The organism is Blautia caccae (assembly GCF_040095955.1).
GTDB lineage: Bacteria > Bacillota > Clostridia > Lachnospirales > Lachnospiraceae > Blautia > Blautia celeris.
Window position 1 is genome coordinate 1 of the sequence record NZ_JBBMFP010000021.1, and the last position, 108,864, is coordinate 108,864.

Sequence of the window (108,864 nt, forward strand, 5' to 3'; positions counted from 1 at the left end):
TGATCGAACATGAGCGAATAACAGGCGGATTTACCGCCTGCTGTTGACATGCCTTTTTGTAACTGTTATATATAAAGCAAGGACGAAAAGCCTATTTTAAGACTTTTCACCACTCATTATCATAGAAGAATCTTATTTACAGACTTTTCTTCATAGTCTCGTATTCACGGATACCTTCATGAGATACCTTATGGTAGTATTGTAAGTAGATACGGATTATTACCTACTTACGAATATTCAGTTACCAATGATGTTAATCTCTTTGAAATAAATCCCTTGTATACACTTTATCATTTACATCGTCTAAACAAGTATCGTATCTATTAGCAATAATTGCCTGTGCCTTTTCCTTAAACGTTTCTAAATCATTAACCACCCTACTTCCAAAAAATGTAGTCCCATTTTCCAGCGTAGGTTCATACACAATAACAGTAGCCCCTTTAGCCTTTAAACGTTTCATAACACCCTGAATGCTGCTCTGCCGAAAATTATCAGAATTACTTTTCATCGTCAGCCTATATACGCCAATGATACATTCTTTTTCTTGTTCAGGTGAAAAATCTCCACTATTATAATAATCATAATAACCAGCCATATTAAGCACCCGATCCGCAATAAAATCCTTCCTCGTACGATTACTTTCCACAATCGCACTCATCATATTCTGCGGCACTTCATCATAGTTTGCCAACAGCTGTTTTGTATCCTTTGGCAGACAATACCCTCCATATCCAAAACTCGGATTATTATAATGTGTTCCAATACGCGGATCCAGACAAACACCATCAATAATAGCCTTAGTATTCAACCCTTTCATTTCCGCATAAGTATCCAATTCATTAAAGTAAGATACCCTCAAAGCCAAATAAGTATTGGCAAATAATTTAACAGCCTCTGCTTCTGTAAACCCCATAAATAAAGTATCAATATTTTCTTTTATAGCACCTTCCTGAAGAAGCGCAGCAAAAGTATGAGAAGCCTCTACCAGTTTTTCATCTGATTTATCAGTAGATACAACAATACGGCTGGGATACAGATTGTCATATAATGCCTTGGATTCTCTTAAAAATTCCGGGCTGAAGATAATATTACGGGTGTTATACTTTTTGCGGACACTGGCCGTATAACCTACCGGAATTGTTGATTTAATTACCATAATTGCATCCGGATTTACTTTGAGAACTAACTCAATTACAGCCTCTACGGCAGATGTATCAAAATGATTCTTTTTACTGTCATAGTTAGTAGGCGCAGCGATCACTACAAAATCAGCATCCTTATAGGCAGCTTCTCCATCCAGAGTGGCTGTCAGATCCAAATCTTTCTCTGCGAGATATTTTTCGATATAATCATCCTGAATAGGAGATTTTTTATTATTGATCAAATCAACTTTTTCCGGAATAATGTCTACAGCAGTTACATGATTATGCTGTGCCAATAAAGTAGCAATAGATAATCCAACGTATCCGGTACCTGCAACAGCTATGTTCAATGGAGAACATGTTTCCTGAGTTTTAGCGGCAGGCTCGTTTACGAACAGCAGGTATGGTTCAAAATCCAGAACTTCCCCCAACTTTTCTAATTGTGGAATGTACGGCATATAATCCTGTGATTCCAACCGGCTGAGCATAGCGCGATTGATGCCGGTAAGGTCGGCCAATTGCTGTTGCGTGATTTTTTTTTCTTTTCTGGAGTTTATTACTTGTTTAGACAGAAGAGCAAGAGATAATTTTCTCATATGAATGTATTCCTTTCTTATATATGAATATGTTATTTAAAACAACAAAAATTAAGGCTTTATATTTGATTTTAAACATATAAATAATAACAAATATACGTAAAAAAAGCAATGAGAAAATTAGGTCTAATTAAATATTGATTAAAGATTAGAAAAAAATGTTGCTTAAAATAACATAAAAAACAGTTTCAACAGGGCCATCGCCCTGCTGAACTCCTTCCCACTTTATAATCCCCTCAATACTTCCACTTCCCAAGCAATTCATCCTTCAACCCTAAATCATCAATCCCCGTCATATCTGCATACTTAACATCCTCCGGATAATTCTCCATCTCACTTTTCTGCCCCTTCAATATTTTCCCCGGATTATAATGGTCCTTATCATAAACCAAATACTCATTCACCAAATACTCAAACACATCCCTTACATCCCCCTTATCATCCTTCCCCTTCACAACACTAACCCCATCCAGCGAATACGGCGATCCGGATTCCGGATAGATCATCTTCAGCGGATTGCCATTATTGATTTCCGTCACCACCTGATAAGTAAGCGCCGTACCCACAGCGCACTCCCCCTGGATCAGCAGCTTCACCGGCCCGGAACCTGACTCGGAATACTGTTTCACATTATCATTCAGCTTATCAAAATACTCCAGCGTCTTCTTCTCCCCCCATATATTCCTGAGATTCAGATAAAAATTATACCCCGTAGAACTGGATTTTGGATTTTGAATAGATATCTTATTCTTAAATTCCGGTTTCAGCAAGTCCTCATAAGTCTTCGGCTCCTCAAGCCCATATTTCTTCAAAATCTCCATATTTACCGCAAATCCGCCCCCGTAACTTTCCCATATCAAATATTTCCCATGCTCCGGCAGCATACCGTCAATATAATCCAAATGTGAATATTTTGCCACATCAGCCAGTGAGTCCTTCATTTTCTCCATATACCCGGTCTCAACCCCCAGCACAATGTCCGCATCGGAGTGTTCTTTCTCTGTCTGAATCTTAGCAGCAACCTTAGCAGTGGGCATATACATGATCTGTACATTCAAATCCGGAAATTTCTCAGCCAGATGAGCCTTCAGATCATCATTCCTGTACTGCTCCAGCGCAGAATAGATCACTAAAGTATTGCTTTCCTGCTTATTTATCGCAAAATATAAAACCATGATCACAACAACTAATCCCGCTAATATTTTCTTCATCCCTCAATTCTCCTTCCTTGCAAAATACATTTTCAGGAAATAGATCACGCCCTTTGCAATTACATTAACCAGCAAAATAATAATGGAAATAAATGCAATAGGTTCAATCAGTGACTGAGAATCAAACTGCGGAATCAGAAGTGCCAGCGGCATATTTCTGAAATTTGCCAGGAAGGAAATCGCCGAAATGGTCACCATACAGTTTACAAAAATATAACTGAACATTTCCAGAATCGTTCCTCTTGTACACGGCATGTACACATCAACCAGCATTTTCATCTTAGAGATTCCCAGAGAATACGCGACATCCTCCAGATTACTGTTAAACTTAGAAAGCGAATTATAAGCCAGCAGATACGGCGATGCAAAAAAGTGAGTGATATTTACTGTGATCAAAATAGCGATCGTTCCATAAACAAAGCTTCCCTGAAAGAACAGTACATAGGACAAACCCAGAACAATACCGGGAAATGACAGGGAAACCAGAGAAATCAAATGAATAGCCATGGAAGAAAAGTTTTTCCCTGAGCGCGCCGTCACAAATGCAGCATAATATGTAATCAATGTACCGGCCAGAGCTGTCGTCAGCCCGATAAACAGCGAATTCAGCAGATACCCGCCAATCCCCAGATTCAGAGATTCCGTTATATTGTCAAAGGTAAAACTAAAGTCTACAGGATACTGTTTCACAAAACTCAAAATGACAAACGTAATAATCGGAAGGCTGATCAAAACAAGAGTTACAACACATACAACCCTGGAAAAAATATCTCGTTTCCTGTTCTTCCCAATCACATACGGTTTCGTGATTGTACTGTTTGTCCCGTTATCTTTATTTAACAGATCAATAATAAAGGCGATCACTGCCGGAATCAGCAGAATAACCCCGATGATTCCGCCCTTTGAATAATCAAGCAGCCCAATAACTTCCCGATACATATAGACCGGCAGAGTCATCATTTTCCCGCCTACGATTAACGGCACACCATAATCCGTGAATACGACGGTAAACACGGCGAAGAAAGCGGAGATTAACGGTTTTTTAAGATTTGAAAGTGTAATTGCCTTTAACTGCTGTTTCTTAGAAAGCCCTAACACATCTGCCATCTCATATACCGTAAAATCTTCATATTGAAAGATATCTGTCAGCATTAAAAATGCCATCGGGCAGGAATACAAAGTTGCGCCGATCACAATTCCCGTCAATCCATATAAATGGATGTTGATCCCGGTTAAATTTGTAAAAAAGCCATTGTCACCAAATAACAGTGTCAGCCCCATACCATGGGAAATAGACGGGATCAGCATTGGCAGCGTGAATATCACGGACCATACACCCTTATGCCGGATATTTGACCTGTTGACACACCATGCCAGAAGCAGGGCAATGCTTACAGAGACAATAGTAGTCACAAGCGATGAAAGAAATGAATTCCAAAGCATTGGGGCAAACTGTGCGCTTGACAGGACTTCACTGATATCACCATAGGAAATATGAGTAGCTAAGGCGATGATCGGGCATAAAACATGCAGAATTAAAAATATGCCTATGAAAAGTTTCAGGCTCTGAAAGGTTCTGTTCTTCATATCTCCTCCGTCCTACAATCTGCCGATACATTTTGATAAAGAATCAAATTTCTGGTTTAAATGGTTCACCACAAATGTTCGGATGTATTCATTCGCAGGGCTATTGTATATTTCCAGAGGGCTGTCCAGCTGTTCAATCGTCCCGTTGCTCATTACCATGATCCTGTCGGACAGGAAGAAGGCCTCCTCCTGGTCATGGGTGATATAGATCATTGTGGAATGGAATTTTTTCTGAATGTCTTTCAGTTCCCTCTTCATGATCTCCTTATTTTCAACATCCAGTGCGCTGATCGGCTCATCGAGCAGAACAATGGATGGGTTTAAGGCGAGAGTGCGGGCAATTGCGACTCTCTGCTGCTGGCCTCCTGAGAGGTGATGGGGCTTTTTGTTCAATTGGTCACTCATGCCAATCATGTCTAAGGTTCTTTCGGCACGTTTTCTTGAGTCTGCTTTTGTTTCAGGTTTGATCTTCAGGGCATACTCTACGTTTTCCAGAACGGTCATATTGGGGAATAAGGCATAATTTTGGAATATGATTCCCATTCCTCTCTGGGATGCGGGAAGCTTGCTTATGTCTTTTCCGTTCAGCAGTATTTCTCCTGCAGTCTGGGATTCCAGACCGATGAGGATTCTTAACAGTGTCGTTTTGCCGCAGCCGCTGGGGCCGAGGACACTGAGGAATTCCCCTTCCTTTACTACGAAGGAAAGGGATTTTAGAACCTGTTCTCCGTCGTATTCTTTTACAAGATTTTTTACGATCAATTTCTCTGTCATATGAAATTCTCCTTGGTATGATAGGCCGTAGATTATCGGCTGTGTATTAATATCCCTGCGGTATTTACATTTGGGGAGGGGGCCATTGGTTTTGTCGAAGGCATGATTGGCGGATTCGGGCTGTGAATGGCAAAATAGGGGGTGTTTTATGGAAAATCATGAGTACACTTCCTTTTATATTTTGTTTCAGTATACCATTTATTACTATTTTATGCTACTGTTGTTGCAGATTAGTGGATAAAAGTAAGGTGTAATGATGGAAATTAAGGAAGGCTTATAAATATTTTTGCATATTCATGCATTTGGGGGTAATGTTGTCTGCTGTGTTATATACTGCAGAATAAAATATGATTTTGGTGTAAGTGCGAAGAGATGGACTGTTATATGCGGACAATGCTGAAAAGTGATGTGCTTTTATGAAAAGTTGACATCGTGATGACCAGACGTTAAAATGGAAGAGATTTTCTAAATATCACTCCGGCGTATAATTTATAGAGGCGGGGTTAAAAGTAAAATCCAGAACTGAAAAATTTGCAGTTATTCCCACGTTGTTTTGTTTATTATCTAAAAACCAGGAGTAAAATAAGAATAAAGCTGTCACAGGGATTTATTTACATGAAGCAGGAAAAAATCTGCGCATTAGCAGCAGAAGAAAGGCAGTTGTCAGATATATGGACTTAATAGAAATATTCAATAATCATTTTCCGAAGATATCGCAGAAGCAGATTATATTGTTCCTGATTCTAAGTATCCTGCTGGCTGCTGTCCTCATCTTCATGGTACAAAGAAAAATAATAAAGACAGGGCAGACAGTCTGTATAGCAGGTGTATTTGTCTGGCTGTTTATTGTTTTTTTGTCCACTGTTTTCTCACGGGATCCTTATCCGGAAATGAAATATGAACTGATGCCTTTTTGGTCCTATGTTTTTACCATACAGAATCGCAGCGTATCCATGGCAGAGGAAATATTTTTGAATGTACTTCTGCTGATGCCCATGGGAGTGCTGCTGTACGCGGCATTTGGCAGACGTGTTGGGGTGATGAGGATAACCGCGGCAGGACTGTCAGTGTCATTTTGTATTGAATTTTTACAGTTAGTATTAAAACGTGGGCTTTTTGAGTGGGATGACATGATCCATAATACCTTAGGGGTATATTTAGGATGCTGGATATGTAAAAAGATAATGGATGTCTGTAAAAAAAGATGAATCTGCCGTATATGGCCTGCAGGCGGGTTCATCTGTTGGCATTTGTGTTTTTTACTCTTTGTGTTTTGCCTTGAAGTTACATATCCATGCAGGACGGCAAAAACAGGATGATGGAACAGCATTCTGAGTCAGGCATATTTCATCACTTCTTTATCACATCTTTTCATTTCTTCGGAATAGCAGTGGACTTTATAGGCACTGCAGAATGTCTTTGGCTTTATGAAGGGGCATTTATCTGTTTGTTTCCGGGCGTATTCCTCAATTCTGCTTATATAATAAATATCAAAGACCACCAAACACTCAATTTTGAATAAGTACACGATTAATATAGTAAAAATGATGCAATACAGCAATGAAATACAATAAATATTGTGCAAAATGCATATATGGTGTATAATGGAAATGTAACCGAGAGATAAAATAGAGGAAGATAAATGTATTTAGCCCATATAAGTGATGATAAATTAAGAGAACAGACCATCAGAGAACACTTGGAGGGAGTCGCTAAATTAAGCGCTGAATTTGCAGCTTCTTTTGACAGTGAAGAATGGGGGTACGGCTGTGGTCTGGTTCATGATATCGGAAAATATTCCGCTGAATTTCAGAAGCGTCTGCGCGGAGGTGCGAAAGTCGATCATGCAACTGCGGGTGCTCAGGAACTATACCGCAATAAAAATGTCATGCAGGCATATTGTGTAGCCGGTCATCATTCCGGTCTGCCAGACGGCGGTACACCTGCAGAACCGGCAACATTTTATGGAAGAATGAAAAAAGAACTGAAAGATTATCAGGCTTTTAAGGAAGAGATTGAAATACCGGCATTTCCGGCCCTGCCGCTGAAACCTATAGGACGAGGCGGGTTTAGCGCAGCTTTTTTTATCCGTATGCTCTTTTCCTGTCTGGTAGATGCAGATTATCTGGATACTGAGCATTTTATGAGGCCGGAGAGCAATACCAGAGGAAATTATGATTCTATAGAGCAGTTGTTTGACAGGCTGTATGAGCATATAGCCTCCTGGCTGACAAATTATGATGAAAATACAGTGAATGGAAGACGTTCAGCCATTCTGCGGGCGTGCCTGGAAAAAGGTAAAAAGCAGCAGGGGCTTTATCAGCTGACAGTTCCCACCGGCGGAGGCAAAACCATATCGTCATTGGCATTTGCCCTGCAGCATGCAGGAGAGCATAATCTGAAACGTATTATTTACGTCATTCCCTATACGTCCATCATAGAACAAAACGCCCGGGTCTTTAAAGAAATCCTGGGCAGCAGGAATGTCCTGGAAAACCACTGCAGTGTAGTCTGTGACAATACCGAGGAATTGGAAAACATGCAGTTGGCGGCAGAAAATTGGGATAAACCGGTGGTAGTCACCACAAACGTCCAGTTTTTTGAATCCCTCTTTGCAAATAAATCTTCTAAATGTCGTAAAATACATAATATTTCCAACAGCGTTATCATTTTCGACGAAGCGCAGATGCTCCCGGTGAATTACCTGAAGCCATGCATCCGGGCAATAAGTGAGCTGATCTATAATTATCACTGTACCGCGGTTCTGTGCACAGCGACACAGCCGGCACTGAAAGATTTTTTTCCGGACTTTATGAAAGCAGAGGAGATATGCCCAAATGTTAAGGGACAGTATGAGTTCTTCAAAAGAACAGAAGTCATAAACATTGGTGAGATATCAGAGGAAGATCTGATTTCATATCTTGAAGAAAAAGATCAGGTATTATGCGTCCTAAATAGCAGAAAACGTGTTCAGAGAGTCTTTGAATCCCTGAAGGGAGAAGATGTATATCACCTATCCACCTATATGTATCCCGCGCACAGACGAAGGATATTAAAAGAAATAACAGAGAGGCTGAAGGATGGAAGGGCGTGTAAACTGATTGCAACGAGTCTGGTAGAAGCCGGTGTTGATTTTGACTTCGCCTCTGTTTTCAGGGAGCTTGCCGGAATTGATTCTGTGATTCAGGCAGCAGGCCGATGCAATAGGGAGGGGAACAGGAACAGAGTGGATTGTGATACAATGGTTTTCACCCTGGAGCAGGATGAGGATATTCATATTCCTGCGCAGTTGAAGCTGCCCATATCTGTAGCGAAACAAATTACGGGAAAATATGAAGACATCACATCGCCGGAGGCAATCCACGAATATTTCAAGAGACTTTACCATTTCCGGGGAGAAGGTCTGGATACCAAAAGTATTCTTGAGGATTTTGAAAAGGGAATCCCGTCTTTTAGTTTTCCGTTTGCAGATGTGGCAGGTAAATTCCATATTATTGAATCAGAAACCAAGACGATTCTGGTGGATATGGAGGAGGAAGCCGCAGATATTGCGGAACGGTTGAGAAGGGGAGAACATTCCAGGGAATTATTCAGGGCTGCAGGGCAGTATTGTGTAAATGTTTATGAAAATGATTTCAATAATCTGGACGGGGCGGGTATGCTGGAAGCGCTGTGCACAGATATTGACACGGATTTCTATGTGCTGCGCAGCAAAGAGCTTTACACAGAAGACAGAGGTCTGACTGTCAAAGCCGAGAGAGGAGATGCATTGTTTGGGTGATTACGGCCAGAAAAATAGATTTCTGCAGTGTGATCCCGGCAGCATCCATACCAGGTATGCGGGCAGAACTCAGAATATAGATTTCAACAGATAAATGGGAGGAGGAGAGACATGAGCCATGGTGTGCGCGTAAGAGTCTGGGGGGACAGAGCACTGTTTTCCCGGCCGGAAATGAAAGTTGAGCGCTGCAGTTACGATGTCATTACACCGTCGGCTGCAAGAGGGATTCTGGAAGCCATCTACTGGCATCCCGGCCTTCGCTGGGTGATAGACAAGATTTACGTCAGAAAACCCATACAGTTTACCAGTATCCGACGTAATGAAGTAAAAAGCAAAGTGCAGGCCGGAAATGTATTGAGTGTTATAAATGGGGCAAATAAACCGTTGTACCTGAGCACTAAGGAAGAGATCGTACAGAGGGCTGCCATTCTGCTGCAGGATGTGGAATATGTGATTGAGGCGCATTTTGACATGACTGACCAGGCAAATCAGACGGACAACTGCGGCAAATTTAAGGACATTATTATGAGGCGTCTGCGCAGAGGGCAATGTTATCATATGCCGTATTTCGGATGCAGGGAATTTCCGGTGAACTTTGAGCTTTTTGAGGAAGAGGCGGTAGAGACGGCTTATCCGGATACAGTAAAGGATTTAGGGTACATGCTGTATGATTTTGACTACTCGAACCCGGAGGATATCACCCCTATGTTTTTTAGGGCAGTCATGGAAAATGGTATACTTGACGTACGGGATTGCGAGGTGGTCAGATGATCCTGCAGTCATTGGTTAGATATTATGAGGCACTGGAAAAGAAAGAGAAAATTACAAGCCCGGGATGGTGTACAGCAAAAGTCTCCTTTGCGCTGGATATTTCTGAAAAAGGTGAGCTTTTACGCGTGATTCCTCTTAAGTTAGAAAAGCAGAAGGGCAAGAAAACGGTAATGGAGCCGCAGCTGTTGAGAGTGCCCGAGATGGTGACACGTTCTTCCGGGGTATCATCTAACTTTTTGTGTGATAATTCGGGATATTTCCTGGGAATCGATAATAAAGGGAAACCTAAGCGTTCAGAAGAATGTTTCGCTGCGGCAAAGAAAAAACATTTGGAAATATTGGATGGGGTGGAAGGAAACGCTGCCGCCGCAGTCCGGAATTTTTTTGAAAGCTGGAATCCGGGCGGTGCCGCAGAACATCCTGCGCTTGCAGATAGCCTGGAAGAGATGATAGCCGGGGCAAATCTGATCTTCTGTGTAGATGGTGACTGGGTGCAGAATGATTATGATGTGAAAGAAGCCTGGGAAATCTACAGAGACGGCGCTGAAACGGACAATGAAGGAATCTGCCTTGTGACCGGACAGAAGACAGAAATATCCAGAATCCATGGGTTGATCAAAGGAGTGCCGGGGGCACAGTCCAGCGGTGCGGCACTTGTATCTTTTAACGCACCGGCGTTTGAGTCTTTTGGGAAAGAACAGGGCTACAATGCGCCTGTGGGGACCTATGCGGCATATGCATATACCACAGCCCTTAACCATCTCCTTGCGGATAAGTCCCATACAAGCCAGATTGGTGATACAACAGTTGTATACTGGGCTGAGGATGGTGAAGAAATATATCAAAATATATTCGGCGGAGCGGTTGAACCTACAGTTGACAATCAGGCGATTGTAGCGGGTGTGTTTAATAGTCTGGAAATGGGTAAGCCTATCGTCGTGGAGGAAGTGGAAGGAAGTTTGTCCTTGGATCAGCGTTTTTATATCCTGGGACTTGCTCCGAATGCGGCCAGGATTGCAGTGCGTTTTTTCTACCAGGACAGTTTCGGAAACATCCTCAGACATTTGAAAGAACATTATGACAGGATGGATATTGTACGGCCGGCAGCAGATGAAATGCGTTATATGGGTGTCTGGCGTATGCTTCAGGAAACCGTAAATAAAAAATCCAGGGATAAGAAGCCAACCGCAAATATGGCCGGAGCTGTATACCGGGCAATCATTTCCGGAGGGCAGTATCCGGCATCCCTGTTCCAGGGCGTAATGGGCAGGATCAGGGCAGAGCAGGATGATAAAGACAGCCATATACATAAGATCACAAAGGGCAGGGCATCTATTATCAAGGCGTATTTGATCCGTAATGGATATGATAAGGAGGAGGAGATAACTGTGAGTCTGAACGAGAACAGCAAAAATGTAGCTTATACACTGGGCCGGGAATTTGCGGTGCTGGAAGCAATTCAGGAAGAGGCAAACCCGGGAATCAATGCGACTATCAAGGACAAATATTTTAATTCAGCCTGTGCCACACCGGCAGCCATTTTCCCTGTATTATTCAAATTAAAGAACAGCCATATCAGAAAGATTTCTAACCATGGTAAAGTTGTTTATTTTGAGAAATTGCTGGGCGAACTGCAGGATAAAATGCCGGTAACAGAAGAGCAGATGGTTCCCTGTCCCAGAAGGCTTTCATTGGAAGAACAGGGAATGTTCATACTGGGATATTATCATCAGAACCAAAAACGTTATGAGAAAAAGGATAAGGAGGAAGCACAGGATGTCAGAGATAATTAAAAACAGGTATGAGTTCGTGATTTTATTTGATGTGGAAAACGGAAATCCAAACGGGGACCCGGATGCAGGTAATCTGCCCCGTATCGATCCGGAAAGCGGATATGGGATTGTCACAGATGTGTGTATCAAAAGAAAGATAAGAAATTATGTGGAGGCAGTAAAGGAAGAAGAGGAAGGGTATAAAATTTATATTAAAGAGGATGTACCGCTTAATCGGAGTGATAATACCGCCTACGAATATTTGAAGACAAATGAGAAGGAAATCAAGGAGTTAAAGAAGAAGGATCCGGATGTGGATAAAAAGATACGCGATTTTATGTGCGGCAACTTCTTTGATATCCGTACGTTTGGAGCTGTCATGACCACATTTGTAAAAGCTGCCCTCAACTGCGGGCAGGTCAGAGGCCCTGTACAGCTTGGATTTGCCAGGAGTATTGACCCGGTCGTGAGTCAGGAAGTGACCATAACCCGCGTTGCGATCACAACAGAAAAGGATGCAGAAAATAAGAGCACAGAGATGGGAAGGAAGAATATTATTCCATATGCGCTTTACAGAATGGAAGGATATATTTCAGCGAACCTGGCCAGAAAGGTGACCGGATTTACAGAGGATGATCTGGAACTTCTCTGGGAGGCCATTATCAATATGTTTGAGATCGATCATTCTGCCGCCAGAGGAAAGATGGCGGTGCGTGAGCTTATTATTTTTAAACACAGCAAAGAATTCGGAGACTGTCCGGCATATAAATTATTTGACGCAGTTGAGGTCAGAAAACATGAGGATGTGATTTATCCCAGAAAATATCAGGATTACAGCGTTGAAATCCATGAAGATCAGATTCCGGAAACAGTGGAGATTTCAAGAAAAATATGAAGGAATATAAAGAAGAGGATTACCTGATGCTCTCAGGAATCCAGCATTTTGCTTTTTGCAGAAGGCAGTGGGCATTAATACATGTTGAGCAGCAGTGGCAGGAAAATGTCCGGACTGTGGAGGGGGAATTACTTCATAAGAGAGCACATGACACATATTCTTCAGAGAAAAGGAATGATGTGGTAATCAGCAGAGGGCTGCCCGTACATTCCAGGGAGATGGGGGTCAGCGGTGTATGTGATATTGTGGAATTCCGTCGGGCTGAGGAGGGAATCACGCTTCACGGGCACCGAGGGACCTTTCAGGTCTATCCCGTTGAGTATAAAAGGGGGAAACCGAAAGATACGCAGATAGATATTCTCCAGTTGACAGCCCAGGCTATGTGTCTGGAGGAAATGCTGTCGTGTACGATCGCTGAGGGAGCCGTTTTCTATGGAGAGATAAAGAGGCGGGAAAGAATAGAATTTACCGATGAGTTGAAGGAACAGGTGAGAACCATGTTTTCAGAAATGCATCAGTATTTTGACAGAAAATATACCCCAAAGGTTAAATGGTCGAAAAGCTGTAACGCATGTTCCCTGAAAGACATCTGTCTGCCGAAATTAGGAAAAGCGGCTTCAGTAAAAGAATATATAAAATCTGCCATTGGGGAGGATGACAAATGAAGAAATTGCTGAATACGTTATATATCACCTCTCCCGACGGATACCTTTCCCTGGATGGAGAAAATGTAGTGGTGCTTGATAAGGAAAAGGAAGTGGGAAGGGTTCCGCTGCATAATCTGGAAGCCATTGTTTCTTTTGGCTACAGAGGTGCAAGCCCGGCACTTATGGGAGGATGTGCGGAAAGAAATATTTCACTTTGTTTCATGACACCCCAGGGCAGATTCCTGGCAAGAGTGACTGGTAATGTTAGAGGAAATGTTGTTTTGAGAAAGAAGCAGTACAAGGTTTCCGAAGAAGATGAGGCAAGTCTTGTGATTGCCCGTAATTGCATTTTAGGGAAAATATATAATTCCCGGTGGGTTCTTGAAAGAGCAATAAGGGATCATGCACTTCAGGTTGATGTTGAGGAGGTAAAACGTGCCTCTGTCAATTTGCAGCAGTCCTTAAATTATGTGAAGAGCTGTACAAGTATGGAACAGTTGAGAGGATATGAAGGGGAAGCGGCAAGCGTTTATTTTGGTGTGTTTAATGAACTGATTTTACAGCAGAAAAAAGACTTTAAGTTTGAAGGCAGAAACAGGAGACCGCCATTAGATAATGTAAATGCAATGCTTTCATTCTTTTATACCTTGCTGACGAACATGTGCGCTTCGGCACTGGAATGCGTGGGATTGGATCCGTATGTGGGATTCATGCATACAGACAGGCCCGGAAGGGTTTCGCTGGCACTTGATATGATGGAGGAACTGCGGCCTGTCTTAGTGGATCGTTTTGTGCTCACCATGATCAATAGAAAGATGGTGAATAAGAAGGATTTTTCTGTTAAGGAAGATGGCGCGGTATTGATCAGTGATAAATGCAGGAAGCTGCTGCTGACAGAGTGGCAGAATAAAAAGAAAGATGTTATCACACATCCGTATTTGGGTGATAAAGTGGAGTGGGGAATGATACCATATGCCCAGGCAATGCTTTTGGCTCGTTATCTGAGGGAAGATTTAGATGAGTACCCGCCATTTTTCTGGAAGTAGGTGAGAGGATGCTGGTTTTGATTACATATGATGTAAATACTGAGACAGATGCCGGGAAAAGACGTCTAAGAAAGGTTGCAAAACAATGTGTTAATTATGGAAGACGGGTGCAGAATTCTGTTTTTGAATGCATTCTTGATAACACACAGTGTGTTTCATTGAAGGCTGTATTGGGGGATATTATTGATAAGGAAGTTGACAGCCTCAGGTTTTATTATTTGGGGAATAACTATAAGACTAAAGTGGAGCATATGGGAGTTGACAGGGGGATAGCAGCGGACTCGACTTTGATTTTCTAGTGCGAATAGGAAGTGAACAGAAAAACATTGGGAGATTCGCACCATATTTTGGGGTGTTGGGTGATGGAAAAAGGAGGAATAGAAGGGAAAGGGGTGGTGAGATTAGTGTGAAAGAGTCTATTAATTAGGAGTTTTATACAAAAATAGCTATGAAATTTGGGCATTTTTGCTGTCACCACCTTCGCGGTGGTGTGGATTGAAATATACCAGACGTAATCAAAGATGGAGATCAGCAGCAGTCACCACCTTCGCGGTGGTGTGGATTGAAATATGACAATAGCGGGTTCACAGTGTGTACTTTCTGTCACCACCTTCGCGGTGGTGTGGATTGAAATGTTAAAGGCCATGGGCCTGATGTCTAAGGTGCTGTCACCACCTTCGCGGTGGTGTGGATTGAAATAGCAATAATTAAAAGGTCCGGTATGCGGCAGCACGTCACCACCTTCGCGGTGGTGTGGATTGAAATACGTCTGCTTATGCAGGTTGGAGCCGCCTGCTTGGTCACCACCTTCGCGGTGGTGTGGATTGAAATAATACTCTCAGTATAGCATATTATGTAATTATTGTCACCACCTTCGCGGTGGTGTGGATTGAAATCGTGACATCCTAAAGGAGCAGGCAGAGCCGGAAGCAGTCACCACCTTCGCGGTGGTGTGGATTGAAATTTTTATCAGGCGGTCTATATCATCCTGGACGATCGTCACCACCTTCGCGGTGGTGTGGATTGAAATCTGTTCCATGACAGGCAGCGCTGACATGAGAGGAAAGTCACCACCTTCGCGGTGGTGTGGATTGAAATACCGTACACACAGACAGCGCCCATATCCATGCGCGTCACCACCTTCGCGGTGGTGTGGATTGAAATGTCCGGACGGTCAGAGCCTTTTACTTTTTTAAGGTCACCACCTTCGCGGTGGTGTGGATTGAAATCCTCACTGTCCGTTACCTGCGTTTTGCCGCCGCGTCACCACCTTCGCGGTGGTGTGGATTGAAATGGAAGAAGAGCTCAAAATGGATACAGATAATGGGTCACCACCTTCGCGGTGGTGTGGATTGAAATCTTCATAGGAACCGATGTAAGAAATGGTATAACGTCACCACCTTCGCGGTGGTGTGGATTGAAATATTCCAGGCTGCGAAGACTCTCTATCATTGAGGGTGTCACCACCTTCGCGGTGGTGTGGATTGAAATTGGATCTGGCAAGAGAAAATATGGCTCTGCGCCTGTCACCACCTTCGCGGTGGTGTGGATTGAAATCTCCCGAAAGAGGTGGGAGAAGCGGTCTTTGCTCGTCACCACCTTCGCGGTGGTGTGGATTGAAATCCTTCAGGAACTTGGCAGCCTCCACAGCGCCTTTGTCACCACCTTCGCGGTGGTGTGGATTGAAATTCATTGCCGCCTTCAACAATGAAGCCCATGTGAGTCACCACCTTCGCGGTGGTGTGGATTGAAATGAAGATGTGAAAGAATATTTGAGAACAAATGCTATGTCACCACCTTCGCGGTGGTGTGGATTGAAATGCAGCACCCCAATCTGCCCGTCTTGCTCATATCGTCACCACCTTCGCGGTGGTGTGGATTGAAATTGCGTCGCAGGATATACTGGCATAACCACCGGTACGTCACCACCTTCGCGGTGGTGTGGATTGAAATCAGTATATTTGCTACTGTGGCGGTTGACCATGAGTCACCACCTTCGCGGTGGTGTGGATTGAAATGCACAAATGGGAGAGTTACTGGAGTGTAGGTACGTCACCACCTTCGCGGTGGTGTGGATTGAAATTCCGTGTCCAGGAAAAGAAATCCGAAGAAGATGAAGTCACCACCTTCGCGGTGGTGTGGATTGAAATTCCTTTACACATAAACAAAACCCTCAGCCTCTACAGTCACCACCTTCGCGGTGGTGTGGATTGAAATATGCATTAATGAAAAGCGGATACGCTGTATACATGTCACCACCTTCGCGGTGGTGTGGATTGAAATAACTATTAACCAGATAATATATGTTATCAAATTGTCACCACCTTCGCGGTGGTGTGGATTGAAATAAGGGGCAGATACTGTAGTCAAAGAGGAGTAGTATGTCACCACCTTCGCGGTGGTGTGGATTGAAATCTGCATTGGTAAACGCGAATCCGCTTTTATTACGTCACCACCTTCGCGGTGGTGTGGATTGAAATCATGCTGCTGAAAGAAATATACGGAGGCGGCAGGGTCACCACCTTCGCGGTGGTGTGGATTGAAATTCTTTGACTTTATCCCAGTTTTTATACAGAGCGAGTCACCACCTTCGCGGTGGTGTGGATTGAAATCTGCACAGAGAACCGAATGAGGATGATGTCAATGTCACCACCTTCGCGGTGGTGTGGATTGAAATATCTATGAATAACGTGATTTCGCTTTCCTTTACTGTCACCACCTTCGCGGTGGTGTGGATTGAAATTGGATCAGGTGCTGGGTCTGGTTCGGGTTCCGGGTCACCACCTTCGCGGTGGTGTGGATTGAAATAACATCATCATATGACGGCTCATGTTTTTGCTTTGTCACCACCTTCGCGGTGGTGTGGATTGAAATCTCTGTCAATTCGTTCATAAATTGATTGTGAAATGTCACCACCTTCGCGGTGGTGTGGATTGAAATGCAAGAGTTTTGTCAAGTGTCTCTTTGTCTGCTACGTCACCACCTTCGCGGTGGTGTGGATTGAAATCTCAATGGGATATAAACTTGCAGGTTTTGATGTGTCACCACCTTCGCGGTGGTGTGGATTGAAATCGCCTGCACCCAATTTATACCGGAGAGAGCCAGGGTCACCACCTTCGCGGTGGTGTGGATTGAAATTGTGCAGGAAAGCTGTAAGGTATCGGTTCCCTGGTCACCACCTTCGCGGTGGTGTGGATTGAAATATTCGCCAGTGTGCTTGTGGGGCTGCTGGGAGGGGTCACCACCTTCGCGGTGGTGTGGATTGAAATTGATGGCTGGACATTCAAATCACTTTCTGATTTGGTCACCACCTTCGCGGTGGTGTGGATTGAAATGCATTACTGGACGCCGCTGCAAGGATATCTGCAGTCACCACCTTCGCGGTGGTGTGGATTGAAATGAGAAATCATCTTTAAAAACGCACTTCCTTTTTTGTCACCACCTTCGCGGTGGTGTGGATTGAAATCATTTGTGCTCTTTGTAAATCGCTATACTGCTCAGTCACCACCTTCGCGGTGGTGTGGATTGAAATAGTGGTATGCACATGCACCACACCATTGATATAGGTCACCACCTTCGCGGTGGTGTGGATTGAAATAAGGAATGGGTAAAACAGCATGGAAAAGTTTTGAGTCACCACCTTCGCGGTGGTGTGGATTGAAATCCATTCTGCATCCCGTTCGATTTGATAGACGCTGTCACCACCTTCGCGGTGGTGTGGATTGAAATTGACAGAACACACGTTATGCTTAATACTACGGGTCACCACCTTCGCGGTGGTGTGGATTGAAATATGCGGAACTATGAGAGACCGAGAGTACCGGAACTGTCACCACCTTCGCGGTGGTGTGGATTGAAATCGAGGGTGACGTTGTTATTGTCCGTCGACAGGACGTCACCACCTTCGCGGTGGTGTGGATTGAAATTTATGCGGGAGTGTAACACAAAAAATATGCCTGTCGTCACCACCTTCGCGGTGGTGTGGATTGAAATGACGCCAAACGCACCAAGCAGCCCTTGCAGTTCCGGTCACCACCTTCGCGGTGGTGTGGATTGAAATCGGTATTACAGGAAGTGCGATGTCCGGCAATACTCCAGTCACCACCTTCGCGGTGGTGTGGATTGAAATTCGTTGGCATAGATACCGACCTGGTATCCGGCAGCGTCACCACCTTCGCGGTGGTGTGGATTGAAATTGAACCAAAATCTTATCGGTATGTCCATACTCAGTCACCACCTTCGCGGTGGTGTGGATTGAAATCGGAAGTAAGACAAAAGCTGATCGGCTTTTTCTGTCACCACCTTCGCGGTGGTGTGGATTGAAATAGAACTGGATATTAAAAGAATTGCCCGGCTCCATGGTCACCACCTTCGCGGTGGTGTGGATTGAAATATTGGATACCAGACTTTAACACTGCAAAACAAAGTCACCACCTTCGCGGTGGAGGGGATTGAAATCTCCCTAAAATTAGGATATAATCAATAGGATTATGTCACCATCTTCGCGGTGGTGTGGATTGAAATCAGGTCCAGTCAACGGCAGACTGCCAGATGAAAGTCACCACCTTCGCGGTGGTGTGGATTGAAATAATGTGCCAATTACAACGAGGAGGGTTTGCCATAGTCACCACCTTCGCGGTGGTGTGGATTGAAATTCGGCCATATTATACCTTCTTCCCGTGGAATATGTCACCACCTTCGCGGTGGTGTGGATTGAAATATTATAGGTGGACAGAATATATTAAACAGCATAAGTCACCACCTTCACAGTGGTGTGGATTGAAATAGGAATCGGTCATGATTCTGGCATATATTACTACGTCGCCATCTACGTGGTGGTGTGGATTGAAATGTCTTGCCTCTATCAAAGAAAAGTTTGAATTTTGTCATCACCTGCGCAATAGCGTGAATTCAAATTTAGTGGCCAGACCTTGCAGAAAGAGGTGAGCATAAAGATGAATACAGCAATAAAAAAGAAACTCCCAATTGGAATAGAGAACTTTGAAAAAATTCGGACAGAAGATTTTTATTATATTGATAAAACAGGTCTGATCAAAGACCTTCTATATAATTGGGGAGAAGTAAATCTCTTTACACGCCCCAGACGTTTTGGCAAATCCCTTAACATGAGTATGTTGAAAAGCTTTTTGGACATTGAGGGTGACATAACATATACAGAAAAGTTATTTAATGGATTGGAAATTTCAAAAGAAACAAGCCTTTGCAAAGAATATATGGGCGCATTTCCAGTTATTTCAATTAGCTTGAAAGGCGTAAACGGCATAGATTTTGCAGCTGCGCGGGATATGATGCGTTCCATTATTGGGAATGAAGCGCTGAGGTTCTATTTTTTATCCGAAAGCAATAACCTGAACGAGAAAGAAAAAATGCAGTACAATCAGTTGACTGCAGTGGATGAAAGCAACAGGCAGGGTTTTACTATGTCAGACACGCTGCTGATGGGAAGTCTGAAGACGTTATCCATGCTGCTGCAGAAACATTATGGCAAAAAAGTCATTATACTGATTGACGAGTATGATGTCCCCCTGGCAAAGGCCTTTGATAATGGCTATTATGAAGAGATGATTATGCTGATACGCAATCTGTTTGAGCAGGTATTAAAAACTAACGACAGCCTGCAGTTTGCTGTGTTAACAGGCTGTCTGCGGGTGTCAAAGGAAAGCATTTTTACCGGGCTGAATAATATGAAAGTGCTTTCCATCACGGATGTCCGGTTTGATGAATACTTTGGATTTACAGATAAAGAAGTAAGAGAACTTTTGGAATACTATGGACTTACTGCGTCCTATGAAACTATAAAGGATTGGTATGACGGTTATCGTTTTGGTGATGTTCATGTTTATTGTCCCTGGGATGTGATATGCTATTGTGATGAACTCAGATTTGATCCCAAAGTACAGCCAAAGGATTACTGGTCCAATACCAGTAGCAATCAGTCTGTCAGATACTTTATAGAAAATGCGGAAAGCAATACAACAAAACGTGAGATTGAGCGCCTGGTTGAGGGGGAAGCAGTTAGAAAAGAAATCCGGCAGGAATTAACCTATCGTGAATTGTACAGCGATACAGATAATATATGGAGTGTTCTGTTTACTACAGGGTATCTGACACAGCAGGGAAAATCTGATGATGATATATTTAACCTGGTAATTCCTAACCAGGAAGTGAGAAAGATATTTACGAGACAGATTATGGAATGGTTCCAGGATATGACGAAGAGAGATGGAGATACATTAAATATGTTCTGCGATGCATTTGAAAATGGTGATGCAGCAGGAGTGGAAATGTACTTTAATGCCTATCTTAGAAAAACTATCAGTATCAGAGATACTTTTGTGGGAAAATATAGAAAAGAGAATTTTTATCATGGGATTTTGCTGGGACTGCTTGGATTTAAGGATAGCTGGGGTGTATGGTCCAATCGTGAATCCGGAGATGGTTACAGCGATATACTTGTAGAAATTGAAGAAAAAGATTTAGGCATTGTGGTAGAGTTAAAATATTCTGAGGACTCCAACCTTGAGGCAGGATGCAGACAGGCACTGCGGCAAATTGAGGAGAAAAACTATACAGAAGAGCTAAAAGCAATCGGGCTAAATCACATATTAAAATTTGGAATAGCATGCTGCAAAAAGCGCTGCAAAGTTATGGTGGAATGAACCTCCGGTACTTTTATTTATGCTGTCTCTGAATAACATAGAAGAATGATCAATATTTTAGACTGTCTTAAAGCTCACGTAAAGATAATCAAGTACCATAACCACTGGAGATAGTTCCATCAAAATAAACGAGGATTCCCTCACCCCCATAGCGGAAGGGAATCCTCAAACCAATCTTAACAGCAGTGCAGACCCGAGAAATACCTGCATCCCCACTGACATAATCCCACATAAACCCAGGTCTTTCATTTATATCATATATGCCCGCATTCAGCAAAACTTCATCTTACCCCAACAGTCTCCCATCTCCTCCTCCATTTCCCCGTCAAATACCACCCAAACGATATCACATAATTGGCCGCCCACCCCATAGGCACAGCCATCCATGCCACTTGAATGCCATACACCGGCGCGAACACATTTGTCACGATCACCCGGATAGAGAGATTCACAAGATTAGCCACTGTAAAAGCCTTCACATCCCCGGCCCCGCGCAGCAGTCCGTCTGTGGATGCTTTCAGCCCGATAAAAGCGTAAAAGAACGAAAGAAACTTCACATAATCCAGTCCCGTCTGAAAAGCGGCACTTCCGTTTCCGGCGTCCAAAAACGCTGAGACGAACACATTCCCAAACAACTGATAGAGAATACACAGAAATGCCCCGGCACTCAGCACCGCTGCATAACACATCCGATATCCCTTATTCACCCGTTCCAATTGTCCGGCACCCACATTTTGGGCAGTGAAGGTGGACATGGCATTTCCCATAGCCAGCATAGGCACAATGCTGATAGACTCGATTCGCATTCCCGCGGAATAACCGGCCAGCACAGAAGCTCCGAAGCTGTTGACAACCGACTGAACCAGAAGAATCCCAATCTGCACAATAGACTGCTGGATAATAGAGGGAACCGCAATCCTTACCATGGAAAACATAAGCCCGGCATCATATACACGCCAGTGTTCATCTGTTTCATACCCCTTCAGCTTCCGCAGAAGCAGCCCAAACGAAATTACAGCAGACACTCCCTGAGCAATCAGAGTACCCACAGCAACCCCTCTCACCCCCTGCTGAAACCGTATGACAAACAACATATCCAGGAAAATATTCAGCAGAGAGGAAAATATCAGCAGATACAGCGGCGTCCTGGAATCTCCCAGCGCATTGAAAATGGACGCCTCCACATTATACATAAACAAAAACGGCAGCCCGGCAAAATATACAGCCAGATAAAGCGCTGCGTCCGAAAAAACCTCTCTGGGCGTATTCACCCATCCCAGAATCCGGTGATTCAGGAAAAGTCCCAGCGCTCCCAGGCAAATACTCACCACAAGGAAGTTGATAAGCGTGGTGAATACGGCTGTCTTCATTTTGCCTTTCTTTCCTGCGCCGAGACATTGGGAGATGATCACAGAACTTCCAATCCCTCCGCCGATAGCAATGGCAATAAATACATTTGTAATCGCATAAGAGGCACCTACAGCGGCCAGCGCCCGTTCCCCAACAAAATTTCCAACGATCACAGAATCTGCGATATTATAAAACTGCTGAAAAAGATTCCCTAAAATCATAGGCAGCGCAAAAAACAGCAGCGAGCGCCCGGGCGGGTCTGTCAGCATATTGTATGTTTTCTTCTTCATCATTCTTTTGTCCCTCTCTTCTGCGGCATTTTTCTTCTGTTTAATCCAGAAACGCTGCCTCGGTATTCCTTCTATAATAATAGAATAACCGAAACAGCGTTTTTTACGATAAACTGCAGTATAAACTATAAAATTTTACCTTCAGAAGTCTTCCCTGTGTTTCTTCAGCATATTCAAAATAGTTTCCTGTGTATACGCCCCCAGACGTTTTTTATCTTCCTTTGAAAGCTGGTCCGGATAAATGGGTTTTCCATACTCCACGATCACTTTAGCAGGTTTGATCTTAGGAAAATGTGCCTCAAAAATTTCAGCGGAATTGGTGATCGCCATAGGGATAATAGGACATCCTGATTTGGTGGCTATCTTAAAGCTGCCTTCATGGAAGGGAAGCATATCCAGTTCACTTTCATTTTTATTTCTGGTTCCCTCGGGGAAGATGCAGATGGAAACGCCGTTTTTCGCCTCATCAATGGCAGTCAGAATGGTCTTCATACCCGCTTTGATATCCTTTCTGTCCAGAAACAGACAGTGCAGGTATTTCATCCAGCTGGACAAAAGGGGAATCGGCTCCATTTCTTTTTTTGCAACATATCCGGTCAGATCCGGGCACAGGACATAGGTGAGAAGAATGTCAAAGAAACTTCTGTGGTTTCCTATGTAAAGGACTGCCGTGTCATGGGGGACATTTTCATGGCCGATGATTTGGATATCAGACCCTGTAATCTTAAGGACACATCTGAAAACTGCCTGGACAATGCGCAGGGAGCTGATGTCCTTTGCCCTCCGGTTAAATTTACCGATCACCCATTCAACCAGCAGGATCGGAATGGATAAAATAAGAAATCCTACAACTACAATGCATACAAGAATAAAGCGGAACATAACACTCACCTTTCTATACCGTTTGGTATACCTTACGGGGCACACTTGCTGTGCCATAAATTACGGGATGCCATTTATGGTATATGTTATTGGATAAGAAACCAGATATGCCGTAGGCATACCTGGCCGGAAATTTTATATATGATGTGACGTATCCAATACTTGGAACTTCTTATATTATACGGAAAACAGGAAAGGGATGCAAGCCATATTTAGCCCTAATATACAGAAAATACACAACTCCGGCCAAAAGCATCTCTCCATATACAGAAGTTTTTAACAAATCCTGTTATTCTAACGAAAATCCCCGCTAAAAATCGTCATTATATTCCAAATTATTTTCTTTACAAAGAAGATTTCCTGTAGTAAGTTATGTAGTATATCGCTGATTTTAGGGGGGCTTAGAGAAAAATGGGAAAGACCGGAGTGATGAAGAAATTCATCGGAGATAAAAAATTTTATAAGATGATCCTGGCTATTGCCATACCTATTATGATACAGAACGGCATCACCAATTTTGTCAGTCTTCTGGATAATATCATGGTAGGAAGAATCGGTACGGAGCAGATGTCAGGTGCTGCGATCGTAAACCAGCTTATCTTTGTTTATAACCTCTGTATTTTCGGAGGTGTGTCGGGTGCCGGTATATTTACGGCACAGTATTTTGGACAGAAGGATAATGAGGGTATCCGCAATACCTTTCGGTATAAATTGTGGATGGCTCTGATCCTGACAGTGGGCACTGTCATCGTTTTCCTCATTGGAGGGGAACAGCTTATCAGCATGTATCTTCACGGGGAGGGCAGCGCGGAGAATCTGGCTGCTACACTTGCTTATGGGAAACAGTACCTTTACATTATGCTGATAGGGCTTCCGCCGTTTATGATGGTTCAGGTATACGCCAGCACTCTGCGTGAGTGCGGGGAGACGGTTACACCTATGAAGGCCGGTATCACGGCCGTTGTCATTAACCTGGTGTTCAACTACATATTGATCTACGGAAAATTCGGATTTCCGGTACTGGGAGTGCGGGGTGCAGCCATAGCGACCGTTCTTTCCAGATATGTGGAGGCTGCCATTGTCATTCACTGGACACACAAGCATAAAGAGGTCAACCAATATATTGAAGGGCTGTACCGCACGCTGAAGGTCCCGGCACTGCTGACGAAGAAGATACTGATTAAGGGTACGCCTCTTCTTCTGAACGAAGCTCTCTGGGCGGCCGGGATGGCTATGCTGACCCAGTGTTATTCCATCAGGGGATTAAACGTGGTGGCTGCCCTGAACATTGCCAATACCATCAATAATGTATTCAACATAGTATTTATAGCCCTGGGAGATTCCGTGGCCATTGTGGTGGGACAGCTTCTGGGTGCGGGCAAGATGAAGGAGGCCCGGGATACAGATACGAAGATGATAGCCTTCTCCGTATTCTGCTGTACCGGTGTGGCTCTGCTGATGCTCCTCCTTGCGCCGCTTTTCCCCATGCTTTATAACACCAACCAGGAGGCCAGGGAGCTGGCGAAATACTTTATCATGGCAACCGCGGTGTTCATGCCGCAGAATGCCTTCCTTCACGCCGCTTACTTCACCCTGCGTTCAGGAGGAAAGACAATTGTCACCTTCCTGTTTGACAGTGTGTTCATCTGGGCAGTGAGTGTGACCATAGCCTTCTCTCTGAGCCATTTTACCCTGCTGCCCGTAGTGGCAATCTATATACTGGTGCAGATGGGAGATATGATAAAATGTCTCATTGGATTTATATTGGTGAAAAAGGGAGTATGGCTGCAGAATATTGTGGCGGATTAGAAAATTAAATACAGGGACTGCCCGGCAGAATAAAAGGCAGTCTGAAAAGAGGAACAGGAAATGCGGCTAGGCATATCCTGTTCCTTTTTCATGTGCGTCAAATATGACAGGGAATCCTGTGTGGACGTGTGACCACATATAGCGATATTGATAAAACATGGCGAAAGAAATATGATTATCCTATCAGAAGTCATAAAGATAGGAATTTTTACAGGCCTTATTGAGAAAATTGTGCACAATAAGCAAAAGTTCAGTTAATGGAACTATCATCACAATAATAAGGAGTAAAGACATGCCGTCCAGAAACACAGAAAAGCCTATAACAAGAAAAGACATAGCAGAATTACTTGGCGTATCTGTATCAGTTGTATCAAGAGCTCTGAACAACAGCGGGTATGTGGAAGAAAAAAAGAGACAGAAGATTATAAGGACAGCAGAAGAGCTGGGATATGTTCCGCAGCCTGTGGCCATGAGCCTGCAGGAGAGACGTACAAAGCAGATTCTTTTTTACTGCAAGGACCTCAATAATGAATTTAATCTGGAAATGTACCGGGGTATGTGCAAAACCGCTAATGAGCGGGGGTATATGGTCGTGATGAATGGTGTTCTGTCTTTTGCCAGGATTCGTGACACAATGATTGACGGAATCATAATGCCCAATGAGAACCTGACGGAATATTATCTGGAACAGGTGGGAAAGAATTATTATCTTCCCGTTGTGAGTGCGTCCTATTGCAATCCGGTGAACCTTCCAAAATCAGTTCCTTTGGTGGAGATAGACATGTACCGGGCTATGGAGGTTGGTATGCAGTATCTGTTCCATATGGGACATAAGCGGATCGCCTTTGGGTTCCCATATTCCACTACAAACCCTAACTCCAGGCTTCTTGCATTCAAGGAGCAGATCAGCCTGAAGTCTGACAGAAGATGGCAGGACTGGGTCGTCAGTGTACATTGGCTGGATAAACGGGATGACATCCGGCTTATGGCCTTCAAGGAGGATATGGAGGATAATTCTCTGAAAATGGAGGAGGACTTTTTTGCAAAAGGCGAGATCGCAGCGCAGCTCTTTCAGGAGAGAAAAATGGATGCCACGGCGGTCATCTGTTTCAATGATGAGTTTGCTCTGGGTATGATGAGGGAGTTACAGAGAATGGGGGTGAAAGTGCCCCAGGACATTTCCATAGTGGGTATAGACGGCACAAGAGCAAGGAGATATGTTACACCTCTTTTGACAACCGTGGATGCAAATCCACAGAGGCAGGGCGGCGAGTGTGCAAAAATTCTTATAGACATGATTGAAAAGAAGAATACAAAATATATTGTTCATCAATCAGTAAGGCTTCTGGAAGGAGAAAGTGTTAAGGATTTGAGAAGCAGACGTTAATGATATCAGGAGGAAAAGATATGAAGAGAATGAAAATGATGAAAAAAGCAGCCATTTGGATGCTGACCGCTACCATGGCAGCAGGGCTTACCGCCTGCGGAGGTTCCGGCGCGGAAGCCGAGGATACTGGAGATATCTCAGACCCGGAATCCGTAAAAGGAACCATCACAGTAGGCGGCTGGCCATCCGGCGATGATGCATTTAAGGCTGCTCTGGAGGGGTTTCACAAAGAATACCCCAACGTGGAAGTGAAATTCCAGTTTACAGATACAACTGCTCATCATCAGGCTCTGCAGACAGCACTTTCCGCCGGTTCAGGCGCACCGGATGTGGCGATGATAGAAGGAGCTTATGTTGCTCAGTACAGGGATTCTGCGGCGCTTACGAATTTAAAGGAAAAGCCGTACAATGCAGATGAATTAAAGGATGATTTCGTAGAGTTTAAATGGGACCAGTGCATTTCTGCGGATGGAAATGCTGTCCGCGCAATCCCATGGGATGTTGGTCCATGCAGCTACTTCTACCGTACGGATATTTTTGAGGAGTGCGGACTTCCAACGGACCCAAAAGAAGTGGCAGAGCTTATGAGTACCTGGGACGGCGTTCTGGAAGTGGCACGGAAAGTTTACATACCGGGAGAGCGCTGGCTCTTGCCGGATGCTTCCTATCTCTACTTTGAACTTTTCTGCAACAGGGATTATTACGATGAAGATCTGAACCTTAAAATTGAAAGAGAGGGAGACCTGGACTGCTTAAACGCTGTAATAAAAATGCGTGAAGAAAAATTGGACATGAATGTTGATATGTGGGGTACTGAAGCTACAGCTGCCTTTGGAGACGGGACCCTGGCGTCAGTATGCACAGGAAGCTGGTTCGGCGGATTCCTGAAGACAGATTATGCACCTGATGCAAGTGGAAAATGGGGTGTGACCACCATGCCGGGCGGCGTGAAGGCATCCAACTGGGGGGGCTCCTTCCTTGTGATCCCGGAACAGTCTAAAAATAAAACAGCAGCATGGGCGTTTGTAAAATACATGCTGGCAACCGCACAGGCACAGAATGAAATGTTTGAGGCAGTGGACTATTTCCCTGCATACAAACCTGCCTATGATGATGCAGACATTTACGGTAAAGAAGACCCGTATTTCTGCAGCCAGAAGACAAAAGAACTGTGGGTGGAATTGGCAAATGAACTGAAACCCGTCACCACGACTATGATGGACACCACAGCGGAGGGGTGCATTTACAGTTCAGTCAATGCAGGACTGGAAAAAGGACTTGGTGCGGAGGAAATCAGGGATTTGGTTAAATCAGATATTGAGAAGGCAACGGCAGAAGTAAAAGAACAACAGATACAGACATTAAAGGATGCCGGTGTCTGGGACAAATAATAAGATCCAGTCAGCCGCTGTACGGCCGGTGCCGCACAGCGGCTGCTTTAAACAGACAGGAAAGGAGAACGATTGTGAATACTGTGAAAAAAAAGACTGGTTTCCTTTATACTCTGAAGAAAAATAAGGTTGCTTATGCCTATATTGCGCCTTTTTACATTCTCTTTGCCATCTTTGGCCTCTTCCCCATAGTGGCAGGATTCGGCATCAGCTTTTTCAGGTGGGACGGTATCTCAGCCATGCATTTTATGGGACTTGATAACTATATCAACCTCTTTAAGGATACGTTATTCTGGAAGGCCATGGGAAACACCTTGTTTATCGGAATCATTGCCCATATACCCATTCTTCTGGGCGGCCTTGCACTGGCGTACATATTAAATTCCAAACTGGTCAAAGGGGAAAACATTTTCAAGACTATCTATTTTATGCCCATGGTAACCAGCTCTGTTGCCATTTCCATTATTTTTCAGAACTTATTTGGCAACAACTACGGAATCATCAACTGGTTTTTAGGTCTTTTCGGGCAGGAACCCATCAACTGGCTGGGTGGAGACGGCAGCCTGATCAAAGTTGCGGTCATCGCAATGTTTGCATGGAAATGGGTGGGCTGGAACATGGTGATCTATCTGGCCGGTATGCAGGGCATCAACGCGGACATATACGAGGCGGCAAAAATAGACGGAGCCAGCAACAGCCGCGTTATGTTCAGCATTGTCATTCCGCTGCTGAAACCTATTATCATCTTTACTATCATTCAGTCCAGCATAGGTATGTTCAACCTGTTCACAGAACCCTTCATCCTTACAAATTCAAGCTGGACAGGCGGTGTCAATAACGGCGGACTGACACTTATGATGTATTTGCTGAATAAAGCACCTCAGGGAGGAAACTCATATGGCTATGCCTCCGCGTGTGCTTATGTCATCACCATTATCATTGTGATCATTTCTGTAGGTGTCAACCAACTGACAGAAGACAAACCAAACGGAAGGAGGAAACACTTATGAAAATGCTGCTTTTTCTTATTATGGCAGTTGCACTTGTACTTATTATAATAGCAAAAGTACACCCTGCCGGCAAAAAGATATCTCTGTATATCGTTCTGGGTCTGATCGCACTCATCATGCTTCTTCCTTTCTTCATGATGTTTGTCATGGCCACACACACTACCAGTGAAATCTTTTCCTTTCCGCCTGCCATGTGGTTCGGCGGCAGTCTGTCAGAGAATCTGGCAAACATGAACCTGCTGGTGGATTTTCCGAAGTCCTTCCTCAATAGCTGTATTGTAACCGGCCTGAATACCATTCTTGTACTGCTGTTCTGCTCTGTGGGAGGCTACGCTTTTGCCGTGTATGATTTTCCGGGCAGAAAAGCATTGTTTGCTGTTTTACTTGCAACTATGATGGTTCCCTGGACAGCGGGAATCATTCCCTGGTTTCTCATGATGTCAAAACTGGGATGGCTGAACACATTTCAGGCATTGATCATCCCCAGCTGTGCCAACGCCTTCGGCATTTTCTGGATGCGTCAGTATTGTCAGAACAATGTACCTGTATCCCTGACAGAAGCCGCAAGAATAGACGGCTGCAGCGAGTGGACTATATTTTTCCGTGTGGTAGCCCCCATCCTGAAGCCGGCATACGCGTCTCTGGGAATCATGCAGTTTGTCAATGTATGGAATGACTTTATGCAGCCTCTCATGATCTTAAGAGAACCCGCCAAAATGACTCTTCCCCTGATGCTGAAGACCATGGTGGGAGACAGAGGCACAGACTACGGCGCCCTGATGCTGGCCAGTACCTGCGCGGTACTTCCCCTGCTCATCGCATTTCTGTGCGCATCTAAATTCTTTATGTCAGGTCTGACCGCCGGAGCTGTGAAAGAATAACAAATATAAAATTGGAGGATAAATAATGGAACTGATAAACGGACAAAAAATAACACTGGGAACCTGCTACTATCCGGAGCACTGGGATAAAAATCTCTGGAGAGAGGACCTGGAAAGAATGAAAGAATGCGGTATTGAAGTTGTCCGCATAGCAGAATTTGCCTGGAGCAAAATCGAACCGCGTGAAGGTGAGTTCACTTATGAATTTTTTAATAAATTTCTGGACCTGGCATATGAGATGAACGTTAAAGTCATTTTCTGCACCCCGACAGCAACACCCCCTGCCTGGCTCACGGAAAAATATCCGGAGACACTCAATGCAGCCATAGACGGCACCCTCTACCGACATGGCGGCCGCAGGCATTACAATTACAATTCCCCAAAGTACCGGGAACTGGCCAAGAGGATTGTAGAAAAATCCGCATCCCATTACGGTCCGCATCCTGCTATTATCGGCTGGCAGATAGACAACGAGATCAATTGTGAGAAAAGTGAATTTTATTCCGAGAGCGATACCGCGGCATTCCGCATCTGGCTCCGGGAAAAGTACAATACTCTGGATACTCTGAACGAAGCCTGGGGAACTGTCTTCTGGAACCAGACCTACACGGACTGGAGCCAGATTTACGTCCCCCGTCCAACTCCCAGCAGCAGCAACAACCCTCATCAGGTTTTGGACTATACCCGCTTCATCTCAGACAGTGCCTGCAGATTTGCTGCCCTCCAAAGCAGTGTCATCCGAAAATACAAAAAACCGGAAGATTTTATTACTACAAACGGAATTTTTTCCAATCTGGACAATCACCGTATGAGAGAGGAAAGCCTGGATTTCATTACCTATGACTCCTACCCAAACTTTGCTTACTGCCGTGACCGCTTTGATCAGAAGGAAGATTCACTGCGCGACAGAATGTGGAGCCGCAACCTGATGGAAGTCCGCTCCATCTCATCGAATTTTGGTATCATGGAGCAGCAGTCAGGCGCCAACGGCTGGAATACCGGTATGGCGGCCCCTACTCCCAAACCCGGACAGATGACCCTGTGGACCATGCAGAGCATAGCTCACGGAGCTGACTACATCAGCTATTTCCGCTGGCGTACCTGCACCGTAGGAACGGAAATCTACTGGCACGGCCTTCTGGACTATTCAGGCCGCGACAACAGAAGAATCGCTGAGTTAAAAGAGATTCACAAGAAAACCCAGTGCTTAAGTGAACTGGCCGGTTCTGTCTATAAAGCTGAAGCAGCTGTAATCCGTGACTATGACAATATATGGGACAGCCAGCTTGATACCTGGCACAATGCTGTAGAGTGGCAGAGTCAGCTGTCTATTTTCCGGGCCGCCCAGAAGACTCACACCCCTCTTGATTATGTATATTTAAGAGAAACCACCACCATAGAACAGCTTCAAAAATACAAAGTCCTGTTCTATCCCCACCCGGTCCTCATGTCCCCCGAAAGAGCATCCCTTCTGGAACAATACACAGCTCAGGGCGGCACTCTTATCATAGGATGCCGAAGCGCATATAAAGACATGAATGGCCGGTGCACCACGGATTGTCTTCCGGGTCTTTTAAAACCCCTGACCGGTACTGACATCCCGGAGTACACCCTGGTCTCCCCTGAGGATACACCGCCTCTTATCAATTGGGACGGCCAACTTTTGGAAGCCGCTGTTTTCAACGATCAGTTAACTCCGGTCCTCCCCAACGCCCAGGTCCTGGCGCTCTATGAAAACTGCTACTACGAAGGCACTCCTGCCCTCATAAAGAATACCATCCAAAAAGGCACAGTATACCACTATGGTGCCGCTTTCAACGAGCAGGCAGCGGAAGTTTTCCTTGAAAAACTAGACCTGAAGACTCCCTATGAGGCCCATTTCACTCTCCCCCCACAATGTGAAATAGCCCCCCGTACCAAAGACGGTACAACCTACTACTTCATCCTCAACTACTCCAACACCCCTGCCGTCATCTGCCTTCCTCACCAAAAGAAAGACCTTTTCACTCAAACGTATGCCCAGGGAACGATAACGCTTCCGCCCTACGGCGTAAAAGTATATCAATAACCTTCTGACAAAGTATCATTCCAAATACCAAAGCATGCCCGGTTTCCTGTATCTCCACAAAAACCGGGCATACTTTTTTTCTATCTTCTATAAAAGCAGTATCACACTACGCTGTCCACAGAAAAAATTCCTTGTCATATTCCCCTTTTCCTCCACATACACTATTGCTAAGAGCACCCAAAACCAAAGGCGGTCCCCCCAACATTGAAAAAATTAATCCTAACACTATGTTTCATCTGCCTCCTGACCCTCCCTCTGACATCCTGCAGCATAGAAAAAGTCAAAGCCCAGGACGGAGTCAAGCCAGAGTACACAGTGATGAAGGAAGAGGATTTTCCTGATAAAGTCAAGGAACTGATAGAAGAAAACAAAGAATCAGAATTCCAGCTTACATATCAGGACGGTTCCTATCTATACCTTCTCAAAGGCTATGGCAAACAAGAGACAGGAGGATACAGTATCCAAATTGAGGACTTGTCCCTGTGGGACAATGCCATCCATCTACAGACCACCCTAATAGGGCCGGAGGAGGACAAAGACCTAAAAGACGAGCCATCCTATCCATATCTGGTGGTGAAAATGAAATATCGGGAAGAACCGGTAATCTTTGAATAGAAAAGAGGGCTTATTGTGGAATTAATAACAAAACAGATGCGTATGATGCATACAAAATGTGAAGCTGTCAGCCAGATTACCTTTGACGAAGATTTAAATGTGCCGGATATCAAGCCGGACGTAGGCCGGATGATCCAGAAAAAAGGTGAGATCCATATAGATGATGTCCAGATATCCGAGGGTCACGCTTTCCTGACAGGCGCATTGATGGTCTATCTCCTCTATGTCAGTGACAGCGAGGAGCGTAAGATCCAAAGTCTCCTGGGTACTCTGCCCATTGGGGAGACCATGCATCTGGAGGGCCTGGAAAACGGTGACAAGGTCCGGGTAAAGTGGGACATTGAGGACCTGAGTGTCCAGCTTATCAATTCCAGAAAGCTGAACATCAAAGCCCTGGTCACCTTTACCGCATCCGTGGAGGAAATGCAGGAGACAGACTTGCCCGCAGGTGTGGATGCGGAGGGCATTTCCCAGAAAAAAAGGGACATCTCCGTCATGGGGATCGCGGTGCATAAAAAGGATACCATGCGGGTAAAAGAGGATATTGCCCTTGCATCCAACAAGCCCAATATCCACGAACTGCTGTGGAACACCGTGGAGGTCCGCGGCATGGATATCCGGGCTGAAAATGATAAGATAGGCGTAAAAGGCGAACTCTTCATATTTGCCCTGTACCGGGGTGATGATGACAATAATTCCCTGCAGTGGCTGGAGCACTCTGTCCCCTTCTACCAGGAGCTGGAGTGCGTGGGCTGCACTGTGGATATGGTGCCAAACATAGATGTGACAATGCCTCAGAGCAAGCTGGAGGTAAAAACAGACAGTGACGGGGAGGAACGCCTTATAGGCGTGGACGCTGTTCTGGAACTGGAGATGAAGATCTATGAGGAAGAGGAAATGTCCCTTCTTCTGGACGTATACACCCCGGTAAAAGAATGCGTCCCCATACGTGAGAACAGAAAGCTGGAAAGCCTGCTGGTAAAAAATAATTCCAAATGCCGGGTAGGCGACCGCATTAAAATGGAACAGAACCAGGGAAAAATCCTCCAAATCTGCCACAGCGACGGGAATGTGAAAGTAGACGACACCCATCCTGTGGAAAACGGCATAGAGGTGGAGGGCATTGTGCAGGTGAGAATCCTCTATATTATAGGGGATGATGATATGCCGTTCTATTCCATGGATGCCATGATCCCCTTCTCCCATGTGGTGGAAGCTCCGGGAATAGGGAAAAACTGCACCTATCACCTGCGGACGGATCTGGAACAACTGTCAACCACCATGATTGACAGCGATGAGATAGAAGTAAAGATCGTTATGAATCTAAATGCCCTTGTGTTAAAGCAGACAGACACAGGCATTATCCGGGAGATAGAAGAGCGGGAGCTGGACAGGGAGAAGCTCCAGAGCATGCCCGGAATTGTGGGCTATCAGGTACAGCCCCAGGATACACTCTGGGACATCGCCAAGAAATTCTACACGACGATCGAAACCATTGTGCAGCTCAATAATCTGGAAAGTGATGAGGTAAGACCGTATGATACCTTGATTTTAACAAAGAAAGTGGAATCGTAACAGGTGAAAGTGCAATCATAATATTTTTAGGTGTTGAAAAAAGGAGGCATATCGTATAGAATAAAGTGTATAAAAACGAATACAATATACAATAAACATTTAACGATTCGCCTTTGGGCGCATGGAAGGAAACACAGGAGATAAAGATGAGATTAAGGGCACTGGCGAAAATTAATCTGGGATTGGATGTAGTCAGAAAACGTGAAGACGGTTATCATGAGGTCCGCATGATCATGCAGACTATCAACATGTATGACCAGTTAGAAATTGATATCAAAGAGGAACCGGGGATTTCCATTACTACAAATCTGCCGTTTATTCCCACAAACGAGAACAATCTGGTCTATAAAGCAGCGCAGCTTTTGATGGATGAGTTCAAAGTGAAGAAGGGGATAACTGTGGATCTGCAGAAATTCATACCGGTCGCTGCCGGCATGGCAGGCGGGAGTTCGGATGCCGCCGCTGCCATGATCGGAGTGAACCGACTGTTCGGACTGGGGCTTACTGTGCGGGAGCTTATGGAGCGGAGCGTGAAAGTCGGTGCGGATGTTCCGTACTGCCTGCTTCGGGGCACTGCGCTTGCAGAGGGAATCGGAGAGAAGCTGCGTGCTCTGCCGCCCTGTCCGGACTGCTACGTGCTCATTGGGAAGCCGCCTGTCAGCGTGTCCACGAAATTTGTCTATGAGAAGCTGGATGCATCGGAGATCGTGCAGCATCCGGAGATAGACAGAATGCTGGAGGGGCTCCAATGGCACAATTTGAACAGGATTGCCGAACATATGGGAAATGTTCTTGAGAGCGTGACAATTCCGGCATACCCTGTGATCGAGGAGATCAAACAACATATGAAGGACCACGGCGCAGTCAATGCCATGATGAGCGGCAGCGGTCCTACGGTCTTCGGACTCTTTGATGACAAGGCGACAGCAGAGCAGGCCTGTGAGGCACTGCGCGAGAGCAAGATCGCCAGAACCGTTTTCTTGACTACAGTATTCAATAATGGAGGAAGACACAGATGACAACGGATTTGGAAATGCATATGGATGAATACCTTCCGCTGCGGGATGTGGTTTTCAATACTCTGCGGAGGGCAATATTAAAAGGTGATTTAAAACCCGGTGAGCGTCTTATGGAGATTGCCCTGGCTGAGAAACTGGGTGTGAGTAGAACCCCCATCCGGGAGGCTATCCGGAAGCTGGAGCTGGAGGGCCTGGTAGTCATGGCTCCCAGAAAAGGGGCAAAAGTGGCTTCTATCACAGAGCGTGACCTGAATGATGTGCTGGAAGTCAGAAAAGGTATGGAGGAGCTGGCCATCCGTCTGGCTTGTGAGCGGATCACCCCTGAGGAGCTGGAGGAGCTTGATAAGGTGGAGCAGAGGTTCCTGAGCCTGACCGAGAACGGGGATCTGACTGAGCTTGCGGAGATGGACGTGGCGTTTCACGATATCATTTATAAGGCCACCAATAACAAACGGCTGGTACAGTTGCTGAGCAACTTAAGGGAACAGATGTACCGCTACCGCATCGAATATCTGAAGGATATTGCCGTGCGCCGTACCCTTGCCCAGGAGCACAGGGCCATCTGCGAGGCACTGCGCAAGAAGGACAAGGAGTCCGCACTGAAATACGTCTATGTCCATGTGGACAACCAGCAGAAGGCCATCATCCGAAGCCTGAATGAGCAGGAATAATAATAGAAGAAATGGATATTCTAAGAGAGATGTAAAAATTACGTCTCTCTTTTTTGTGCTGCAAATGCGGTCTGATACCGCATATACCACAGCATCACGAGAGCGGAAAGGGGCCTTTCAAATGAAAAATAATGACGAGATATCCATTCATATACAGGAAAATGAAGACTACATCAGAAATACACTGAAAGACTGTGCTGACATCATTATCCGTCCCATGATTCTGGGACAGGAACCGAAGATACGCTGTCTTGTAGTCTATATTGAGGTGGCAGTCAGCAATATGATGCTGGAGGACTCCGTCATCGGCAAGCTGGTAAACCATATGTGGGAAATGCCGAAGGATGAGATCCTGGAGTTCGTGGATGAAAACGGCCTGGGAATCTCCGACGTTAAAACACTGGACACCATGTCAGAAGCCCTGGCAGCTATGTTTGCGGGAAATGCTATTTTCTTCTTTGACGGCTATCCCCATTCCATCAAGGTATCCAGCAAAGGGTATCCCAACATGGGCGTACAGGAGGCATCCAGGGAAAAGGTGCTGCGCGGTTCCAAGGAAGGGTTTTCCGATGTAGTCAAGACCAACTCTGCCCTTGTGCGGAAAAGGATCAGGAATGCGAAGCTGAAAGTCAAGGAAAAGACCCTGGGTGTCAGAAGCCAGACCCTGGTGCAGATTCTGTACATGGAAGAGCTGGTGCGTCCGGAGCTTTTGGATGAACTGGACAGACGGCTGGAGAGCTTTGAGATCGACGGCGTCATGGACAGCGGCATAGTGGAGCATCTGGCAGAGGAAAACTGGCTCTCCCCATTTCCGCAGTTCCAGACCTCTGAGCGCCCTGACAAGTGCGCCATGGAAATCTTAAACGGCAGAGTCCTGGTATTGGTGGACAACTCCCCTATGGGTATCCTGCTCCCGGCTGCCTTCAATGATTTTCTGCAGGTGAGTGAGGATGAGTACAACCATTTTGAGCTGGCGTCCTTTTTGCGGATTATCCGTTATATAGCCGCTGCATTTGCCATGCTCTTTTCAGGTGCTTATCTGGCGGTGACGAATTTCCACACACAGGTACTGCCCACAAACCTGATTCTCTCCTTTGCGGAGGCCAGAAAAGGTGTTCCTTTTCCGGGAATCCTGGAAGTCTTCTTCATGGAAGTGGCATTTGAGAGTATCCGGGAGGCGGGGGTCCGCGCGCCCGGGCCTTTGGGCGGAACCATCGGTATTGTGGGAGGCCTGATCATCGGACAGGCGGCTGTGGAAGCCAATCTGGTCAGTCCTATCGTGGTGGTTGTGGTGGCAGTGACTGCGCTGGCTACCCTTGCCATTCCAAATGAGGAGTTTACCGCCCCGTTCCGGCTTTTGAAATTCGGTTTTATCCTTTTAGGAGGCACTATGGGCGTCTTCGGCATGCTTCTGGGCCTTTACCTGGTCATCAGCCATCTGGCAGGCCTGAAAAGTTTTGGTATCCCTTATCTGACCCCATTTGCCGCACAGAGAAATGCGGGATACAGGGGAGAGTCAGACGGCATTGTCCTGGCGCCGCTCCGGTTTATGACCAGGAGACCCCTCTATGCCAGAAGGGAACAACAGGTACGCCTGAAAACAAAAGGAGGACAGAAGCATGTTCGCTGACAATCAACGGATTTCCCACAGACAGCTTTTCAGACAGCTTGTTCTCGGGCAGCTCGGCATCTATCTGGTCACCATCCCTGTCACCTCATATCTGGAGGGCAGGCAGGGGGTGCTCTCCCTTCTTTTGATGGGGGTTCTCTTCTTTGCAGCCAGCATATTTTTTATCCGCATGAAGCCCTGCTATTTATGTCCTGAACGGTATATGGGAAAATACGCGGGAAAGATTTTCTGTCTTCTGCATCTTTCCTATCTCTTTATCACCGGTGTTTTCCTGCTTCTTGTGACCAGCAGGATCACGGGCCGTTTTTTCATTGAGAGCAGCAAGCCCTTTGTGATCATCACCGTTACGGCTGTGGTATGCTATCTGGGAAGCCACCAGGGGCTGGAGCGCAGGGCGCGTATGGCTGAGATATGCTTTCCCATCATTTTATTTGTCCTGGCGGCCATGTTTCTGCTGTCTGTGACAAGAGTCGAAGGTATCTATCTGGAGAAGACCGGGTCTCTGTCACTGCAGGGGCTTATACAGGGATGTTACCGGGTATTCTGTACTTTCCTGCCTGTATTTTTCCTTCCCTTTACCCTGGGGAATGTGGACCGGGCGGGCAACGCGGGAAAGGCGCTTAACGGTTCCGTGTTTCTGCTGCTTGGCATTCTCTCTGCAGCCCTCATACTTCTGCAGGGGGCATTCGGCGCCGGAGGCTATGTGCAGAAATCCTACCCGCTGTTTGATATGATGGCAGGCGTGGACCTGCCCGGTGATTTTCTGGAGCGCGTGGACATCTTTTTCATCGCTGCAGTTATGTTCTGCATCTTTTTTGCTGTGGGCAGCATTTTTTTCTATAACCATGAACTGTTAAAACGCGGCCATATGGAAAAGGGGGCGCCTTATCTTGCTGCAGGGATTCTGGTGTGTGCTTTGGGATGTGAAAAGGCAGGTATTTCCCTGGAATGGTACCGGGAGGTTCTGCAGAATATTTACGCGCCCCTGTTCCTTCTGCTGGCACTCTGGGCGGGAATCGCGTACGGAAGGGGGAAACATCATGATAAGGAAGAAAAGTAAGACAGTGCTCCTGGCTGTTATCCTGGCCTGTAATCTGACGGCCTGCGGGGTGGCCCTGGAGAACCGCAGCTTTCCCCTCTCCATGGGTGTGGATTTTAAGGACGGTGCATACCAGGTCTATTACGGCCTTCCCGACCTGTCCGGTGTGACCGGACAGAATAAGGACGGGGAGAACCAGAAAGCCGGGGAAAAGGCGGATTTTTATCAGGGAAAGACCATGGAGGACGCGGAAAAAGACTTTCAGAACAGCCAGGAGGACTACCTGGATACAGGACACCTGAAGGTTCTGCTTCTGGGAAAGGGCCTGCTTGACCATGAGGAGGCATATAAGAACCTGCTCCACTATCTGGAGGAAAAACCTTCGGTGGCGGGAAATATTTACGTGTTCTCCTGCAGTGAGCTGGGGGATGTTATGAGCATGGACGGGCAGCAGATGGATTCCCTTGGGGATTATCTCACCGGCATTGTGGAGAACCGGCCCGACAGCCGGGCACAGGATCAGACAGACCTTCAGGACTTATATAACGCATGGCACAACGGGGAAGAGCGGCCCGTTCTCGGAGAGGTAAGCGCATTGGATGATAAAATTATGCTGAATCAGGAATAGGCCTGTAAAGATGCGGCAATACTCTGTCTATAGAAAATAAATGGTTACTGTTCACACGCCACTGTCCCGCGAGGTGTTTTCAGGCTGAAGGCATGAAAATCCCGAGGCAGCCAGCGCGATATGGAGCAGAATGCTCCATATCTGTGCATCGCGAAGCGTGTTGCTGGGCACGCAGTGAACAGAAGTAAATACCGGTCATACGGTGCGGAGGCATAAAGTTTTCCGCGCCGGTATGCCGGATAAGACGGAGGGATTTGCTGTGAGAAGAAGAATACAGAGAAATATCTGGATCGCCGCTACAATCATAGGCCTGCTTGCCACTGTGCTGGTCGGCGCTGTGCGTATACATACACTGAAGAGAGAAAAAGAAACCGTTCAGACACGTCTGGAAAATGAAGTACAGCAGGGGATCGCAAAGGAAATCTTCCGCCTGCACGTGGTTGCCAACAGCGATACGGAGGAGGACCAGAACCTGAAGCTTCACGTTAAGACCAAGATTGTGGATTATCTGGAAGGAATTTTGGGGGAAGACAGATCCCTGGAAGCGACCAGAGAGGCTGTCAAAACGCATCTGGATGAGATTGAGGAGGCTGCCGGACAGGTGATCGCGGATGAAGGGTATGATTACCCTGTTGCTGCCGCCGTGGAAAAGACGTATTTCCCTGACAAGACCTACGGGGACTGTACCTTTCCTGCAGGAGAGTATGAGGCCCTGAATGTGAAGATCGGGAAGGCAGAAGGGCACAACTGGTGGTGCGTCCTCTATCCGAGCCTGTGCTTTCTCGATGAGTCCCACGGAATTGTTTCTGAGGAGAAAAAAGAAGATTTGAGAGAAGTCCTCACAGAGGAGGAATTCCTGACAATTCTGAATGATCCGGAAAAAAGGGATCAGGTGAAAATAGGATTTAAGTGGTTTTAAAGGTTGCGGCTTGCATTCTGGCCTCAATGAGGGTAAAATGGAAACACGGTTAAAATAGAAAATAAATTTTAAGAGGGTTTTCATATGAACCAGAATAAACAGGCGCCGATCGGTGTTTTCGATTCCGGCGTGGGCGGACTTACAGTTGCCAGAGAGATCATGCGCAATCTGCCCAGTGAGAGGATAGTATACTTTGGGGACACTGCAAGAGTGCCCTATGGAAGCAAGTCAAAAGAGATCGTGTTGAAATATTCCCGTCAGATTGTACGTTTCCTGCAGACACAGGAGGTAAAGGCCATTGTAGTAGCGTGCAACACCGCCAGTGCCATGGCATTGGAAACCATACGGGAGGAGATAGATATTCCCATTATCGGTGTGGTGAAACCGGGAGCAAAAGTGGCTGCCCGGACTACCAGAAATAAGAAGATCGGCCTGATTGGTACAAGAGGAACGGTGAATTCCGAGCTGTACCCTGCCATTATACATGAATATGATCCCCGGATCCAGGTAATCGGCCAGGCCTGTCCCCTGCTGGTCCCCCTGGTGGAGGAGGGATGGCTGAAGGATGAAGTGACGGTTGAAGTGACAAAACGCTATCTGGACCCCCTTCTGGAACAGGGCGTGGACACCCTGATCCTGGGCTGCACCCACTATCCGCTGCTGCGTTCCCTGATGCGTCAGGTGGCAGGGGAAAGCGTTACCCTGGTAAACCCCGCCTATGAGACTGCCAGGGCACTTCGGGAGCTGTTAAAGGAACATGGGATTGAGAATGACGGACACGAGGAGGAGGAGTTCCCCTACCGCTTCTATGTCAGTGACGCGGAGGAACGTTTCCAGGAGTTTGCAGGTTCTATCCTGCCCTACGATGTGAGGATGACCAAGCAGATTAATATTGAGGAGTATTGAACATGACAAAAGATGTACTGATAACAGTAAAAGGGATGCAGGCGATTGAAGCCGGGGAGAAGCCGGAAGAAGTGGAAGTGGTGGCAAAGGGAGATTATTACTACAGGAACGGCCATCATTTCATCTGCTATGAGGAAGTGCAGGAAGGATATGACACTATCACAAAAAATATGATCAAAGTGATGCAGGGCTATGTGGAGGTGCAGAAAAAGGGCCTCACCAACACGCACATGATCTTTGAGGAGGCCAAGAAGAACCTGACCTATTATGCAACTCCTTTCGGAGATATGCAGATGGGAATCTCAGCAACCAGGATAGATGTGCAGGAGCAGGAGGAGAACATTGATATCCTCATCGACTACGCATTGGAGATCAACGATATACATACAGCGGACTGCCAGATTTGTGTAAATGTGAAGCCCCAGGCCGCAGGCAATTTCCACCTGGCATCATAAAAAAGCCGTCCGGGTTTCGTTTCCCGGGCGGCAGTTTTTTACTTTTTCTTTTTCGTATCCTTACTCTCTGTTTTGTTTCCCTTGGCAATGTTTTCCGCTTTGAGGCGCATTCTCTTGAAGAACCCTTTTTTCTTCTGGGGAGCTTCCAAAGCACCGCGCAGTCCGCGGACACCGGTGATATAGATACCGCTTACTTCTGCTTTGACTTCCTTCTTTACGGGGATGATCTCAAATACCTGCTCGTCCGCCACCAGGGTAACGATCCTGGGACCGATTTTTGCCTTTACGATGGGGAGTTTGGAACGTCTCATAAGCTTCGGTGTCTGGTCGATCACCATCTGGGGAAGACCGGACTGTTTAATGGGAAGCCTCTTTTTATCGATAACCAGCATAGAGACGGACTGCTTTGCTGCTTCTATCTGCTCCTGCTGTGCTTCCTGCTTTTTCTGTGCCCTCTTGCCAAGAAAATATAAAACGGCAAGAACGACTACCAAAACGATTAAAATAATCAGTAGAACTTTCCACACCATTTGTGTTAGACCTCCTAAAATCTGGACTGATAACGCAACTATTATTTTAGCATTGTTTCTGTGAAAAGGCAATAAAAATGTGAAAGAAAGGGTTCCTTTTTCAGGTCATGTGTGGTATAACTTCCTTATGCGGAAACCAGAAACCACAGACGAAAGGAATTGTATATGAAGAAAAAACTGATCATGGCGCTATTGGCTCTCAGTATTGCAGTGATGGCAGCAGGATGCGGTGACAAGAAGAGTGACAAGAGCAAAGACGATGATAAAAAGACTGAGACATCCGCGGAGGATACGGCAGTAGATACCAACAGCAAGGGCAAGGTGGTGGCTGTCGATGTGGATGATATCAGCAAATATGTGAAACTGGGAGATTATAAGAACCTGGAAGTCACAGAGACAAAGACAGAGATTACGGACGCTGATGTGGAGGATTACATCAGCCAGCAGCTCACCTACAAGGCAGAGGAGATCACAGAGGACAGACCGGTACAGGAGAACGATACCGTCAATATTGATTACACAGGATACCTGGACGGAGAGGCATTTGACGGCGGTTCCGCCACGGATTCAGATCTGCTCATCGGCTCTAATTCCTTTATCGACGGATTTGAGAGCGGCCTGATCGGTAAGAGCAAAGGGGAGGAAGTCACCCTTGACCTGACCTTCCCGGACCCGTACAGCAACAATCCTGACCTGGCCGGCAAGCCGGTGCAGTTCAAGGTGAAGATCAATGCCATCAAGGCAGCGCCGGAGCTGACAGATGAGTGGGTAAAGAACAATACAGACAAGCAGACCGTGGATGAGTATAAAGAGGAGATCAAAAATTCCCTGAAGGAGAATGCTGACCTGAACTATATGAGTCAGCTCAAATCCGACCTGTTCCAGAAAGTTGTGGAAAGCTCAGAGATCACGGAATATCCGGAGAAACCCATGTCCGAGACCATGGATTATGTAAAGAACAAGATCCAGGAGCAGTATGCCAGCCCAAGCGGCATGACTCTGGAGGAATACTGGGAATCCCAGAGCATTTCCACAGAACAGGCAGAGGAGACCATGACACAGATGGCACAGAACATCCTGCAGCAGTCTCTGATCGTGCAGGCTATCTTCGATGCGGAGAAAGTAGAGATCTCTGTGGAAGACTATGAGGCAGAGCTTGAGAAGTTTGCCAAAGACTATGGCTTTAAGGATGCTGAGGCCCTCAAGAGCGCGTACAGCGATGAGACCATGGTGAAGGCCAATGTACTCTGGAGCAAATCCTGTGAGATCCTCCAGGAGACTGCAAAGGTGACCGATGTGCCTGCAGATGCGCAGAACACCGGTGACGGGGACGCGAAAACCGAATAAAGAAAATACTTGACAATAAGTCCTACAGGTGTAATATATTGGGTGAAACTATATCTTACATTTGTAGGATTTTTGTATAGGGAGTGTATTTACATGAAGGAGGTTATTTTATGAAGCGAAAGAAAGCAGCGGCAGTGATAGGCATCGCGGCGGCCATCGCCGTGTGTGCGGCGGGCCTGGTTCTGTACAAGGTAAAGTTTGAGGAGAAGCGTGAGGATGTGCTGAAGGAGTACATGGGTTATATCGAGAAGGGAAGATATGACAAAATGTACGCACTGCTTGACGAGGCCAGCAGAAATACCGTGAATGCAGAGGACTTTGTCGTCAGGAACCAGAAAATATATGAGGGCATAGAGGCAGAGAATATCCGTCTGGACATTTCCGAGGAGCAGGAGAAAAGCCAGCCCATATCCTATAAAGTCACCATGGATACCGTGGCAGGGGAAATCTCCTTCGACAATGACGCTTTTTTTGAGAAGGAGAGCGGAAAATGGCACATTAAGTGGAGTGATTCCATGATATTCCCCAATCTGAAGGCAGCGGACAAGGTGAGTGTTGTCAGCATAGACGCAAAGCGGGGAGAGATATATGACAGAAACGGTGAGCTTCTGGCAGGCCAGGGGACGGTTGCCAATGTAGGGCTTGTTCCGGGCAAAATGGCGGTCCAGCCCCAGGAGGAGCTGGAAACCATGGCAGCGCTTCTGGGGACCACAGCCGGCAGTATTTCCGAAAAGCTGGATGCTTCCTGGGTGAAGGATGATTCCTTTGTCCCTGTGAAGAAGATGAGCAGCAGCCAGCTGGAGACCCCTGTGGGTGAGGGGGAGGCCACCCTGAAGGATAAACTGCTGGAACTTCCCGGTGTGATGATCTCTGATGCGGAAAGCAGGGTTTATCCCTATGGGGAGTGCACATCTCATCTTCTGGGCTATGTCCAGGAGATAAACGCAGAGGAACTGGAAGAATTAAGGGACAAAGGCTATGACGAACAGAGCATTCTGGGAAAAAGCGGTCTGGAGAAATTATTCGAGGACAGGCTGAAGGCCCGGAAAGGCTATAAGATTTCCATTGTGGACGCAGAGGGCAGCGAAAAGGAGGCACTTGCCATGGCAGCCCCGAAGGACGGGGAGAATATTACCCTGACCATTGACGGCCACCTGCAGCAGAGTGTGTATGAGCAGTATAAGAACGACAAGAGCAGTTCCATTGTCATGAACCCTAAGACAGGTGAGGTGCTGGCAATGGTATCCACACCCACCTTCAACAGCATGGACTTTGTACTGGGAATGTCTCAGGAGAAATGGGATTCCCTGAACAACGATGAGGATAAGCCCCTGTACAACAGGACAAGGGAAAGCTGGGTGCCCGGTTCCTCCTTCAAACCTGTCATCGGTGCGGTGGGCCTTACAACGGGAACCCTTTCGGCGGACGAGAACCTGGGAGCCAGCGGCCTTTCCTGGCAGAAGGATGAGAGCTGGGGGGATTACCGGATCACAACGCTGCATGAGTACGGGGATGAGGCGGTTCTGCGGAATGCCCTTGTCTACTCAGACAACATTTATTTTGCCAAGGCAGCGCTGAAAATCGGGGCAGATACACTGACGGAACAACTGAAAAAACTGGGATTCGGGCAGGAGATACCATTTGAGATCGGTATGAGCAAATCCCAGTATTCCAATGAAGACGGAATCACTTCGGAGATCCAGCTTGCGGACAGCGGATACGGCCAGGGACAGATTCTGATGAATCCCCTCCATCTGGCCTGTATTTACTCCGCGTTTATAGGCGACGGAAATATGATAAAGCCATATCTGGAGATGACAGACAATAAAACACCGGAATACTGGATCGCAGGTGCCTTTTCCAAGGAGGCTGCCGCTGTGATAAAAGAGGATCTGACGGCAGTCATCGAGGATGAGAACGGGACCGGCCACGGTGCCTATACAGAAGGAGCGAACCTGGCCGGCAAGACGGGAACCGCGGAGATCAAAGCATCCCAGGATGATGAAAATGGTACGGAGCTTGGATGGTTTGCCGTATTCAATACGGACGGGGACAAGACAAACAGTTTCCTGATGCTCAACATGGTGGAGGATGTGAAAGACCGCGGAGGAAGCGGTTATGTGGTGGATCTGGACAGACCACTGTTGGATGAAATGCTGGCAAAGGAGTGACGTGGTGTGAGATTAAAAGGGGTTATGATATGTGTGACAGCAGTAAGCCTGATCCTGGGCGGATGCGGAGACAAGGTACAGCAGAAGGAAGAGGTGACTGTCAGTGCCGATACCGCCAAAGAGGAGGACCGGGAGGCTGTAAAAGAGGAAAACAGCTATTATGAGATGGAAATACCTGCCGATGAGTCAGAAACCCTGACAGAGGCCGCTGTCCAGGCTGCAAAGAGCTATCAGGACCTTTTAGTTCAGGCAAAGAAGAACAGCGGCAAGGAGGAGGTGCTTTCCATGGACACTGTGGCAGCCCTGGTAAAGAAGATGGGAAGCCAGGGGTATGCTGCCCTGGATAACAGGAACAGGGAGAACATGGAGAACTACCAGCTTGCGGAGAAGTTTTTGGCAGGTCAGGAGAAAAAAGAGGATGCAGCTGTTTCCATCTACCGCATTCACGATGACGGAGGAATGGAAAAGATAGATTTTACCTCAGACAAAACAGGAGCAGTGACCATCACCTCCACGATCGTGGACTGGAATAAAAAGCAGGAGCCATATGTGGTGGATATGGTGCGGTACAAAGCCTGGAAATGGGCGTATACAAAGAAAGGCTACCTTTTCTATGAGAGATATATTCCGGAGGGGATGGAGGCAGACGGTACCGATGCCATACGCGTGCTCCCCCTGGACGAAGAGCTGCGCAAAATGTGTGAGCAGTACATAGAGCCCATCGGTTATGAGGGAAACAATCTGTTCCTTGTGGAATGGGATGAGTCCAACTTCCGGCAGGTGAACTTCAACGACCTGTATGATGTGCTCTACCGAATTGACCAGGGGAGCCTGCCGGACAGTGCCCAGTATCCGGAGGGGATCGGCAGCAGCGAATTTGAAGATCTGATCGAGAAATATTTCAGTATACCTGTGGAGCAGTTAAGGGTGCAGGCAGGATATAACAGCGGAACAGGGACATATCCCTGGATACAGATCGCGGGCAGCAACACTGCTGACTGGACAGAGAGGATTCCGGAGGTGGTGGATTTACAGGATAACGGGGATGGAACCCTGACCCTGACAGTTGATGCGGTCAGTCCACAGCTTAAAAATGACAGGCTCTTTACCCATCAGGTCACCATACGCGGGGCAGAGGACGGGGATGGTTTCACCTATGTGTCCAACACCATAGAACCCGGGGGGCAGGTACCGCCCTACACGCCCAGGACCGCTGTGGAACAGTGACGCGGGTTTCTTTTTTGCATATACTGACTATGAGAAGAATCAGTGAGGTTTTTTATGGCAGTTAAGAAAGCGGACCCCAGGGAAGAGATACTGGGGCAGGAGCGGGTGATGCAGCAGGATATGCGGCGCCTGCGCGCCAATTACCCGGAAAACGCCGCATACATCCAGTGTTATGTGGAGGATGCATGTGACCGTATGGATTATGAGGGCAGCAGGATGTACGATGAACATCCGGACAAATACATGATGCGCAAAGTCTGTGATTCCATCCACAGCCAGATACGCAGAGATAGCGGAAGGATGGGAGTGGAATCCGGTTTCTGCAGAAGATGCGGCAACCTTCCGGACGAAGCGCTGCAGGATCTGATAGAGGTCCTGTTCTTCAACGAAGTGTACAGACGCAGATGCCGGCGCAGGCGCTGCAGAAGATTATACCGCTGAGTGTCAGCAAAAGTAAGAAGAGTCTCAAGAAAACTGCACTTGGGGCTTGCGGTTTTGTCATAAAACTTTTACAATAGTAATGATGCTGAGGAAAGCATTTTATTTAGGAGAGAAAATATGACAGAACTGGAAAAATTTCTGGATTTATATATAAATGAAGATTTGATCAGAATTATCATCAGCGGCCCCCGCCAAAAAGAGGGGCCGTCTAAAATACAGATACGCCCTCTGCTTTTAAAGGGCCAGGTTATGTATCAGGTTACAAGGACTGTGGGACAGAAGGAGCTTCATGAAAACCATCAGAGGGATGAAGTCCTCTGTCTCACAGACAACTGGATGCAGCAGGAGTTCCGCCAGCTTCAGCTGGAGGCAAAAGGCGTTCAGGGGACAGTGCTTGCCAGCAAGAAGGGCAGACTGACCATCAAGACTAAGAAAATACAGGGCAGGGAGGATTTTGTCCCTATGCTGACCCACAACCGGCAGAAGAAATATCTGCTGCAGGAAGGGGTGCCGGTGCCCTATCTGATAGATTTGGGAATCATGAATGAGGCGGGTAAGGTGAAACATGCCCGTTATGATAAATTTAAGCAGCTCAACCGCTTTCTGGAGTTTATTGAGGACATCCTGCCAAGGCTCCCGAAAGACAGAGAAGTGAATATTATTGACTTCGGGTGCGGCAAATCCTATCTCACATTTGCCATGTACCACTATCTGCATGAGCTGAAAGGCTATGATATCCAGGTGATCGGTCTGGATCTGAAGGCGGACGTCATTGAGACATGCAGCCGTCTGGCAGAAAAATATCATTACGAAAAACTGCATTTTTATCAGGGAGATATCGCATCCTATGAAGGGTGCAGCCATGTGGATATGGTTGTGACACTTCATGCCTGCGATACCGCTACGGACCATGCCCTGGCAAAAGCAGTGAGATGGGGTGCCTCTGTCATCCTGTCTGTGCCCTGCTGTCAGCATGAGCTGAACAGGCAGATCTCCAATGACACATTGGCCCCTGTACTTGGGTACGGCATATTAAAGGAGCGTTTTGCGGCCATCCTCACAGACGGGCTCAGGGCGCAGATGCTGGAAAGCGCAGGGTACGACACGCAGATCCTGGAGTTTATTGATGTGGAGCACACGCCCAAGAATCTGCTCATACGTGCAGTGAAAAATGAAAACAAAACAGTCAGCAGACAGCAGAGAGAAGCATGGGTAAGATGCGCCCGGGAGTTTCAGGCAGAACCCACCCTTGCATCACTGTTGTTCTTAGAAGGGAACGATAGATGAAAAAAGTATTGACAAAGCTGGGAGTCCTGCTGCTCATATTTATCCTGGGTGTTATCGGATTCTCCAGTTTTATGAATAAGGAGACAACAGAGAACAAGATGGACATGGAGGAGGCGTCCCTTCCCGTGCTTTCCATGATGTACGAAGGCCAGGAGATGAACCGTATGTACGGTTACGCACAGGAAATGCAGGTGGATTTCATGAGAGACAGCCTGACTCCTGTGGGAACAGACAAGAAGATGACTGTCAGCATTCTGCCATACGACCATAAAATAAAAAACCTTGTCTATGAGGTCAGGACCTCGGACGGCAGCAAAGTGGTGGAAAATGCCAAGATCAAGAACTTTGAGGAGAACGGCAGTGCGCAGACTGCCACGTTTGCTCTGGAGAATTCCATTTTGATGAACCAGGAGTATACCCTGGTCTTTACCCTGAATACGGACAAGGGTTCCTGGCATTATTACACCAGGGTGATTCAGCGTACAGGTCTGAACGTTGACAAATACCTGGAGTTTGTGCAGAGTTTTTCCTCCAAAACCTTCAGCAAAGACAACGTGGGGGAGCTGAGGACGTATCTGGAGTCAGATGATACCGCTGTGAACAACAGCTTTACCAATGTGAACATCCACTCAAGCGCGGATATGGTCACCTGGGGAAGCCTTGCCCCAGCCATCAGCAGAAAGGGCGTTCCGACAATCAAGGATATCAACGAGACTACAGGAAGCCTGACCTTAACCTACTACATTACCGCAAAGGATGAGGAGGGATATGAGGAATACTATCAGGTGGATGAGTTCTACCGCATGCGGTATGGGGATACCAGAGTCATGCTTCTGGATTTTAACCGTTCTGCAAAGCAGATTTTTACGGGAAATGAAATGTCAGTGTCCTCGGGCAAGATCAATCTGGGTGTCACACCGAAGAATGTCCAGTTTGCAGCCAGCCAGGCGGGAAGTGTTCTGGCCTTTGTACAGCAGGGGGACTTGTGGTCCTACAATACCAGTACCAATAAGATGACGCAGATTTTCAGCTTCCGGGAAGGCCGGGACACGGATGACAGATACGATTACTCCATGCATGACTTTAAAATCGTGCGTGTGGAGGAGAACGGAGATATGGATTTTGTGTTCTATGGTTATATGAACCGGGGAGAACATGAGGGATACACCGGGACCTGTGTATACCACTATTACAGTGAACAGAATGTGCTGGAAGAAAAATTTTTCCTTCCGACCACCAAATCTTATGAATTTATGAAGCGGGATGTGGAAATCCTTTCTTATGTGAGCACGGATGATCTGCTGTACCTCATGCTGGACAACAGCCTGTATCAGATCAATATGCAGGACAAGACATACAAGGTTGTAAAGGAAGAGATCGCGGAGAATTGTTTTGTGGCGTCCAATACCAACCGGCATGTGGCGTGGATGGAGGAAATGGACCCGCTGCAGACCATGAACATTATCTTTATGGACCTGGAGACCGGAGAGCAGAAGCGCATTACCGCGGATGAGGGTACAAAGATAAGGGCCTTCGGCTTCATCAATGAGGACCTGGTCTACGGCGTAGCCAGAGACGGGGATATTGTGGTGGATGCCACAGGAAGTCTGCGCTATGCCATGCATGAAGTAAAGATCCAGAAATTCTCAGGCAAGCTTGTGAAGGATTACCAGCAGGACGGCGTATATATTATGGATGTGGATATCCAGCAGGGACTTCTGGAGCTGAAGCAGGCGCAGTGGAATGTGGACCGGTATACAGAGATCCCAAGTGAGCACATTATGAACAATGTGAAGAATGCGGAGGATGAAGTGATCTCCATTGCCACCGCCACAACCGTGCGGCAGGCAAATATCACAAGACTGATCTTCTCCGAGGACAGCAGGAACAAGAATCCCCTCAGGATGGAGACAAAGCTCATGGTGAATGAGAACGATACCGTGCTGAACATGGATATAAAGGAAAAAGCGCTGGACGGATATTTTGTCTATGCAAAAGGCAGCCTGGCGGGTATCTACAGCAGCCCGGCCCAGGCCATCAGAGCAGCGGATGAAATGATGGGGGTAGTCTTAAACCGTAACCAGCAGTATGTGTGGGAGAGAGGAAACCAGAAGACAAAGGTGACCCTGAACCTGGATGACATACCGGAAGGCTTCCGGTCAGCCTCCCTTGACACTGCCGCCCTGCAGGAGAGTCTTGGGGATACGGGGACTGTGCTGAACTTAACGGGATGTACACTGGAAGAGGTACTCTATCAGGTGAGCGCTCAGAGGCCGGTGATCGTATCACTGGGGGAAAATGATAACAGGGTCATTGTAGGATATGACGGTTATAACACCCTGCTGTATGATCCGGCAAGCGGTGAGACAAAGTATATGGGGCTTGGTGACAGCACCAAAGCCTTTGAAGCGGCAGGAAATGTATTTATCAGCTATATTGAGACACTGCCGGAATAAGCGGCAGTGCCCGGCAGGGAATAAGAATGGAAGGCAGGACAACTTATGGATGAGAGAATCAGGAAACTGGCATACGGGCTTGTGAATCACTCCTGCGATGTGCAGAAGGGAGATAAGGTCTATATCCATTACACAGGATATTCCACCACAGAGCTGGCAAAGCAGCTTATCCGGGAGGTATATCAGGCAGGGGGAGTTCCCTTCCCGCATTTTACCGACCCCAGAGTGCAGAGGGAAATGCTTCTTCACTGTACCAGGGAGCAGGTTGAACTTATGGCCAGGGTGGACAGAGAAGAGATGGAGGCCATGGACTGTTATATCGGCGTGAGAGGCGCGGACAACATTACAGAACTGTCCGATGTTCCGGCGGAGAATATGGCTGTCTATGATAAATATTATAACACCCCGGTACACCATGAGGTGAGGGTGGCTAAGACAAGATGGGTAGTCCTCCGCTACCCAAATGATGCCATGGCACAGTTGTCCGGCACCAGCACAGAAGCTTTTGAGGATTTTTATTTCGATGTATGCACCCTGGATTACCGGAAAATGGGTAAGGCCATGGAGAGCCTGGTGGAGTACATGCAGCGCACAGACCGGGTCAGGATCACAGCACACGGCACGGATCTGACTTTTTCCATCAAGGATATTCCCGTGGTTCCCTGCAGCGGTGAGAGCAATATCCCGGACGGTGAAGTGTTCACAGCTCCGGTCCGGGATTCCGTCAATGGAACCATACGCTACAATGCGGCGTCCTCCTACCAGGGATTCGTATTTGAGAATGTAACTCTTACTTTTGAGAACGGAAAGATCGTGAAGGCGGAGGCCAACGACACGGAGAGGATTAACGGAATTTTTGATATGGATGAGGGAGCCCGTTATGTGGGGGAATTTGCCATAGGGGTGAATCCCTATATCCTGCACCCCATGAAGGACATCCTGTTTGATGAAAAGATTCAGGGCTCCATTCATTTTACTCCTGGAAGCTGTTATGATGATGCCTGGAACGGAAATGTATCGGCTATCCACTGGGATCTGGTACTGATCCAGAGACCGGAGTACGGCGGCGGAGAGATCTATTTTGACGATGTGCTCATACGGAAAGACGGGCGCTTCGTGGTTCCTGAACTGGAAGTGCTGAATCCGGAAAACCTTCAGTAGGGAATGATGAAGAAAAAGTTTCTTATACCGGTCCTGATGATGGCAGCCATGTTTCTGATCGCGGGCTGCGGCAGCAAAGAGCAGATGGTGCTGTCTTTTATCAACATTGGAAAAGGAGATGCTTTCCTGATCCGGGTGCCCGGAGGCGGATATTATATGTGCGATACGGGGAAAAAAGAGGACTATGCAGTCATGGACCGTTTCCTGGAAATGAAGAAGGTGGAGCATCTTGACGGGATTTTTCTCTCCCACGGACATAAGGACCATGCGGGCGGGCTGAAGCTGATACTAAAGAAGTATCCCACAGATAAAATCTATCTCTCTGGAAAAGATGACATGACCTATAAAAAAACAGATGTGGAGCAGACCGCCGCAGAATATCAGACAGAGATTGTAAAGATGCAGGGCGGTGAAGTGCTGGAACTTGGAGGGGCCAGGGTACAGGTATGGATTCCTCCGGACAAGGACCCGGAAAATGAGAACAACAACTCCATGGTGGCGCGCTGGTCCTTTAAAGATACCTCATTTCTTATGACAGGGGACATGGAAAAAGGGGAAGAGAAGCAGTTCCTGGAATCCTTTCGGGACTGCAGGGCAGATGTCCTGAAGCTGGGGCATCATGGAGAAAAGGACGCTACATCCAAATCTCTTTTAAATGCCGTTATGCCTGCCTATGGGATCATAACAGGAAATGAGGAAGAAAATCCGGATTCCGTGAACAGTAAAACTGCCCGGCGGCTTAAGAAATATGGGATAAAGGCATATTACTCGGAAGGGGAACAGATTGCCTGGGATTTCATCGCGGACGGTACATCAGTGAAAGCAGTCAGGATTATGGACAACAGTGCCGGTGCCCGTAATGGGAACGCTGCGGCAGACGAAAAAGAGGAAGAGTGACCGCACTCTTCCTCTTTTCGTATATTAAAGTTTATGCATATAATAAAACTTCAGGCAGACACCGAGAAGGATCTGGCATAAGCCGGCGGCTAAAAGGGTATAGAAAATAATGATATTGTAATACCCTCCGAAGATGCCTGCAAAAATCATAACTATGGATGTTATGAGCAGAGCCGGCATCCCGGCTTTGGAGCGTATGAGAACCATCCGTTCATCGGTTTCCCTGTTGTAGGATTCCCGCAGACTTCGCTCGTCACGGAGAAGTTTGCGGTATTTTATAAGCATGAACAGAGATAAAATGGCAAGGCCCATCAGGAAGCCGGACTGGAAGTCAGTGATACTGCTTACATCAGCGGGGATTTTTCCCCTGTCATCCATAATACGCTGGCATATGGACAGGACAGCGTTTAAGAGAATCACAGAGCCAAACAGGGCGATCCTGATTCTTAATGTCTTTTTATATTTTTCCATAATCTTTACTCCTCCTTATTTATCAGCGGCTTCCACATCTGAAAAGTCAAAAACTTCTTCAATGGTCAGGCCGAAGTAATGTGCTATTTTATAGGCCAGGACCAGGGAGGCGGTATATTTGCCCACCTCGATGGATGTGATAGTCTGTCTTGTGGTTCCGACTGCGAAGGCAAGCTCTTCCTGGGAGAGTTTGCGGGCTTTCCGCAGTTCACGTATCTTGGTCTCCAATTTCAGTATCAGCTCCTTTGTCTGGAATGCATAACGTGTGTACAGTCAGCGCAGGGGCGCGCAAAACGGATGGAATTGCTTTTGCATAGTTAACTTTGCAATTTTAGTATAGCTTGCTTTGTATAAAATGTCAAGTGAACTTTGCAAAAAAAGATGAATAATATTTTTTGCGGTAAAATGCAACAAAAAGGTGCAAAGGGAACACTAATATTTATATAATAAAAGGGAACAACCGGCATGAGGGATGCCGTGTACGGATAAGAAGGAACATAGGAAAGAGAAAGAGAGGTGGCGGCATGACGGACTGTAAGCAGTTGGCGTATGAGGCAAGGCAGGGAAGCAAAGAAGCGTTTGCCCAGTTATATCAGGCAGTTTACCAGGATTTGTACCGTTTTGCGTTATATGTACTTAAGAACCCGGAGGATGCCCAGGATGCGGTGGCCGAGACAGTGGCAGATGCCTATGCGGAGATCACGAAGCTGAGGGACAGTGAGGCCTTTAAGGGCTGGATCTTTAAGATCCTGTCAAACAAATGCAAACGGAAATTGAAGGAGTATACCAGGAAGACGGAGCCGCTGTACGAACAGGAGGGGAGCGTGCGGGGAGATTTGGACCGGGACATGCAGGTGCGGGAGGCATTTTTCTCCCTCAGCGATGAGGAGCGGTTCATTGTGGCCATGCAGGTCTTCGGAGGGTATAAGAGTAAGGAGATCGGCCTTATCCTACATAAAAACCACAATACCGTGCGCTCAAGGCTTAACAGAGCGCTGAAGAAGATGGAAGAGATATTACAGTGAGAAGGGAGGCGAAGAATATGAAGGATGAGAATTTCAATGACAATCAGATGCAGGACGAGAATAACCGGCATGAAATCATACAGAAGATCAGGGAGTCTGCGGACAAGGAGAAAATACCCGAGAGCCTGAACCCTGAGAACCTGGACCGCTTGCTGGAGCAGGGGAAAAACTCGAAGGGCAGAAACGGGAAATGGAGAGATGCCGCCGCGGACTTTGCGTTCCGTTACCGGAAGACTGCCGGGGTGGCCGCAGCCTGCATGATCCTGGTGGTCGCCGCGGTAAACCTTATGCCCCTTATGAATCTGAACTACAGAAGCGAGAACAAAGCGGATAGTGCCCAGTCCATGGATACTTCTTCTGAGGCAGCGAAACAAGATACCGGGGCAGAAGACAGCGCTGCTTCCGGCGGGGATATGGGAGCAGAACCAAAAGACTCCAAAGATATGGCAAAAGCAGATGAGGCGGCTCCGGAGAAGAAATCAGAGGACAAAGAGACGGCAGAGGGATATATTGCCGGGAGCAGCTACGAAGAGCTGTATGAACAAATATATACGGAGACAGAAAATGCCAGGAAGGAATGGGAGCAGAAGCGGATGGCGGACACCGGAGGTTATGTGGAAGAGTCTGGCGGCAGCAGTGCTTCAAAAAATGATGCAGCAGCAAGTACGGAGGCGGCTGTCGCGGAGGATACCGCAGGCACTGCAGCGGGCTACGCAGCAGGCGGGGAGACGGATTTCTCTTCCACCAACGTCCGCACAGAAGGCGTGGACGAGGGGGATATTGTGAAGACGGACGGCTCCTATATCTATACACTGACCGGTTCCGGTACCCTTCGCATTGTATCTGCCGATGGGGGCAGTATGTCAGTCGCAGGCCAGACATCACTGGATGACCTGACGGATTCCATACAGGAGATGTATGTGGACGGCAATACCCTCTGTGTAGTCACCAGCGGATATGATTCGGGCCTGGAATGGCAGGGGGATGAGACGTATATGGTGAACAGCAGGGATTTTATCCGTCTGTATACATATGATATCACGGATAAGAGCAAAATAACCCTGAAGGGCATGGTGGAGCAGGAGGGAGGATATTATTCCACCAGAAAGGTGGGGAATTATGTGTATCTCCTCTCCCAGTTCTATCCTGTGTACAGAGAGGACGCGGAGGAAGCGCAGCCCAGGCTCTATGTGCCTTCCGTGAACAATGAACTTCTGGACAGCAGTGATGTGCTCTATCCGGCTGTGCCGCAGATGGAGAACGGACAATTGGTGATCTCCTCTGTGAACCTGGAGAAACCGGATAAGATACAGGAGAGCAAATCCCTGATCGGGGCATCAGGCAGGTGTTATGTGAGCAGGGAGAGCATTTACATTTTCGGGGAGGATTACAGGGGTGAGGAGATGCGGACCCGAATCGTGCGGTTCTCCTATAAAGACGGTGAGATACAGGCAAGGGCAGCAGGCGAAGTGAACGGGAGTATTAACGATACATTTTCTATGGATGAATATGACGGCTATCTTAGGGTGGTGGCTACCAGATACAAGGACGGATGGTGGGGAGGCAGCATGAGCAACAGCCTGTATGTGCTGGATGATAAGCTGAAGATGACAGGCAAAGTGGAAGACCTGGCAAAAGGGGAGCAGATATATTCTGCCAGGTTTATGGGGAACACCGGCTACTTTGTCACATACCGGCAGATGGACCCCCTGTTTTCCGTTGACCTTTCAGACCCGGCAGATCCGAAGATCCTGGGTGAGCTGAAGATCACGGGATTCTCCGAATACCTGCACTTTTACGGGGAGAATAAGCTGCTGGGAATCGGCTGGGAGACGGACCCGGATACAGGAGAACGGAAAGGGCTGAAGCTCTCCATGTTCGATATTTCCAATCCGGCAGACGTTAAGGAGATTGACAAGATGGTGCTGAAAAATGTGGATTTCTGCCAGGCTATGGAGGACTACAGGTCAATTCTCATTGACCCTGAAGAGAATATTCTGGGGTTCAGTGCGGGAGTATATGACAGAAATTACTATGAACTGCAGGGATATTACGGAGTCTTCACCTATAATCCGGAGGAGGGATTCCAGAAGCTTTTGTATCAGAGCATAAGCAAATGGATGGACAGTTCCGGGGACGAACTGGCGTGTGTGCGCGGTATTTATATCGGCAATACATTCTACCTGTGCGGCAGCAGCGGAATCAGTGCTTTTGACCGGGAAAAAGAGTACGAAAACTGCGGAAATCTGGAGTGGTAGAGCGCCAAATACCCCTTGCATAGCAGGAAACAATGAGATATACTAATGTGGAGTGGATAAAAAATCCACTCCGCTTTTTATAAATTGATACTTTACGGTCACCGGACCGGCAAATAAAGGAGAATAAATATGCAGCTTACAACAGTAAAAGAAATTTACAGGGACAAAGAGCAGTACCTGGACAAACAGGTGAGTGTGGGCGGATGGGTAAGAAGTGTCCGCGATTCCAAGACATTCGGCTTTATTGTACTCCATGACGGAAGCTTTTTCGAGACACTTCAGGTAGTTTACCATGACAGTATGGATAATTTCCAGGATATCAGCAAGTTAAATGTAGGCGCTGCCATTATCGTAAAAGGTACCCTGGTTGCAACACCCCAGGCAAAGCAGCCTTTTGAGATCCAGGCAGAGGAGATCACTGTGGAAGGGGATTCCGCTGCAGACTATCCGCTGCAGAAAAAGCGCCACTCCATGGAATACCTGCGCACCATTTCCCATCTGCGTCCGAGAACCAATACCTTCCAGGCAGTGTTCCGTGTGCGCTCCATGATCGCGTATGCCATTCATCAGTTCTTCCAGGAGAGGGGTTTTGTCTATGTGCACACCCCATTGATCACAGGCAGCGACTGTGAAGGTGCCGGTGAAATGTTCCGCGTCACCACTCTGGATATGGAAAAACTTCCGAGAACCCCGGAGGGAAAAGTGGATTACAGCAAGGATTTCTTCAAAAAAGAGACCAGCCTGACAGTAAGCGGTCAGCTCAACGGTGAGACCTATGCCCAGGCATTCCGCAATATTTATACATTCGGACCTACCTTCCGCGCGGAGAATTCCAACACCACACGCCATGCGGCAGAATTCTGGATGATCGAGCCGGAGATGGCATTTGCTGACCTGGATGACAACATGGCACTGGCTGAGTCCATGCTGAAATATATCATCCAGTATGTGCTCGAGAATGCTCCCGAGGAGATGGCGTTTTTCAACTCCTTTATCGACAAAGGACTGCTGGACCGCCTGAAACATGTACTGAACTCTGAATTCGGACATGTTACCTATACAGAGGCAATTGAAATCCTGGAGAAGGTAAATGACAAGTTTGAGTACAAAGTGTTCTGGGGCTGTGATCTGCAGACCGAGCATGAGCGTTATCTGACAGAGCAGGTGTACAAACGCCCTGTATTTGTTACAGATTACCCGAAGGAGATCAAAGCCTTCTATATGAAACAGAACGATGACAACAAGACAGTGGCAGCTATGGACTGCCTGGTTCCCGGCATCGGCGAGATCATCGGCGGAAGCCAGAGGGAGGATTCCTATGACAAGCTGAAAGCCCGCATGGCGGAACTGAACCTGAATGAGGCGGATTATGACTTCTATCTGGACCTGCGCAAATACGGTTCCACCCGTCATTCCGGATTCGGCCTGGGATTTGAGCGCTGCGTCATGTATCTGACAGGTATGCAGAACATCCGTGACGTCCTTCCGTTCCCGAGAACTGTAAACAACTGTGATTTATAAAAAGGAGAACCCATGAAATTTTTTCATGCCGCTGACATACATCTGGGCGCAGAACCTGACAAAGGTTTTCCCTGGAGTAAAGAAAGAGGCCGTGAGATATGGGACAGTTTCCGAAGATTGATAAGACAGGTCGGCGAAGAAAAAGCCGGCCTGTTTCTGATTGCAGGGGACTTGTTTCACAGACAGCCTCTGATGAAAGAATTAAAGGAAGTAAATTATCTGTTTTCAACGATACCGGATACCAAGGTGGTACTGATAGCGGGAAACCATGACTATCTGAAGCGGGAATCCTGTTATCGGCGCTTTTCGTGGGCAGAGAATGTGTTCTGTCTGTGGGGAGAGCAGGAGCCATGTGTGGAATTTCCGGATCTTGGGGCTGCGGTTTACGGGATAAGTTATGACAGGAAAGAGATCACTGACCCCTTATATCACCATATCAGGCCCCAGAGACGCCAGCCCCTGGAAATCCTGCTGGCACATGGGGGGGACAGGACACATATACCCTTTGACAGATCCGTACTGGAACGGTCCGGATTTTCTTACATTGCCCTGGGGCATATACACAAACCGGAGGTTCTGGCAAAGGATAAAATAGCCTATGCCGGGGCATTGGAACCCATAGATAAAAACGATCTGGGACCCCATGGCTATATAAAAGGCGTATATGGAAACGGGGGGATCAGAATAGAATTCGTCCCCGCAGCCGTCCGTTCTTATATCCCTCTGCCTGTAAAGGTAAAGGAGAGTACCACACAGTTTTCTCTTGAACAGGCACTGGTCAGACTCATGGAGGAGAAGGGCAGGAACAACCTGTACCGGATCCTGATAAAGGGCGAACACGCCATGGGCACAGAGTTTGATATGGTTCGGATCATGAAGCTGGGAAATGTGCGTGAGGCAGTGGACCAAAGCCATACCGTCTATGACAGGGAATCTCTTATGCGCCAGTACCGCGGCAGCCTGATCGAATCCTATGTAAAGCGGTTTGACGGCAGGGAGCTTTCAGCCACGGAAGAGAAGGCCTTTGTGTATGGCATGGAGGCTCTGATGGCGTCAAGGGAGGAATAGCGTTCTATGATCATCCGTGAACTTATTTTAAAAAATTTCGGCAGATTCCGGAACCGTTCCATACGGCTGGAGGAAGGCATCAATATTATATACGGGGAAAATGAAAGCGGGAAGAGTACGCTCCACGCGTTTATCCAGGGCATGTTATTCGGCCTCAGAAAAATGAGGGGCAGGGCAGCCAGGACAGACGCCTACACCCGCTATACTCCCTGGGACAATCCATCCTGGTATGAAGGAAGTCTGCGCTTTTCCTGCGGCGGCAAAGAATTCAGGCTGGAGCGGGATTTCAGGAGAGGGGAAGAGGGGACAAAACTGGTCTGCGAAAGCGACGGGGAACTTTTGTCTGTAAAGGACGGTGACCTGGAGATGCTGCTGGGCGGCATAAGTGAAGCTGTATATGAAAATACAGTATCCATAGGACAGATGAAGAGCCGTACCGGGGACGCCCTGCTTTTGGAACTGCGGAATTATCTGAGCAGCTATCAGGAGAGCGGCGACGGGAAGCTGAATCTTGACAGGGCGCTTTTGCTTCTGAAGGAGAAAAAGAAAGAGTGGCAGAGCCGTATGCAGATAAGGGAACAGCAGCAGGAAGCAGAGGAGAAGAAGATAAAGTTTGAAATCGCTTATCTGGAGCGGGAGACAGAAGAACTGCATCAAAAGCTTTTGGAGGAGCAAAAGCGGGAGAAGGCAGGAGAGGAAGAACTGAGGCGGGAAGAACAGAGACAGGAAGAGCTGAGGCGGGAAGAACAGAGACGGGAAGAATCGAGACGAAAAGAACTGCATCAGGAAAACATGCCGGGAACAGGAGGAACACTGAACTGGAAAAAGGTGATTTCGGCACTCCTTGTGGGCGATGTTATCGTCTGGGGAATCCTTTTCTTTACAGCCGGGTGGAAAGCGGCATGTATATCCGCTGTATGTATACTCATAGCGGAGTTCCTGTTCATGGCATATACCTCAACTGCCTTAAAGAAAGCAGGGAAAAAAGAGGAAACAAAACATGCCGGACAGTCCATGCCGGACAATACTTCCGGCAGTCTTCCGAAAAGAAAGATCACCGGTGACAGTATCCGCCTGCTTACGGCCCAGATACTGGAAAAAAGGACCAGGTTGTCCAATCTGCAGGAAGAACTCTCAGAGCTTCAGATGACAGGAATCGCTGACCGGCCGGAGATGGAGGAGATACGCAGCTTAGAACTTGCGGCAGAGACCATACAGAGTCTGTCGGTATCCGCACAGGAGTCTGTGGGGGAAGCTTTGAAGAACCGCATCTCAGATATTTTCTGCACCATGACCGGAGGAAAATATAAGAAGGTATCCATAGATGAGGAGCTGAAGATCGACCTGTTTACAGAAGAGCGCCATGTGCCTCTTTTTATGGCAAGCCAGGGAACCATAGAACAGGTATATCTGGCTCTGCGCATTGCTGTGGGAGATATTTTCTGCTGTGAGGAGACTATGCCGCTTCTGCTCGATGAGGTATTTGCCATGTACGATGAGGAGCGCATGAAAGAGACGCTTGGATGGCTGTACAAAGAGAAAGAACAGGTCATTATTTTTACCTGTAACAGAAGGGAGACGGAGGTTCTGAAAAGAGCAGGCATTCCCTTCCATATAGTATATCTGCACCTATAAAGGGGGAATGCCTCACTTTGCTGGCCTTTTCGGATAAAAGGGATGATTTTATGTGAGAATTGGACAATTCTATGTAATCCGGAAAAAGAAAAAATGGTATAATTGTCATTAGCAAACGGGAGCAGAACCACTGCTTTTTGTGAGATATAACAAGAAAGGGAGGAAACAATAATGATGAAAAAGAAAGTTACAATGTGTCTGTTGGCAGCAACCATGTTAATGGGAATGTTAAGTGGTTGTGGAAAATCTGGTTCATCCGCATCTGGAAAGGAAAAACTTACATTCTGGTTCCCGACTTTTGCGGCTGCAGATGGTGAAGTGACAGATGAGGAATTCTGGAACGAAAAAATGGATGTATTTGAAGAGGAAAACAACTGTGAGGTAAAAGTGGAAATTATTCCGTGGGATAATTACGAAGAGAAATACCTGACAGGAGTAAATTCCAACGATAGTCCGGATGTGGGATATTTGTACATGGAAATGTTCTATGATTACATTGATATGGGAGCACTGTCTGATATAGATAAGTATTTCACAGATGAAGAGAAAGACAATTATCTATACTATGATCTGGGAAATATCCAAGGCAAACAGTATGCACTACCAGTTATAGTAGGAAACCCAAGGATATTGACTGCCAATATGGACATTTTGAAGCAGGCTGGCATTGAGAGGGTTCCTGCCACATGGGATGAACTGAAAGAGGCATGTCAGGCAGTGAAAAAAAATGTACCGGATGTAGCACCTCTTATGGAAGATTGGGGAAATTCGCATTATGGATCTCTGAATTCAATCTACTGGCCCATTTTCTGGGGCGCTGGCGGAGAAATCGTAGATGAGGAAGGAAATCTTACCATTGATACTGAAGCTGGTCTGGAAGCTACCAAATATATTTACAGCCTGAAAGAAGAGGGGCTTTTGCCGGATTCCAGTACCTCCAACGATGATGCACTGGAGCCGTTCAAAAATGGTGAAGCTGCTATGATTTTTAATGCATCCAGTAATGCACTGCAGGTAACAGATATCAACTGGGATTATTCCATTCTTTCAGGACCAGAAAATACTAAGACGTTTGTGGCATCTGACAGTCTGGTAATGTTTAAGAAGTGTGAGAATAAAGAGCTTGCTGCAAAACTGATGAAATATGTAACAAGCAAAGATGTAATGTCTGATTTCCATACAAGAGTATCTGAGCAGCCACCGATTACTTCAGATGATACTTATACAGGAGATGAAAGATTCTCAGATTTATTTACTAACCATGGAGATGAATTCCAGTCACTGCCTGTATTCAAGGGGGCAAGTTCTCTGTATGATACCCTGTTTAAGAACCTGCAGTCTATGATGCTGGGAGAATTGACTCCAGAGGAAGTTCTGAAGAACACCACCGATTACTATAACACAAATCTGAAGTAATTCAAATGAGGAGAACAATATGTCGAGAAAAACGAAAGAGGCAGTACAGGGAGTGATTTACATTCTTCCCAGTTTTGTATTGATTCTGATTTTTTGTATTGTGCCTATTTTCATGTCTGGATTTTTCAGTTTTACAGATTATAATATTATGAATGCTCCAGAGTTTGTAGGGCTTGATAACTATAAAAAAATGTTCCAGGATTCCTATGTCAGAGACGCAGCCAAAAATACACTGCTGTATGTAGTAATGACGGTTCCGGTCCAGACCCTCCTGGCACTGACTTTGGCAGCATTTCTGGCTGAGAAGATGAGAAACAAAACCGGAGGATTTTTGAGAAGCGTTATGTTTATTCCCGTTATTGCTTCCGCAGTAACGGCAGGTACCATCTGGAGAATCATCCTGAATACAGATGGGGGATTTCTGAATAATATTCTGAATTTCTTCCATATCAGTTCCGTAAACTGGCTGGGAAGCACACAGACTTCTCTGTTGAGTATCTGTATCGTGGCGGTATGGAAAAATGTGGGATATTTCCTGGTTATCTATTATGCAGGTATCATGGGAATTCAGAAAGAACTGTATGAAGCAGCCAAAGTAGACGGAGCAACTTCCATACAGCAGTTTACCAAAATTACATTGCCTATACTAAAGCCAATCACTTATTTAGTAGTAACATTGGGCATCATCTGGTCTTTCCAGGTATTTGACCTTGCTTATCTGATGACAGGAGGCGGTCCCGGGCATTCCAGCGTAACCCTGGTTATGGGAATTTATAATGCTGCATTTAAACAGTACAAGATGGGTTATGCCTGCGCAATGGCAATGTTCCTGTTGATCATGATTATTATCATCAATGTAATCGAAGACCTGTTCTTCAAAGAGAAAAGGGAGGCGAAGTAAGAGATGAACGAGAAAAAACAGAAATGGACCGTATTTTCCATCCTTGGTTTGCTGCTTCTGATTCTGTTTGCAGCAATCTGTATCGCACCTTTTATTTACATGGCAATCATGTCCTTTACAAAGTCTACAACATTGATGCTTCATATGAAAGACATCAATTTTACTGATTTTACAAACTTTCAGTATGTATTAGGAAAAAGTGGTTTTATAAGAGCGTTGATTAACAGCATTATTGTAGTATTCTGTTCCTGTCTTTTTAACTGCATTATTGCATCTATGGCAGCTTATGGATTTACAAAAAAGAAATTTCCCGGACGCGAAGTGATTTTCCGTATCTATCTGCTGACTCTGATGATTCCGGGTCAGGTAACCATGATTCCTGTATTTATCATGATGAACAAAGCAGGATTGACCAATACATATTTTGCACTGATTGTAATTATTCTGAATGCGTTTGGTGTGTTCCTGATCCGTCAGTTTATGGACAGTGTTCCAGATGAATTGTTGGAGGCAGCAAAGGTAGATGGATGCCCGGAATACAGAATTTTTATTCAGATTGTTATTCCATTGATTAAGCCGGTACTGATTTCCTTGGTTGTATTTACTTTTGTAACATCCTGGAATGATTTTTTGTGGCCATTGGTATCTACTTCTGATTCCAGTATGTATACACTGACTGTAGCACTGTCTCTGCTGAAAACACAGTATCAGACAAACTATGGCTTAATCATGGCAGGTGCAACGGTTTCTTTCCTGTTCCCGTTCGTTATGTATGTGTTCCTGCAGAAGCAGTTTGTGGAAGGTATTGCACTCAGCGGAATCAAAGGTTAGCATCTATTCGAAAATAATGAGAAGGCCGCGGTGGGAGGGCGGCGGAATTGGAGTCTTATGGAAAAGTTGAAAGTAAAGAAGATTACATCATTGGAGAAAGTATTTCCCTTCAGCGAACCAACCGGGGAGGGGATGGAAGATGTACTGACTGCTCTGAAAGGAGAAACTGTTTCTTTCCAGATGGCATACCATTGGGGTGGCAACAGAAAGGGAAGAGCCCAGATTCAGGCCACATCTCCAGTAAAAGAGCATGTGATGGTGAGAAGTGTAGGGCTTGTGCCTTGTGAATATCCAACACATATAGCTGCTGATGATGACTATTTGACTAGAGAGCCGGGCCTGTATCCGGATCTTCTGAGAGAGGTACAGCCCTGGGGGGTGGAACTGATCAGTGGTCAGTGGAAAAGCCTGTGGGTAGATCTGGATACTGATGGTCTGGAGGCTGGTGACTATCAGATTCGTGTGGATATGGTAGTGGAAGGAACAGTGCAGGGATCTGCAGTGGTGATTGTACAGGTGCTTCCCATGCGGCTTTCCAAAATGCCAGTACCTCATACAGAGTGGCTTCACACAGATTGTCTGGCCAATTATTATGATGTGGAAGTGTTCAGCGAGAAATACTGGCAGATTGTAGAAAACTTTGTTCGTACTGCAGTGAAAAGAAAATGTAATATGCTGCTGACACCTGTGTTCACGCCGCCGCTGGATACTGAGATAGGAGGCCAGCGCCGTACGGTACAGTTAGTGGATGTGACTGTAACTACAGATGGATATCAGTTTGGATTTGACAGATTTGAGCGTTGGGTTGAGATGTGCAGGCGTTGCGGAATCCGATATTATGAGATATCTCACCTGTTTAGCCAGTGGGGCGCTGCCATGGCACCTAAGATTATGGGGAATAAAGATGGCAAACAGATACAGTTGTTTGGATGGGATACCGATGCGATAGGGGCAGAGTATGGAGAATTTATGCATCAGTTCCTGATTGCTTTTAAAGCAGAACTGGAAAAAATGGATATCAGCAAGGTAACATATTTCCATGTATCAGATGAACCAAACGAAAGTCAGTTTGAATCCTATAAGGCAGCAAAAGAACTGATGGAGAAAGATTTGGAAGGATATGAGATGATCGATGCTCTGTCAGATTACAGCTTTTATGAGAAAGGTGTAGTTTCTCAGCCGGTGTGTGCACTGGATCATATTCAGCCATTTCTTGAGAAACGTCCAGAAAAATTATGGGGATATTACTGCACGGCACAGTATCTGGATGTGTCTAACCGATTTATTGTACAGCCGGGATATCGAACCAGGATTTTGGGGGCTCAGATGTACAAGTATCAGCTGAATGGATTTTTACATTGGGGATATAACTTCTATAATGCAGAACATTCCATTTTCCCCATTGATCCTTATCGTTGTACGGATGCAGCAGGAGCATTTCCATCGGGGGATCCATTCCTGGTATATCCGGGTAAAGATGGTAATCCGGAAGAGTCTATCCGTATGATGCTGATGGATGAGGCCATGAGTGATCTATGTGCCATGAAATGCTTGGAAGAACTGGCAGGAAGAGACGCGGTTATGAAATGCATCGAACCGGAAGGGGGAGAAAAGGTTGAATTTAAATCGTATCCGAGAAGTATCTCCTATCTGACAGGAATGAGAAAGAGGATCAATCAAGAAATTGCAAAATACTGCAGATAAAAACAATTGATTCAGTTGAATACCTCATAGACTATGGAACGCCACAAAAAAGCGTTCCATAGTCTATTGTTACAATCAGGGAATAAAGGCAGCAAAATAAAATTGTAACTGGGGCTAGCCGTCGCGCTAGCAACATGGTACAATAGATGTGGATTGTTTCGTATCCGTTTAAGGGTTATGGCCGCCGGCGGCCATAAGTATGAAATCAATTGACATCTGGAGTGATTTGTTATGGCAAGTTATGAAAGTATTACATTAAAAGAGAATCTTCATATCCGTAAGATTTATTCCATACATTACTTTGAATATATGAAAGATTATGTGTTTGAAGGAGAATCCCATGATTTCTGGGAACTGGTCTGTGTAGACAGCGGAAGTATCTATGTCACTGCCGGTGATAAAGAGCTGTTGCTGGCTCCCAATGAAATGATTTTTCACAAGCCTAATGAATTTCATGCATTACGTGGGGATGGTGTATCTTCACCCAACTTGATAGTCATATCTTTTGAATGTAAGGATCCATGTATGAGATTTTTTGAAGATCGTATCGTATCTCTGAATCAGAACGAACGTTTCTATCTGGGACAGATTATTTCAGAGACGCGGCGAACCTTTTATACACCACTGAATAATCCGTATATCTGTTTGTTAGAGAGGAACTCCATTCAAGAATTCGGTAGCGAACAGATGATTGCTCTGTCTCTGGAACTTCTGTTGATTAGCCTGCGGCGAAGATACGATACTCCCACTGCTCCTCCAATCCCTCTGCAGTCGCTCTCAGACCATCCAATGCTCCATAGGGACAGAGACGAACTGTTTCAGGAGATTATTCAATATTTAAAGCGGAATATATTTGAACATTTAACAGTTGTCCAAATCTGTAAAGATAATTCTGTGGGGCGTTCACAGCTTCAGAAACTGTTTCACGAAAAACTGGGTTGTGGTGTTATCAACTATTTCTGTCAGCTAAAAATTGAGACTGCTCGAAAACTGATTAGGGAAAAAAGATACAATTACACTCAGATTTCTGATATTCTGGGATACTCTTCCTATCAATATTTTTCTTTACAATTTAAGAAATTTACCCGAATGACTCCCTCGGAGTATGCTTCTTCTGTGAAAAGTTTTTCGGAGGCAGAGACGAAGATTACCTTATCGTAATAGCAGTAAGGGATAAAGAGAACAGGGATGGAAACCGCATCTTGCGGCCCCATCCCTGTTTCTTTTCATGCTTCTTTGTTTTCCAGTTGTTTTTTATGCTTTACCATCAGCTTATTGATCCTCTCAACCGGATTCAGCAGCTTGCTGATAGAGGCATCGTGGTTCAGGGTATCAATGAGCAGAGCAATATATTTGCTCATATCGCAGTTTACATAATATTCTTTCTGCAGAAGCTCATCAGACTGGTACACCAGATTGGTGGTGAGCAGTCTGTCGAAATCACCTCTCGCGAAGGCTTTGTCGAATTTTTCCATTCCATTTGTGAAGAGTCCGAAGGTGGAGCACATGAAGATCTTACCTGCTCCTTTGTTCTTCAGAAGTGCGGCAACTTCCAGCATGCTGTCGCCGGAGGAGATCATGTCATCAATAATGATCATATTCTTGCCCGCAACATCGGTTCCCAGAAACTCATGGGCAACGATAGGATTGCGGCCGTCAATGATAGTGGAGTAATCACGGCGTTTGTAGAACATACCCATATCCACGCCCAGTACGTTGGCCAGATAGATGGCACGTCCGGTACCGCCGGCATCGGGGCTGATCACCATGGTGTTGTCACTGGTTATCTCAAGGTCAGGTTCTGCCTTGAAAAGACCTTTGATAAACTGGTAGGACGGCTGTACCGTCTCAAAGCCGTGCAGAGGGATGGAATTCTGCACGCGGGGGTCATGGGCATCAAAGGTAATGATATTGTCCACACCCATGTTCACTAACTCCTGCAGAGCAATGGCACAGTCCAGGGATTCCCTGCCTGAGCGCTTGTGCTGGCGGCTCTCGTAGAGAAAGGGCATAATGACATTGATACGTCTGGCCTTTCCGCCGATGGCAGCAATGACGCGCTTGAGGTCCTGGAAGTGATCATCCGGTGACATGTGGTTTGTGTGGCCGCAGAGGGAATAGGTGAGGCTGTGGTTGCACACATCCACCATGACATAGATATCATCGCCGCGTACGGACTCGCCCAGAATGCCCTTTGCCTCTCCGCTTCCAAAGCGGGGGGTCTGTGCTTTGACCAGGTAAGAGTCCCGTTCATAGCCTTCAAACTCCAGGTTCTTTTGCTCCTGATGTTCACGGTCCCTGCGCCATTTTACAATGTAGTCATCGACCCTGGAGCCCAGTTTTTCACAGCTTTTCAGCGGTATGATGCCAAGGCGGCCTACGGGAAGGGAATCTAAGGGAGTTGCATCTTTTGGTGACATGTTTTACTTTCCTCCTAAAAGTTTTTTTTGGATTCTTATATCATTTCCGACCAGCTTCAGCATGGTGTAATTGCTGGAAATCCTGGAGAAGATACGCTCGGAATATGTCTCCAGAAAATCATCCATGGCAAGGTTGGTGGAAATGATAGTAGATTTATGGTTCATGATGCGTTCATTGATGCAGCAGAAAAGCTGGCTTGCCACGAAATTATTGGTAAGCTCGGTTCCCAGATCGTCAATGATGAGCAGGTCGCAGTCATAGATGAACCCGGCCACATCAGAGGCGGCTGCATCCTTCTGGAAGGTATTCTTCGCCAACAGGTCGAAGAGGTCAAAGGATGAAAAATACAGCACAAAATACGCCCTGTCAATGAGTTCCTTGGCAATACAGTGGGAGAGGTAGGTCTTTCCCACACCTGTGTCGCCGTAGAAGAACAGGCCGCACGGATGCTCCTGAAAACGGTCAATAAAATCCCAGGCCTTATCCACTGCGTCCTGAGCCGTCTCCAGTGCACTGAGGCCGGTGGCAGGGTTGGTGATGTCCTGAGGATAATATTCAAAGGAAAAGTTCTCAAAGTTCTCTGTTTCAAGTATTTCCCTGATATTGGACTGTATATACAGTAAATCTACAGCGGCTTTCTTAAAACAGGAACATTTCTGATTCTCTACATAGCCGGTGTCCTTACAGAACGGGCAGTCATACTTCAGTTCCAGATAGTCAGGCGGATAGCCGTGGATCTGCAGAAGGGCGGTCCGCTCTTCGGACAGCTCCGCAATGGCGGCGGAGAGGTCAAAGTCATCCTTGGGTGAGGGGAGCAGCAGAGCCCTTGCCTTTTTCAGACTCAGGGATGCGATCTCTCCGTCGATTTCCTGGAGACGTGGAATCTTATCATAAGCCTGCCGGATGTGTTCATCCTGCTCATGCTTGTGATTCAGTTGTTTCTCGTTGTATGCGCGCATCAGCGCATCGTATTGGAAATTATTCAGCGACACAGTACTCTCCTTAATTGCGTTCCGTTGTGTAACTGTTCAGTATTCTTACAGCCAGCGTAGTAAATGCGCAGACCTGCCTGCTGAATCGTTACTCCGCTATTTCAGTAATTGCTTTTCCAGTTCGTCCACATTGTAGGTGCGTTGGTGGAAGTTGTTGAATTTATTTTTGGATGGTGCCGGTTTCGGACGTGCAGCGCTGTTCTCGGCCTTGGCGGCCTTCTGCTGACGGCGGTCCTCGTCCAGCTTGTCTATATCAGACAGATGTCTGACGCCTTTTTTCTGCCAGTTGTGCAGAATGGAATCCGCGTAGGCAAAATTGGGCTGTCCTGTGGCAATGACAGTACGGCTGCAGGCCGCGGATATGACATCCAGCGTAAAGGCGTACTCATTGAGCCAGAGGTTCATATAACGGATCTCCTCGTCCACGGGGTTCCGGTTCTTGATGCCGAAAGCCTTGAGGATAGCAAAGAAATTCCTGTTATAGGTATTGGTCTCCTGCTTGGCCTGTTCTACAGTAGTGATCTTCTGCTCTGCCCAGGCAAGAGCCACGGTTTCGATATAGCGGATACTGCGGCTTCCCTTGGAGACACAGTATTCGATCAGATACTCCATCAGATCCTTTGAGAAATGCAGCTCTTCATAAAAGTACAGGAGCTTGTTGATCTCTGTGGGAGTCAGGGTCTTCCCCAGATATTGTTCCGCAATAAACAGAAGTTCAATCACGTCTTCCCGGCCGGACAGTTCTTTTACTTTGTCGGGAGACAGGGCCTTCTGCCCGGAAGGCTGTACTTTTTCCCTGGAGGCTGCCGCCTCGGGCACAGCCGGAGGCAGAGCTTTGGCCTTTGGAGCCGTATTAGGCCTGGCCGGCGCAGCTTTAGCTCCGCCTGTGAGGGAACACAGCCGGAGTTCTTTTAAATTACCGCGTCCGTCGAAGGTCACATCAAGGACGCCTGTATTTTTCCAGTATTTTAATGCGCGGAGCACATCATTTTCCGTACAGTTAAAGATATCGGCAATAGATGACAGCTCCAGAGCGGTGCCGGATACAGAAGCACTGCGCAGAAGCCAGAGATATATTTTGACAAATTCTCCGTTGGCCTGCGGCATATAAGTATCCAGAAAATAGTTGGAGACAAAAGTAAAGTCTCCGGGAAAATCATTATGTATGATGAACTGTCCCATGTCTAACATCCTTTTCTATCCTGAAATCCAGTTAGCCGAAAAGATTCCGGCACGACAAACAGGAAAACAACTTTTCATGTACGCCCAGCGCAGACATGTAAAAAAGGTCCGCCCAAGCAAGTGTTTCCCCGTCTTTTGTAAGTATAACATATAATTTTTGAAAAGAGAATATGCATTTTTTAGGAGAGGCGTCTGCTTAGATGTGTTGAAAACTTTGTGGGAAATGTGGATAATGTGGATAAAAAAGTGGAGTATTTTTATTGGCAACCGAAAAATGTCGAAAAGATAGGGATTTTAAAGGTTTACATCAAATTATGTAACATTATTATGTTAACTGGCTTATACCCAAAAAAATCCACATGCTTATTCTGGAGTAAATGTGTATAAGCATGTGGATAATGTGGATAACTTTACATTCCTAACAGGTTTTCGCCGATTTTATACACATCTCCGGCACCCATAGTTATCAACAAATCGTCGTGGATACAATTTTTTAATAAAAATTCTTCTATCTCATCAAATGTGGAAAAATAATACGCATCTGTACCAAGGGAGGCCACCAGATCCCGCAGATTTTGGGATGAGATTCCCAGGTTGTTGGTTTCCCGCGCAGCGTATATGTCAGCCAGAACCACTTTGTCGGCCAGTGTCAGGGCCTCCGCAAACTCGTGCATCAGGGCTTTTGTCCTGGTATACGTATGCGGCTGGAAGACACACCAGGTTGTTCTGTGCGGATAATTCTTGGCTGTGCGCAGTGTGGCGGCGATTTCTGTCGGATGATGGGCATAGTCGTCGATGATGGTGACGCCGCCCACTTTGCCCTTGTACTGGAAACGCCTGTCAGTACCGCCGAAGTGCAGAAGTCCTTTCTGAATATCCTCCATGGAAAGGCCGAGCTTCTCACCAAGGGCTATGGCAGACAGGGCATTGGCAGCGTTGTGGACTCCGGGAACAGACAGAGAGAACCGGCCAAGCACCTCATCACCTTTTACGCAGTCAAAGGAAGCGTGGGCAAATTCATCAAAGGTAATGTTTTTGGCCATGTAATCAGCCGTGTGCTCCAGTCCGCAGGTGATGATCTCACAGGAAAGGTCTTTGGTGATCTCCTCATAATCCGGAATATCGCTGCTGATGATCAGGGTTCCGTCAGCGGGCAGCTTCTCTGCAAACAGCTTAAAGGAATGGCGGATATCGTCCAGGTCCTTGAAGAAATCCAGATGGTCCGCGTCAATATTCAGGATGATGCTGATCTTGGGGAAAAAGCTCAGAAAGCTGTTGGTGTACTCACAGGCCTCTGTGACAAAGGTCTCGGACCGGCCCACACGGATATTGCCGTGAATGGCAGGCAGTATTCCGCCCACAGAGATCGTAGGGTCGGCATCAGCCTCCAGAAGGATGTGTGAAATCATGGAAGTGGTGGTGGTTTTGCCGTGTGTGCCTGATACAGCCACAGGTATTTCATAGTTCTTCATAATCTGTCCCAGAAGCTCCGCTCTTGTGAGCATAGGGAGCCCTTTTTGGCGGGCACATGCAAACTCCGGATTGTCCTCGTGGATGGCGGCTGTATAGACAACCAGTTCAATGTCATCTGTGATATTGGAAGCGCGCTGGCCAATGCGGACAGTGGCGCCAAGGCTCTCCAGATGGGCAGTCAGTTCCGACTTTCTGGAGTCTGAACCTGATATGGGGAAACCTTCTTTTAAAAGAATTTCAGCCAGGCCACTCATGCTGATGCCGCCGATGCCGATGAAGTGAATGTGCAGCGGCTTATTAAAATCTATCTGATACATAAGGTTGTGCTTCCTTTCTCTTCTTTATTATTATATGGGGCAGTGTCAATGGGACACTGTTTGCGTTTATTATACCTAAAAAGAGTACAAAATGAAACCCCCAGTTATAGAAATGGTTACAGACAGGTAAAATGTCACAAAAACTAATGTAAAGTCGAAAAAAAATTGTTAAAATTGTTCACAATTATGATTTAATGTGGTATAATAAAAAAATCATAGAATATACAAGAGGTGATTGCATGATTAAGAAAGAGATGATTGCAATGTTGCTCGCAGGTGGACAAGGCAGCAGATTGGGCGTACTGACTGCAAAAGTCGCAAAACCCGCAGTAACATTCGGGGGAAAATACAGAATAATTGATTTCCCGCTGAGTAACTGCATTAATTCAGGAGTTGATACCGTAGGTGTACTGACGCAGTACCAGCCGCTTCGCCTGAATACTCATATCGGCATCGGTATTCCGTGGGATCTCGATAAGAATGTTGGGGGCGTATCCATTCTTCCGCCATACGAGAAGAAGACGGATACGGAATGGTATACAGGAACTGCAAACGCTATCTACCAGAACATGGCATATATGGAGGAGTTCAATCCCGATTATGTGCTGATCCTGGGCGGCGACCACATTTATAAAATGGACTATGAGGTAATGTTGGATTACCACAAAGCAAACAAAGCTGATGTCACACTGGCATGTATGCCTGTTCCGTGGGAGGAGGCAAGCCGCTTTGGTCTTGCTATCACAGATGAGTCAGGACGCGTTACGGATTTTGAGGAGAAACCGGAGCATCCGAAGAGCAATCTGGCATCCATGGGTATTTACATTTTCAGCTGGCCGGTACTGAAGGAAGCCCTTCTCGCACTGAAAGACCAGCCCGGATGTGACTTTGGCAAACATATCCTTCCGTACTGCAAGGAAAAAGGCCAGCGCCTCTTTGCCTATGAGTACAACGGATACTGGAAAGATGTCGGAACACTGGGGTCCTATTGGGAAGCCAATATGGAGCTGATCGATATCATTCCTGAATTTAATTTATATGAAGAGTTCTGGAAGATTTATACCAAGAGTGATATTATTCCTCCGCAGTATATTTCCGCTGACGCTGTGGTGGAGAGAAGTATAGTGGGAGAGGGAACTGAGATATACGGCGAGGTACATAATTCCGTTATTGGTGCAGGCGTCGTTATTAAAAAGGGCGCAGTTGTGCGCGATTCCATTATCATGAAACAGTCCTTTATCGGTGAAAACTGTGTGATAGACAAGGCCATCATTGCTGAGAATGTCACAGTGGGGGACAATGTAGTCATGGGTATCGGCGAGGAGGTTCCGAACAAGGAAAAACCGGGCGTTTACTCCTTTGGCCTTGTAACTGTGGGAGAGAACACAGTAATTCCGTCTGATGTGAAGATCGGCAAGAATACAGCCATTGTTGGCGAGACAACCGGCGAAGACTATCCGGACGGCATACTGGAGAGCGGCGAAACATTGAATAAGGAAGGTGAGACAGCATGAGAGCAATAGGTATTATTCTTGCCGGCGGCAATAACAATAAAATGAGAGAGTTATCACAGAAAAGAGCGATTGCGGCAATGCCCATCGCCGGAAGTTACCGCAGCATAGACTTTGCGCTTAGCAACATGTCAAATTCCCATATTCAAAAAGTTGCGGTTCTGACACAGTATAATGCCCGTTCCCTGAATGAGCATCTGAGCTCATCCAAATGGTGGGATTTCGGCAGAAAGCAGGGAGGTCTCTACACCTTCACACCGACCATTACTGCTGACAACAGCTTCTGGTACAGAGGCACAGCAGATGCCATGATCCAGAACCTGAATTTCCTCAAATCAAGCCACGAGCCTTATGTGGTGATCGCATCCGGCGACGGTGTGTACAAGCTGGATTTCAATAAAGTTCTGGAGTACCATATTGCAAAGCGCGCGGACATTACAGTTGTCTGTACAGATGTGTATGGGGATGACACTACCAGATTCGGCTGCCTGAAAATGAATGAGGACAGCAGAATCGAAGAATTTGAAGAGAAACCCATGGTTACACGCACCAATACTGTCTCCACCGGTATCTATGTGATCAGAAGAAGACAGCTTATTGAGCTTCTGGAAAAATGTGCACAGGAAGACAGATATGATTTTGTAAAAGATATTCTCATCCGTTATAAGAACCTGAAGAGAATCTATGGCTATAAGATCAATACTTACTGGAGCAACATTTCCACTGTGGAATCTTACTATAGAACCAATATGGACTTCCTGAAACCAAAAGTAAGAGATTACTTCTTCAATCAGTACCCTGGAGTACAGTCCAAGATTGATGATCTGCCTCCGGCAAAATATAATCCCGGTTCAGATGTGAAGAACAGTCTGGTTTCCAGCGGATGTATCATCAACGGACAGGTTGAAAACTCTGTTCTGTTTAAGAAAGTATTTGTAGGCAATAACTGCGTGATCAAGAATTCCATTATTCTCAACGACGTGTATCTGGGGGATAATACCCACATTGAGAACTGTATCGTGGAGAGCCGTGATACGATCCGTGCCAATTCCTACTATTGCGGTGAGGACGGCATTAAGATCGTAGTGGAGAAGAACGAGCGTTATGTACTATAAGAAAATACACAAGTAAAAAGTGTGCAGGGTGCAGTGACATCATAAGCAGGACTTTTTAAGAATGGCATATGAAAGGGGAAGGTTTTTATGAACATCACAGATGTAAGAGTAAGAAGAGTTGCGAAGGAAGGTAAGATGAAAGCTGTTGTCTCCATTACAATCGATGAAGAATTTGTAGTGCATGACATCAAGGTTATCGAAGGGGAGAAAGGTTTGTTCATTGCCATGCCCAGCCGTAAAGCAACCGACGGTGAGTACAGGGACATCGCACATCCGATTAACTCTGAAACCCGTGAAAGAATCCAGGGCATTATTTTGGAAAAATACGAACAGGTGCTCGCCGAGGAACCTGTGGAAGCTGAAGCTGAAGCATAGAAAGTATAAAAAGCCGTTTGCATTCTGCAGGCGGCTTTTTTTGCGCTGTGCAAAGGAAAATGAAAAGTACAAAAGTGGCAGGAGCAGAAAGTCATTTTTTGTACCCCGCAGACGTAGTGAAGAGTCAGGAGAAAAGATACAATAGAATCAGAAAAGGTAACTATTCAGCCAGCTGAATCGTTACGGGTATTCGCCCATTAAAAATCGCTTCGCGATGGGGCGAATACCTGCCACCACTACTCTTTTGCACGGTCAGCGCAGTAAATGCGCAGACCTGACTGAACAGTTACCAGAAAAGTTCATTGTTCTGTCCGGCCGCATATGTGATTTTGATGCCGGGCAGCATCTGATCACAAGAAGGAGGATACAATATGGCAAAAATGACAGAGAAGACCAATTATCTCATGACTCTGCGGGGAGAACAGCCGGAGTGGGTTCCGACCTATAGTTTCGGCCCTATGCCCAATATGACCAGACCCTGTACATCCTGTATGCTGGAGCCTGAAATCGTGGCGTATTTCCGTTTTCAGGGAGGCGGCAAGGACTGCTGGGGTGTTACCTATGTCCCCACAAGAGAGACCGGAAATGCCCTGCTTCCAAAACCCGGCGAATTTATCCTGGATGACATTACGAAGTGGCGGGATGTGATCAAAGCACCCTCCCTGGAAGGGGTAGACTGGGAAGCCATGGCGAAAAAACAACTGGAGGGTTTTTACCGCCAGGGGGTAAACCGGGAGGATACAGCCATAGCCCTGAATCTTCACGTGGGATATTTCCAGAACCTGATGGCTTTCATGGGATTTACGGAAGGTCTCTGTGCCATGGCGGAGGAACCGGAGGAGGTATACGCGCTTTTTGACTACATGTGTGATTTTTATACGGAGATCACACGGCAGATCATCGGTTATGTGAAGCCTGATGTGCTGACCCTTATGGATGACACGGCTGCCTGGAGAGCTCCTTTTATCTCCCAGCAGATGTATCATGACCTGGTACTGCCCTTCCACAACAGACAGGCAAAATTCGGGCGTGATCTGGGAATCCCCATTACCATGCATAACTGCGGCAAGGCAGAACCTTTCATTGAGGATTGGCTCTCCATCGGCGTCAATGCCTGGGACCCGGCGCAGACTTGTAATGACCTGACGGGAATCAAAGAGAAGTACGGCAACAAACTGGTGATCATGGGTGGATTCGACCCGCGCGACCATCTGGCTGACCCGAATGTGACAGAAGAGGAAATACGGCAGGCTGTAAGGGATACCATGGACCGCCTGGCACCGGGCGGCGGTTTCTGCTGGTGCGGCGGATATCTGGGGGCGATCGATGATCCCGAAGTAATAAGAAAAAATGGTATCTTGTTTGATGAAGTATTCCGTTACGGTGATGCGTTCTATAAAAAGTGATGCATTGCATGAAAAGTGATACGGCAGTGATGCAGGAAGAAGTGATGATAAATGAAGGTATTGATATTAGGCGGTTTTCTGGGATCAGGTAAGACAACGCTCCTCCTCCAGCTTGCCCGCTATCTGGTGGACAGTTCCGGGTCAGGCAGTGCCTATAAAGTGGTGATCCTGGAAAATGAGGTGGGAAGAGAAGGGATAGATGACAAGCTTCTGCGGGGAAACGGATTTAACGTGGAGAATCTCTTCAATGGCTGTGCCTGCTGTACTCTGGCGGGAGAACTGGTCTCCGCTGCCTATGAGATTGAAAAGCAGTATACTCCTGACTGGCTGATCGTGGAGACAACGGGTCTGGCATATCCGGGGCTGATACAGGATAACCTGGCGGCAGGGATCGGAATGGAATCACGTGTCTGTACGGTAGTGGATGTATCCAGATGGAAACGGCTTCTGAATGCCATGCGGGAACTTTTTGTGGGGCAGACAGAGCGTGCAGACGTAGTTCTCATGAATAAGGCAGATCTGGTGTCCGAGGATGTGCTCAGGACAGTGGAGAAGGATATTGCGGAGATGAACCCGAATGCCGCGCGGATCGCTACCTCAGCAGTCGGCCATGTGGAGGAACATGTGTGGGATATGGTGATGGGAGTGACGGATAATGATTGAAGATGAAAAAAATATGCAGAGGCAGCATGAACATGGACATGACCATGGAGCAGAAGGTCACCAAATGTGCGGACATGATCATACAGCGGAAGGTCATGAAACGTGTGGACATGATCATACAGCGGAAGGTCACCAAATGTGCGGACATGACCATATAGCAGAAGGTCATGAAACGTGCGGACATGATCATACAGCGGAAGGTCACGGAACGTGCGGTCACGATCATGCCGGGGACGGTCATCATGTACACGAACATCATCATGACGAAGCATGTCAATGCCCTTCATGTACGCAGAAAAAAGAAAAACTGAAAGTAACGTCCCTTCTGCAGGACAATGCTGTTGTGGTTTCGGCAGAGTACCACACAGCAGCGGACAGGGGCAGGGCCGGAAAACTGCTCACAGAGTATATGGAGGCGCTGGCAGGTGAGATAGACAGCCGCGGCGGCATTATCGGGCATATCAAGACCTCAGTGGAAATCAGGTACGTGGAAATGTATTCCCTGACAGACAGGACCGTAATGAAAAAAGAATCCAATCTGCCTGAGCTGATTCTTTACATGGCTGCCATTGTATTTGCTGTGAAAGAGGAGGAACTGCTCAGTCTTGTCCGGGATATGTTCGGGGACATGGACAGGCAGCTCCATGAAAATTAATGTATACGCCATCCGGCAGGATATTTATTTTTTAATGTGCCGTTTACCAGCTTTCCAAAACCCAGGGGGAAATCATCCACACAGATGAGCTGCCACCCTTTCTCCTTTGTGCACTCCCCTTTTTCCACCAGAAGGGTTTCTCCCTTCAGATAACGTCCAATGCGGTCGTCCTGCGGGGAAAGGCTGAGGCAGGAGGGAAATTCATGGGCTTTCAGGGCCAGTGCCAGCGGCTGGGATGGTTCAAAACGGTTTTTCTTTAACTCACCCAGAAACAGTCCGTTTCTGAGAAAGCGGATTCCCCTGAAGCGGTTATCCGCAGGCGGCAGACAATATACATTGCTGCTGCGCACTTCTATGCGATTGGTGGGGAAAGGAATATCTTTCTCCGCGAAAAATTCAGACAGCAGCTTCTGTGCCTCTTTATCCGGTTTTGTACCGAAGTCGGATATGGTCTGCCGGGAGCTGCCTTTCTTTCTCATAAGTGCCATAAAATGTCCTTCCCCGTCCATTTTGTGAGGGAAAATACGAAGGCATTTGGCAAGTTCGGGATTTTTATTTCCCCATTCCGGATTGCCGGGGGAAAATCCCTCATATCCGTCAATCTCCAAAAGTTCCATTTCCGGATACTCTTCCAGGATAAAGGAAACCGTCCCTTCATTTTCAACCGGTGCAAAGGTACAGGTGGAGTAGAGCATCAGCCCGCCGGGCTTCAGCATGGAAATGGCGGCAGAGACACATTCCCGTTGCAGCTTTGCAAAGAAGTCGGGTCTGTCCTCATCCCATGTTTTTGCAACCGCAGGTTCTTTTCTGAACATTCCCTCCCCGGAACAGGGAGCGTCGACCAGGATCTTATCAAAGAATTCCGGCATGGCTTTAGCCAGTGATGCGGGTATTTCATTGGTGATAAACGAGTTGGTGATGCCGCACAGTTCAATATTTCGCTGCAGGGCTTTCGCACGGGAATTGCTGATATCATTGGCAACCAGCATACCCTCCTTCTTTAACTTTGCGCCCAGTTCTGTGGCCTTGCCTCCGGGAGCTGCGCAGAGGTCCAGTACATAGTCCCCCGGCGTGACGGGAAGAAGCGCGGCGGGAGCCATTGCGCTGGGCTCCTGCAGATAGTACAGGCCGGCGGCATAGTAGGGATGCTTTGCCGGGTGGTCTGCCTCCTCATAGTAAAAGCCGTTTTCTGTCCATGGAACAGGTGTCAGATGAAACGGATTTATTTTGAGAAATTCCTCCACGGAAATTTTCAGTGTATTGACTCTGAGGCCGAAATGTCTTGGATTTTCATAGCTTTTTATAAACGCAGTATATTCATCCTGAAGCATGTCCTCCATGCGGCTGAGGAAAGCTTTTGGGAGCTGTTCGATCATAGCTGTCTCCTTTTTCGCAGAATGCGTGGTTTTGGCCTTATTATAGCATGAAGGATTTTATTGCGCCACTGGAAAATCCCTGACGGCATTGTTGTGTAATATGCTGATTCCTGCCAGTCTGCTCGTATTTTCTTGTAAATAAAAGGTAAAAATGATATGATTTAAATTAAGTAAAAGGCAAGGGCAAAACAAGTAAAATTACCATAAGATAAGCGGAGTGAGTGATATGGCTACACTAAAAGAAATCTCTGAGCTGACCGGTTATTCCATAGCTACGATTTCCAGAGTGCTGAATCATGATGTCTCCCTCAGTGTGACTGACAGTACCAGAGAAGAAATCCTGAGGGTAGCCGGCAAACTGGACTACGAAAGTAAGAGTGTCAGAAGCAGCCGTAAGAAAGCAGCACAGCTCAGAATCGGAATGATTGAAATGATGGATTCCCAGATGAAGCTGGAGGCCCCTTATTATCTGTATCTAAAGAGCAGCCTGGATAAAAGCTGCTTTGAGGAGGGATTTGAGACGGTCACCCTTCAGTACGATGAGGAGGAGGAATGCTATAAGAGCAACAGCCAGTCAGGGCTGAACGGAATTATAGCAGTGGGGCAGTTTGGCGCCAGGCAGGTTCATGCCATGGAGCAGTGGACGAACCAGATCGTTTTTCTGGACTCTTCACCGTATGAGGATCGGTTCAGCTCTGTGGTGCCGAATTTCCAGGTGGGGATTCATCAGGGGGTGAACTATTTGGCTGAAATGGGCCACAAAACCATTGCATTTGTGGGTCCTTTGATGTCAACGGACTCCATGGGCAATGACGCGCCGGAAAAACGAAGAAAAATATTCGGGGAGTACATGAAGTATTACAGAAAAGACTTAAAGGCGGTTTATCTGGACACTGACAGGGAGGCAGCCAATGTGCTGGAGAAGACAAGTGCTTACCTGAAAGAAGAAAAAAATCCTGCCACAGCATTTTTTACCTTTAATGAGGCCACAGCTATTGGTGTAATGCAGGGGGTGCAGCAGATGGGGTACCGGGTACCTGAGGACTTCAGCATTTTGAGTTACAACGACACAGTACTTGCAACCCTGATGCAGCCACAGCTTTCCAGTATCAGCATTCATCTGGAAGAGATGGCCCAGGAGGCAGTGAAACTTTTGAGGCGGGGACTGCTGGAGAGCGGAACGCCGCATATGAAGATCGCCATACCTTCCAGTTTAAGTGAAAGGGAAAGTGTGAAGAGGCTTGAATGATTTTATTCAGGCCTCTGTTTTTTAGCCCTTTTCCGTATGGGTAAAAAAGAGGTGAAAGAAAGTAAAAGCGCTGTCTCACTGATCGTAAGACATAATGAAGCAATGAATCGTCACGGAAGTAGGTCACAGGGTGACAGCAAAAATATTTAAAACCGTGCGGGAAGGGAATTGTGCAGGCAGAGAGAAGGGCGTATAATAGACAATCATGCGGATAAAACCGCCGGGAGGAACAGAAATGGAAAATATCATATTGTCTTTTAATGTCATCGCCCCATTATTTTTCCTGATGGTGATAGGCTACGCGATAGCTAATTATACGGATCTTGCAGACAAAGACCTGCTGAAAAAAGCAAATTCCCTTGTATTTAAAGTATTTCTGCCCTGTATGCTGTTTAAAAATATATATCAGAGCAACATCAGGGAGCAGATGCAGGGCGGGCTTTGTTTTTTTGCGGCAGGTAGTCTGCTTCTTTTATTTGTTCTTTTATGTCTCATTGTACCTAAAGTTGTGAAAAAGGAAAACCAGCAGGGCGTGGTGATCCAGGGGATTTTCAGGAGCAACTACGTCATATTCGGAGTGGCGGTGGTGGAGAATATGTATGGTTCGGCCAATACAGTGACTGCCGCTATTTTAAGCGCGGTTCTGGTGCCCATGTATAATTTTCTGGCAGTGATCGCGCTGTCCTTTTTCGGAGGAAAGAGGGAGCGGGACTTTAAGAAGGTTCTTGTGGGGATTCTGAAAAATCCGCTGATCATTGCATCGGTTCTGGGAATCATTGCCTCGCTTCTGGGCTTTAAACTTCCCAAGGCGGCAGACACCACGCTGAATGATCTGGCAAAACTGGCGACACCCATTGCGTTTTTGATCCTGGGAGGAGACTTTGATTTCTCTAAAGTGAGGGGGAACTTGAAAATTGCCGGAGGGGTAGTTGCGGTCAAGATGGTGATTCTGCCACTTATCTTTATTCCTATGGTGGTTGCAATGGGATATCGTAATTCAGACCTGCTGGCGGCACTGCTGGCTTACCAGACACCGGTCGCGGTGTCAAGCTATATCATGGCCCAGCAGGCGGGAGCAGATGAACAGCTTGCAGGGCAGCTTGTGGTTTTCAGCAGTGCTGTTTCTATATTTACATTGTTTGTCACTATATTTATACTGAGACAGATGGGGCTTCTCAATTGAGAGGTCCTTGTTTTTGGGCAAGAAAAAAAGCACCGGAAACTTTACGTTTCCGATGCTTCTGCTGAAAGTCGAAGCGACGTGATTCGAACACGCGACCTCTGCGTCCCGAACGCAGCGCTCTACCAAACTGAGCCACGCTTCGTTATTTTGTTTCGGCTGTGTCATTCAGCATTTGTTATTATATATAATGGCGGCAGAAATGTCAACATATTTTTGCATTTTTTTCAAAAACTTTTTCATCCGGGTTTTATGCAGAGTTCTAAATGTTTTTTTCGCTCATATACTTTACGGAATAATTGGTATTGGAGAAAGAAAATTTGGCTGGATATCGGCGATTTGTTGCGTATGTATATGAGTACCCGGATGGAAAGAAAGGAAATGGGAAGGGATTTATCAAAGTAGAGGCCCGGGATGGTAAGTGCCGCATGAACTATCGGATTCAAGGGATCTATGGAAAAGAGGAGGCACCCTGTAAAATTTACGGGTTTGTGAGAAAAAGTGACGGATGCGAAGGCATTTACCTTGGAGAATGTGACCTGGCAGGTGATACGGTCCAGTTTCAGACGGAAGTACCGGATCAGGGACTGGGAGGCACTGCGTACGGACTGAATGACCTGAGCGGTCTGGTCATGCTGACCGGAGATGGAATCATGTATGGTACAGGGTGGGATGATCGTCCTGTGCGCCTGGAAGAAATCAGGCTCCCGAGAATGCAGGAGGACAGATCCCGGAATGCGGACAGAGCCCCTGAGACAAATAATAATATGCAGAAAGAGGAGCTGGAGACAGGACCGGAGGCTGTGCAGGATGAACTGCCGGAGGGTGTTGCAGCAGCGGAGGCGCTCATGGAAGCAGAGGAGCCTGTTACTCTGGACGATGAAGAGGGTTCCCTGCCGTTAGCGGAGCATTCTGAAGAGACAGTTAATCTGTTCAGCGGGGAGAGCCCGGATGATAATCTGGAGGAAATGGATTACCGCACAGACACAACAGTGGAAGTAGAAACGGATTCAACGGATGCTGGCCGTGCAGAGAGAGGAAATACTATGGAAGGAAACCGTGCAGAGGCAGGGAACGTCATGGAAGGAAACCGTGCAGAAGCAGGGAATGCCATGGAAAGAAACCGTGCAGAGACAGGCAATGCCATGGAGGGAAATCGTGCAGACGGGAACAATGCCATGGGAGGAAACCGTACGGAAAGAGAAAATGCCATGGAGGCAGACTGGGAAGCGGGAAACAATGCCGTGGGAGGAAACCGCGCAGAGAGGGAGAATGCCATAGAGGCGGACTGGGAAGCGGGAAATAATGCTGTGGATGGTAACCGAGCCGGAAGGAATAATTCCATGGATGACACTCCTTGGCAGGGCAGATATCCGTCCAATACATTCAGACAGGGAGGTATGAATACTCCTGATAGAAACCGGGAAGAGAGGAGTAATTCCTCGAATGCAGGCCACCGGGATTGGGGCTATCCACCAGTCATAGGACGGGATAATGAGACTTCCGCGCCGGACAGACGCATGGAGGAGAACCGTTCCAATGAATCTTCTGAAACAGAGGAAAGAAGGCAGGCAATGCCGTCCCGGACAGAGGGGGACCCTTACATGCCGCCTCGTATAAATGAGAGGGGAACTTATTTTCCACAGCATTATGAGGAGGATGAGCCGGAAACAGGACAGGAGGAACGATCTGAGCAGAGAATGGAGCCGGTCGCCCCTTCACGGACAGAAAATACAGTACAGCCGGTTATGGAACCGTCACGGTCGGATATGGGCCAGAACCGGAACACAGCAATACCGAATATGGGCCAGAACCGGAACACAGCAGTACCGAATATGGGCCAGAACCGGAACACAGCAGTACCGAATATGGACCAGGACCGGAATGCCGCAATGCCGGATATGAACCAGAACCGGAACACAGCAGTACCGAATATGGACCAGGACCGGAATGCCGCAATGCCGGATATGAACCAGAACCGGAACGCAGCAGTACCGAATATGGGCCAGAACCGGAATACCACAATGCCGGATATGAACCAGAACCGGAATACTACAATGCCGGATATGAACCAGAACCGGAATACCACAATGCCGGATATGAACCAGAACCGGAACGCAGCAGTACCGAATATGGGCCAGAACCGGAATACCACAATGCCGGATATGAACCAGAACCGGAATACTGCAATGCCGGACACAGACCGGAATCCGGACACCACAGCCCCGGACATGGAGAGGCCTCCATACACAGAAGAAGAATTGTACCGGGAAACGATTGATCATGAAATCTTCGGAAGGGACCAGTATCCGGACAGTGAAATGCGGATCGAAGCATCCGGCAGTACGGATGCAGCAGAGCAGTCTACGTGGAACCCGGCAGGTGACCGTGAGGAGGATGCAGTGAACCTTCTGGAAGAACTGGACCAGGATGAGGATGCCATCCGCAACATGAGGCAGATGGAAAAAGAAGTGACAGAGAAGAAGGTACAGAGTCCGGAGGAAGGTGAGCTTCACGGGCAGTCCGCACAGGCCGCCAGACAGCCTGCCGTATTTGCTCCGTTTTCAGACGGGGAGATTGTGGACTGCAGACAGATAACACCTGCGGAGCTGCGGATACTTGCCAGAAGAGACAGGGGGCTGATGAACAACAATTTTCTGAGACATGGATATTACCGTTATCATTACCTGCTCCTGGGCAGAAGAAGAGATGACGGCCGGTACATACTGGGTGTTCCGGGTGTTTATGACCGGCAGGAATGTCTCATGGCAGGTATGTTCGGCTTCCCCAACTTCAAGGCAGCCAAAACGCAGGGCAAAGCTGCCATGCCGCGCTTTGGCTACTGGTACCGTTTAATCGATACCCCGGATATAAACCGCAGGAATCGTTCTTGACAGGATAAGACAGAAATAATCCAAATCCCTTTTGGAATAACTGCTGAATCCAGGCCTTATGACTTCAGGGGAGTCCTTATAGGCCTGGAGGTAGTAGGCTCTGCACCCGGCAAGCCAGTTTCCGATGGAACGGAAATCTTCCTGGGTATGCAGCTCCCTGACTACGGTTGTCCTGAATTCATAGGGGACACTGCCGGACATCAGGAAATCCACGGATTCACAGATTGGTTTTAAGTCCAGATGCTTGCTGCCTGCAACTCTGGCATAAGATTCTTTGGAGGATTTGATGTCCATGGCGACCATGTCTATCATCTTATTGTTGATCAGTTTTTTCAGAATCCAGGGATGAGAGCCGTTGGTATCCAGCTTGACCGGGTAGCCAAGCTCCTTTATCTTGTCTATAAGGCAGAAGATATCTTTGTCCAGGGTGGGTTCTCCTCCTGTGATGCAGACCCCCTCCAGAATGCCCTGGCGTTTTTTCAGAACTTTAAGCACATCCTCCGTGGGAATGACCGGCTGTTCTCCGGGTGAGAGGACAAGCCCGCTGTTATGGCAGAAGGGACACCTGAAATTGCAGCTTCCCAGAAAAATGGTGGCAGCTATTTTGCCGGGGTAATCCAGAAGCGTTGTTTTGTTGAAACCATTGATTGGCATAAAAATCCCCCTTTAGGTATCGTTTGGGCAGGACCGTAAGTCCTTTGCTGATACTTTATATTTTACTATACACAGTGGGCTTTTACCAGGGAAAACTCACATTTGTACTTGACCGGAAAGCAGGCTGGCTTTATAATGAACAAGTATGGAGACGTATCGAAGCGGTCATAACGAGCTTGACTCGAAATCAAGTTGCCGGGTAACCGGCACGTGGGTTCGAATCCCACCGTCTCCGCTGTCTTAAACCCGCATAACCAGCGGGTTTTTTGTTTACCTTTTCCAACAGCTGAAAAGTGCCGGTACCTTGGCGAGTACCGGCAAAAGAGGGGGAAAAGAAAAATCTATGTAAATAGGTCAGTTGGCTTTATTAGGCGAAGCCCGGCAGCCACATATATCACTGTAATGCAGCTGCTGTCTTCTTCAACAACAATTAAAGTATAACCTGCAAATGTGAGGATTCTGTGACAAGGATATAAAGCTTTTCTGAAGCATTTTAAAAATATTTAAAAAGAATCTGAAGAAGAAACGAAAGACTCTTTTCGGACAGGAAAAAGCCGGTACTCTGCGAAGTACCGGCAAAAGAGGGAGGGAAAAGAAAAATCTATATAAATAAGTCAGTTGGCTTTTTTGTGAGGTCCGGCTCCTGCTGCCGTCCTCCTTGCTGACAATTACAGTATATCCAAGAAATGTGAGGAATTTATGACAGCACAATAAAGCTTTTCTGAAATTTTTGAAGAATTTATGAAAGAAATGGGAAAGACTTTTATACTGGGCCGTTCTTGGCTATTGCATTACAAAAGAGGAGTGTAGTATAATTCAGAAACAACGGCCAGGGCCCGTTGCCCGCAATGCGGACGGAATCATACAGGAAGGCGGATCGTGAAATGGATACACAGGAAAAGTTTATGAAGGAAGCCATAAAGCAGGCGAAAAAAGCGTACGCCCTTAGGGAAGTTCCCATTGGCTGTGTGATCGTATATGAAGGGAAAATAATAGCCAGAGGCTATAACCGAAGAAATACAGATAAAAATACCACCTCCCACGCAGAGATGAATGCCATCCGGAAAGCCAGCAAAAAGCTGGGGGACTGGAGGCTTGAGGGATGCACGCTCTATGTCACCCTGGAACCCTGTCAGATGTGCGCAGGAGCCATCATACAGGCCAGAATTGATAAAGTGGTCATCGGCAGTATGAACCCCAAGGCCGGGTGTGCAGGTTCTGTCCTGAACCTGCTGGAGATGGAGGGGTTTAACCATAAGGCAGAAGTGGAACGCGGCGTGCTGGAAGCGGAGTGCAGTGATATGCTGAGCGGATTCTTCCGGGAATTGAGAAAAGAGAAAGCAAAAGCAAAGGAGAAATGTCATGACAAAACAGGAATTTAGGGAACTGGTACAGGCCAAAACATTGCTTTTAGACGGGGCCACAGGCTCGAATCTCATGAAGGAAGGGATGCCCAGAGGTGTCTGCTCCGAACAGTGGGTTTACGAGAACCCCCAGGTGCTGCAGAAACTGCAGAAGGAGTATTGTGAGGCGGGTTCCAAAATTGTCTACGCCTCCACATTTTCAGCGAACAGAATAAGTCTTGCCAATCATGGGCTGGAGGATAAGGTTGAGGAATTGAATCGGGGACTTGTGCGCGTTTCCAGGGATGCAGTCGGGGATGCGTGTTACATTGCAGGCGACCTGACCACCACCGGCAAACAGGATGTGCCCTATGAAATCTTGTTTGAGGCGTACAGGGAGCAGATCGCTGTCCTGGCGGATGCGGGCGTGGATCTGCTCATTGCGGAAACCATGCTGGGTGTGGATGAAGTGATGGCAGTCATAGATGCCGCTGCCGCAGTGTGCGAACTGCCGGTTATGTGCACTCTGACCGTGGAGTCTGACGGCAGCTTATTCTTTGGCGGAAATATTTATGATGCAGTGGAGACACTGGAACAGATGGGCGCAGATGCTGTCGGCATCAATTGTTCCACAGGCCCGGACCAGTTGGTTTCCGTAGTGAAAAATATAAGGGACAAGGTCAGCATTCCTGTCATTGTAAAGCCAAACGCCGGAATGCCCGTGATCGATGATAAAGGTAATGCGGTCTATTCCATGGGAGCCAGGGAATTTGCAGAGCACATGAAGGTGCTTGTGGAAGCCGGCGCGAATATTGTGGGCGGCTGCTGCGGAACGACACCGGAATATATCAGGAGATTGGCTGACATTTTGAAATAAAAAGGTAACTGTTCAGTCAGGTCTGCGCATTTACTGCGCTGACCGTGCAAAAGAGTAGTGGCGGCAGGTATTTGCCCCATCGCGAAGCGATTTTTAATGGGCGAATACCCGTAACGATTCAGCTGGCTGAATCGTTACATAAAAAGAACGTTCCCCTCATTTCTGAAGGAAACGCCTTTTTATGTAAACCAAAATGCCGACCAGTGCGAAGACCAGGATAACGACACGGGCCACCTGGGTATAAGTGCCGAGACATTCGGCGGCCTTCTGCCAGGAGGTTCCGGCGATGGCTCCCAGGGTGACGAGTACCAGGTTCCAGATAAAACTCCCGATTGTGGTCAGGGACAGAAAGGTGCCCAGGTTCATATGGGCCATTCCGGCGGGAATGGAGATCAGGCTTCGTACAATGGGAATAAAGCGGCAGAAGAGAACCGTATAGTTTCCCTTGCTGTCAAACCATTCCATGGCGCTCCCCACATCTTCCGGTTTAAAATGCAGTATTTTCCCAATCCTGCCCTCCAGAAGAGATTCCAGCTTTTCCCGGGGGACCAGGTGGCCGATCTGGTATAGAAGGATGGCTCCGAACACACTGCCCACAGTGGAGGAGAGCACAACACCGATAATGTTCATCTTCGTATATGTAGTCATAAAGCCGCCGAAGGTCAGTATGACTTCGGAGGGAATAGGGGGGAACAGGTTCTCAACCAGAATGAGGAGGGCTATCCCCAGATACCCGTAGGCATCCATTATATGCATCATCCAATAACTCATCAAAAAAACCTCCGCTGCAATCGTCTCTTTCATCTTATGACGATACAGTGGAGGTTATTCTATTCTTTTTCACCGTGCGCCGCACCTCGAAACCCCTTCACGGACGTTACCTCTACAGTTAACTCGGCCCAGGCACCCTCGCGGCACACAGAAGATTCTACTTAGTGCTGCTTCATTCCTGACCTGACACGGTTCATAGAGTTCTGTTGCGCAAGACCCAGACGTCAGCGCCACTTATAAAGGGCAGCTCCGCAAAGAAAGCCCCTCAGATTTGGCATCACCCCTGCTGTAGCGGATTGCAGGTACAGGGCACCGCTATCTCCCCGGCTGCACGGTATCTAAAAGTATATCGGTTTTTAGACGTTTTGTCAATGAAAAAGAGAGCTGAAATAAAAAAGAGAGAAAAAAATGATTCTGTACTTTACAAAAGCAGAGGAGTATAGTATAATAAATATCGACCATAAATGTGTTAATGTAATTTGAATTCCTCAACGAAAGAAAACGGACAGGCCGCATACCTGTCCGTTTTCTTTTTATGCAATAAAGTGCCTCCTTATGCATAAAATATAAGAGGAGGACAAGCATATGAAAAGAAAAATGATGATTTTATGGCTTCTGTGCGCCGCTGTGAGCCGATTTACATACAGTACAGCCGCAGAAAACCTTCCGGAAACCGGCCGGATGGAAAATGAAACAGAAAAGATAGATACCGCCCAGCCCGAATTTGTCATCACAGAGCGGCCTTTCCTGTCTTTTGAAGATATGGAGCCGGACGAGGAGCGAAGCCAGGTGTTTTCCATCCGGAATACCGGGGCGGAGGAAGAGGCATACTATCTTACCATACAGGCACCGGAGGAGATTACGTGGGAACTGACAAAGGCCGGTGATCCGTACGACAGCGGCAGGGCCTCCGGGACGCCCTTAAAGCTTGGAGTGCTGCAGCCGGGCGAACATATGGTTTTTCAGCTTACAGTGAAAAATGCAGGGGATACCTTCTGTTCGGCCTTTCCCGCATTTTCCGAAAAGAAAATTTTAAGTTGTGGTACAAAATAAAATAAGCTATAATGGATGCAGGTGAGTAAATTTATTCGCCGAAATATGCGTGGAGGCTCCCAGCCGCAATATGTGGGAGCAGAACCGCGGAAACTGACTGGGTCTGTATTCCAAACCCAGAATGGGGACTGAAGTAAATACTATATCATAAGATGGGATGTGAAATATATGAAGAGAATCGGTTTGTTAACAAGCGGCGGTGACTGTCAGGCGCTCAATGCCACCATGCGCGGTGTTGTGAAAGGTTTGGCTTCCAATCTGGATGAACTGGAGGTCTATGGCTTTGATGACGGGTATAAAGGATTGATATACGGAGACTACAGAATGCTCTCAGCCAAGGATTTCTCAGGAATCCTCACAAGAGGCGGTACGATCCTGGGCACATCACGCCAGCCCTTCAAATTAATGCGCGTGCCGGATGACAGAGGCCTTGACAAGGTTGAGGCCATGAAGCAGACGTACTACAAGCTGCGCCTTGACTGTCTGGTGATCCTGGGCGGCAACGGTACCCAGAAGACAGCCAATATGCTGAGAGAAGAGGGACTGAACATCATCCACCTTCCCAAGACCATAGACAATGATATCTGGGGAACGGATATGACATTTGGTTTCCAGAGTGCGGTGAATATTGCCACAGAAGCGATTGACTGCATCCATACAACGGCAGCATCCCACAGCCGTATCTTTATTGTGGAAGTCATGGGGCATAAAGTGGGATGGCTGACCCTGCACGCCGGTATTGCAGGCGGCGCGGACATTATCCTGATTCCTGAAATCCCATATGATATTGATAAGATAGCTGACGCAGTCAGGAAGAGGAACAGAGCCGGAAAAGGCTTTACCATCCTGGCCGTGGCGGAGGGCGCGGTTTCCAAAGAGGACGCAGCGCTTCCCAAGAAAGAGCTGAAGAAGAAAATGGAAGAAAATGCGAAGAAATATCCATCCGTTTCCTATAAGCTGGAGGCAGAGCTGAAGGAGAAACTGGATCTGGATATCCGTATCACCATTCCGGGACATATGCAGAGGGGCGGAAGCCCATGTCCGTATGACCGTGTGCTCTCCACCCATATGGGTTCCGCAGCCGCAGGCCTGATCTTAAAAGATGAATACGGCTACATGGTGGGAATCGTCAACGGCAAGATCAAGAAAGTCCCGCTTCAGGAATGCGCCGGCAAACTGAAGATGGTATCTCCGGACGACCAGCTGATCAAGGCGGCAAAGAGGATTGGCATCAGCTTCGGGGATTAACTGAAAAAGGAGAATTTTCATGAGCTATACTGCTCTATATCGGAAGTTCCGCCCTCAGGATTTTGAAGATGTAAAGGGGCAGGAACACATTGTAACCACATTGAAGAACCAGATGAAGGCAGACAGGATCGGCCATGCCTATCTTTTCTGCGGCACCCGTGGTACAGGTAAGACTACCATTGCCAAGATTCTGGCAAAGGCGGTAAACTGCGAACATCCGGTAGACGGAAGCCCCTGCAATGAATGCGAGACATGCCAGGCGATCAATGCGGGGACCTCCATGAATGTCATAGAGATTGACGCCGCTTCCAACAACGGCGTCGATAACATTCGTGAGATCCGCGAGGAAGTGGCCTACCGTCCGGCAAAAGGACGTTATAAAGTATATATCATAGATGAGGTTCATATGCTGTCCACAGGAGCGTTTAATGCACTGTTAAAGACGCTTGAGGAACCTCCTTCTTATGTTATCTTCATTCTTGCCACCACGGAGGCCCACAAGATCCCTATCACCATTTTGTCCAGATGTCAGCGCTACGATTTCAAACGCATTACCGTGGATACCATAGCGGCAAGGCTGACGGAGCTGATGGATAAAGAGGGAACAGACGTGGAGGAGAAGGCCATCCGCTACATTGCAAAGGCAGCGGACGGTTCCATGCGTGATGCACTCTCCCTGCTGGACCAGTGTATCGCCTTTTATCTGGGTGAGACATTGACCTATGAAAAGGCCCTTGAGGTGCTGGGGGCTGTGGATACACAGGTGTTCAGCAGGCTTCTGCGGCTGATCGTAAAGCAGGATACCGCAGGCGCTATCAGGACCCTGGAGGATCTGATCATCCAGGGAAGGGAACTGGGGCAGTTTGTGGCGGATTTTATCTGGTATCTGCGCAATCTGCTGCTGGTGAAGACTTCAGATGCACCGGAGGAGGCTGTGGATGTCTCTGCGGAGAATATGGCGCTTCTCAGGGAGGAGAGCCGTATGCTGGATGCGGAGACACTGATGCGCTACATCCGCATTTTTTCAGAGCTTTCCAACCAGATCCGCTATGCATCCCAGAAGAGGGTGCTGGTGGAGATCGCGCTGATAAAACTCTGTCAGCCTGTTATGGAGACCAACCTGGATTCCCTGTTTGACAGAATCCGGGTACTGGAGGAAAAGCTGGAGAACGGTGTCGTGATGGCAGGACCGGCACAGGCAGGTGAATACGGTTCACCGGCATACGGCGGGGTACCGGATGCCGCAGCGGAGGAAAAACCTTCAGAGCCGGAGGCAAAGCCTGAGAAGGCAGCTCCTGAGGATCTGCAGTATATTAAGAAGAACTGGAATTCCATAGTGCGGGAGACAAGAGGCTTTCTGCAGCAGATGCTCCTGACTTCCACGCCGAAATACAACGGCAGTACAGGAGAACCTGTCCTGTATGTGGAGTTTGGAAATTTTCAGGCGAAAATCTGCATGGACAATCCGGATACCATACCCATGCTTAAAGAAATCATCCGGAAGAAAACAGGAAAGAGCGTGGAGATCGAGCTTTTACTGGCAGGCGGGGAGCATAAAGGCCCTGCGGGGCTGGCCTCGATTTCCGTAGATGATTTGATCGAACAGAACATCCGCATGGATGTAGTAGTAGAAGAAATGGAAGAGGAAGAATAGGAGGATTTGAATATGGCTAAAAAAGGAGGATTTCCGGGAATGGGAATGCCCGGAAACATGAATAATCTGATGAAGCAGGCGCAGAAGATGCAGCGTCAGGCAGAGGAAAACCAGAAGGCACTGGAGGAGAAGGAATTTACCGCCACAGCAGGCGGCGGAGCCGTTGAAGTGACCGTCTCCGGCAAGAAGGAGATCACAAAGGTGAAGCTGGCTGAGGAAGTGGTTGACCCGGATGATATTGAAATGCTGGAGGACCTTATTATGGCAGCTACCAATGAGGCGCTCCGCAAGATGGAAGAGGAGTCAGCGGCGCTTATGTCTAAGCTCACAGGCGGGCTTGGAGGCCTTGGCGGCGGATTCCCGTTCTAAGCGGCCGTATACCGCAGAGGTGAAAAATATTGGAATACTACAGCAGTCATATCAACAAATTAATTGAGCAGCTTTCCCGTCTGCCGGGCATTGGGGCAAAATCTGCCCAGCGCCTGGCATTCCACATTCTGAATATGCCAAAGGACCAGGTGGAGCAGCTTTCCGCGTCCATTGTGAATGCCAAGGCCAATGTACAGTATTGTAAGAACTGCTACACCCTGACAGACCAGGAAATCTGCCCGATCTGCAATAACCCCAGAAGAAACAGGAAGGTCATCATGGTGGTGGAGAATACCAGGGACCTGGCAGCATACGAGAAGACCGGAAAATATGACGGTGTGTATCACGTGCTGCACGGCGCGATTTCTCCCATGCTGGGCATCGGTCCGGATGACATTAAGTTAAAGGAACTGATGCAGCGCCTTTCCCAGGATGATATTGAGGAGGTGATCATCGCCACCAATTCCAGCCTGGAAGGAGAGACCACCGCCATGTACATCAGCAAACTGGTGAAGCCTACCGGTATCCGGGTGAGCCGTATCGCCAGCGGGGTTCCTGTGGGTGGCGATCTGGAATATATTGATGAAGTTACCCTTCTTCGTGCGCTGGAGGGAAGGGTAGAACTATAGGAGCTTTAACATGAAGAAGAAAGTGACGTCCACGGATATCGCGAAAGCAGCGGGAGTATCCCAGGCAACGGTATCCATGGTGCTGAATAAAAAGTACAATGTTTCCTTCTCGAAAGAGACGATACAGAAGGTGGAGCAGGCTGCCCGGGAAATGGGATACAACATACCGAAGAGACGTCCGAGAAAGGATGCCGGTAACAGCAGGCTGATCATAGTCTTCTGCCCCACCCTTACCAACCCTTATTATGTCATGCTTCTGCAGGGAATTGAAAAAGTAGCCAAGGAAAAAGGATATGCGGTCTTCACCTGTGACACACAGAGGGAGCTGAAGCTGGAGGAGCAGTACCTGAAGATGATGCACACGGTTATCCCGGCGGGCATCATCTACACCTTCAACCCAAGTCCTGTGTACATGCAGCAGGTGGAGGAGCTGGCGAAGAAGATTCCGCTGGTCATCATAAGCAACAGGGAACGTGTGGAAGTAGATGCCATCAACCAGGACAATACTAAGGTGGGCAGCCTTATGGCCAGGCATCTGCTGGATCTAGGCCACCGGGACGTAGCGTTTATCGCGCCGCCGCTTACAAAAAGGCAGCAGCAGCGCTCCAAACGTGTGGCAGGATTTGTGGAGGAGTATGAGAAGGAGGGCCTGGGCGGCCATGTGATCATCAAAGCGGCGGATGACGCCCTGGATGACCAGCTCCCAAGCATTGACTCGGAATACCGGATGGGATATAATCTGACAAAGGAAATTCTGGCGGGGCCGAGGAAAGTGACCGCGTTTGCGGGACTGAACGACATGATGGCCTTTGGCATCATGGATGCCCTCCAGGAAGAAAAATATAAGATTCCCGGTGATGTGTCTGTACTTGGCTGCGACAACATCATATTTTCCGGTATGTCACATATGTCCCTCACCACCATAGAGCACTTTGTACCTCTGAAAGGGCGGGATGCCTGCGATATTATCATGCGCAAGATTGAATCCTTCATGAATACATATTCTGACAGTGAGCCCACCAGCATCTATCATATTGAGTATGAACCGAAGCTGATTGTACGCAAGACCACAGGTTATGTAAAACAAAAGCAGAAAAAGAAGAAAAAAACAAAATAAATTAAATGAAATCCATTTTATTATTAGTAATAAAATAAAGACAAAATCCTGAAAATTATAGGATTGGGCAAAAGGGATTTTATAAAACTACCGAAAATAGTTAATAAAAATCCGGTTTATTAATAAGTTAAATTATTTATAAAATCGATAGCTCTTGCGAAGGTATGTTTTATGGGGTAAACTGAGTGTATCAAATGACAAAGCAAAGGTTTTGAACGGGAGGAAAAAATTATGAGATTTTTTATCGACACTGCAAATGTAGAAGACATCCGCAAGGCAAATGACATGGGAATCATCTGTGGAGTGACCACAAACCCATCCCTGATCGCAAAAGAGGGACGTGACTTCAATGAGGTTATCAAAGAGATCACTTCCATCGTAGACGGACCGATCAGCGGTGAGGTGAAAGCCACCACAACAGATGCAGAAGGCATGATCAAAGAGGGCCGCGAGATCGCAGCTATCCATCCGAACATGATCGTTAAGATTCCAATGACAACAGAGGGATTAAAAGCAGTTAAAGTTCTGAACGCAGAAGGTATCAAAACCAACGTTACACTGGTATTTACATCCAACCAGGCACTGCTGGCAGCAAGAGCAGGCGCAACCTATGTTTCCCCGTTCCTGGGCAGACTGGATGACATCTCTGTATGCGGAACAGATCTGATCCGTGAGATCGTAGAGATCTTCCAGGTTGCAGGCATTGACACAGAGATCATTGCAGCAAGCGTACGCCATCCGATGCACGTGACAGAGTGTGCTCTGGCAGGCGCGGATATTGCGACTGTACCTTACAAGGTTCTGGAGCAGATGACAAAACATCCACTGACAGACCAGGGTATTGAGAAATTCCAGAAAGATTATATTGCAGTTTTCGGCGAATAATAGAACTGTATAGAGGCAGACGGGAAGCCGGACAGGCTCCCGTTCACAGAACAAACCATCAGGAGGAAGAAATGAACAAGTTAGAACTTCAGAAGACAGCTAACGAAGTCCGCAAAGGCATCGTGACTGCTGTTCATTCCGCAAAAGCCGGACATCCGGGCGGCTCATTATCAGCAGCAGATTTATTTACGTATCTGTATTTCCAGGAAATGAATATTGACCCGAAAGAGCCGAAGAAGGCAGACCGTGACCGTTTTGTCCTCTCAAAAGGACATACAGCACCGGGCCTTTATTCCACTCTGGCACAGAGAGGATATTTCCCCACAGAGGATTTGAAAACTCTGCGTCATCTCGGCTCTTATCTGCAGGGACATCCGGATATGAAACATATCCCGGGCGTTGATATGTCCAGCGGTTCCCTGGGACAGGGTATCTCCGCAGCAGTCGGAATGGCATTGTCCGCTAAGATGGACGGCGCGGATTACCGTGTTTACACCCTGCTGGGTGACGGCGAGATCCAGGAAGGCCAGGTCTGGGAGGCATCTATGTTTGCCGGATTCAGAAAACTGGACAATCTGGTAGTGATCGTGGACAACAACGGACTTCAGATTGACGGAAGCATTGAAGATGTTTGTTCTCCGTACCCCATTGACAAGAAATTTGAAGCCTTCAACTTCCACGTGATCAACGTGGCAGACGGCAACGACTTTGACCAGCTTGAGGCAGCTTTTAAAGAGGCCAGAGAGACAAAGGGAATGCCCACTGCCATTATCATGAAAACAGTGAAGGGCAAAGGCGTTTCCTTCATGGAAAATGAAGCCGGATGGCACGGAAAAGCTCCGAATGATGCAGAATATGAAATCGCTATGGCAGATTTGGAAAAGGCAGGTGAAGCATTATGTCAGAAGTAAAGAAGATCGCAACCAGAGAAAGCTATGGAAATGCATTAGTAGAATTAGGAAAGAAATACGACAACCTGGTAGTTCTGGACGCGGACCTGGCAGGTGCAACCAAGACCGGTACCTTCCAGAAAGCATTTCCGGAACGTCACATTGACTGCGGTATCGCAGAGTGTGATATGATGGGTATTGCGGCAGGTATGTCCACCACCGGAAAAGTTCCTTTTGCCAGCACATTTGCCATGTTTGCTGCCGGACGTGCCTACGAGCAGGTGCGCAACTCCATCGGATATCCTCATCTGAATGTAAAGATCGGCGCGACCCATGCAGGTATTTCCGTAGGCGAGGACGGCGCCACCCATCAGTGCAACGAGGATATGGCTCTGATGCGCACAATCCCGGGAATGGTTATCTTAAACCCTTCCGATGATGTTGAGGCAAAAGCGGCAGTTGAAGCTGCTTACCAGCATGAAGGCCCTGTATACCTCAGATTCGGACGTCTCGCTGTTCCGGTGATCAATGACAAACCGGATTATAAATTTGAGATCGGAAAAGGTATTGTTTTGAGAGAAGGCAAGGATGTGACTATTTTTGCCACAGGTCTCTGTGTAAGTGAGACTCTGGCTGCCGCAGATAAACTGGCTGCAGACGGAATCGACGCCAAAGTGGTCAATATCCACACCATCAAACCTCTGGATGAGGAGCTGGTTGTGAAGGCAGCAAAGGAGACCGGCAAAGTGGTTACCGTTGAGGAGCATTCCGTGATCGGAGGTCTGGGCGGAGCTGTTGCAGAAGTCCTGAGCGAGAAAGCGCCGACAAAAATGCTGAGAATCGGTATCAATGATGTATTCGGTGAATCAGGCCCTGCAGTGAAGCTGCTGGAAAAATACGGCATTGACGCAAACGGTATCTATGCCAAAGTAAAAGCATTTGTATAAGAGAGATATGCAGGTACTTGTATAGGCCTTTACAAAAAATAACATATGTTTTAAAATCAGGTTAGAAACCTGGTTAAAGTGAGGGATGTCACCAACAGGCGGCATCCCTTTTTCTAAGGACATAAAGGAGCATGACAGATATGAAGCGTAAGGGGTTGTTCAGAAGAAAGCATTCCCGTGTGAGTACAGTGAAGGATGAGGGGAATGAAGAGTTTTATGAGTGCATAAAGGATCTGGTACATCATCCTTATGTGCTCAGGATGAAGGAGTATCCGCATCACTGTGAGACAAGCTGCTACCAGCACTGCCTGAATGTGGCCTACTATAATTTCCGTATCTGTAAGTTCTTCGGCCTGGATGCCAGGTCAGCGGCCAGAGCAGGAATGCTGCACGATCTGTTCCTGTATGACTGGAGAGGGCACAGGAAGAAGACCGGTGACCCGGTCCACGCCATGACCCATCCCCACACAGCTCTGCATAATGCAAAAAAATACTTCCGGCTCAACAAGCTGGAAGAAGAGATGATTCTCAAGCACATGTTTCCGGTGACCCCGGTTCCGCCCATGCACAGAGAGACATGGATCATTACCCTGACGGATAAATACTGCGGAACCTGTGAGATCGGCAGGTATTACTACCGTGCCTGGTTCCCAAGGGGGATTTATTATATGGCAGTGCGGCTGATGAAAAAGGTGTTTGGGGAGGATTACCATTACCAGGATTATCAGCTCCCCTTTGGTCTGGCAGCAGCGGATTCCGCGGACAGCGGAGTCAATTTCGTCAAGCTGCGCCGGCGTTCCTCCTCCGGATGGAAGAAGGCGAGAAGAGAAGGGCGGCGTGTGCCGAAGTATTGACGGTGTGCGACCAGAATCCCTGAGACGATGGCATCCGCCAGCTCCATGACTGTGGACAGGCGTGTTGTCTGCAGAAGAAAATGCTCAAATGCTCCCGACAAGTTGACAATGCCCGTAATGGATATGTCACCTACCGGGGGCAGTTTCTTTTTTACGCCCAGGCCCGGTTCCAGAGAACCTTGTCCCACTGTGACAAAGCCTTGGTGCTTTTTAGAGCCGAGGGAGGCGTCAATGGCCACGGTCAGGCTGTTGGGGTGTTCTTTTTTTACAGATTCCACGGTCTCCTGGAGGTTCAGGGCATGGACAGGATTGGCAAGGGTGCCGTATATACAGCAGCGGTTCAGATGTTCTTTTGCCAGGCGGTGGCCTATGAGAGGTCCAAGGCTGTCGCCGGTGATGCGGTCGCTTCCAATACAGAGGAAGACAAGTTCTTCAAAATTGCTGTCGGATTTGGCGTATAGTTCGGTAAGCAGAGAGCCGATCTTGTTGCCGGCTCTGTCTGTGCGGCCTTCAATATAGTAAACGGGCGTATCAAGGTGTGTGTCCATATTTTTATCCATCCTTTCTTTCCCCTATTTTGTCCGTTTTTACCTCTCTTTATCCTGTCTTTTTAACGGGATGTTTGTCGTTAAAAAAAGGCATGTACCTTTCTTAATCCGCTAAATTTCGCAGAAGATCCGTGCTATCCTGTTGCCCAAAGGGGTGAATCTTTATGATAGAAATAGTCTACGAAAAAGAAAAACAAAAGCCTGAGGGAAACGAAGGATTCTTCCGCATCCCCAACAACATACGCCAGATAGGAGAAGTCAACGAAACACAAAAAATCTATATAGAAGATTATGCGTACACTTACCTTTGTAGAATCTCTTCCGGGAATTCTTCAAAAGGAAAAGCTGCAATTCTTCTGGGACAGGCCAACTGGAAAGACGGTATTTCCTACCTTTTTGTGAAAAGCGCTGTTGTACTTCCTGACATGGAAATTACTGAAGAACACCTTTCCTTTACCAGGGAAATCTGGAACCACGTGTATGAGAAGAACAAGGAATATTTTCCGGATCAGGAAATTGTGGGATGGTATCTGTCCATTCCCGGATGCTCCATGGAGCTTCACGAAGTCATCTGCCGGACCCATCTGGATCATTTCGGCGGCAATGACAAGGTGCTCATGGTGATGGAACCCCTTGAAAAAGAAGAAGCATTTTACCGATATGAGGACGGAGAACTGTCCAGACAGCCGGGCTTTTATATCTATTATGAAAAAAATGAGCCCATGCAGAATTTCCTCGTGGCCCAGAATGACAAGGCCGAGACGAAAAGTGAACAGGTCAGTGACCAGGCGGTGAAGACATTCCGGAAAAAGGTGGAGACAAAGTCTGAGGGCAAAAAGCAGACAAAGAACACCTCCGTGTTCCGGACTGCCAGCGTGTGCATGATGGTGGCTGTGCTGGCTGTGGGAGTCCTGTACTTAAATGATTATCACAAGCTGAAAAAGACAGAGACAGTCATCTCAAAGCTGGATGATAAGAACAGCGGCAAGGAGCTTGTGGAGACAAAACCGGTCAATGGACTGGTATCCGAGAACCGGAAAAAGGACAGTCAGGATGCGGCAGACGGGGAGGCGGCGGGAACAGACACCGAAGAAACCGATGCCGGCACAGACGGGGCAGCCACCTCCGAATCATCGGATGGAACTTCTGATGGACAGAAGGATACAGACGGAAAAAAAGACGATGCAAAGGATCCGGATGCGGATGACGGAGCTTCAGAGAAAAAGACGGACAGCGGCAGCGATGCATCAGGGACAGATGCAGAGGATGACAGCAAAAACAGTCCTGCCGATGCGAAGGACAGCGATGACGGGGATTCCGGCCAGACAGCAGGCTCCACACACCAGTCCTACACCATTCACGAGGGCGACACCATAACAAGTATCAGCATGAGATATTATGGCAACAGCTCTAAGATCAAGGAAATCTGTGCGCTGAACGGCCTGTCACCGGAAGATTTTATTTTCCCGGGACAAAAAATTTTACTCCCGTAGAATTTTGTGCTATAATAGCCGAAAACAGTTACAGATTCGATAAGGAAGAGTGAATGGAAGACAATAAGACAAACGAAAAAAGAAAAAAGAAATCCCGCAGGCGCAGACGACAGCAGTTAAAACGCATACTGATCGCTGCCCTGGTGGTCATAGCAGTTATTATTATCGCTGTAGTGGTGATACAGCGCAGGACTTATCACAAGTATTCCGTACTGTCCTCAGCCAAGAACGAGGACGTGCAGTCAGCCGGATATGTAAAGCTGGGGGACTGTGTTCTCAAGTACGCGTCAGACGGTGCGTCCCTGCTGAATCAGAAGCAGGAGACAGTCTGGAAGCAGAGCTATGAGATGACAGACCCTGTGGCGGATGTCCGGGATGAGACAGCGGTTGTGGCGGACAAGGAAGGCACGCTGATGTATATTTTCAGGAAGGACGCCCCTGTGGGAGCTGTGGAGACCAGCATGCCCATTCTAAAGGCAAGGGTGGCCCAGAGCGGTGTGGTGGCAGCTATTCTCCGGGATGGAGAGAAGACATGGATTGATTTCTATGCCACGGACGGCAGCCTGATCGCAGAAAACCAGACCAGAATAGACAGCCCCGGATATCCGGTGGATTTGGCAGTTTCCCCTGACGGAAAGCTGATCATGATCTCCTATCTCTATGTGGAGAACGGGCAGACGACCAGTTACGTGGCCTTTTATAATTTCGGGGACGAAGGGCAGGGTGAGATTGACAATATAGTCGCCGGATTTACATATGAGGGCGTGGTGGTTCCCCAGGTAGTATATTTGGAAGGCGGCGTTTCAGCAGCTTTCAGGGATGACGGTTTCTCCATATACGAAGGGAGCAGCGTTCCCAGGGAGAAGACGAATAAGAAGATCAAAACAGACATAGTCAGCACATTCTGCAATGAAAAATATGTGGGACTTGTTTTCAAAAGTGACGGCAAGGATGACAAATACACTATGACATTGTATGACCTTACCGGAAAAGAAAAGTTCAGCCGCAGCTTCAATATGGAATATAAGAATATCCGCATCAGCGATGATATGATCATCATGAACAATGACAGCCAGGTATCCATGTATTCCCTCAGCGGAATCGAGAAGTTCAATGGAAATATGGATGAGGGTGTCATCAAAGATATTTTTAAAATCGGCTCCAACCGCTACATTCTCGTGTCTGAGAATGGCATCAAGACAATTAAATTAAAATAGCAGAAATAATGTGGAGCTGCCGGCGGTTACGCGGCAGCTTCGTTTGTTGCCGGGCATGCAGTGAAAAGTAACCATCGTTTATCTTAAAGATTTACACAGGAGAAAATTATGAATTGGCTTAATATTATTGTACTTGCCGTATTTGTTCTATGTATTATGAATGGTATACGCAGAGGGTTTATCAGGACGATTGCAGCTATGTTCTCTATTCTTGTGAGCATGGTGCTGGTTTATTTCCTGAACCCCTATGTGGTGGATTTTGTGGAAGAGAAGACACCGATCTATGACACGATCGAGGAAAAATGCAGTGAATCCATAGCCGCAGGGCTGGAGGGAGAACTTGGGGAACAGAGTCAGACCGCGTTCATTGAAGAACTTCCTCTCCCGGAGAGTATAAAAAGTATGTTAAAGGAGAGCGGGGGATCCTACGGGGATTCACTGGCAGACGCCTTTGCCGGTTATCTCTCCGCCTCCATTGCCCATATGATCGTCAACAGCCTGTCCTTTCTGGTCACGTTTTTTGTGGTGTCCCTGATCCTGCGGTTTGCGGTGGCAGCTCTTGACAGCATTTTCAGCCTGCCGGTGCTGAGCCTGTTAAACCGCACGGCCGGAGCGGCTGCCGGATGTGTGCAGGGGCTTCTCATTGTATGGGTGTTCTTCCTGGTGATCACCCTGTTCTGGAGCACTGACTGGGGACGGACAGCCGTGGAGATGGCAAAGGAGAATCCCATTACAAAATGGCTCTACGATTCCAATCTGCTTCTCAAATTCGTGTCAGGATTTTTGAAAATATAAAGGAGTTTTACATATGGTCAGGATAAAGGATATTGCAAAAGAGGCCGGGGTGAGCCCAACCACAGTCTCCAATGTTATTCACGGAAATACAAAAAAAGTTTCCAAAGCCAATATTGATAAGATCCAGAAGATTCTGGAAAAAAACCAGTACATTCCAAGTATGAGTGCCCTTATGCTGGCGGAGAACCGTTCCAGGCTCATAGGCGTGCTGATCGGGGAGCGGGAAGGAAAGCGCAGAAGCATTGCCTCTGACCCTTTTACCAGCGTTATCCTCAACTCTCTGGAACTGGAGATATACAGACAGAATTATTATATGCTTTTCCATCTGGCAAATTCCCAGGAGGAAAGCTGGAAACTGGCTGCCACCTGGAAAGTGGAGGGGCTGATCACTCTGGGCCTGTCCTCAGAGGAGAACCTGGAGTTAAGTGAGAAGTGCCAGATCCCTCTTGTGAGCATTGACAATTATTACGGGGAGAAAAAGGTTGCCAACATCGGCCTGCAGGACTTTGAAGGGGGGTATGCCATGGGGAAATTCCTGGCAGAACAGGGACATAAGAATATCCTCTTCCTTGCAGACAATGATGTGGGCGTGGATCATGAGCGTTGGCTGGGCGTTCAAAAGGCAGTGGAAGAGCACGGGGCAGAAGGCGCCGCGGCAGGGCGCAGAATCATGCCGGAGAACCGGGAACTGCGGAAAGCGTGGCTGGAAGACAGCCTGGAGGATTTAAAGAGCCGTGATGTGCTCTTTTTTGCATCTGATTTTTATGCTCTGGAGGCCATTCATTTCCTCCAGGACAAGGGTGTGGATATTCCGGGGGATGTGTCTGTGGCCGGATTTGACGACAGCCCCTATGCGGAGATCTGCAGACCGGAGATAACCACTGTCCGGCAGAATATCATGAAGAAGGGCCAGGAGGCTGTAAAAAGGCTGATATGCCTGATTCAGGAGGAGGAATTTAAGGGGCAGGAGAGGCTTCCCGTGGAGGTTGTGGTCCGGGATTCCGTGAAACAAAAGCCCTTATAGTAAAATTCTACAAAAAAAGTATATGCCAGTTGTCTAAAAAGACGTTTTGCGCAAAACCTATTGTACTGTTTCCGTCTTGTTGCTATAATTTGTGACAGATAGAAAAGGTTTTGCGCAAAACGTCTTTTGTTTTTGCTGAGTGAAAGGAGAAACATATGAAAAACAGATTGTTAGCCGCTGCCGCTCTTGCGGGCTGTGCTCTGCTGATGACAGGCTGCGGACAGAAGGAAGAAAACCACCTGGAAATTTTCTCTACCAAGATGGAGAATCAGGCGATTCTGCAGTCTTTTATTGATGAATACACACAGGAACACCCTGATGTGACCATTGAATTCAACTCTCCGCCGGACGCGTCCACTGTGCTTAGGACCAAGCTTACCAAGAACCGTGTGCCGGACATTATTTTCATGGGAGGAGACATGACTTTCCGTGATATGTCCGAGGCGGAAATCCTCATGGATCTAAGTGATATGGAAGAGGCTGACCGGATCAAGGATGCCTACAAAGAGCAGGTCTATAACCTGAATCCTGACCAGGAGGAAAAGCTCTATGGTCTGCCCTATGCCACAAACGCAGAGGGGATCATCTACAATGTGGATATTTTCAAGGAACAGGGGCTTGAGATCCCCGAGACCTGGGATGAGCTGATGGATGTGTGTGAAAAGCTTGAAAGCGCGGGAATCCAGCCCTTTTATTTCACTTTAAAGGATTCCTGGACAGGCGGCCCGCTGTGGATCCCTATGACATATGACCTGGCGGGAATGGACTTTTTCCTGGACAGAAGAGAGGGAAAGACCACATTTCTGGGTACTCACGAGGAGGCGGCTGAGAAGATTCTGACACTCACCGGGTACGGACAGAAGGACCTTCTGGGTAAGGGCTATGATGACGGAAATATTGACTTTGCCAACGGCAAGGCAGCCATGATGTTCCAGGGAAACTGGGCGATACCCAATATCCAGAAAGCCAATCCTGATGTGAATCTGGACATGTTTGCCCTTCCGGTCACAAACGATGAGAGCAAAAACGCCATTATTTCCGGTATTGATGTAATGCCGACCATCTATAAGGAAACCAAGGAGGAAGAGCTGGCGAAAGATTTCATAAGCTTTATCTTCCGGGATGACAAAGTAAAGGCATATATTGAAGATCAGTTTGCATTTCCCTCTGTGGACACGGTAGTGCAGGATAATGCAAGCGTGGCAGGTGTCGCAGAGAAATTCGCTCAGGGAAATATCGGAGATTTCGCGGACCATTATTACCCCACCGGCTTTGATTTTACGGTGACACTGCAGACCTTTGTGAGCAAGCAGGGAGATGTGGAAGAATTTTTAAAGAAACTGGATAAAGAATACGACAAATACAACAGTTTTTAGGGGGATGAATCATGAAAAAGAACAGAGCTTATATGGTGATCATCATACCAATGCTGGTACTGTTTTTCACCTTTCACACATTTTCCTTTTTAAAAGGAATTTTCTACAGCTTTACAGACTGGAAGGGGTACGGAACCTGGGATTTCGTAGGTCTTACCAACTATCTGAAACTGTGGGGGGACGAGGCTATCGGAGATGCCTACAAGTTTACCTTTAAATACGCCATCTGTGCAACCATCCTGGTCAATATCATAAGTCTTTTGCTGGCACTTGCGCTCAATGCGAAAATCAAATGCAAGAATGCACTGAAGGCCATATATTTCCTTCCTTATATGCTCAGTGCACTGATCGTCAGCTTTGTATTTAACTTTATTTTCTCCAATGTTCTGCCGGATCTGGGACAGAAGATGGGAATCGGATTTTTGAGCAGTAATATTCTGGGGCAGGAGAATCTGGCCTGGGTCGGTATTCTGGTGGTAGGTGTATGGCAGGCAGTGGCCTTTAATACCATCATCTATATGTCAGGACTGCAGACGGTCGACACAGATATCTATGAGGCCAGCAGCATTGACGGGGCAGGCAGATGGACGACCTTCTGGAAGATGACCTTCCCGCTGATCGCACCGTTTTTCACCATCAACATGGTACTCTGTGTGAAGAACTTCCTCATGGTATTTGACCAGATCATCGCCATGACAAACGGCGGGCCGGGTACCTCCACACAGTCCATTTCCGTGCTTATTTACAAACAGGGATTTTCAGGTGCCCAGTATGCATACCAGTCAGCCAATGCGGTGATTTTCTTCATTGTCATAGCTGTGATTTCACTGTTCCAGACAAGAGTTTTAGAGAAGAGGGAGGCGTAAGATATGTTGAAGAACAAGAAAAGCAGTACCATACTCACAATCGTTCTGTTTGCGCTTGCGGCGGTTACGATTCTGTTTCCGCTCTATATCACAGTAGTCATCGCTCTGAAAACACCGGAGCAGATCGCCCAGTCTGTGCTGGCATTCCCCAACAAGCTGCATTTTGAGAACTTTCTGACAGCTATTGAGAAGACAAATTTTTCGTTACATTTAGAAATACACTGATCATTACAGTGGTATCAGTTGCCGGGACCATTGTGACAAACTCCTTTATGGCGTTTGCCATTACAAGGAACAGGGGCAGGAAGTTATATGATTTTATTTACTATTTCCTGATCAGTGCCATGTTTATTCCGTTTAATATTATCATGCTGCCGCTGGTTAAGCAGGTGAGTTTTTTCCATATGGATAATGTGCCGGGGCTGATCATACTGTACATTGTCATGGGCCTTCCCATGAATATTTTCCTGTATTCCGGCTATATCAAGTCCATTCCAACGGCGCTTGATGAAGCGGCGACCATTGACGGTGCCAATACCTTCCAGATGTTTTACAAGGTCATTTTCCCAACCCTGAAGCCCATGAATGCCACAGTGGCAATCCTTACCTTCCTGTGGTGCTGGAATGACTTTACCATGCCCCTGGTCATCATCAGCGATCAGAAGAACCAGACGCTGCAGCTTGCGCAGTATGTGTTCAAGGGCGAATTTGCAACCGACTACAGCCTGGCCTTTGCGTCATACCTGCTGGCCCTTCTGCCCATTGTGATCTTCTATCTCTTTGCGCAGAAACAGGTTATCAGCGGTGTTACCAACGGTGCAGTGAAAGCATAAAATAAAAAGGAGACTGAATAATGAAAAAAGCATGGTGGAAAGAAAGTGTAGTTTATCAGGTATATCCCAGGAGCTTCTGCGACAGCAACGGAGACGGAATCGGAGATATCAATGGTATTACAAGTAAACTGGATTATTTGAAGGAGCTGGGGATCAATGTGATCTGGCTCTCCCCGGTGTACCAGTCACCAAATGATGACAATGGCTATGATATCAGTGACTATCAGGCGATCATGAAAGAATTCGGTACTATGGAGGATTTCGACAGGATGCTGGAGGAAGCTCACGCCAGGGGTATCAAGATTGTTATGGACCTGGTGGTGAACCATACTTCGGATGAACACGCATGGTTTATGGAGAGCAGAAAGTCTAAGGATAATCCGTACCGTGATTATTATATCTGGCGTGAAGGAAAAGACGGAAAAGAACCAAATAACTGGGGGTCTGTTTTCAATGGCCCTGCCTGGGAATATGACGGAAACACAGATATGTACTATTTACATATGTTCTCCAAAAAGCAGCCGGACCTGAACTGGGAGAACCCCAAAGTGCGCGATGAAGTATTTTCCATGATGAACTGGTGGTGCCAGAAGGGCATTGACGGTTTCCGTATGGATGTTATCAGCATGATCTCCAAGGCAGAGGGGCTTCCTGACGGGGAGGTACGTGACGGCCTCCACGGAGACGCGTCCCCATATGTACAGAATGGCCCTCATGTCCACGAATATCTGCAGGAGATGAACCGGAAGGTACTGTCAAAATATGATCTGCTCACCGTTGGGGAGTGTGCCGGCGTTACTGTTGAGGAAGCAAAGAAATATGCCTCAGAAAAAGGTACAGAGTTAAGTATGGTATTCCAGTTTGAACATATGGGACTGGACGGCGGAGAATTTTCCAAATGGAGCGATAGAAAGATAAAGCTCACAGAACTGAAAGAAAACCTAACGAAATGGCAGAATGAACTGGAGGGATCAGCCTGGAACAGTCTGTTTTGGTCCAATCATGACCAGCCCAGAATCGTTTCCAGATTTGGAAATGACAGTGTGCGTTACCGCGAGGTCTCTGCTAAAATGCTGGCTACCTGTCTGCACATGATGCAGGGAACCCCATATGTGTACCAGGGCGAAGAACTGGGTATGACAAATATGGAGTTTAACACGGTAGAGGATTTCTGCGATATTGAGAGTATCAATGCATATCACGAATATGTGGACAGCGGTAAAATAGACGGGGAGACCATGATGCGGTATCTGCGTTATAAGAGCAGGGATAACTCAAGAACACCCATGCAGTGGAACGCAGATGTGAATGCAGGATTTTCCACAGGTACTCCCTGGATGAGGGTGAACCCGAACTATGAGGATATCAATGCGGAGGAGCAGGTGAAACGCGCAGATTCTGTATTCTCCTATTATAAGGAACTGATCCGCCTGAGAAGGGAAAAGGAGATCATTGTCTACGGCCATTATGAACTGCTGATGCCGGAAGATGAAAAGCTTTTTGTGTATACGCGCAGTCTGGACAATGAGAAGCTTCTTGTTATCTGCAATTTCTCAGAAGAGGAAGCCGTTTACTGTGTGCCGGAAGAATTTGCGGGCAAAAAGGTGCTGATCGGCAACTATGAGGGGCAGGAAGCTGCCCACAGCATCAGGCTGAGACCTTACGAAGCTTTGGTGATTGAAAAATAAGGGATGGATCTGTAATCCATACAGACAGAACAGCGGAGATTTCGGTGCATATACGCAGCCGGAACCTCCGCTCTTTATATATCACCGGACAGCCCAGAGTGTGTTTGAAAATTACTTTCGGCAAAGTGTGGCGCACAGCATGCCGAAAGCAATTCTCATATACATCGTTGGCAGGCAGAGATTGTTATCTATGAAAACATACGCTGAAATATCTCTTTGCACGCGTTAAAGCTGCAGGTTCATGTGCAGAACGTTATTTCTACTTATAACACCTCCATAGCTTTTCTGTTTCATTATAGGCAGCAAATCGGTGTCATATACGATATGGGAATGCATGTGACCATCTTTTTATGCGGCAGCATAGGGGCACATTTGAATTTTAGATGTATCCAGGGGGGCGGTTTTGAAGATGGAGAAGAACAGGGGCACAGCAATGATAAGAAAAGGAATGTGGATGCCAATGCGAGTTTTCGATTTTCGAATAGCAGCTTGGGTTCTGAGCCGGATTTTTCTGCAGAAGCGAACATGAGAAAGGGATTGGAATTATCGGCATTCTTTTCGGGTCAATCCAGTCACGAGAACAGTGATGGGGCTGCAGAAAGTATTCACGGCGGCAGATATTAAGGCGAAGTATCTGCCAAGCCACAGGTAAATTGACTCCTTTTTTGGAAAAATAGGAAGTATTATGGAATGGAGTGGAAAAACATGGAAATTACCTGAAAAAATTGTTGTTTAGTTATTGACATATTTGACAGATAATGCTATTATAAAAGCCTACCGGCGAGCTCCGGTGGCTATTTTTACTGGTTTTAGAAATAAAAGTAAAAATATGTTGACAAGAGATAGAAGATATGATATTCTATCAAAGTTGCCGCTGAGACAGATGGTTAACAACTTCAAAGAAATTTGAAAAAGTTGTTGACAGACAGCGAAAGATGTGATAATCTATTATAGCTGTCGCGAGAAAAAAGTGACAACAACTGCTGGAAACATTAGTTTTCAGAAAGCTACTGATTTCAAAACATTTAATTAAAAAGTTTTGAAAAAAGTTAAAAAAGTTCTTGACAGGCTCGAAACGATATGATAAAATATCAAAGCTGTCAAAAACTGACAGGAACCTTGATAACTGAACAGTGAAACACATGAATCG

93 protein-coding genes, 2 tRNA genes, 1 other RNA gene, 1 pseudogene and 1 CRISPR repeat array are annotated in these 108,864 nt (G+C 47.1%); of the genes and pseudogenes, 77 read left to right on the forward strand and 20 right to left on the reverse strand.

Annotation, left to right across the window (positions count from 1 at the left end; all coding sequences use genetic code 11):
- Positions 1–253 precede the first annotated feature (253 nt).
- The 4 genes from WMO65_RS19525 to WMO65_RS19540 all read right to left on the reverse strand — a co-directional run bounded on the left by WMO65_RS19525 (position 254) and on the right by WMO65_RS19540 (position 5,310).
- Entirely contained in the window at positions 254–1,738 is a 1,485-nt protein-coding gene (locus WMO65_RS19525) for a nucleotide sugar dehydrogenase (protein ID WP_118743669.1), read from the reverse strand.
- A gap of 236 nt (positions 1,739–1,974) precedes the next feature.
- Positions 1,975–2,949: an extracellular solute-binding protein gene (locus tag WMO65_RS19530; RefSeq protein WP_118743668.1), complete on the reverse strand. Its 975-nt coding sequence runs from the start codon at positions 2,947–2,949 to the stop codon at positions 1,975–1,977.
- A gap of 3 nt (positions 2,950–2,952) precedes the next feature.
- Entirely contained in the window at positions 2,953–4,536 is a 1,584-nt protein-coding gene (locus WMO65_RS19535) for an ABC transporter permease subunit (RefSeq protein ID WP_118743667.1), read from the reverse strand.
- Between the two features lie 12 nt (positions 4,537–4,548).
- The gene (locus WMO65_RS19540; RefSeq protein WP_118743666.1) at positions 4,549–5,310 is read right to left on the reverse strand and encodes an ABC transporter ATP-binding protein; all 762 of its coding nucleotides are present in this window, start codon (positions 5,308–5,310) and stop codon (positions 4,549–4,551) included.
- A 671-nt stretch (positions 5,311–5,981) separates the two neighbouring features.
- On the opposite strand from WMO65_RS19540, the gene WMO65_RS19545 reads away from it, so the two are divergent.
- The gene (locus WMO65_RS19545; RefSeq protein ID WP_118743665.1) at positions 5,982–6,518 is read left to right on the forward strand and encodes a VanZ family protein; all 537 of its coding nucleotides are present in this window, start codon (positions 5,982–5,984) and stop codon (positions 6,516–6,518) included.
- Positions 6,519–6,646: 128 nt separating this feature from the next.
- Here WMO65_RS19545 and WMO65_RS26580 read toward each other — a convergent pair whose 3' ends face one another.
- Entirely contained in the window at positions 6,647–6,838 is a 192-nt protein-coding gene (locus WMO65_RS26580; RefSeq protein WP_158588591.1) for a nitrous oxide-stimulated promoter family protein, read from the reverse strand.
- A 114-nt stretch (positions 6,839–6,952) separates the two neighbouring features.
- Between WMO65_RS26580 and cas3 the strand changes: the two genes are divergently transcribed.
- The 8 genes from cas3 (at position 6,953) to WMO65_RS19585 (ending at position 20,902) form a co-directional block, all read left to right on the forward strand.
- Positions 6,953–9,091, forward strand: a complete 2,139-nt coding sequence (gene cas3, locus WMO65_RS19550; protein WP_118743663.1) for a CRISPR-associated helicase Cas3' — start codon at positions 6,953–6,955, stop codon at positions 9,089–9,091.
- 111 nt (positions 9,092–9,202) lie between these two features.
- Complete coding sequence (cas5c, locus tag WMO65_RS19555) at positions 9,203–9,862, forward strand: type I-C CRISPR-associated protein Cas5c (RefSeq protein ID WP_118743662.1); 660 nt, start codon at positions 9,203–9,205, stop codon at positions 9,860–9,862.
- A complete protein-coding gene (gene cas8c / locus WMO65_RS19560; RefSeq protein WP_118743661.1) occupies positions 9,859–11,655 on the forward strand; it encodes a type I-C CRISPR-associated protein Cas8c/Csd1 in 1,797 nt (598 codons plus the stop codon). The genes cas5c and cas8c overlap by 4 nt, the downstream gene beginning before the upstream one ends.
- Positions 11,639–12,529: a type I-C CRISPR-associated protein Cas7/Csd2 gene (gene cas7c / locus WMO65_RS19565; RefSeq protein WP_033141980.1), complete on the forward strand. Its 891-nt coding sequence runs from the start codon at positions 11,639–11,641 to the stop codon at positions 12,527–12,529. The genes cas8c and cas7c overlap by 17 nt, the downstream gene beginning before the upstream one ends.
- Positions 12,526–13,194 carry a CRISPR-associated protein Cas4 gene (gene cas4, locus WMO65_RS19570; protein WP_118743660.1) on the forward strand — a complete coding sequence of 223 codons (669 nt, stop codon included), beginning with the start codon at positions 12,526–12,528 and terminating at the stop codon, positions 13,192–13,194. The genes cas7c and cas4 overlap by 4 nt, the downstream gene beginning before the upstream one ends.
- Positions 13,191–14,222: a type I-C CRISPR-associated endonuclease Cas1c gene (cas1c, locus tag WMO65_RS19575; RefSeq protein ID WP_118743659.1), complete on the forward strand. Its 1,032-nt coding sequence runs from the start codon at positions 13,191–13,193 to the stop codon at positions 14,220–14,222. Before cas4 ends, cas1c begins: the two co-directional genes overlap by 4 nt.
- Positions 14,223–14,230: 8 nt before the next feature.
- Positions 14,231–14,521 (forward strand): CRISPR-associated endonuclease Cas2, encoded by a 291-nt coding sequence (gene cas2 / locus WMO65_RS19580; RefSeq protein WP_033141982.1) that lies wholly within the window; start codon positions 14,231–14,233, stop codon positions 14,519–14,521.
- A gap of 171 nt (positions 14,522–14,692) precedes the next feature.
- Positions 14,693–19,074: direct repeats of the CRISPR family, unit length 32 nt; unit sequence GTCACCACCTTCGCGGTGGTGTGGATTGAAAT.
- A 103-nt stretch (positions 19,075–19,177) separates the two neighbouring features.
- A complete protein-coding gene (locus tag WMO65_RS19585) occupies positions 19,178–20,902 on the forward strand; it encodes an AAA family ATPase (RefSeq protein WP_148393334.1) in 1,725 nt (574 codons plus the stop codon).
- Between the two features lie 281 nt (positions 20,903–21,183).
- Here WMO65_RS19585 and WMO65_RS19590 read toward each other — a convergent pair whose 3' ends face one another.
- Positions 21,184–22,542 carry an MATE family efflux transporter gene (locus WMO65_RS19590; protein WP_148393346.1) on the reverse strand — a complete coding sequence of 453 codons (1,359 nt, stop codon included), beginning with the start codon at positions 22,540–22,542 and terminating at the stop codon, positions 21,184–21,186.
- Positions 22,543–22,683: 141 nt separating this feature from the next.
- The gene (locus WMO65_RS19595) at positions 22,684–23,424 is read right to left on the reverse strand and encodes a lysophospholipid acyltransferase family protein (protein WP_103731459.1); all 741 of its coding nucleotides are present in this window, start codon (positions 23,422–23,424) and stop codon (positions 22,684–22,686) included.
- 411 nt (positions 23,425–23,835) lie between these two features.
- Here WMO65_RS19595 and WMO65_RS19600 point away from each other — a divergent pair, with 411 nt between their 5' ends.
- The 16 genes from WMO65_RS19600 to WMO65_RS19675 all read left to right on the forward strand — a co-directional run bounded on the left by WMO65_RS19600 (position 23,836) and on the right by WMO65_RS19675 (position 41,427).
- Complete coding sequence (locus tag WMO65_RS19600) at positions 23,836–25,233, forward strand: MATE family efflux transporter (protein ID WP_081960410.1); 1,398 nt, start codon at positions 23,836–23,838, stop codon at positions 25,231–25,233.
- 292 nt (positions 25,234–25,525) lie between these two features.
- Positions 25,526–26,620, forward strand: coding sequence for a LacI family DNA-binding transcriptional regulator (locus tag WMO65_RS19605; protein ID WP_033141986.1), 1,095 nt, complete (start codon positions 25,526–25,528; stop codon positions 26,618–26,620).
- A gap of 20 nt (positions 26,621–26,640) precedes the next feature.
- Complete coding sequence (locus WMO65_RS19610) at positions 26,641–28,011, forward strand: ABC transporter substrate-binding protein (protein WP_118743673.1); 1,371 nt, start codon at positions 26,641–26,643, stop codon at positions 28,009–28,011.
- 74 nt (positions 28,012–28,085) lie between these two features.
- Positions 28,086–29,021 carry a carbohydrate ABC transporter permease gene (locus WMO65_RS19615; protein ID WP_243107824.1) on the forward strand — a complete coding sequence of 312 codons (936 nt, stop codon included), beginning with the start codon at positions 28,086–28,088 and terminating at the stop codon, positions 29,019–29,021.
- On the forward strand, positions 29,018–29,902 hold the full coding sequence (locus WMO65_RS19620; RefSeq protein WP_103731460.1) for a carbohydrate ABC transporter permease: 885 nt from the start codon (positions 29,018–29,020) through the stop codon (positions 29,900–29,902). Before WMO65_RS19615 ends, WMO65_RS19620 begins: the two co-directional genes overlap by 4 nt.
- A 25-nt stretch (positions 29,903–29,927) precedes the next feature.
- Positions 29,928–31,970, forward strand: coding sequence for a beta-galactosidase (locus tag WMO65_RS19625; RefSeq protein ID WP_187370660.1), 2,043 nt, complete (start codon positions 29,928–29,930; stop codon positions 31,968–31,970).
- 204 nt (positions 31,971–32,174) lie between these two features.
- Positions 32,175–32,585: a protease complex subunit PrcB family protein gene (locus WMO65_RS19630; RefSeq protein ID WP_018595706.1), complete on the forward strand. Its 411-nt coding sequence runs from the start codon at positions 32,175–32,177 to the stop codon at positions 32,583–32,585.
- A gap of 15 nt (positions 32,586–32,600) precedes the next feature.
- Complete coding sequence (locus WMO65_RS19635) at positions 32,601–34,160, forward strand: DUF3794 and LysM peptidoglycan-binding domain-containing protein (protein WP_033141989.1); 1,560 nt, start codon at positions 32,601–32,603, stop codon at positions 34,158–34,160.
- Between the two features lie 113 nt (positions 34,161–34,273).
- Positions 34,274–35,179, forward strand: a complete 906-nt coding sequence (gene ispE, locus WMO65_RS19640) for a 4-(cytidine 5'-diphospho)-2-C-methyl-D-erythritol kinase (protein WP_255786244.1) — start codon at positions 34,274–34,276, stop codon at positions 35,177–35,179.
- Entirely contained in the window at positions 35,176–35,850 is a 675-nt protein-coding gene (locus WMO65_RS19645; protein ID WP_033141991.1) for a GntR family transcriptional regulator, read from the forward strand. The genes ispE and WMO65_RS19645 overlap by 4 nt, the downstream gene beginning before the upstream one ends.
- Positions 35,851–35,971: 121 nt before the next feature.
- On the forward strand, positions 35,972–37,480 hold the full coding sequence (locus WMO65_RS19650; protein ID WP_033141992.1) for a spore germination protein: 1,509 nt from the start codon (positions 35,972–35,974) through the stop codon (positions 37,478–37,480).
- Positions 37,470–38,540: a GerAB/ArcD/ProY family transporter gene (locus WMO65_RS19655; protein WP_225305195.1), complete on the forward strand. Its 1,071-nt coding sequence runs from the start codon at positions 37,470–37,472 to the stop codon at positions 38,538–38,540. The genes WMO65_RS19650 and WMO65_RS19655 overlap by 11 nt, the downstream gene beginning before the upstream one ends.
- The gene (locus WMO65_RS19660; RefSeq protein ID WP_225305194.1) at positions 38,521–39,147 is read left to right on the forward strand and encodes a Ger(x)C family spore germination protein; all 627 of its coding nucleotides are present in this window, start codon (positions 38,521–38,523) and stop codon (positions 39,145–39,147) included. The genes WMO65_RS19655 and WMO65_RS19660 overlap by 20 nt, the downstream gene beginning before the upstream one ends.
- A 259-nt stretch (positions 39,148–39,406) precedes the next feature.
- Complete coding sequence (gene spoIIR / locus WMO65_RS19665; RefSeq protein ID WP_227246582.1) at positions 39,407–40,066, forward strand: stage II sporulation protein R; 660 nt, start codon at positions 39,407–39,409, stop codon at positions 40,064–40,066.
- Between the two features lie 84 nt (positions 40,067–40,150).
- A complete protein-coding gene (gene murI / locus WMO65_RS19670) occupies positions 40,151–40,972 on the forward strand; it encodes a glutamate racemase (protein WP_118743656.1) in 822 nt (273 codons plus the stop codon).
- A gap of 2 nt (positions 40,973–40,974) precedes the next feature.
- Complete coding sequence (locus WMO65_RS19675) at positions 40,975–41,427, forward strand: YwiB family protein (RefSeq protein ID WP_033141994.1); 453 nt, start codon at positions 40,975–40,977, stop codon at positions 41,425–41,427.
- 38 nt (positions 41,428–41,465) lie between these two features.
- Here WMO65_RS19675 and WMO65_RS19680 read toward each other — a convergent pair whose 3' ends face one another.
- A complete protein-coding gene (locus WMO65_RS19680) occupies positions 41,466–41,957 on the reverse strand; it encodes a hypothetical protein (protein WP_033141995.1) in 492 nt (163 codons plus the stop codon).
- Positions 41,958–42,122: 165 nt separating this feature from the next.
- Between WMO65_RS19680 and tig the strand changes: the two genes are divergently transcribed.
- The 8 genes from tig (at position 42,123) to WMO65_RS19720 (ending at position 52,944) form a co-directional block, all read left to right on the forward strand.
- Entirely contained in the window at positions 42,123–43,304 is a 1,182-nt protein-coding gene (gene tig / locus WMO65_RS19685; RefSeq protein ID WP_118743655.1) for a trigger factor, read from the forward strand.
- 110 nt (positions 43,305–43,414) lie between these two features.
- Positions 43,415–45,475 (forward strand): penicillin-binding transpeptidase domain-containing protein, encoded by a 2,061-nt coding sequence (locus tag WMO65_RS19690; RefSeq protein WP_118743654.1) that lies wholly within the window; start codon positions 43,415–43,417, stop codon positions 45,473–45,475.
- Positions 45,476–45,481: 6 nt separating this feature from the next.
- Positions 45,482–46,702: a DUF6070 family protein gene (locus WMO65_RS19695; RefSeq protein WP_147396175.1), complete on the forward strand. Its 1,221-nt coding sequence runs from the start codon at positions 45,482–45,484 to the stop codon at positions 46,700–46,702.
- Positions 46,703–46,756: 54 nt separating this feature from the next.
- On the forward strand, positions 46,757–47,143 hold the full coding sequence (locus WMO65_RS19700) for a hypothetical protein (RefSeq protein ID WP_052099540.1): 387 nt from the start codon (positions 46,757–46,759) through the stop codon (positions 47,141–47,143).
- Between the two features lie 117 nt (positions 47,144–47,260).
- The gene (locus WMO65_RS19705) at positions 47,261–48,430 is read left to right on the forward strand and encodes a class I SAM-dependent methyltransferase (RefSeq protein ID WP_118743652.1); all 1,170 of its coding nucleotides are present in this window, start codon (positions 47,261–47,263) and stop codon (positions 48,428–48,430) included.
- Positions 48,427–50,886 (forward strand): cysteine peptidase family C39 domain-containing protein, encoded by a 2,460-nt coding sequence (locus WMO65_RS19710; protein WP_118743651.1) that lies wholly within the window; start codon positions 48,427–48,429, stop codon positions 50,884–50,886. Before WMO65_RS19705 ends, WMO65_RS19710 begins: the two co-directional genes overlap by 4 nt.
- 45 nt (positions 50,887–50,931) lie before the next feature.
- A complete protein-coding gene (locus WMO65_RS19715) occupies positions 50,932–52,047 on the forward strand; it encodes an aminopeptidase (protein WP_118743650.1) in 1,116 nt (371 codons plus the stop codon).
- Between the two features lie 3 nt (positions 52,048–52,050).
- Positions 52,051–52,944 carry a ComEC/Rec2 family competence protein gene (locus WMO65_RS19720; protein ID WP_118743649.1) on the forward strand — a complete coding sequence of 298 codons (894 nt, stop codon included), beginning with the start codon at positions 52,051–52,053 and terminating at the stop codon, positions 52,942–52,944.
- Between the two features lie 24 nt (positions 52,945–52,968).
- On the opposite strand, the gene WMO65_RS19725 is transcribed toward WMO65_RS19720, so the two are convergent.
- Positions 52,969–53,415: a hypothetical protein gene (locus WMO65_RS19725; RefSeq protein ID WP_118743648.1), complete on the reverse strand. Its 447-nt coding sequence runs from the start codon at positions 53,413–53,415 to the stop codon at positions 52,969–52,971.
- 15 nt (positions 53,416–53,430) lie between these two features.
- Positions 53,431–53,643, reverse strand: a complete 213-nt coding sequence (locus WMO65_RS19730; protein ID WP_033142001.1) for a helix-turn-helix transcriptional regulator — start codon at positions 53,641–53,643, stop codon at positions 53,431–53,433.
- Positions 53,644–53,939: 296 nt separating this feature from the next.
- On the opposite strand from WMO65_RS19730, the gene WMO65_RS19735 reads away from it, so the two are divergent.
- The 10 genes from WMO65_RS19735 (at position 53,940) to WMO65_RS19780 (ending at position 66,935) form a co-directional block, all read left to right on the forward strand.
- The gene (locus WMO65_RS19735) at positions 53,940–54,440 is read left to right on the forward strand and encodes an RNA polymerase sigma factor (protein ID WP_118743647.1); all 501 of its coding nucleotides are present in this window, start codon (positions 53,940–53,942) and stop codon (positions 54,438–54,440) included.
- A 17-nt stretch (positions 54,441–54,457) separates the two neighbouring features.
- Complete coding sequence (locus tag WMO65_RS19740; RefSeq protein ID WP_118743646.1) at positions 54,458–56,698, forward strand: beta-propeller domain-containing protein; 2,241 nt, start codon at positions 54,458–54,460, stop codon at positions 56,696–56,698.
- Positions 56,699–56,827: 129 nt separating this feature from the next.
- On the forward strand, positions 56,828–58,219 hold the full coding sequence (gene asnS, locus WMO65_RS19745) for an asparagine--tRNA ligase (protein WP_054353100.1): 1,392 nt from the start codon (positions 56,828–56,830) through the stop codon (positions 58,217–58,219).
- Positions 58,220–58,231: 12 nt separating this feature from the next.
- The gene (locus WMO65_RS19750; RefSeq protein ID WP_103731073.1) at positions 58,232–59,287 is read left to right on the forward strand and encodes a metallophosphoesterase family protein; all 1,056 of its coding nucleotides are present in this window, start codon (positions 58,232–58,234) and stop codon (positions 59,285–59,287) included.
- A 6-nt stretch (positions 59,288–59,293) separates the two neighbouring features.
- Entirely contained in the window at positions 59,294–60,922 is a 1,629-nt protein-coding gene (locus WMO65_RS19755) for an ATP-binding protein (RefSeq protein ID WP_118743645.1), read from the forward strand.
- 171 nt (positions 60,923–61,093) lie between these two features.
- On the forward strand, positions 61,094–62,338 hold the full coding sequence (locus WMO65_RS19760; protein ID WP_103731071.1) for an ABC transporter substrate-binding protein: 1,245 nt from the start codon (positions 61,094–61,096) through the stop codon (positions 62,336–62,338).
- A gap of 19 nt (positions 62,339–62,357) precedes the next feature.
- A complete protein-coding gene (locus tag WMO65_RS19765; protein ID WP_103731070.1) occupies positions 62,358–63,239 on the forward strand; it encodes a carbohydrate ABC transporter permease in 882 nt (293 codons plus the stop codon).
- A 3-nt stretch (positions 63,240–63,242) separates the two neighbouring features.
- Positions 63,243–64,070 carry a carbohydrate ABC transporter permease gene (locus WMO65_RS19770; RefSeq protein ID WP_103731069.1) on the forward strand — a complete coding sequence of 276 codons (828 nt, stop codon included), beginning with the start codon at positions 63,243–63,245 and terminating at the stop codon, positions 64,068–64,070.
- A 57-nt stretch (positions 64,071–64,127) separates the two neighbouring features.
- Complete coding sequence (locus WMO65_RS19775; protein ID WP_103731068.1) at positions 64,128–65,774, forward strand: DUF4091 domain-containing protein; 1,647 nt, start codon at positions 64,128–64,130, stop codon at positions 65,772–65,774.
- A gap of 231 nt (positions 65,775–66,005) precedes the next feature.
- The gene (locus WMO65_RS19780; protein ID WP_103731067.1) at positions 66,006–66,935 is read left to right on the forward strand and encodes a helix-turn-helix domain-containing protein; all 930 of its coding nucleotides are present in this window, start codon (positions 66,006–66,008) and stop codon (positions 66,933–66,935) included.
- A 65-nt stretch (positions 66,936–67,000) separates the two neighbouring features.
- On the opposite strand, the gene WMO65_RS19785 is transcribed toward WMO65_RS19780, so the two are convergent.
- The 4 genes from WMO65_RS19785 to murC all read right to left on the reverse strand — a co-directional run bounded on the left by WMO65_RS19785 (position 67,001) and on the right by murC (position 72,159).
- On the reverse strand, positions 67,001–68,194 hold the full coding sequence (locus WMO65_RS19785) for a ribose-phosphate pyrophosphokinase (RefSeq protein ID WP_103731066.1): 1,194 nt from the start codon (positions 68,192–68,194) through the stop codon (positions 67,001–67,003).
- A 3-nt stretch (positions 68,195–68,197) separates the two neighbouring features.
- Positions 68,198–69,187, reverse strand: coding sequence for an ATP-binding protein (locus WMO65_RS19790; protein ID WP_054353095.1), 990 nt, complete (start codon positions 69,185–69,187; stop codon positions 68,198–68,200).
- Positions 69,188–69,283: 96 nt separating this feature from the next.
- Positions 69,284–70,378, reverse strand: a complete 1,095-nt coding sequence (locus tag WMO65_RS19795; protein WP_349064640.1) for a DnaD domain protein — start codon at positions 70,376–70,378, stop codon at positions 69,284–69,286.
- Between the two features lie 401 nt (positions 70,379–70,779).
- A complete protein-coding gene (gene murC, locus WMO65_RS19800) occupies positions 70,780–72,159 on the reverse strand; it encodes a UDP-N-acetylmuramate--L-alanine ligase (RefSeq protein ID WP_118743644.1) in 1,380 nt (459 codons plus the stop codon).
- Positions 72,160–72,398: 239 nt separating this feature from the next.
- On the opposite strand from murC, the gene WMO65_RS19805 reads away from it, so the two are divergent.
- The 8 genes from WMO65_RS19805 to WMO65_RS19840 all read left to right on the forward strand — a co-directional run bounded on the left by WMO65_RS19805 (position 72,399) and on the right by WMO65_RS19840 (position 77,884).
- A complete protein-coding gene (locus WMO65_RS19805; RefSeq protein ID WP_033142015.1) occupies positions 72,399–73,673 on the forward strand; it encodes a glucose-1-phosphate adenylyltransferase in 1,275 nt (424 codons plus the stop codon).
- Positions 73,670–74,785: a glucose-1-phosphate adenylyltransferase subunit GlgD gene (gene glgD, locus WMO65_RS19810; RefSeq protein ID WP_033142016.1), complete on the forward strand. Its 1,116-nt coding sequence runs from the start codon at positions 73,670–73,672 to the stop codon at positions 74,783–74,785. The genes WMO65_RS19805 and glgD overlap by 4 nt, the downstream gene beginning before the upstream one ends.
- A gap of 87 nt (positions 74,786–74,872) precedes the next feature.
- Complete coding sequence (gene spoVG / locus WMO65_RS19815) at positions 74,873–75,160, forward strand: septation regulator SpoVG (RefSeq protein ID WP_033142017.1); 288 nt, start codon at positions 74,873–74,875, stop codon at positions 75,158–75,160.
- 371 nt (positions 75,161–75,531) lie between these two features.
- Positions 75,532–76,566, forward strand: coding sequence for a veratrol--corrinoid protein metyltransferase (locus tag WMO65_RS19820; protein WP_033143854.1), 1,035 nt, complete (start codon positions 75,532–75,534; stop codon positions 76,564–76,566).
- Between the two features lie 51 nt (positions 76,567–76,617).
- Positions 76,618–77,229, forward strand: coding sequence for a GTP-binding protein (locus WMO65_RS19825; RefSeq protein ID WP_033143853.1), 612 nt, complete (start codon positions 76,618–76,620; stop codon positions 77,227–77,229).
- 2 nt (positions 77,230–77,231) lie between these two features.
- Positions 77,232–77,387, forward strand: coding sequence for a hypothetical protein (locus WMO65_RS19830; RefSeq protein ID WP_158588590.1), 156 nt, complete (start codon positions 77,232–77,234; stop codon positions 77,385–77,387).
- 9 nt (positions 77,388–77,396) lie between these two features.
- Positions 77,397–77,540 (forward strand): hypothetical protein, encoded by a 144-nt coding sequence (locus WMO65_RS19835; protein ID WP_158587332.1) that lies wholly within the window; start codon positions 77,397–77,399, stop codon positions 77,538–77,540.
- Between the two features lie 32 nt (positions 77,541–77,572).
- Positions 77,573–77,884, forward strand: a complete 312-nt coding sequence (locus WMO65_RS19840; protein WP_054353090.1) for a hypothetical protein — start codon at positions 77,573–77,575, stop codon at positions 77,882–77,884.
- On the opposite strand, the gene WMO65_RS19845 is transcribed toward WMO65_RS19840, so the two are convergent.
- Complete coding sequence (locus tag WMO65_RS19845; RefSeq protein WP_181014522.1) at positions 77,881–79,260, reverse strand: RsmF rRNA methyltransferase first C-terminal domain-containing protein; 1,380 nt, start codon at positions 79,258–79,260, stop codon at positions 77,881–77,883. The genes WMO65_RS19840 and WMO65_RS19845 overlap by 4 nt on opposite strands.
- Positions 79,261–79,486: 226 nt before the next feature.
- On the opposite strand from WMO65_RS19845, the gene WMO65_RS19850 reads away from it, so the two are divergent.
- Both WMO65_RS19850 and WMO65_RS19855 read left to right on the forward strand, forming a co-directional pair.
- Positions 79,487–80,509 (forward strand): LacI family DNA-binding transcriptional regulator, encoded by a 1,023-nt coding sequence (locus WMO65_RS19850; RefSeq protein ID WP_118743643.1) that lies wholly within the window; start codon positions 79,487–79,489, stop codon positions 80,507–80,509.
- Between the two features lie 235 nt (positions 80,510–80,744).
- Positions 80,745–81,692: an AEC family transporter gene (locus WMO65_RS19855; RefSeq protein ID WP_033143850.1), complete on the forward strand. Its 948-nt coding sequence runs from the start codon at positions 80,745–80,747 to the stop codon at positions 81,690–81,692.
- Positions 81,693–81,760: 68 nt separating this feature from the next.
- Here WMO65_RS19855 and WMO65_RS19860 read toward each other — a convergent pair.
- A tRNA-Pro gene (locus WMO65_RS19860) sits at positions 81,761–81,834 on the reverse strand.
- A 175-nt stretch (positions 81,835–82,009) separates the two neighbouring features.
- Between WMO65_RS19860 and WMO65_RS19865 the strand changes: the two genes are divergently transcribed.
- Entirely contained in the window at positions 82,010–84,583 is a 2,574-nt protein-coding gene (locus WMO65_RS19865; RefSeq protein WP_148393333.1) for a hypothetical protein, read from the forward strand.
- Here the strand turns inward: WMO65_RS19865 and WMO65_RS19870 are convergent.
- Positions 84,542–85,237 carry an anaerobic ribonucleoside-triphosphate reductase activating protein gene (locus tag WMO65_RS19870; RefSeq protein WP_118743641.1) on the reverse strand — a complete coding sequence of 232 codons (696 nt, stop codon included), beginning with the start codon at positions 85,235–85,237 and terminating at the stop codon, positions 84,542–84,544. The genes WMO65_RS19865 and WMO65_RS19870 overlap by 42 nt on opposite strands.
- Before the next feature lie 147 nt (positions 85,238–85,384).
- Between WMO65_RS19870 and WMO65_RS19875 the strand changes: the two genes are divergently transcribed.
- The 3 genes from WMO65_RS19875 (at position 85,385) to WMO65_RS19885 (ending at position 87,457) form a co-directional block, all read left to right on the forward strand.
- Positions 85,385–85,472: transfer RNA gene (locus WMO65_RS19875), tRNA-Ser, on the forward strand.
- Positions 85,473–86,121: 649 nt separating this feature from the next.
- Positions 86,122–86,619 carry a tRNA adenosine(34) deaminase TadA gene (gene tadA / locus WMO65_RS19880; RefSeq protein WP_033143847.1) on the forward strand — a complete coding sequence of 166 codons (498 nt, stop codon included), beginning with the start codon at positions 86,122–86,124 and terminating at the stop codon, positions 86,617–86,619.
- Positions 86,600–87,457 (forward strand): homocysteine S-methyltransferase family protein, encoded by an 858-nt coding sequence (locus WMO65_RS19885; RefSeq protein ID WP_118743639.1) that lies wholly within the window; start codon positions 86,600–86,602, stop codon positions 87,455–87,457. The genes tadA and WMO65_RS19885 overlap by 20 nt, the downstream gene beginning before the upstream one ends.
- Positions 87,458–87,613: 156 nt before the next feature.
- Here the strand turns inward: WMO65_RS19885 and WMO65_RS19890 are convergent, their stop codons facing one another.
- Both WMO65_RS19890 and ffs read right to left on the reverse strand, forming a co-directional pair.
- Positions 87,614–88,228, reverse strand: coding sequence for a DedA family protein (locus tag WMO65_RS19890; protein WP_033143845.1), 615 nt, complete (start codon positions 88,226–88,228; stop codon positions 87,614–87,616).
- A 72-nt stretch (positions 88,229–88,300) separates the two neighbouring features.
- An RNA gene (gene ffs, locus WMO65_RS19895) (signal recognition particle sRNA large type) lies at positions 88,301–88,563 on the reverse strand.
- 250 nt (positions 88,564–88,813) lie between these two features.
- Between ffs and WMO65_RS19900 the strand changes: the two genes are divergently transcribed.
- The 10 genes from WMO65_RS19900 to WMO65_RS19945 all read left to right on the forward strand — a co-directional run bounded on the left by WMO65_RS19900 (position 88,814) and on the right by WMO65_RS19945 (position 97,874).
- Positions 88,814–89,281, forward strand: a complete 468-nt coding sequence (locus WMO65_RS19900; protein ID WP_103733245.1) for a hypothetical protein — start codon at positions 88,814–88,816, stop codon at positions 89,279–89,281.
- A gap of 168 nt (positions 89,282–89,449) precedes the next feature.
- Positions 89,450–90,529, forward strand: a complete 1,080-nt coding sequence (locus tag WMO65_RS19905; RefSeq protein ID WP_033143843.1) for a 6-phosphofructokinase — start codon at positions 89,450–89,452, stop codon at positions 90,527–90,529.
- A 19-nt stretch (positions 90,530–90,548) separates the two neighbouring features.
- Entirely contained in the window at positions 90,549–92,183 is a 1,635-nt protein-coding gene (gene dnaX, locus WMO65_RS19910) for a DNA polymerase III subunit gamma/tau (RefSeq protein ID WP_033143842.1), read from the forward strand.
- A gap of 12 nt (positions 92,184–92,195) precedes the next feature.
- Positions 92,196–92,552 carry a YbaB/EbfC family nucleoid-associated protein gene (locus WMO65_RS19915; RefSeq protein ID WP_033143841.1) on the forward strand — a complete coding sequence of 119 codons (357 nt, stop codon included), beginning with the start codon at positions 92,196–92,198 and terminating at the stop codon, positions 92,550–92,552.
- A 29-nt stretch (positions 92,553–92,581) separates the two neighbouring features.
- Positions 92,582–93,181: a recombination mediator RecR gene (recR, locus tag WMO65_RS19920; protein ID WP_033143840.1), complete on the forward strand. Its 600-nt coding sequence runs from the start codon at positions 92,582–92,584 to the stop codon at positions 93,179–93,181.
- Positions 93,182–93,191: 10 nt separating this feature from the next.
- Positions 93,192–94,298, forward strand: coding sequence for a LacI family DNA-binding transcriptional regulator (locus WMO65_RS19925; RefSeq protein WP_033143839.1), 1,107 nt, complete (start codon positions 93,192–93,194; stop codon positions 94,296–94,298).
- Positions 94,299–94,529: 231 nt separating this feature from the next.
- Entirely contained in the window at positions 94,530–95,183 is a 654-nt protein-coding gene (gene fsa, locus WMO65_RS19930) for a fructose-6-phosphate aldolase (protein ID WP_033143838.1), read from the forward strand.
- Positions 95,184–95,254: 71 nt separating this feature from the next.
- Complete coding sequence (locus tag WMO65_RS19935; RefSeq protein WP_033143837.1) at positions 95,255–96,094, forward strand: transketolase; 840 nt, start codon at positions 95,255–95,257, stop codon at positions 96,092–96,094.
- Entirely contained in the window at positions 96,082–97,020 is a 939-nt protein-coding gene (locus WMO65_RS19940; protein ID WP_033143836.1) for a transketolase family protein, read from the forward strand. Before WMO65_RS19935 ends, WMO65_RS19940 begins: the two co-directional genes overlap by 13 nt.
- Before the next feature lie 140 nt (positions 97,021–97,160).
- Entirely contained in the window at positions 97,161–97,874 is a 714-nt protein-coding gene (locus WMO65_RS19945; RefSeq protein ID WP_243107823.1) for an HD domain-containing protein, read from the forward strand.
- Positions 97,875–97,900: 26 nt separating this feature from the next.
- On the opposite strand, the pseudogene yyaC reads toward WMO65_RS19945, so the two are convergent.
- Positions 97,901–98,434: pseudogene (yyaC, locus tag WMO65_RS19950) on the reverse strand (spore protease YyaC); the annotation flags it as partial.
- Positions 98,435–98,586: 152 nt separating this feature from the next.
- Here yyaC and WMO65_RS19955 point away from each other — a divergent pair.
- The 10 genes from WMO65_RS19955 to WMO65_RS20000 all read left to right on the forward strand — a co-directional run bounded on the left by WMO65_RS19955 (position 98,587) and on the right by WMO65_RS20000 (position 108,338).
- Positions 98,587–99,915, forward strand: a complete 1,329-nt coding sequence (locus WMO65_RS19955; protein ID WP_054353079.1) for a LysM peptidoglycan-binding domain-containing protein — start codon at positions 98,587–98,589, stop codon at positions 99,913–99,915.
- Between the two features lie 53 nt (positions 99,916–99,968).
- Positions 99,969–101,132: a DUF5711 family protein gene (locus WMO65_RS19960; protein ID WP_118594099.1), complete on the forward strand. Its 1,164-nt coding sequence runs from the start codon at positions 99,969–99,971 to the stop codon at positions 101,130–101,132.
- Between the two features lie 108 nt (positions 101,133–101,240).
- The gene (locus tag WMO65_RS19965) at positions 101,241–101,927 is read left to right on the forward strand and encodes a CvpA family protein (RefSeq protein WP_054353077.1); all 687 of its coding nucleotides are present in this window, start codon (positions 101,241–101,243) and stop codon (positions 101,925–101,927) included.
- A gap of 13 nt (positions 101,928–101,940) precedes the next feature.
- Positions 101,941–102,951: a LacI family DNA-binding transcriptional regulator gene (locus tag WMO65_RS19970; RefSeq protein WP_118743638.1), complete on the forward strand. Its 1,011-nt coding sequence runs from the start codon at positions 101,941–101,943 to the stop codon at positions 102,949–102,951.
- A gap of 155 nt (positions 102,952–103,106) precedes the next feature.
- Complete coding sequence (locus WMO65_RS19975; RefSeq protein WP_033143829.1) at positions 103,107–104,327, forward strand: ABC transporter substrate-binding protein; 1,221 nt, start codon at positions 103,107–103,109, stop codon at positions 104,325–104,327.
- Positions 104,328–104,338: 11 nt separating this feature from the next.
- The gene (locus WMO65_RS19980; protein WP_118743637.1) at positions 104,339–105,193 is read left to right on the forward strand and encodes a carbohydrate ABC transporter permease; all 855 of its coding nucleotides are present in this window, start codon (positions 104,339–104,341) and stop codon (positions 105,191–105,193) included.
- Between the two features lie 3 nt (positions 105,194–105,196).
- Positions 105,197–105,418, forward strand: coding sequence for an ABC transporter permease family protein (locus tag WMO65_RS19985; RefSeq protein ID WP_349064641.1), 222 nt, complete (start codon positions 105,197–105,199; stop codon positions 105,416–105,418).
- A gap of 32 nt (positions 105,419–105,450) precedes the next feature.
- Positions 105,451–106,026 (forward strand): carbohydrate ABC transporter permease, encoded by a 576-nt coding sequence (locus tag WMO65_RS19990; RefSeq protein ID WP_349064642.1) that lies wholly within the window; start codon positions 105,451–105,453, stop codon positions 106,024–106,026.
- 20 nt (positions 106,027–106,046) lie between these two features.
- Positions 106,047–107,714, forward strand: a complete 1,668-nt coding sequence (locus tag WMO65_RS19995) for a glycoside hydrolase family 13 protein (RefSeq protein ID WP_118743636.1) — start codon at positions 106,047–106,049, stop codon at positions 107,712–107,714.
- Positions 107,715–107,957: 243 nt separating this feature from the next.
- Positions 107,958–108,338 carry a hypothetical protein gene (locus tag WMO65_RS20000; RefSeq protein WP_118743635.1) on the forward strand — a complete coding sequence of 127 codons (381 nt, stop codon included), beginning with the start codon at positions 107,958–107,960 and terminating at the stop codon, positions 108,336–108,338.
- Positions 108,339–108,864: the final 526 nt, after the last annotated feature.

Excerpts from the sequence above, each read along its gene's own strand:
- WMO65_RS19715 (WP_118743650.1), top strand. The coding sequence starts at position 50,932 with ATGGATGAGAGAATCAGGAAACTGGCATACGGGCTTGTGAATCACTCC.
- WMO65_RS19655 (WP_225305195.1), top strand. The coding sequence starts at position 37,470 with ATGTTCGCTGACAATCAACGGATTTCCCACAGACAGCTTTTCAGACAG.
- WMO65_RS19735 (WP_118743647.1), top strand. The coding sequence starts at position 53,940 with ATGACGGACTGTAAGCAGTTGGCGTATGAGGCAAGGCAGGGAAGCAAA.
- WMO65_RS19970 (WP_118743638.1), top strand. The coding sequence starts at position 101,941 with ATGGTCAGGATAAAGGATATTGCAAAAGAGGCCGGGGTGAGCCCAACC.
- WMO65_RS19785 (WP_103731066.1), bottom strand. The coding sequence starts at position 68,194 with ATGTCACCAAAAGATGCAACTCCCTTAGATTCCCTTCCCGTAGGCCGC.
- tig (WP_118743655.1), top strand. The coding sequence starts at position 42,123 with ATGAAGAAAAAACTGATCATGGCGCTATTGGCTCTCAGTATTGCAGTG.
- WMO65_RS19760 (WP_103731071.1), top strand. The coding sequence starts at position 61,094 with ATGATGAAAAAGAAAGTTACAATGTGTCTGTTGGCAGCAACCATGTTA.
- cas4 (WP_118743660.1), top strand. The coding sequence starts at position 12,526 with ATGAAGGAATATAAAGAAGAGGATTACCTGATGCTCTCAGGAATCCAG.
- WMO65_RS19870 (WP_118743641.1), bottom strand. The coding sequence starts at position 85,237 with ATGCCAATCAATGGTTTCAACAAAACAACGCTTCTGGATTACCCCGGC.
- WMO65_RS19610 (WP_118743673.1), top strand. The coding sequence starts at position 26,641 with ATGAAGAGAATGAAAATGATGAAAAAAGCAGCCATTTGGATGCTGACC.
- tadA (WP_033143847.1), top strand. The coding sequence starts at position 86,122 with ATGGATACACAGGAAAAGTTTATGAAGGAAGCCATAAAGCAGGCGAAA.
- WMO65_RS19955 (WP_054353079.1), top strand. The coding sequence starts at position 98,587 with ATGATAGAAATAGTCTACGAAAAAGAAAAACAAAAGCCTGAGGGAAAC.
- WMO65_RS19705 (WP_118743652.1), top strand. The coding sequence starts at position 47,261 with ATGACAGAACTGGAAAAATTTCTGGATTTATATATAAATGAAGATTTG.
- WMO65_RS19710 (WP_118743651.1), top strand. The coding sequence starts at position 48,427 with ATGAAAAAAGTATTGACAAAGCTGGGAGTCCTGCTGCTCATATTTATC.
- WMO65_RS19855 (WP_033143850.1), top strand. The coding sequence starts at position 80,745 with ATGGAAAATATCATATTGTCTTTTAATGTCATCGCCCCATTATTTTTC.
- WMO65_RS19915 (WP_033143841.1), top strand. The coding sequence starts at position 92,196 with ATGGCTAAAAAAGGAGGATTTCCGGGAATGGGAATGCCCGGAAACATG.
- cas3 (WP_118743663.1), top strand. The coding sequence starts at position 6,953 with ATGTATTTAGCCCATATAAGTGATGATAAATTAAGAGAACAGACCATC.
- WMO65_RS19805 (WP_033142015.1), top strand. The coding sequence starts at position 72,399 with ATGATTAAGAAAGAGATGATTGCAATGTTGCTCGCAGGTGGACAAGGC.
- dnaX (WP_033143842.1), top strand. The coding sequence starts at position 90,549 with ATGAGCTATACTGCTCTATATCGGAAGTTCCGCCCTCAGGATTTTGAA.
- WMO65_RS19985 (WP_349064641.1), top strand. The coding sequence starts at position 105,197 with ATGTTGAAGAACAAGAAAAGCAGTACCATACTCACAATCGTTCTGTTT.
- WMO65_RS19525 (WP_118743669.1), bottom strand. The coding sequence starts at position 1,738 with ATGAGAAAATTATCTCTTGCTCTTCTGTCTAAACAAGTAATAAACTCC.
- WMO65_RS19660 (WP_225305194.1), top strand. The coding sequence starts at position 38,521 with ATGATAAGGAAGAAAAGTAAGACAGTGCTCCTGGCTGTTATCCTGGCC.
- WMO65_RS19650 (WP_033141992.1), top strand. The coding sequence starts at position 35,972 with ATGAAAAATAATGACGAGATATCCATTCATATACAGGAAAATGAAGAC.
- WMO65_RS19830 (WP_158588590.1), top strand. The coding sequence starts at position 77,232 with ATGAAAAAAATATGCAGAGGCAGCATGAACATGGACATGACCATGGAG.
- cas5c (WP_118743662.1), top strand. The coding sequence starts at position 9,203 with ATGAGCCATGGTGTGCGCGTAAGAGTCTGGGGGGACAGAGCACTGTTT.
- cas1c (WP_118743659.1), top strand. The coding sequence starts at position 13,191 with ATGAAGAAATTGCTGAATACGTTATATATCACCTCTCCCGACGGATAC.
- WMO65_RS19835 (WP_158587332.1), top strand. The coding sequence starts at position 77,397 with ATGAAACGTGCGGACATGATCATACAGCGGAAGGTCACGGAACGTGCG.
- glgD (WP_033142016.1), top strand. The coding sequence starts at position 73,670 with ATGAGAGCAATAGGTATTATTCTTGCCGGCGGCAATAACAATAAAATG.
- WMO65_RS19595 (WP_103731459.1), bottom strand. The coding sequence starts at position 23,424 with ATGTTCCGCTTTATTCTTGTATGCATTGTAGTTGTAGGATTTCTTATT.
- WMO65_RS19820 (WP_033143854.1), top strand. The coding sequence starts at position 75,532 with ATGGCAAAAATGACAGAGAAGACCAATTATCTCATGACTCTGCGGGGA.
- murC (WP_118743644.1), bottom strand. The coding sequence starts at position 72,159 with ATGTATCAGATAGATTTTAATAAGCCGCTGCACATTCACTTCATCGGC.
- WMO65_RS19535 (WP_118743667.1), bottom strand. The coding sequence starts at position 4,536 with ATGAAGAACAGAACCTTTCAGAGCCTGAAACTTTTCATAGGCATATTT.
- WMO65_RS19600 (WP_081960410.1), top strand. The coding sequence starts at position 23,836 with ATGGGAAAGACCGGAGTGATGAAGAAATTCATCGGAGATAAAAAATTT.
- WMO65_RS19545 (WP_118743665.1), top strand. The coding sequence starts at position 5,982 with ATGGACTTAATAGAAATATTCAATAATCATTTTCCGAAGATATCGCAG.
- WMO65_RS19980 (WP_118743637.1), top strand. The coding sequence starts at position 104,339 with ATGAAAAAGAACAGAGCTTATATGGTGATCATCATACCAATGCTGGTA.
- WMO65_RS19935 (WP_033143837.1), top strand. The coding sequence starts at position 95,255 with ATGAACAAGTTAGAACTTCAGAAGACAGCTAACGAAGTCCGCAAAGGC.
- WMO65_RS19770 (WP_103731069.1), top strand. The coding sequence starts at position 63,243 with ATGAACGAGAAAAAACAGAAATGGACCGTATTTTCCATCCTTGGTTTG.
- WMO65_RS19945 (WP_243107823.1), top strand. The coding sequence starts at position 97,161 with ATGAAGCGTAAGGGGTTGTTCAGAAGAAAGCATTCCCGTGTGAGTACA.
- WMO65_RS19885 (WP_118743639.1), top strand. The coding sequence starts at position 86,600 with ATGACAAAACAGGAATTTAGGGAACTGGTACAGGCCAAAACATTGCTT.
- WMO65_RS19590 (WP_148393346.1), bottom strand. The coding sequence starts at position 22,542 with ATGAAGAAGAAAACATACAATATGCTGACAGACCCGCCCGGGCGCTCG.
- WMO65_RS19780 (WP_103731067.1), top strand. The coding sequence starts at position 66,006 with ATGGCAAGTTATGAAAGTATTACATTAAAAGAGAATCTTCATATCCGT.
- fsa (WP_033143838.1), top strand. The coding sequence starts at position 94,530 with ATGAGATTTTTTATCGACACTGCAAATGTAGAAGACATCCGCAAGGCA.
- WMO65_RS19765 (WP_103731070.1), top strand. The coding sequence starts at position 62,358 with ATGTCGAGAAAAACGAAAGAGGCAGTACAGGGAGTGATTTACATTCTT.
- WMO65_RS19740 (WP_118743646.1), top strand. The coding sequence starts at position 54,458 with ATGAAGGATGAGAATTTCAATGACAATCAGATGCAGGACGAGAATAAC.
- cas8c (WP_118743661.1), top strand. The coding sequence starts at position 9,859 with ATGATCCTGCAGTCATTGGTTAGATATTATGAGGCACTGGAAAAGAAA.
- murI (WP_118743656.1), top strand. The coding sequence starts at position 40,151 with ATGAACCAGAATAAACAGGCGCCGATCGGTGTTTTCGATTCCGGCGTG.
- WMO65_RS19605 (WP_033141986.1), top strand. The coding sequence starts at position 25,526 with ATGCCGTCCAGAAACACAGAAAAGCCTATAACAAGAAAAGACATAGCA.
- WMO65_RS19845 (WP_181014522.1), bottom strand. The coding sequence starts at position 79,260 with ATGATCGAACAGCTCCCAAAAGCTTTCCTCAGCCGCATGGAGGACATG.
- WMO65_RS19965 (WP_054353077.1), top strand. The coding sequence starts at position 101,241 with ATGAATTGGCTTAATATTATTGTACTTGCCGTATTTGTTCTATGTATT.
- WMO65_RS19755 (WP_118743645.1), top strand. The coding sequence starts at position 59,294 with ATGATCATCCGTGAACTTATTTTAAAAAATTTCGGCAGATTCCGGAAC.
- WMO65_RS19975 (WP_033143829.1), top strand. The coding sequence starts at position 103,107 with ATGAAAAACAGATTGTTAGCCGCTGCCGCTCTTGCGGGCTGTGCTCTG.
- WMO65_RS19960 (WP_118594099.1), top strand. The coding sequence starts at position 99,969 with ATGGAAGACAATAAGACAAACGAAAAAAGAAAAAAGAAATCCCGCAGG.
- WMO65_RS19925 (WP_033143839.1), top strand. The coding sequence starts at position 93,192 with ATGAAGAAGAAAGTGACGTCCACGGATATCGCGAAAGCAGCGGGAGTA.
- WMO65_RS19850 (WP_118743643.1), top strand. The coding sequence starts at position 79,487 with ATGGCTACACTAAAAGAAATCTCTGAGCTGACCGGTTATTCCATAGCT.
- asnS (WP_054353100.1), top strand. The coding sequence starts at position 56,828 with ATGCAGCTTACAACAGTAAAAGAAATTTACAGGGACAAAGAGCAGTAC.
- cas7c (WP_033141980.1), top strand. The coding sequence starts at position 11,639 with ATGTCAGAGATAATTAAAAACAGGTATGAGTTCGTGATTTTATTTGAT.
- WMO65_RS19750 (WP_103731073.1), top strand. The coding sequence starts at position 58,232 with ATGAAATTTTTTCATGCCGCTGACATACATCTGGGCGCAGAACCTGAC.
- WMO65_RS19585 (WP_148393334.1), top strand. The coding sequence starts at position 19,178 with ATGAATACAGCAATAAAAAAGAAACTCCCAATTGGAATAGAGAACTTT.
- WMO65_RS19620 (WP_103731460.1), top strand. The coding sequence starts at position 29,018 with ATGAAAATGCTGCTTTTTCTTATTATGGCAGTTGCACTTGTACTTATT.
- WMO65_RS19940 (WP_033143836.1), top strand. The coding sequence starts at position 96,082 with ATGTCAGAAGTAAAGAAGATCGCAACCAGAGAAAGCTATGGAAATGCA.
- WMO65_RS19680 (WP_033141995.1), bottom strand. The coding sequence starts at position 41,957 with ATGGTGTGGAAAGTTCTACTGATTATTTTAATCGTTTTGGTAGTCGTT.
- WMO65_RS19690 (WP_118743654.1), top strand. The coding sequence starts at position 43,415 with ATGAAGCGAAAGAAAGCAGCGGCAGTGATAGGCATCGCGGCGGCCATC.
- WMO65_RS19720 (WP_118743649.1), top strand. The coding sequence starts at position 52,051 with ATGATGAAGAAAAAGTTTCTTATACCGGTCCTGATGATGGCAGCCATG.
- WMO65_RS19905 (WP_033143843.1), top strand. The coding sequence starts at position 89,450 with ATGAAGAGAATCGGTTTGTTAACAAGCGGCGGTGACTGTCAGGCGCTC.
- WMO65_RS19530 (WP_118743668.1), bottom strand. The coding sequence starts at position 2,949 with ATGAAGAAAATATTAGCGGGATTAGTTGTTGTGATCATGGTTTTATAT.
- WMO65_RS19900 (WP_103733245.1), top strand. The coding sequence starts at position 88,814 with ATGAAAAGAAAAATGATGATTTTATGGCTTCTGTGCGCCGCTGTGAGC.
- WMO65_RS19540 (WP_118743666.1), bottom strand. The coding sequence starts at position 5,310 with ATGACAGAGAAATTGATCGTAAAAAATCTTGTAAAAGAATACGACGGA.
- WMO65_RS19825 (WP_033143853.1), top strand. The coding sequence starts at position 76,618 with ATGAAGGTATTGATATTAGGCGGTTTTCTGGGATCAGGTAAGACAACG.
- WMO65_RS19675 (WP_033141994.1), top strand. The coding sequence starts at position 40,975 with ATGACAAAAGATGTACTGATAACAGTAAAAGGGATGCAGGCGATTGAA.
- WMO65_RS19625 (WP_187370660.1), top strand. The coding sequence starts at position 29,928 with ATGGAACTGATAAACGGACAAAAAATAACACTGGGAACCTGCTACTAT.
- WMO65_RS19700 (WP_052099540.1), top strand. The coding sequence starts at position 46,757 with ATGGCAGTTAAGAAAGCGGACCCCAGGGAAGAGATACTGGGGCAGGAG.
- WMO65_RS19795 (WP_349064640.1), bottom strand. The coding sequence starts at position 70,378 with ATGTTAGACATGGGACAGTTCATCATACATAATGATTTTCCCGGAGAC.
- WMO65_RS19890 (WP_033143845.1), bottom strand. The coding sequence starts at position 88,228 with ATGAGTTATTGGATGATGCATATAATGGATGCCTACGGGTATCTGGGG.
- cas2 (WP_033141982.1), top strand. The coding sequence starts at position 14,231 with ATGCTGGTTTTGATTACATATGATGTAAATACTGAGACAGATGCCGGG.
- spoVG (WP_033142017.1), top strand. The coding sequence starts at position 74,873 with ATGAACATCACAGATGTAAGAGTAAGAAGAGTTGCGAAGGAAGGTAAG.
- WMO65_RS19995 (WP_118743636.1), top strand. The coding sequence starts at position 106,047 with ATGAAAAAAGCATGGTGGAAAGAAAGTGTAGTTTATCAGGTATATCCC.
- WMO65_RS19645 (WP_033141991.1), top strand. The coding sequence starts at position 35,176 with ATGACAACGGATTTGGAAATGCATATGGATGAATACCTTCCGCTGCGG.
- WMO65_RS19725 (WP_118743648.1), bottom strand. The coding sequence starts at position 53,415 with ATGGAAAAATATAAAAAGACATTAAGAATCAGGATCGCCCTGTTTGGC.
- WMO65_RS19775 (WP_103731068.1), top strand. The coding sequence starts at position 64,128 with ATGGAAAAGTTGAAAGTAAAGAAGATTACATCATTGGAGAAAGTATTT.